The sequence below is a fragment of the Methylobacterium brachiatum genome (genome assembly GCF_020523825.1).
GTDB lineage: Bacteria > Pseudomonadota > Alphaproteobacteria > Rhizobiales > Beijerinckiaceae > Methylobacterium > Methylobacterium brachiatum.
The window spans coordinates 1-110,815 of the sequence record NZ_JAJALK010000006.1 but is presented as its reverse complement, the minus strand read 5'-3'; the positions used below and the strand labels follow the sequence as shown (position 1 = coordinate 110,815).

Annotated in this window: 118 protein-coding genes and 4 tRNA genes (1 of these 122 cut by a window edge); 62 read left to right on the top strand and 60 right to left on the bottom strand. The window is 68.4% G+C overall.

What is annotated here, in order from left to right; translation table 11 throughout:
* On the bottom strand, window positions 1-463 hold the start of the coding sequence (locus LGR69_RS15815; RefSeq protein WP_230366604.1) for a site-specific integrase. Its footprint begins 548 nt before the window's first position; the window shows 463 of its 1,011 coding nt (coding positions 1-463); its start codon is at window positions 461-463; its stop codon lies off the left edge, out of view.
* Window positions 464-475: 12 nt separating this feature from the next.
* On the opposite strand from LGR69_RS15815, the gene LGR69_RS15810 reads away from it, so the two are divergent.
* The 21 genes from LGR69_RS15810 to LGR69_RS15710 all read left to right on the top strand — a co-directional run bounded on the left by LGR69_RS15810 (window position 476) and on the right by LGR69_RS15710 (window position 14,908).
* Window positions 476-844 (top strand): hypothetical protein, encoded by a 369-nt coding sequence (locus LGR69_RS15810; RefSeq protein ID WP_230366603.1) that lies wholly within the window; start codon window positions 476-478, stop codon window positions 842-844.
* Between the two features lie 9 nt (window positions 845-853).
* The gene (locus LGR69_RS15805; RefSeq protein ID WP_230366602.1) at window positions 854-1,954 is read left to right on the top strand and encodes a phage baseplate assembly protein; all 1,101 of its coding nucleotides are present in this window, start codon (window positions 854-856) and stop codon (window positions 1,952-1,954) included.
* Window positions 1,951-3,150 carry a phage baseplate assembly protein domain-containing protein gene (locus LGR69_RS15800; protein WP_230366601.1) on the top strand — a complete coding sequence of 400 codons (1,200 nt, stop codon included), beginning with the start codon at window positions 1,951-1,953 and terminating at the stop codon, window positions 3,148-3,150. The genes LGR69_RS15805 and LGR69_RS15800 overlap by 4 nt, the downstream gene beginning before the upstream one ends.
* An 8-nt stretch (window positions 3,151-3,158) precedes the next feature.
* Window positions 3,159-3,647, top strand: a complete 489-nt coding sequence (locus tag LGR69_RS15795) for a phage GP46 family protein (RefSeq protein ID WP_230366600.1) — start codon at window positions 3,159-3,161, stop codon at window positions 3,645-3,647.
* A 3-nt stretch (window positions 3,648-3,650) separates the two neighbouring features.
* Entirely contained in the window at window positions 3,651-4,745 is a 1,095-nt protein-coding gene (locus LGR69_RS15790; RefSeq protein WP_230366599.1) for a baseplate J/gp47 family protein, read from the top strand.
* Window positions 4,745-5,527, top strand: coding sequence for a YmfQ family protein (locus LGR69_RS15785; RefSeq protein WP_230366598.1), 783 nt, complete (start codon window positions 4,745-4,747; stop codon window positions 5,525-5,527). Before LGR69_RS15790 ends, LGR69_RS15785 begins: the two co-directional genes overlap by 1 nt.
* Window positions 5,520-6,659: a hypothetical protein gene (locus tag LGR69_RS15780; protein WP_230366597.1), complete on the top strand. Its 1,140-nt coding sequence runs from the start codon at window positions 5,520-5,522 to the stop codon at window positions 6,657-6,659. The genes LGR69_RS15785 and LGR69_RS15780 overlap by 8 nt, the downstream gene beginning before the upstream one ends.
* Before the next feature lie 8 nt (window positions 6,660-6,667).
* A complete protein-coding gene (locus LGR69_RS15775) occupies window positions 6,668-7,135 on the top strand; it encodes a hypothetical protein (RefSeq protein ID WP_230366596.1) in 468 nt (155 codons plus the stop codon).
* Window positions 7,136-7,154: 19 nt separating this feature from the next.
* Window positions 7,155-7,550 carry a hypothetical protein gene (locus tag LGR69_RS15770; RefSeq protein ID WP_230366595.1) on the top strand — a complete coding sequence of 132 codons (396 nt, stop codon included), beginning with the start codon at window positions 7,155-7,157 and terminating at the stop codon, window positions 7,548-7,550.
* The gene (locus LGR69_RS15765; protein ID WP_230366594.1) at window positions 7,547-9,118 is read left to right on the top strand and encodes a hypothetical protein; all 1,572 of its coding nucleotides are present in this window, start codon (window positions 7,547-7,549) and stop codon (window positions 9,116-9,118) included. The genes LGR69_RS15770 and LGR69_RS15765 overlap by 4 nt, the downstream gene beginning before the upstream one ends.
* 73 nt (window positions 9,119-9,191) lie before the next feature.
* Window positions 9,192-9,575: a hypothetical protein gene (locus tag LGR69_RS15760; RefSeq protein WP_230366593.1), complete on the top strand. Its 384-nt coding sequence runs from the start codon at window positions 9,192-9,194 to the stop codon at window positions 9,573-9,575.
* Entirely contained in the window at window positions 9,572-9,976 is a 405-nt protein-coding gene (locus LGR69_RS15755) for a hypothetical protein (RefSeq protein ID WP_230366592.1), read from the top strand. The genes LGR69_RS15760 and LGR69_RS15755 overlap by 4 nt, the downstream gene beginning before the upstream one ends.
* Before the next feature lie 79 nt (window positions 9,977-10,055).
* Window positions 10,056-10,487 (top strand): hypothetical protein, encoded by a 432-nt coding sequence (locus LGR69_RS15750; protein ID WP_230366591.1) that lies wholly within the window; start codon window positions 10,056-10,058, stop codon window positions 10,485-10,487.
* 84 nt (window positions 10,488-10,571) lie between these two features.
* The gene (locus LGR69_RS15745) at window positions 10,572-10,814 is read left to right on the top strand and encodes a hypothetical protein (RefSeq protein WP_230366590.1); all 243 of its coding nucleotides are present in this window, start codon (window positions 10,572-10,574) and stop codon (window positions 10,812-10,814) included.
* Between the two features lie 4 nt (window positions 10,815-10,818).
* Entirely contained in the window at window positions 10,819-11,829 is a 1,011-nt protein-coding gene (locus LGR69_RS15740; protein ID WP_230366589.1) for a hypothetical protein, read from the top strand.
* 12 nt (window positions 11,830-11,841) lie between these two features.
* Entirely contained in the window at window positions 11,842-12,357 is a 516-nt protein-coding gene (locus tag LGR69_RS15735) for a hypothetical protein (protein WP_230366588.1), read from the top strand.
* 23 nt (window positions 12,358-12,380) lie between these two features.
* The gene (locus LGR69_RS15730) at window positions 12,381-12,536 is read left to right on the top strand and encodes a hypothetical protein (protein ID WP_230366587.1); all 156 of its coding nucleotides are present in this window, start codon (window positions 12,381-12,383) and stop codon (window positions 12,534-12,536) included.
* A gap of 31 nt (window positions 12,537-12,567) precedes the next feature.
* Entirely contained in the window at window positions 12,568-13,425 is an 858-nt protein-coding gene (locus LGR69_RS15725; protein WP_230366586.1) for an N-acetylmuramidase family protein, read from the top strand.
* Between the two features lie 3 nt (window positions 13,426-13,428).
* Entirely contained in the window at window positions 13,429-13,971 is a 543-nt protein-coding gene (locus LGR69_RS15720) for a 3TM-type holin (RefSeq protein WP_230366585.1), read from the top strand.
* Between the two features lie 17 nt (window positions 13,972-13,988).
* Window positions 13,989-14,336 carry a hemolysin XhlA family protein gene (locus tag LGR69_RS15715; protein WP_230366584.1) on the top strand — a complete coding sequence of 116 codons (348 nt, stop codon included), beginning with the start codon at window positions 13,989-13,991 and terminating at the stop codon, window positions 14,334-14,336.
* Window positions 14,336-14,908 carry a hypothetical protein gene (locus LGR69_RS15710; protein WP_230366583.1) on the top strand — a complete coding sequence of 191 codons (573 nt, stop codon included), beginning with the start codon at window positions 14,336-14,338 and terminating at the stop codon, window positions 14,906-14,908. The genes LGR69_RS15715 and LGR69_RS15710 overlap by 1 nt, the downstream gene beginning before the upstream one ends.
* A 191-nt stretch (window positions 14,909-15,099) precedes the next feature.
* Here the strand turns inward: LGR69_RS15710 and LGR69_RS15705 are convergent, their stop codons facing one another.
* Together LGR69_RS15705 and LGR69_RS15700 are read right to left on the bottom strand one after the other, a co-directional pair.
* Window positions 15,100-15,300 (bottom strand): hypothetical protein, encoded by a 201-nt coding sequence (locus tag LGR69_RS15705; RefSeq protein ID WP_230366582.1) that lies wholly within the window; start codon window positions 15,298-15,300, stop codon window positions 15,100-15,102.
* Window positions 15,301-15,487: 187 nt separating this feature from the next.
* Window positions 15,488-16,312, bottom strand: coding sequence for a KilA-N domain-containing protein (locus LGR69_RS15700; protein WP_230366581.1), 825 nt, complete (start codon window positions 16,310-16,312; stop codon window positions 15,488-15,490).
* 382 nt (window positions 16,313-16,694) lie between these two features.
* On the opposite strand from LGR69_RS15700, the gene LGR69_RS15695 reads away from it, so the two are divergent.
* The gene (locus LGR69_RS15695; protein ID WP_307354592.1) at window positions 16,695-17,015 is read left to right on the top strand and encodes a hypothetical protein; all 321 of its coding nucleotides are present in this window, start codon (window positions 16,695-16,697) and stop codon (window positions 17,013-17,015) included.
* A 187-nt stretch (window positions 17,016-17,202) separates the two neighbouring features.
* On the opposite strand, the gene LGR69_RS15690 is transcribed toward LGR69_RS15695, so the two are convergent.
* The 8 genes from LGR69_RS15690 to LGR69_RS31865 all read right to left on the bottom strand — a co-directional run bounded on the left by LGR69_RS15690 (window position 17,203) and on the right by LGR69_RS31865 (window position 21,802).
* Complete coding sequence (locus LGR69_RS15690; RefSeq protein ID WP_230366580.1) at window positions 17,203-18,636, bottom strand: hypothetical protein; 1,434 nt, start codon at window positions 18,634-18,636, stop codon at window positions 17,203-17,205.
* 211 nt (window positions 18,637-18,847) lie between these two features.
* Window positions 18,848-19,522, bottom strand: coding sequence for an adenylyl-sulfate kinase (gene cysC, locus LGR69_RS15685; RefSeq protein ID WP_307354591.1), 675 nt, complete (start codon window positions 19,520-19,522; stop codon window positions 18,848-18,850).
* A gap of 443 nt (window positions 19,523-19,965) precedes the next feature.
* Window positions 19,966-20,166, bottom strand: a complete 201-nt coding sequence (locus LGR69_RS15680) for a hypothetical protein (RefSeq protein WP_230366579.1) — start codon at window positions 20,164-20,166, stop codon at window positions 19,966-19,968.
* Between the two features lie 6 nt (window positions 20,167-20,172).
* Window positions 20,173-20,355 carry a hypothetical protein gene (locus LGR69_RS15675; protein WP_007565065.1) on the bottom strand — a complete coding sequence of 61 codons (183 nt, stop codon included), beginning with the start codon at window positions 20,353-20,355 and terminating at the stop codon, window positions 20,173-20,175.
* A gap of 4 nt (window positions 20,356-20,359) precedes the next feature.
* On the bottom strand, window positions 20,360-20,551 hold the full coding sequence (locus LGR69_RS15670; RefSeq protein ID WP_230366578.1) for a hypothetical protein: 192 nt from the start codon (window positions 20,549-20,551) through the stop codon (window positions 20,360-20,362).
* Complete coding sequence (locus LGR69_RS15665) at window positions 20,548-20,805, bottom strand: hypothetical protein (protein ID WP_230366577.1); 258 nt, start codon at window positions 20,803-20,805, stop codon at window positions 20,548-20,550. The genes LGR69_RS15670 and LGR69_RS15665 overlap by 4 nt, the downstream gene beginning before the upstream one ends.
* Window positions 20,806-21,203: 398 nt before the next feature.
* A complete protein-coding gene (locus tag LGR69_RS15660) occupies window positions 21,204-21,485 on the bottom strand; it encodes a PilZ domain-containing protein (protein WP_230366576.1) in 282 nt (93 codons plus the stop codon).
* 194 nt (window positions 21,486-21,679) lie between these two features.
* Window positions 21,680-21,802 (bottom strand): hypothetical protein, encoded by a 123-nt coding sequence (locus LGR69_RS31865; protein ID WP_007565073.1) that lies wholly within the window; start codon window positions 21,800-21,802, stop codon window positions 21,680-21,682.
* Between the two features lie 188 nt (window positions 21,803-21,990).
* Between LGR69_RS31865 and LGR69_RS15655 the strand changes: the two genes are divergently transcribed.
* Complete coding sequence (locus LGR69_RS15655) at window positions 21,991-23,016, top strand: hypothetical protein (RefSeq protein ID WP_230366575.1); 1,026 nt, start codon at window positions 21,991-21,993, stop codon at window positions 23,014-23,016.
* Window positions 23,017-23,025: 9 nt separating this feature from the next.
* Here the strand turns inward: LGR69_RS15655 and LGR69_RS15650 are convergent, their stop codons facing one another.
* From LGR69_RS15650 to LGR69_RS15640, 3 genes are all read right to left on the bottom strand, one after another.
* Complete coding sequence (locus LGR69_RS15650; protein WP_007565076.1) at window positions 23,026-23,211, bottom strand: hypothetical protein; 186 nt, start codon at window positions 23,209-23,211, stop codon at window positions 23,026-23,028.
* Window positions 23,212-23,288: 77 nt separating this feature from the next.
* Window positions 23,289-23,630: a DUF1236 domain-containing protein gene (locus tag LGR69_RS15645; RefSeq protein WP_230366574.1), complete on the bottom strand. Its 342-nt coding sequence runs from the start codon at window positions 23,628-23,630 to the stop codon at window positions 23,289-23,291.
* 88 nt (window positions 23,631-23,718) lie between these two features.
* On the bottom strand, window positions 23,719-24,582 hold the full coding sequence (locus tag LGR69_RS15640) for a formyltransferase family protein (protein ID WP_007565081.1): 864 nt from the start codon (window positions 24,580-24,582) through the stop codon (window positions 23,719-23,721).
* 111 nt (window positions 24,583-24,693) lie between these two features.
* On the opposite strand from LGR69_RS15640, the gene LGR69_RS15635 reads away from it, so the two are divergent.
* Complete coding sequence (locus LGR69_RS15635; RefSeq protein ID WP_230366573.1) at window positions 24,694-25,428, top strand: SDR family NAD(P)-dependent oxidoreductase; 735 nt, start codon at window positions 24,694-24,696, stop codon at window positions 25,426-25,428.
* 3 nt (window positions 25,429-25,431) lie between these two features.
* Window positions 25,432-27,027 carry a cryptochrome/photolyase family protein gene (locus LGR69_RS15630; protein ID WP_122161227.1) on the top strand — a complete coding sequence of 532 codons (1,596 nt, stop codon included), beginning with the start codon at window positions 25,432-25,434 and terminating at the stop codon, window positions 27,025-27,027.
* On the opposite strand, the gene bcsS is transcribed toward LGR69_RS15630, so the two are convergent.
* Entirely contained in the window at window positions 26,994-27,722 is a 729-nt protein-coding gene (bcsS, locus tag LGR69_RS15625; RefSeq protein ID WP_230366571.1) for a cellulose biosynthesis protein BcsS, read from the bottom strand. The two genes, LGR69_RS15630 and bcsS, sit on opposite strands and share 34 nt — an antisense overlap.
* Window positions 27,723-28,022: 300 nt before the next feature.
* On the opposite strand from bcsS, the gene LGR69_RS15620 reads away from it, so the two are divergent.
* Window positions 28,023-28,625: an exopolysaccharide biosynthesis protein gene (locus tag LGR69_RS15620; RefSeq protein WP_268868599.1), complete on the top strand. Its 603-nt coding sequence runs from the start codon at window positions 28,023-28,025 to the stop codon at window positions 28,623-28,625.
* Window positions 28,626-28,635: 10 nt separating this feature from the next.
* Here the strand turns inward: LGR69_RS15620 and ldtR are convergent, their stop codons facing one another.
* Window positions 28,636-29,148 carry a transcriptional regulator LdtR gene (ldtR, locus tag LGR69_RS15615; RefSeq protein ID WP_007565091.1) on the bottom strand — a complete coding sequence of 171 codons (513 nt, stop codon included), beginning with the start codon at window positions 29,146-29,148 and terminating at the stop codon, window positions 28,636-28,638.
* Between the two features lie 162 nt (window positions 29,149-29,310).
* On the bottom strand, window positions 29,311-29,769 hold the full coding sequence (locus tag LGR69_RS15610) for a DUF6163 family protein (RefSeq protein ID WP_007565094.1): 459 nt from the start codon (window positions 29,767-29,769) through the stop codon (window positions 29,311-29,313).
* A 206-nt stretch (window positions 29,770-29,975) separates the two neighbouring features.
* Here LGR69_RS15610 and hemB point away from each other — a divergent pair, with 206 nt between their 5' ends.
* From hemB to LGR69_RS15565, 9 genes are all read left to right on the top strand, one after another.
* A complete protein-coding gene (gene hemB, locus LGR69_RS15605; protein WP_007565096.1) occupies window positions 29,976-31,034 on the top strand; it encodes a porphobilinogen synthase in 1,059 nt (352 codons plus the stop codon).
* Window positions 31,031-31,399, top strand: coding sequence for a hypothetical protein (locus LGR69_RS15600; RefSeq protein ID WP_230366570.1), 369 nt, complete (start codon window positions 31,031-31,033; stop codon window positions 31,397-31,399). Before hemB ends, LGR69_RS15600 begins: the two co-directional genes overlap by 4 nt.
* 81 nt (window positions 31,400-31,480) lie before the next feature.
* Window positions 31,481-31,969: an RDD family protein gene (locus tag LGR69_RS15595; protein WP_007565099.1), complete on the top strand. Its 489-nt coding sequence runs from the start codon at window positions 31,481-31,483 to the stop codon at window positions 31,967-31,969.
* A 124-nt stretch (window positions 31,970-32,093) separates the two neighbouring features.
* The gene (locus LGR69_RS15590; RefSeq protein ID WP_039903251.1) at window positions 32,094-32,840 is read left to right on the top strand and encodes an arginyltransferase; all 747 of its coding nucleotides are present in this window, start codon (window positions 32,094-32,096) and stop codon (window positions 32,838-32,840) included.
* A gap of 109 nt (window positions 32,841-32,949) precedes the next feature.
* Window positions 32,950-34,257, top strand: a complete 1,308-nt coding sequence (gene purB, locus LGR69_RS15585; RefSeq protein ID WP_230366569.1) for an adenylosuccinate lyase — start codon at window positions 32,950-32,952, stop codon at window positions 34,255-34,257.
* A gap of 52 nt (window positions 34,258-34,309) precedes the next feature.
* Window positions 34,310-35,167: a D-amino-acid transaminase gene (locus LGR69_RS15580; protein ID WP_230366568.1), complete on the top strand. Its 858-nt coding sequence runs from the start codon at window positions 34,310-34,312 to the stop codon at window positions 35,165-35,167.
* 81 nt (window positions 35,168-35,248) lie between these two features.
* A complete protein-coding gene (locus LGR69_RS15575) occupies window positions 35,249-35,581 on the top strand; it encodes a hypothetical protein (protein ID WP_122161223.1) in 333 nt (110 codons plus the stop codon).
* 142 nt (window positions 35,582-35,723) lie between these two features.
* Window positions 35,724-37,016 carry an adenylosuccinate synthase gene (locus LGR69_RS15570; protein ID WP_091863141.1) on the top strand — a complete coding sequence of 431 codons (1,293 nt, stop codon included), beginning with the start codon at window positions 35,724-35,726 and terminating at the stop codon, window positions 37,014-37,016.
* 284 nt (window positions 37,017-37,300) lie between these two features.
* Complete coding sequence (locus LGR69_RS15565) at window positions 37,301-38,686, top strand: histidine kinase (protein WP_230366711.1); 1,386 nt, start codon at window positions 37,301-37,303, stop codon at window positions 38,684-38,686.
* Window positions 38,687-38,738: 52 nt separating this feature from the next.
* Here LGR69_RS15565 and rpoH read toward each other — a convergent pair whose 3' ends face one another.
* Both rpoH and LGR69_RS15555 read right to left on the bottom strand, forming a co-directional pair.
* Window positions 38,739-39,632, bottom strand: a complete 894-nt coding sequence (gene rpoH / locus LGR69_RS15560) for an RNA polymerase sigma factor RpoH (protein ID WP_007565114.1) — start codon at window positions 39,630-39,632, stop codon at window positions 38,739-38,741.
* A gap of 259 nt (window positions 39,633-39,891) precedes the next feature.
* Window positions 39,892-40,875: an RluA family pseudouridine synthase gene (locus LGR69_RS15555; RefSeq protein ID WP_230366567.1), complete on the bottom strand. Its 984-nt coding sequence runs from the start codon at window positions 40,873-40,875 to the stop codon at window positions 39,892-39,894.
* Window positions 40,876-40,979: 104 nt separating this feature from the next.
* On the opposite strand from LGR69_RS15555, the gene LGR69_RS15550 reads away from it, so the two are divergent.
* A tRNA-Glu gene (locus tag LGR69_RS15550) sits at window positions 40,980-41,055 on the top strand.
* Between the two features lie 162 nt (window positions 41,056-41,217).
* On the opposite strand, the gene LGR69_RS15545 is transcribed toward LGR69_RS15550, so the two are convergent.
* On the bottom strand, window positions 41,218-41,487 hold the full coding sequence (locus LGR69_RS15545; RefSeq protein ID WP_230366566.1) for a hypothetical protein: 270 nt from the start codon (window positions 41,485-41,487) through the stop codon (window positions 41,218-41,220).
* 196 nt (window positions 41,488-41,683) lie between these two features.
* On the opposite strand from LGR69_RS15545, the gene LGR69_RS15540 reads away from it, so the two are divergent.
* On the top strand, window positions 41,684-42,244 hold the full coding sequence (locus LGR69_RS15540) for an STM3941 family protein (RefSeq protein ID WP_230366565.1): 561 nt from the start codon (window positions 41,684-41,686) through the stop codon (window positions 42,242-42,244).
* On the opposite strand, the gene LGR69_RS15535 is transcribed toward LGR69_RS15540, so the two are convergent.
* Window positions 42,174-43,151, bottom strand: coding sequence for a hypothetical protein (locus LGR69_RS15535; RefSeq protein WP_230366564.1), 978 nt, complete (start codon window positions 43,149-43,151; stop codon window positions 42,174-42,176). The genes LGR69_RS15540 and LGR69_RS15535 overlap by 71 nt on opposite strands.
* 425 nt (window positions 43,152-43,576) lie before the next feature.
* On the opposite strand from LGR69_RS15535, the gene LGR69_RS15530 reads away from it, so the two are divergent.
* Window positions 43,577-44,263 (top strand): response regulator transcription factor, encoded by a 687-nt coding sequence (locus tag LGR69_RS15530; protein ID WP_230366563.1) that lies wholly within the window; start codon window positions 43,577-43,579, stop codon window positions 44,261-44,263.
* A gap of 241 nt (window positions 44,264-44,504) precedes the next feature.
* Here LGR69_RS15530 and LGR69_RS15525 read toward each other — a convergent pair whose 3' ends face one another.
* The 12 genes from LGR69_RS15525 to LGR69_RS15470 form a co-directional block, all read right to left on the bottom strand.
* Window positions 44,505-45,491: an ABC transporter substrate-binding protein gene (locus LGR69_RS15525; RefSeq protein ID WP_230366562.1), complete on the bottom strand. Its 987-nt coding sequence runs from the start codon at window positions 45,489-45,491 to the stop codon at window positions 44,505-44,507.
* Window positions 45,492-45,635: 144 nt separating this feature from the next.
* The gene (locus LGR69_RS15520; RefSeq protein WP_230366561.1) at window positions 45,636-46,901 is read right to left on the bottom strand and encodes an adenylate/guanylate cyclase domain-containing protein; all 1,266 of its coding nucleotides are present in this window, start codon (window positions 46,899-46,901) and stop codon (window positions 45,636-45,638) included.
* Entirely contained in the window at window positions 46,898-47,296 is a 399-nt protein-coding gene (locus LGR69_RS15515) for a response regulator (RefSeq protein ID WP_230366560.1), read from the bottom strand. The genes LGR69_RS15520 and LGR69_RS15515 overlap by 4 nt, the downstream gene beginning before the upstream one ends.
* Window positions 47,293-49,326: a sensor histidine kinase gene (locus LGR69_RS15510; protein ID WP_230366559.1), complete on the bottom strand. Its 2,034-nt coding sequence runs from the start codon at window positions 49,324-49,326 to the stop codon at window positions 47,293-47,295. The genes LGR69_RS15515 and LGR69_RS15510 overlap by 4 nt, the downstream gene beginning before the upstream one ends.
* Window positions 49,323-50,300 (bottom strand): ABC transporter substrate-binding protein, encoded by a 978-nt coding sequence (locus LGR69_RS15505; RefSeq protein ID WP_007568657.1) that lies wholly within the window; start codon window positions 50,298-50,300, stop codon window positions 49,323-49,325. The genes LGR69_RS15510 and LGR69_RS15505 overlap by 4 nt, the downstream gene beginning before the upstream one ends.
* A 117-nt stretch (window positions 50,301-50,417) precedes the next feature.
* The gene (locus LGR69_RS15500; RefSeq protein WP_230366558.1) at window positions 50,418-52,730 is read right to left on the bottom strand and encodes a TonB-dependent receptor family protein; all 2,313 of its coding nucleotides are present in this window, start codon (window positions 52,728-52,730) and stop codon (window positions 50,418-50,420) included.
* 66 nt (window positions 52,731-52,796) lie between these two features.
* Complete coding sequence (locus LGR69_RS15495) at window positions 52,797-53,165, bottom strand: DUF2946 family protein (protein WP_230366557.1); 369 nt, start codon at window positions 53,163-53,165, stop codon at window positions 52,797-52,799.
* Window positions 53,166-53,211: 46 nt separating this feature from the next.
* Complete coding sequence (locus tag LGR69_RS15490; RefSeq protein WP_230366556.1) at window positions 53,212-54,594, bottom strand: PepSY-associated TM helix domain-containing protein; 1,383 nt, start codon at window positions 54,592-54,594, stop codon at window positions 53,212-53,214.
* Window positions 54,595-54,633: 39 nt separating this feature from the next.
* Window positions 54,634-54,999: a hypothetical protein gene (locus LGR69_RS15485; RefSeq protein WP_007568661.1), complete on the bottom strand. Its 366-nt coding sequence runs from the start codon at window positions 54,997-54,999 to the stop codon at window positions 54,634-54,636.
* Window positions 55,000-55,099: 100 nt separating this feature from the next.
* Window positions 55,100-56,281 carry a S1C family serine protease gene (locus LGR69_RS15480; RefSeq protein WP_230366555.1) on the bottom strand — a complete coding sequence of 394 codons (1,182 nt, stop codon included), beginning with the start codon at window positions 56,279-56,281 and terminating at the stop codon, window positions 55,100-55,102.
* A 34-nt stretch (window positions 56,282-56,315) separates the two neighbouring features.
* Window positions 56,316-56,645 (bottom strand): hypothetical protein, encoded by a 330-nt coding sequence (locus LGR69_RS15475; protein ID WP_139221048.1) that lies wholly within the window; start codon window positions 56,643-56,645, stop codon window positions 56,316-56,318.
* 453 nt (window positions 56,646-57,098) lie between these two features.
* A tRNA-Gln gene (locus LGR69_RS15470) sits at window positions 57,099-57,172 on the bottom strand.
* Window positions 57,173-57,340: 168 nt separating this feature from the next.
* Between LGR69_RS15470 and LGR69_RS15465 the strand changes: the two genes are divergently transcribed.
* From LGR69_RS15465 to LGR69_RS15455, 3 genes are all read left to right on the top strand, one after another.
* Window positions 57,341-57,430: transfer RNA gene (locus LGR69_RS15465), tRNA-Ser, on the top strand.
* 255 nt (window positions 57,431-57,685) lie between these two features.
* Complete coding sequence (locus LGR69_RS15460; RefSeq protein ID WP_230366554.1) at window positions 57,686-59,827, top strand: tetratricopeptide repeat protein; 2,142 nt, start codon at window positions 57,686-57,688, stop codon at window positions 59,825-59,827.
* A 706-nt stretch (window positions 59,828-60,533) separates the two neighbouring features.
* The gene (locus LGR69_RS15455; protein ID WP_230366553.1) at window positions 60,534-61,724 is read left to right on the top strand and encodes a flagellin N-terminal helical domain-containing protein; all 1,191 of its coding nucleotides are present in this window, start codon (window positions 60,534-60,536) and stop codon (window positions 61,722-61,724) included.
* A gap of 67 nt (window positions 61,725-61,791) precedes the next feature.
* Here LGR69_RS15455 and LGR69_RS15450 read toward each other — a convergent pair whose 3' ends face one another.
* Window positions 61,792-64,110 carry a Tex family protein gene (locus LGR69_RS15450; RefSeq protein ID WP_230366552.1) on the bottom strand — a complete coding sequence of 773 codons (2,319 nt, stop codon included), beginning with the start codon at window positions 64,108-64,110 and terminating at the stop codon, window positions 61,792-61,794.
* Between the two features lie 75 nt (window positions 64,111-64,185).
* The gene (locus LGR69_RS15445; protein WP_007568671.1) at window positions 64,186-64,422 is read right to left on the bottom strand and encodes a hypothetical protein; all 237 of its coding nucleotides are present in this window, start codon (window positions 64,420-64,422) and stop codon (window positions 64,186-64,188) included.
* A 384-nt stretch (window positions 64,423-64,806) separates the two neighbouring features.
* Between LGR69_RS15445 and LGR69_RS15440 the strand changes: the two genes are divergently transcribed.
* A complete protein-coding gene (locus LGR69_RS15440) occupies window positions 64,807-65,007 on the top strand; it encodes a hypothetical protein (protein ID WP_091864264.1) in 201 nt (66 codons plus the stop codon).
* A gap of 73 nt (window positions 65,008-65,080) precedes the next feature.
* Here the strand turns inward: LGR69_RS15440 and LGR69_RS15435 are convergent, their stop codons facing one another.
* The 3 genes from LGR69_RS15435 to LGR69_RS15425 form a co-directional block, all read right to left on the bottom strand.
* The gene (locus tag LGR69_RS15435; protein ID WP_167369087.1) at window positions 65,081-65,239 is read right to left on the bottom strand and encodes a hypothetical protein; all 159 of its coding nucleotides are present in this window, start codon (window positions 65,237-65,239) and stop codon (window positions 65,081-65,083) included.
* Between the two features lie 130 nt (window positions 65,240-65,369).
* Window positions 65,370-67,535: a glucans biosynthesis glucosyltransferase MdoH gene (gene mdoH, locus LGR69_RS15430; protein WP_370881345.1), complete on the bottom strand. Its 2,166-nt coding sequence runs from the start codon at window positions 67,533-67,535 to the stop codon at window positions 65,370-65,372.
* A gap of 38 nt (window positions 67,536-67,573) precedes the next feature.
* Window positions 67,574-69,154, bottom strand: a complete 1,581-nt coding sequence (locus tag LGR69_RS15425; RefSeq protein WP_268868596.1) for a glucan biosynthesis protein D — start codon at window positions 69,152-69,154, stop codon at window positions 67,574-67,576.
* A gap of 158 nt (window positions 69,155-69,312) precedes the next feature.
* On the opposite strand from LGR69_RS15425, the gene LGR69_RS15415 reads away from it, so the two are divergent.
* The 3 genes from LGR69_RS15415 to LGR69_RS15405 all read left to right on the top strand — a co-directional run bounded on the left by LGR69_RS15415 (window position 69,313) and on the right by LGR69_RS15405 (window position 70,840).
* Window positions 69,313-69,909: a ribosome hibernation promotion factor gene (locus tag LGR69_RS15415; RefSeq protein ID WP_007568681.1), complete on the top strand. Its 597-nt coding sequence runs from the start codon at window positions 69,313-69,315 to the stop codon at window positions 69,907-69,909.
* Between the two features lie 134 nt (window positions 69,910-70,043).
* Window positions 70,044-70,511 (top strand): PTS IIA-like nitrogen regulatory protein PtsN, encoded by a 468-nt coding sequence (gene ptsN, locus LGR69_RS15410; protein WP_007568683.1) that lies wholly within the window; start codon window positions 70,044-70,046, stop codon window positions 70,509-70,511.
* Entirely contained in the window at window positions 70,511-70,840 is a 330-nt protein-coding gene (locus LGR69_RS15405) for a hypothetical protein (protein ID WP_230366551.1), read from the top strand. Before ptsN ends, LGR69_RS15405 begins: the two co-directional genes overlap by 1 nt.
* An 82-nt stretch (window positions 70,841-70,922) precedes the next feature.
* On the opposite strand, the gene LGR69_RS15400 is transcribed toward LGR69_RS15405, so the two are convergent.
* The 3 genes from LGR69_RS15400 to ftsE all read right to left on the bottom strand — a co-directional run bounded on the left by LGR69_RS15400 (window position 70,923) and on the right by ftsE (window position 73,673).
* Window positions 70,923-71,699: a YdcF family protein gene (locus LGR69_RS15400; protein WP_230366550.1), complete on the bottom strand. Its 777-nt coding sequence runs from the start codon at window positions 71,697-71,699 to the stop codon at window positions 70,923-70,925.
* A 316-nt stretch (window positions 71,700-72,015) separates the two neighbouring features.
* Window positions 72,016-72,984 carry a cell division protein FtsX gene (locus LGR69_RS15395; RefSeq protein WP_230366549.1) on the bottom strand — a complete coding sequence of 323 codons (969 nt, stop codon included), beginning with the start codon at window positions 72,982-72,984 and terminating at the stop codon, window positions 72,016-72,018.
* Entirely contained in the window at window positions 72,981-73,673 is a 693-nt protein-coding gene (gene ftsE / locus LGR69_RS15390) for a cell division ATP-binding protein FtsE (protein ID WP_007568691.1), read from the bottom strand. Before ftsE ends, LGR69_RS15395 begins: the two co-directional genes overlap by 4 nt.
* Before the next feature lie 198 nt (window positions 73,674-73,871).
* Between ftsE and LGR69_RS15385 the strand changes: the two genes are divergently transcribed.
* The 3 genes from LGR69_RS15385 (at window position 73,872) to LGR69_RS15375 (ending at window position 77,388) form a co-directional block, all read left to right on the top strand.
* Entirely contained in the window at window positions 73,872-74,648 is a 777-nt protein-coding gene (locus tag LGR69_RS15385; RefSeq protein ID WP_230366548.1) for a zinc-ribbon domain-containing protein, read from the top strand.
* 536 nt (window positions 74,649-75,184) lie between these two features.
* On the top strand, window positions 75,185-76,138 hold the full coding sequence (locus LGR69_RS32050; protein ID WP_007568695.1) for a helix-turn-helix domain-containing protein: 954 nt from the start codon (window positions 75,185-75,187) through the stop codon (window positions 76,136-76,138).
* A gap of 320 nt (window positions 76,139-76,458) precedes the next feature.
* Complete coding sequence (locus LGR69_RS15375) at window positions 76,459-77,388, top strand: helix-turn-helix domain-containing protein (protein WP_230366547.1); 930 nt, start codon at window positions 76,459-76,461, stop codon at window positions 77,386-77,388.
* A 77-nt stretch (window positions 77,389-77,465) separates the two neighbouring features.
* On the opposite strand, the gene LGR69_RS15370 is transcribed toward LGR69_RS15375, so the two are convergent.
* The 3 genes from LGR69_RS15370 to LGR69_RS15360 all read right to left on the bottom strand — a co-directional run bounded on the left by LGR69_RS15370 (window position 77,466) and on the right by LGR69_RS15360 (window position 79,740).
* Window positions 77,466-78,641 (bottom strand): glycosyltransferase family 2 protein, encoded by a 1,176-nt coding sequence (locus tag LGR69_RS15370; RefSeq protein ID WP_230366546.1) that lies wholly within the window; start codon window positions 78,639-78,641, stop codon window positions 77,466-77,468.
* A gap of 287 nt (window positions 78,642-78,928) precedes the next feature.
* Complete coding sequence (locus LGR69_RS15365; RefSeq protein WP_122162830.1) at window positions 78,929-79,321, bottom strand: thioredoxin family protein; 393 nt, start codon at window positions 79,319-79,321, stop codon at window positions 78,929-78,931.
* Between the two features lie 122 nt (window positions 79,322-79,443).
* Window positions 79,444-79,740: a hypothetical protein gene (locus tag LGR69_RS15360; protein WP_007568703.1), complete on the bottom strand. Its 297-nt coding sequence runs from the start codon at window positions 79,738-79,740 to the stop codon at window positions 79,444-79,446.
* A 271-nt stretch (window positions 79,741-80,011) separates the two neighbouring features.
* Between LGR69_RS15360 and LGR69_RS15355 the strand changes: the two genes are divergently transcribed.
* Both LGR69_RS15355 and LGR69_RS15350 read left to right on the top strand, forming a co-directional pair.
* Window positions 80,012-80,662: a TetR/AcrR family transcriptional regulator gene (locus LGR69_RS15355; protein ID WP_230366545.1), complete on the top strand. Its 651-nt coding sequence runs from the start codon at window positions 80,012-80,014 to the stop codon at window positions 80,660-80,662.
* Between the two features lie 166 nt (window positions 80,663-80,828).
* Window positions 80,829-81,290, top strand: coding sequence for a DUF2852 domain-containing protein (locus LGR69_RS15350; RefSeq protein ID WP_050735374.1), 462 nt, complete (start codon window positions 80,829-80,831; stop codon window positions 81,288-81,290).
* A 53-nt stretch (window positions 81,291-81,343) separates the two neighbouring features.
* On the opposite strand, the gene LGR69_RS15345 is transcribed toward LGR69_RS15350, so the two are convergent.
* Window positions 81,344-83,035 (bottom strand): methyl-accepting chemotaxis protein, encoded by a 1,692-nt coding sequence (locus tag LGR69_RS15345; protein WP_230366544.1) that lies wholly within the window; start codon window positions 83,033-83,035, stop codon window positions 81,344-81,346.
* A gap of 453 nt (window positions 83,036-83,488) precedes the next feature.
* Here LGR69_RS15345 and upp point away from each other — a divergent pair, with 453 nt between their 5' ends.
* The 4 genes from upp to LGR69_RS15325 all read left to right on the top strand — a co-directional run bounded on the left by upp (window position 83,489) and on the right by LGR69_RS15325 (window position 87,055).
* Complete coding sequence (gene upp / locus LGR69_RS15340) at window positions 83,489-84,124, top strand: uracil phosphoribosyltransferase (protein ID WP_230366543.1); 636 nt, start codon at window positions 83,489-83,491, stop codon at window positions 84,122-84,124.
* A 163-nt stretch (window positions 84,125-84,287) separates the two neighbouring features.
* Window positions 84,288-85,529 carry an ABC transporter substrate-binding protein gene (locus LGR69_RS15335; protein ID WP_230366542.1) on the top strand — a complete coding sequence of 414 codons (1,242 nt, stop codon included), beginning with the start codon at window positions 84,288-84,290 and terminating at the stop codon, window positions 85,527-85,529.
* Window positions 85,530-85,637: 108 nt separating this feature from the next.
* Window positions 85,638-86,651, top strand: a complete 1,014-nt coding sequence (locus LGR69_RS15330; RefSeq protein ID WP_230366541.1) for an NAD(P)H-quinone oxidoreductase — start codon at window positions 85,638-85,640, stop codon at window positions 86,649-86,651.
* A 98-nt stretch (window positions 86,652-86,749) separates the two neighbouring features.
* Entirely contained in the window at window positions 86,750-87,055 is a 306-nt protein-coding gene (locus tag LGR69_RS15325; RefSeq protein WP_007568717.1) for a flagellar basal body-associated FliL family protein, read from the top strand.
* A gap of 57 nt (window positions 87,056-87,112) precedes the next feature.
* On the opposite strand, the gene LGR69_RS15320 is transcribed toward LGR69_RS15325, so the two are convergent.
* The 11 genes from LGR69_RS15320 to LGR69_RS15270 all read right to left on the bottom strand — a co-directional run bounded on the left by LGR69_RS15320 (window position 87,113) and on the right by LGR69_RS15270 (window position 98,423).
* Complete coding sequence (locus tag LGR69_RS15320; protein ID WP_230366540.1) at window positions 87,113-87,994, bottom strand: 3-hydroxybutyryl-CoA dehydrogenase; 882 nt, start codon at window positions 87,992-87,994, stop codon at window positions 87,113-87,115.
* A gap of 192 nt (window positions 87,995-88,186) precedes the next feature.
* Window positions 88,187-89,140 (bottom strand): electron transfer flavoprotein subunit alpha/FixB family protein, encoded by a 954-nt coding sequence (locus tag LGR69_RS15315; protein ID WP_230366539.1) that lies wholly within the window; start codon window positions 89,138-89,140, stop codon window positions 88,187-88,189.
* Window positions 89,141-89,214: 74 nt separating this feature from the next.
* Window positions 89,215-89,964, bottom strand: a complete 750-nt coding sequence (locus tag LGR69_RS15310; RefSeq protein ID WP_230366538.1) for an electron transfer flavoprotein subunit beta/FixA family protein — start codon at window positions 89,962-89,964, stop codon at window positions 89,215-89,217.
* 205 nt (window positions 89,965-90,169) lie between these two features.
* Entirely contained in the window at window positions 90,170-90,742 is a 573-nt protein-coding gene (locus LGR69_RS15305; RefSeq protein WP_007568726.1) for a cob(I)yrinic acid a,c-diamide adenosyltransferase, read from the bottom strand.
* A 92-nt stretch (window positions 90,743-90,834) separates the two neighbouring features.
* Window positions 90,835-91,461: an acyloxyacyl hydrolase gene (locus tag LGR69_RS15300; RefSeq protein ID WP_230366537.1), complete on the bottom strand. Its 627-nt coding sequence runs from the start codon at window positions 91,459-91,461 to the stop codon at window positions 90,835-90,837.
* A gap of 177 nt (window positions 91,462-91,638) precedes the next feature.
* Window positions 91,639-91,824 (bottom strand): twin transmembrane helix small protein, encoded by a 186-nt coding sequence (locus LGR69_RS15295; protein ID WP_007568730.1) that lies wholly within the window; start codon window positions 91,822-91,824, stop codon window positions 91,639-91,641.
* Window positions 91,825-91,961: 137 nt separating this feature from the next.
* On the bottom strand, window positions 91,962-94,631 hold the full coding sequence (locus tag LGR69_RS15290; protein ID WP_230366536.1) for a TIGR02302 family protein: 2,670 nt from the start codon (window positions 94,629-94,631) through the stop codon (window positions 91,962-91,964).
* A 136-nt stretch (window positions 94,632-94,767) separates the two neighbouring features.
* Complete coding sequence (locus LGR69_RS15285; protein WP_230366535.1) at window positions 94,768-95,976, bottom strand: polyhydroxyalkanoate depolymerase; 1,209 nt, start codon at window positions 95,974-95,976, stop codon at window positions 94,768-94,770.
* 249 nt (window positions 95,977-96,225) lie between these two features.
* A complete protein-coding gene (locus tag LGR69_RS15280; RefSeq protein ID WP_122161053.1) occupies window positions 96,226-97,728 on the bottom strand; it encodes a phosphomannomutase/phosphoglucomutase in 1,503 nt (500 codons plus the stop codon).
* 77 nt (window positions 97,729-97,805) lie between these two features.
* Window positions 97,806-98,051: a hypothetical protein gene (locus tag LGR69_RS15275; protein WP_230366534.1), complete on the bottom strand. Its 246-nt coding sequence runs from the start codon at window positions 98,049-98,051 to the stop codon at window positions 97,806-97,808.
* 162 nt (window positions 98,052-98,213) lie between these two features.
* Complete coding sequence (locus tag LGR69_RS15270; protein WP_007568740.1) at window positions 98,214-98,423, bottom strand: hypothetical protein; 210 nt, start codon at window positions 98,421-98,423, stop codon at window positions 98,214-98,216.
* A gap of 391 nt (window positions 98,424-98,814) precedes the next feature.
* On the opposite strand from LGR69_RS15270, the gene LGR69_RS15265 reads away from it, so the two are divergent.
* From LGR69_RS15265 to LGR69_RS15240, 6 genes are all read left to right on the top strand, one after another.
* Window positions 98,815-99,468, top strand: a complete 654-nt coding sequence (locus tag LGR69_RS15265; protein ID WP_007568742.1) for a Maf-like protein — start codon at window positions 98,815-98,817, stop codon at window positions 99,466-99,468.
* Window positions 99,469-99,479: 11 nt separating this feature from the next.
* Entirely contained in the window at window positions 99,480-99,662 is a 183-nt protein-coding gene (locus LGR69_RS15260; protein WP_007568744.1) for a DNA gyrase inhibitor YacG, read from the top strand.
* A 106-nt stretch (window positions 99,663-99,768) separates the two neighbouring features.
* A tRNA-Phe gene (locus tag LGR69_RS15255) sits at window positions 99,769-99,844 on the top strand.
* 505 nt (window positions 99,845-100,349) lie between these two features.
* The gene (locus LGR69_RS15250) at window positions 100,350-101,399 is read left to right on the top strand and encodes a ketopantoate reductase family protein (protein WP_230366533.1); all 1,050 of its coding nucleotides are present in this window, start codon (window positions 100,350-100,352) and stop codon (window positions 101,397-101,399) included.
* A 134-nt stretch (window positions 101,400-101,533) separates the two neighbouring features.
* The gene (locus LGR69_RS15245; protein ID WP_091864281.1) at window positions 101,534-101,743 is read left to right on the top strand and encodes a hypothetical protein; all 210 of its coding nucleotides are present in this window, start codon (window positions 101,534-101,536) and stop codon (window positions 101,741-101,743) included.
* Between the two features lie 329 nt (window positions 101,744-102,072).
* Window positions 102,073-102,564 carry a PAS domain-containing protein gene (locus tag LGR69_RS15240; protein WP_230366532.1) on the top strand — a complete coding sequence of 164 codons (492 nt, stop codon included), beginning with the start codon at window positions 102,073-102,075 and terminating at the stop codon, window positions 102,562-102,564.
* Window positions 102,565-102,585: 21 nt separating this feature from the next.
* On the opposite strand, the gene LGR69_RS15235 is transcribed toward LGR69_RS15240, so the two are convergent.
* Window positions 102,586-103,338 (bottom strand): Crp/Fnr family transcriptional regulator, encoded by a 753-nt coding sequence (locus LGR69_RS15235; protein ID WP_230366531.1) that lies wholly within the window; start codon window positions 103,336-103,338, stop codon window positions 102,586-102,588.
* Between the two features lie 962 nt (window positions 103,339-104,300).
* Between LGR69_RS15235 and LGR69_RS15230 the strand changes: the two genes are divergently transcribed.
* Window positions 104,301-106,307, top strand: a complete 2,007-nt coding sequence (locus LGR69_RS15230) for a methyl-accepting chemotaxis protein (protein ID WP_230366530.1) — start codon at window positions 104,301-104,303, stop codon at window positions 106,305-106,307.
* A 124-nt stretch (window positions 106,308-106,431) separates the two neighbouring features.
* On the top strand, window positions 106,432-107,421 hold the full coding sequence (locus LGR69_RS15225) for a phosphoribosylaminoimidazolesuccinocarboxamide synthase (RefSeq protein ID WP_230366529.1): 990 nt from the start codon (window positions 106,432-106,434) through the stop codon (window positions 107,419-107,421).
* A 40-nt stretch (window positions 107,422-107,461) separates the two neighbouring features.
* Here the strand turns inward: LGR69_RS15225 and LGR69_RS15220 are convergent, their stop codons facing one another.
* The 3 genes from LGR69_RS15220 to LGR69_RS15210 all read right to left on the bottom strand — a co-directional run bounded on the left by LGR69_RS15220 (window position 107,462) and on the right by LGR69_RS15210 (window position 110,424).
* The gene (locus tag LGR69_RS15220; RefSeq protein ID WP_050734557.1) at window positions 107,462-107,743 is read right to left on the bottom strand and encodes a DUF2312 domain-containing protein; all 282 of its coding nucleotides are present in this window, start codon (window positions 107,741-107,743) and stop codon (window positions 107,462-107,464) included.
* A gap of 55 nt (window positions 107,744-107,798) precedes the next feature.
* A complete protein-coding gene (locus LGR69_RS15215; RefSeq protein ID WP_230366528.1) occupies window positions 107,799-108,968 on the bottom strand; it encodes an alpha/beta hydrolase in 1,170 nt (389 codons plus the stop codon).
* A 91-nt stretch (window positions 108,969-109,059) separates the two neighbouring features.
* Complete coding sequence (locus LGR69_RS15210) at window positions 109,060-110,424, bottom strand: MFS family transporter (RefSeq protein ID WP_007568764.1); 1,365 nt, start codon at window positions 110,422-110,424, stop codon at window positions 109,060-109,062.
* Between the last annotated feature and the right edge of the window lie 391 nt (window positions 110,425-110,815).

Sequence of the window (110,815 nt, the reverse complement as noted above, 5' to 3'; positions counted from 1 at the left end):
GCAGGTGTAGCCCCGGGCGGGCGTGCTCAAAGAACGCCTCGAATGCCTTGTCGGACCACGGCTTGTGCGGCTCGACCTCGTGCTCGACCTTCTCGGTGATGCGGGCGACGTTGCTGGTGCAGTAGCCGCGAGCGCCGCCGAACGAGAGCAGCTTTGACAGGACGGCCCGGAAATATCGGGCGCCGGAAGGCGTGCCGGACCGCAGGTCGATCGCCTCCTGGGCGGCCACAGATGTGAGCGCGGCCACGGGCTCGGAGCCCCAGGCGTCCGCAATCGCCTTCAGGTGGCGGTCGTAGTCGCGTTTGGTGAGGTCGGCGAGGCCGCCATAGGCCGGGTGTGCCTTGTAGGCGGTGATCAGCGCGTCGAAGGTCTTGCGGTCGGCATGTCGGTCGATACGATGGAGCGGCTGCGCGCGACGATCGCGGGGCTGGCCGCGGCGGACGCCCGGTCCGCTCTGATCCAATCCCGCAGCCAGATGTTCTGCTGCATCCAGGAAGCCCGCATCACTGCGGCGACCACCTACACCAGCCGCAACGAGGTGGACCGGGTGCTCGGCCTCGTGGCGGCCGCCTTCGATATCTCCCAGGGCGCGGCGGCAGATGCCGGCGATGCTGCGGGCTACCGGGCGCTGGTTGGGCTCCGCGCCGCTATGGTTCGGGACCTCACCGACCGGTCTCGCCCGCTGCCGAAGCTCGTGACCTACACCTTCGGACGTGTACGCTCGTCGCTCACCCTGGCACAGCGCCTGTATGGCGACGCCACCCGGGCCGACGAGATCATCGCCGAGAACGAGATCGTCCACCCCCTCTTCGCCCCGCGCGCCGGGCGCGCGCTGTCGGCCTGAGGAGTCGCGATGCCGAAGCCGACGGAGGTCGCCGAGATCGCGGTCAACGGTCAGCGGTACTCGAACTTCGAGACCGTGAGCGTGTCCCGGTCCGGCGTCGATCCCTTCCCGAAGTTCGCCTTCACGGCGGCCTCGCCGATTGAGAGCGCGCCGAACTGGGCGGGCATGAAGCTCGGCATCGGCGACGAGTGCGAGGTGATCCTCGGCGGGCGGCAGGCCATCTCGAGGGGCCGTATCACGGGTCGGCAGCCGGCCTACGACGCGCAGCAGCACGGTCTGCAGATCGTCGGCACGACCAACTCGGCTACCGTGGTCCGGGCCACGGTCGATCACAACAAGGGGGAGTTCAAGGGCTACAAGCTCTCGCAAATCGCGAACGCGGCGCTGAAACCCTACGGGACCAAATTCTCGACCAAGGGCGACACGGCCGGCATGGACCAGCCCTTCGAGAAGGTCGCGGTCCAGTTCGGCGAGACGGTGTTCGCGTTCATCGAGCGCCTCTGCCGGATGCGGAACGCCTACATCCTCTGCGACAAGAGCGGGGACCTCGTCGGCTACCGGCTCGACAATGCGGTGAAGACGATCGCGGACCTCCAGGAGGGTCGCAATATCCTCGCCGCCTCGGCCAACTTCAATTACGAGGGCGCGCTCAGCGAAATCCAGACGCAGGGCCAGCGCCCGGGCAATGACCAGCGCTTCGGTGACGCGGCGCGCGACCAGTCCGCGACCGTCAAGAACTCGTCGGTGAAGCAGCACGTGCCTCTGGTGTTCGCGGCCGAGATGCCGGGCGACCAGGCTGAAATGCGCATGCGGGCGCAGCACGAGAACGGCTACAACCTCGCGGACCAGCTGACGGTGCAGATCACCGTGCAGGGCTGGTTCCGGGACGAGAGCAGCCTCTGGCTCGAGCACGTCGGTGATCCGGTTTCGGTCTATTCGCCCATGCTGTTCACGAACGATCGGCTCAACCTCGCCATCCAGGCGGTGAACTCGACCCAGGGGCCGGCCGGCACGCTCTCGCAGCTGACCCTGGTCTTGCCGGGCGCCTACAACGGCGGCGATCAGGTGCAGACCGGCGGCACCCCGCCCGGCCTCTATGGTGCCGCATGAACCGCACGACGACGCGCACATCGGGCGACCGCGTGGTGGCGAGCCTCTCCCGGGCCATCATCACGAAGATCAACGACACGCCCTTCATGCAGGAGCTCGGCGTCCGGGTCCGAGACCAACAGAACCTGACCGATGTCGAGCATTGGCACTCGGCCGGCGTCACGCACTACCCGATGCCGCCGGACGCGAAGGGCGCGGCCGAGATCATCCTCGCCACGCTGACCGGCAACAATTCGCATCCGATCGCGCTGCCTGCCGCGGACCGCCGATATCGTCCGAACGGGATGAAGCCCGGCGACACGTCGGTGACCGACGCCAACAAGCAGACGATCCACCTGGGTCAGGTCAGCGTGGTGCTGGACAGCCCAAAGCGCTTCGACCTGCGGGTGACTGCGGACCAGGGGGCAGGGAAGGCGAAGAACCAGGGCGCCAACCTCACGGCCGAGAAGAAGCCGTCGACCACGATCACCGGCAAGGCGGCGGGCACGCTCGCCACGACCTCGACTGCGGCCACCACCGTCACCGGCAAGAACGTCACGGTCACCGCCGGCACGAAGCCAGATGCCGCGGGAGCCGCCGAGCTGAACAACCAGCTGAAGGGCCTTGCCGCCCGGGTCGCGCAGGCCGAGAAGAACCTGCACGGCCTGTTTGACGTGACCTCGAAGCTTCGGGAAATCGCGCAGACCATGATCCCGGGCCTGGCGGCCCTAGCGCCAATCCTGAATCAGGCCCCGGATGGGCTCCAGGCAATGGCGGGTGCGATCGAGGGTAAGGCGCAGGCCTACCTGCAGCAGCAGATCCAGCAGGCCCTGCAGATGTTCATGAGCCCGAACCTCGCCGGGCTCGCGAGCGTCCTGAGCGGCAACGTCGAGGGCCTGATAGCGCAGGCGCAGGGGCAGATCGCGAGCCTCATCGCCGCCAATCCGGTCGCAGGGCAGGTAGACGGCTTGCTGTCGCGGATCGAGGCTCTTAGCGATGCTCCGCTGCCCCCGGACGTGGCTGGCGCGGCGATGGCAGCGCTCCAGGCGCAGGTGGACTACCTGGCCCGGCAGAACCCCGTCGTCGGTCAGATCGCGCAGCTGCGCGATCTGCTCTCGACCCTGACCAATCAGGCCGGCCCGGGGCTGGGCTTTCTCGCCCCGCAGCAGCGGCTGGTCCAAGGCCTGATCCGCTCGATGCACTTCAGCCAAAGCTGAGGACACGCTTGCCCGAGAACATCCTCGTCCATTCCCGCCGCGCGGTGACGCGCGAGTGGCTTCTGACCTCCGTGGATCAGCGCGATCCGTCGCTCGACCTCGTCGATTGCGTGGTGGTCGCGCTGGGGACCGACCGGCTGGCCCGCGGCGACGACGAACTGCCGGTATCTGGCGATAAGGATCGCCGGGGCTGGTGGGGCGATCTGGACGCTTCCGGCATCCGCGATGGCTGGCCGATCGGCTCGCGCTTGTGGCTGCTCCAGCGGGTGACAATCACCGGCGCCGAGGCGCGCCAGGGCAGCACGGTGGCCCGCGCCGAGGACTACACCCGGGAGTGCCTCCAACCCTTCGTCCAGAAGGGCGTGGCGTCCCGGCTCAGCGTGGTCGGCGAGCGGCTCAAGGTCGAGGGCATCGACGTGAAGGCGACCCTCTATCGCGGCGACCTGCCGGCGATCGAGCTTCGCTACGCGACGCTGTGGAACGGGATCAGGGCCTGACGCATGCCGCTTGAGATCCCTACGCTCGCGGAGACCCGAGCGCTCAGCCGCGATGCCGTCATAGAAGCGCTCCGCGTCGGCGCGCTGCCCGGCAATTGCCCCGCCGGCATCCTCGCCGACGACAACGGCGCGCTCGCGTTCCTGGTGCTGCAGTACATTTTCCGCCAAGCGGACGAGTATCTACCGGACCGCGCCGGCGAGCAGATGTTGCAGCGCTGGGCCGATATCTTCCTGCCGGGCGGCCGGAAGGCGGCGACCTACAGCGTCCTCAGGGCAACCCTGTCCGGGCCCGCCGGCACGGTCGTTCCGCAAGGCACGCAGTTCAGCCAGGGAGGCCTGCTGTTCCAGTCCACGGCTGCGGTGACGCTGGGCGGCACGGACGTCGCTACCACGCTCACCGTGCGCGCACTCACCTCGGGCATCGTCGGCAACCTATCGAACGACAGCGCCCTCTCGCTCATCGCCGCAATTTCCGGTGTCACCGCGTCTGCGACCGTGATTGGGATTGTGAGCTACGGCGTCGACATCGAGAGCGTCGACAGCCTGCGCGACCGCGTGCTGTTCCGTATCCGCAAGCCGCCGATGGGCGGCGATGCCGACGACTACGTGGCCTGGGCACGCGAGGTTCCGGGTGTCACCCGTGCCTGGGCCGCGCCGCACGAGGTCGCGCTCGGCACGGTGACGATCCGGTTCATGATGGACGACTTGCGGGCGTCGCTCGGCGGCTACCCAATCCAGTCCGATTGCGACGCGGTGGCGGCTCACATCGCTACCGTGCGGCCGATCACCGTCTCGGACATATATGTGGTGCCGCCCGTGCCGCAGCCGGTTAATCTCGCGATCGGCAATCTGTCTCCCAACACCCCGTCCACCCGGGCGGCGGTCCTGGCGAGCCTGTCGGCCATGATCAAGCAGCGCGCCGCGCCGGCCCGGGCTGTGAACGGCGCGCTCCAGCCGAGTCAGACGATCTACGCGGCTTGGCAGTCCGAGGCGATCTCGGCTGCTGAGGGTGTGGACTATTTCGACTTGTCGACGAGCGATGCGGTTATGGCGAACGGCGGCCGCATGGCGACGCTCGGGTCGGTGGCCTTCATCTGATGGCGGACCCGTTCGTTCGCCGCTCGGCCGACGACTACGCCGAGGCTTTCCAAGATCTGCATCCGGTCGGCCCGGCTTGGCCTCGGGCTGAAGCGCCGGCGTCGGACGACACGGCGCCCCGGGGCGATGACGAGGCGCTCTCCGATCTGACGCGTGGGCTCGCCAAGGTATGGGGCAACAAGGTCGACGCCCGCGCGGCTGACCTGCTCTTCATCGAGACGGATCCGCGGCAAACTTACGAGCTGCTTACAGACTGGGAGCGTGCATTCGGCCTTCCGGATCCATGCAGCACCGAGGCGCCAAACTTGGCTCTCCGGCGTGAAGCGCTGATTCGCAAGCTGACGATGGTTGGGCGTCAGGACCGGCAGTTTTTCATCGATCTCGCGGCGGGGCTTGGGTACCAGATCCGCATCTACGAGTATCGGCCGGTCGTCTGCGGCGAAACCCGCTGCGGCGACACGCGGCCGGCAGGGCGTCTCGTCTACACCTACGCGCGATGCGGCAGCGCGCGATGCGGCGTCGATCCCATCCTGAAGATCGACCTCAGCGGCGGCGACGACTGGGTGTGGCGCCTCGGCGCCCCGAATATTCGGTTCATCTGGCGCGTCTCAATCCTCAACACCGCCCTGCGCTGGCAGCGTGGCGGTGTGGCCGAGTGCGGCGTCGATCATCACTGCGAGTTCGGCCTCGCTACCGATCTTGAGTGCGTGATCCGGCGACTGGCGCCCGCGCACACCCAGGTCCTCTTCGATTATTCACAGGTGGCGATCGGCAATGGATAGACTCCCTCCGTTCGACAAGATTGGCGCGCTGCCGGTCCCGGATCACCAGAATGCTGATCCGGCAAGCTCCAATCCGGGCTCCATCGTCAACGCTCTGATTTTCAACCAACTGCAGCGCGAGGGCGTCAACCTCGAGCTGCTGGCGGGGCTGACCCCGGACAGCGCCAACCTGTTCCAGTGGACGCAGGCCGTATCCCGCGGTGGCATCTGGGTCGATGAGTTGACCGGGACCGGCGATCTCGCTGTGGCCACCTTGGATGCTGTGCTTCCTGCATTCCTGCGGGGCATGCGCCTCGGCGGCGTGGCGGCTGCACCCAACACGATCACGACCCCGAAGCTGCGGGTGATGAACCTCAGCTCGACCGGCGCTTACGTCGATTTTCCGATCCTCAAGGAGGACGGCTCGGCCCTCGGCGTGGGAGACATCAAGGCCGGCCGCCGCTACCGCTTCGAGGCGGACGGCGCTGGCAATGTCGTCATCACAGGCGCCGGTCTCAGCGCGCCGTCTGTCGTCGCGCAATCTCCGGTCGGCCGAGGGCTTTTCTCGAAGCAGGCTGCAGGCAGCTATACCTGGAAGGTGCCGTCGGTTGCGGCGGGCGATCCCTACGATGTCTTCTGGGTGCTCGGCACCTGCGTCGGCGCGGGCGCGGGCGGGTCGGGCACGTCAACATCGGGCACGCAAGCCGGTGCGGGCGGTGGCGGCGGCGGCGCGGCCTTCGGCTGGATTCCGGTCACGCCAGGTCAGAACATCCCCTACGTGGTCGGCGGCGCCTCACTCGGCGTCGGCTATGCGGGCAATTCCGGCAACGGCGGCACTTCGTCGATCAGCTCGATCATGCAGGCGACCGGCGGCCGCGGCGTCAGCAACAACGGCAACGCTGGCGGCGCCGGCGGCGTCGGCACGGGCGGCCAGGTCAACATCGCGGGCGGCTGCGGCAACGATGCCCCCGTCGGGACGGCCAACTATCCGGGCGGCTTCGGCGGCAGCTCCCTGCTCGGCGGCGGCGGCCGCACCGGCGTGATCGGCGTGGCGGGTGTCGCCCCCGGCACCGGCGGCGGCGGCGGCTACACGACCACCTACACCCAGGCCGGCGGCAACGGCGCCGATGGCTACGTCTCCTTCCAATACTGAGGCGCGCGATGACAACGAAGTTATGGGCTTGGCACCCTGATGGTGTCGTCGACGAAGTGGTCGAGCTCCCCAGTGATTGGGTGCCTGGGCGCGACATCTACACGCCCGAATACGCGGCTGACCTGACCGATGTCACCGGTGTTTCCCCGCAGCCCTCCGCGGGCTGGACGACGGCTGACGGCGGCAAGACTTTCATGGAGCCCGCCCCTGCTCCGACGCCCGTACCCGCAGCCGTGTCGAGCGCGCAGGCCAAGATCCAGCTTCTGCGCACGCCCGGCTCCGCCGACGACAAGACGCTGCTCGACGACGTGATGGCCGATGTCCAGAAGGCGGGCGGCGAGGTGGCGATCTGGTTTTCCGACGCCCGGACGTGGGAGCGCGCCAATCCATACGTCGCCCAGCTCGGCAAGAGCCGGAAGCTGAAGGACGCCGACATCGACGCGCTGTTCGTCGCCGCTGCGCAGATCGCGGCTTAGCGCGCGTCGAGGGCCGCCCGTGACCCAGATCCTCAACCTCCCGCTTCTCACGTTCCCGGTCTCGATCGCGAACAACGAGGACTGGACCGACGCTTGGGCTTACCTCGACGTTTCGTCGAACCCGATTTCGCTGGCGGGTCTGACGCTGACGATGATGATGCGCGCGCGGGCGACCGATCCGACCGCCCAGATCGTCGCCGCGAGCGTCTCCGGTATCGTGAACGGCCTGCCTCAAAACGGCTCGATCTCATCCGGAGGCGCCGGCCTGAACGTCGTCGCGCTCGCGATCCCGAAGGCGACCGTCGCCCGGCTCTCCCCTGGGGACTACGTCTTCGAGGTCCAGGCTACCGGTGACGGCCTGACCCGAACCATCGCGGCCGGTCCCGTCACGGTCGAAGCTGGGGTTGTGCGATGATCTCTGGCGCGATTGTTGTTCTGCGGCCAGCCGCACAGAACGTCGCCCCCGGGGTCGCGCTTCCGGCCGGCCCGGCGGGGCCACCGGGCAAGGGCGAGAAGGGTGACAAGGGCGCGGACGGGCTCGTGCGGTCCTTCGCCGGCGTGTCCAAGCCCGACATCGCGCTGTCCGATGTTGTTGCCACCGCCGATGACGCCGCGGCCGGCAGCGCTACAACGGGGCTCATGACCCCCGACCTGACCCGCCGCCACGTCGCCGCCTCGATCGCCGCCACCGCAGCCGGCACCATCGGCGGCGCGATCGCGGGCAAGCTCAGCTCGACGGACCTGCCGACCACGAAATTCGCAACTGCGACCGGCCAGGCTCAGCGCAGCGCACTTGATCGGTTCACGGACGCGGTCTCGGTGCTGGATTACGTTCAGTCCGGCGACACCGACTACGCGCCGGCATTCACGCGCGCGATCGCAACGGGCAAACTGGTGCGGGCGCCGAAGCTCGGGGCCGGGTACGACATCAACAGCCAGGTCACGGTTCCGTCAGGCGCTCACATCCATTTCGAGGGCACGAGCAGCGTCCGCTCGACCTCGGCCTCATCCGTTTTTCGGCTGACCGGCTACGACATCGCCTCTTCGATCAGTGGCGGCGCGATCTTCGACATGAGGAACGCACCGGCCGGATCTTCGGCGCTCCGCTTCGGGACAGGGTCAGGCGTCGTCTACCGCGTCGCTCTGCGGGACCTGCGCTTCCAGAACTGCTTCAGCGCCGTCGACTGCGAGCCCCACGCTACGAACTACGTCGTCGATATCGAGACGCGCAATCTTGTCGCCGAGCTGACCCGCGGGCGTCAGTTCTACATCATTCGCTCGCGCGGGTTCTTCACGGTCGACATGCGGGTCGATCACACCCGCAATACCAGTCAGGTGACGTGGGAGGGGATCCGGCTCGAAGATGTCGCGGGTCTGGATATTGACCGCATGGATGTGGTCGGTCCCTCGACCGACACGGTGCCGACCGTGACCTATCAAGACAGTGCGATCGCGATTGTGATCGCCAACCCGAGCAACGGCCCCGTCGCCAGCGTCTACAACAACGGTCGGATCCTCGTGGATTCAGTTCGCGGTCCTGGTGTTTTGCTTTCCTACATCGCGAACTTCATCGGCGGGCATATCCAGGTTTATGCCGCGCTTGGGCAAGCCGTGCGTGGCCAGAACTGCTCGGACTTCAACACGTCGATCAGCGTCGTCGGGATGAAGGGGAATGCGGCCGCCATCGGGTCTCCGGCGGTGCAGTTCGACAACTCCCAGCGAATCCGCGGCTTCGCTGGCGTCCAGAACAGCCCGGCCGCCGGTTTGTACATGAACGCCTGCACCGACTGCGCGCTCGACGTGTTGAGCACCGGTAACACGGGCTATGGCGCAGTCGAAAGCGGCGCGCGCAACCGGCTGACCGGGACGATGCGCGGGACAGGCGGCTCGTTCAGCATCTCGGGCACGGGGTCCGTGGCGACAAACTACTACGCGAACGACAACGCGTTCCATCTCGGCCCGACGTCCGGGGCCGTAGCCTAGGCCACGAAGCGCCTCGCCGCTTCGCCTTCCTCCTCCTCCACCGCTCTAACCGAACCTGCTCGCCGGGAGCGCCATGACGCGTGACGTACCGATCGAGATCCGGCGGGGGAACGACGACCCCGCTGTGATCTGGGAGTTCGCCAACGCGGACGGGACCCCGGCCAACCTTGCGGGGTCGGTGTTCGAGCTCGTCGTGGCGTGGCCGGCTGTGCCGTACTCGGCTGCGGCCGGTCCGCAGCCCGGGGGCGAGATCGCGCACAGCTCGGACGCAGTGCTGGGCGACGGCATGCTGACGATCGACGTCGCGGCCGGCCGGGTGACTTGGCCCTACACCATCGCGGAATCGGACCTGATCCCGCGCGGCCAGGGCCCGCGCTACGCCCTGCGCCGCGTGATCGGTGGCAAGACCCGCGACTGGGCCGGCGGTCCGGTCACCGTCCGGAGCTTCCTGCCATGAGCGCCTGCTGCGACGGGCCGTTCCGGGTGCGCGTTCTCAGGCCGGCCGAGCCCGGCATCGTGCGCGTGGTCGTACCCGGGCCGATGGGCGGCGACGGGCCTCCAGGCGCGTCGGCCCAGGGCAATCGATCCGAGACCGCCATCCAGGCCGCCGTAGCGCTCGGCGGCCACAAGGTCGTGCGGGGAACGCCTGAAGGGGCGGTCTACGCCTCGGCCGCCATCCTCTCCGACCTCGGCACGGTCATCGGCGTCACGACCGGTGCGGCCGCGGCCGATGCCGACGTGGCGGTCGTCTCGTCTGGAGCGATCGACGAACCGTCCTGGGCCTGGCTGCCCGGCCCGGTGTGGCTCGGCCTCGACGGCGATCTCACGCAGACCCCGCCGGCCGGGGCCTTCGTCTAGCAGATCGGTGTCGCGGTGGGTCCGACGCGCCTGATCGTGTCCCTCGGCCCTCCGATCCGAACCCTCTGAGGAGCGCACGATGCCCGGCGACAAGTACCTCTACAACAACGCAGGCACGGTGACGGAGAAGACCTCCGTGCAGGCCAGCGCTGGCGCGGCCGACGCCGGCAAGATCCCGGCGCTCGACGCGACCGGCCGGTTCGACACCAGGATGATGCCGAGCGGCATCGGCGCCGACACCAAGACGATCGCGGCCTCGGAGGCGCTCGCGGCCGGCGACCTCGTGAACATCTGGAGTTCGTCGGGCGCGAAGGTTCGGAAGGCCGACGCCTCTGTGGCCGGCAAGGAGGCCCACGGCTTCGTGCTCGCTTCGGTCGCGAACGGCGCGAACGCGACCGTCTATTTCGAGGGCGCGGACACGCAGGTCTCCGGGCTCATCCCGGGCCCGGTTTTCCTGTCCGCCGCCACGCCGGGAACCGCCACCTCCACGGCGCCGTCCGGATCCGGCTAGGTCGTCCAGCGTGTCGGCTTCGCGGTCGCGGCCACGGAGCTGAACTTTCAGTCCCAGCCGCCGATCGTCCTGGCGTAACCGGCGATGGTCGCGCGCAACCCGCTCGTCGTCGTCGATGGCACCGTCAAGGAACTGTCCGGCGGCGACACGACCCCCGGCATGCTTCCGGGCGGCGGCACTGCGGGGCAGGTGCTGACCAAGACCGGCGGCGCCGCCTATGCCGCCGCCTGGGCTGATCCTGCCGGCGGCGGCCCCGGCGGCGGCCTCACCGAGGCGCAGGCCAGCGCGATCGCGCGCCGCGCCGCCATCCTCTACGCTGTGAGGTAGGCCGTTGCCCCAGTCCCAAGCCCGGCTCGCGCCGGCGCAGTATGCGTTCGCGACGGCCCAGAAGCAGATCGCCTTCGCGGGCGTGCCCGGGTTCACGATCGATGGCTTGGTCCTGGTGGTGAACGCCGCCTCGGGCAAGGTCATCTTCGACCCGCAGGACAGCAGCGGCGCGCTCGGCGGCACGGCCTCGGGCAGCACCGTGACCCTGGCCTACGACACCACGCCGATGTCGGCCGCCGATCGCCTGGTGGTCATCTACAACAGCCTCGAGCGCGACGATCAGCTCTTCACGTTCTCGCCGACCACGACCGGGCCGCTGGCCGCAATGGCGGTCAAGGGCTTCATGTCGGCGATGGTCGATATCCGGTCCTCGACCGGCTGCTCGAGCAACCTGGAGGGTACGGTCGACAACACGCAGTGGAAGGCGATCAAGGGCCAGCTGCCGAACCTCGACAGCAACACCGGCGACACGAATTTCAACGAGGGCAAGCCGTTCAACATGCGGCAGTGTGATGTCACGCCCTACCGCCTGATCCGCTTCAACGTGACCTCGATCGCCGCCGGCAGCCCGGCGATCAACATCCTCCTCAAGACCGTCCCGGCCCCGCCCCGGCTGTTCATCGCCAACGGCGGCAGCCTGGTCGCCAACTTCGATAGCGGCGGATCGGTCGGCTACGTCCGGCAGACCAGCCTCTACACCGAGACGTTTCGTGGGGCGCTCACCGCGGACCAGGTCGTCACCGGTGCCGCCCGGCAAGCGAATGGCCAGCCGAATCCCTACTACTCCCGCTTCGGCGCCACGGTGGTCTCGGACCAGTCCGGCTCGCTGCAGATCCAGGCCTCCACCGATGGCACGAACTGGATCACGGTGGCGACCCAGGCAGTCGTCGGCGGCACGCCGTTCGATCTCGAGGTGAAGGTCCGGGCCGCGTTATACCGGGCGGTCTTCACCAACGGCGGCACCGCCACCGGCGCCAACGCCTTCTCGCTGCTTTCTGCGTTCTGCGGCGCCTGATCGGAGGCCAGCATGACCGTCCGCCTCAACGGCATGGAGATACTGACCGAGGGCGGCCTCCGGCAGGCCAACCAGCAGATGCTCCCGGGCCTGACGATCACCGGCACCGGCGAGATGGCGCTCCCGTCGAAGCTGGCGATCCCGGGCAACACGCTCACGCCCTGCACGCGGCTGCGGCTCGTGCAATACGGGATCTCCAGTTCGGTCGGCCTGCTGCCGACGATTACGCCCCGGATCCGGCTCGGCGGCGTGCTGCTGCTGCCGGCACGCGCGATCAGCGGCCTGCTCGGGGCGAGCGACGTGCCCTGGTATTCGGTGGCCGACTTTCTGGTGCTCCAGGGCGCGATCACCGGCGCCGGGATCCTGTTCGTCGACGACAATCAGGTGCGGCTCTTCGGCGGCAAGCCCGTGGTGCCGCCCGATCTGTCCGTGGCCCAGGATCTGACCTCGTCGGCGCAGTGGAGCACGACGGGCAACTCGATCATTTGCCAGGCCTGGATCGCCAACATCACGCCGCCAGCCGCCTGACCTCTGCAACATCGGGGTCGCCCATGACCCGCATCCCCGCGGCGCTGGCGCTCGCCTGCGCGCTCCTGATCTCGACCGCAGCCGATGCCCGGCCCCGCCGCCGCGGCCCCTGCGTGCCTGTCTTCATCGACGGCGCCGGCACGATCTGGATCTGCGGCGCCCGGTCCTGCGCGCGCTGAGAGCGCGACCCTTCACCCCAGGAGCACCACCATGCCGACACCCGCAGCCACGGCGGCAGCGTTCGCGCGCGCGCGCGCCTCCGACTTCAAGGGCCGGGCCGTCCGGCTCGCTGATCTCGACCTGCCGGCGGCGGGGCATCTGATCGGCGTCGGCGAGGACGAGCTCCACGCGGTGCTGGAGGTCGAGACGGCCGGCGGCGGCTTCGACAAGCAGGGCCGGCCGAAGATGCTGTTCGAGCCCCACGTCTTCTACCGGAACCTCGTCGGATCCGACCGCGCCCACGCCGTGCAGATCGGGATCGCCTATGAGAGGTGGAAGGCAGGCGGCTACCCGGCCGACAGCTACCCGCGCCTGGCCTCCGCGCTCAACATCAACGAGACGGCCGCGCTGAAGGCCGCGTCCTGGGGGCTCGGGCAGATCCTCGGCGAGAACTTCGTGGCTGCGGGCTACGACAGCCCGCAGCAGATGGTGGTCGCCTTCATCGACGGCGGCGAATCCGAGCAGCTGCAGGCGATGGTCCGGTTCATCAAGGCCAACCACCTCGACGACGAGCTGCGTGCGCACAACTGGGCGGCCTTCGCCCGGGGCTACAACGGCGCCAGCTACGCGCAGCACGGCTACCACACCAAGCTCGCGGCGGCCTTCGCGAAGTGGTCGAAGATCAAGGACACGCCCTGGTCGCCGCCGCAGGATGCGGTCGGCAAGCCGGTGCCGATCCCGCCGGTCTCGGTCGCCCCGCTGCCGCCGCCGGTCTTCGCGCCGGCGCCGCGGAACAGCGGCTCGCCCGCGCTGGCGGCCCCTGCCCCCGCGCCCACGCCGGCCAAACCCGGTTTCTGGGCCGCAGCGCTCTCGCGGCTGCGCACCGCCTACCCGAAGAAGGAGGGCTGACCCATGGCCAGCGGCATCATCGGCACCATTCTCGGCGGCGTCCTGACAGGCGGCGCCGGTCCGGCGCTCGGCGCGGGAATCGGCGCGGCCATCCCGAGCATCGCCGAGATCGCCCGGGTGATCGTGGATCGGACCATCCCGGACCCGCAGAAGAAGGCGGAGGCTCAGGCCGAGATCGAGCAGGCGCTCGCTACCCGCGAGGCCGCGGTCGCCGCCGCGATCCAAGCCCAGAACGAGCAGCAGAACGCGATCAACCTGGCCGAGGCGCAGGGCAATGACCGGTTCTCTTCGCGGTGGCGGCCGACGCTCGGCTGGGCGTGCGTGGCGGCCTTCGTCTACCAGTTCCTGGCCGCGCCCCTGGTGACGTGGCTCGGAGCGATCCTCGGCGTCGCGCTCGGCATCGCCTTCCCCGCGCCGCCCACCATCGTCGTGTCGGACTTCATGCCGGTGCTGATCGGCATGCTCGGGCTGGGCGCCATGCGCACCTACGAGCGGACGACAGGCGTGCCGGGGGCCGTGCCCGCCCCGCAGACGGCGCGGCGCTGAGCCGGGATGCGCGCGCCATGGCCGCCGCCCTCGAAGCTGTCACGCAGCCCCCCGCCTTCCTACGGTTCCAGGATCACGAGGCCATGATGCCGGAAGGCCAGAAGAGCCAGGACGAGGCCGCCTGGACCAAGATGCAGGTCGACGTCGCGGTCTCGGCGACGAAGCTCGACGCGGTCCAGTCCGACGTGCGCGGAATCCGGGAGGACCTCCGCAACGTCTACGCCACCAAGACCGAACTCAAGGACGTGGTCGACGACGTGTCCAAGCTGAAGGACCACGTCGGCTGGCTCGTGAAATCCGTGCTCGGCGCCATCGTGCTGGCGATCGTCGGGCTCGTCCTGTCGAAGGGCGGGGTGCCGCACTGATGCCCCCCAAACCGGAACCCATGCAGGTCACGATGCTCCCCGAGGTGGACCGTACCGACGAAATCTATGCCCGCGCCATCGAACTCGCCTACGGCCCATCCAAACGGCAAGCCCGCCTGCAGCTCGTGCTCAATGGGCTCTACTACAGCACGCTCCTGTTCGTGGTCGGCTGGATCTTCGCCATGGCGATCGACCGCGATCCCCCGGTTCGTCAGGTCTCCCGGGAGATCGTCAACCCGAGCAAGCAGGTCCACGCCGGCGAGCGGCTGCTGATCCGCGGCGTCCGCGAGCGATCGCGCTCGTGCGAGATCACCCGCCGTTGGTGGCTGGTGGACGGTGCAGGTCGGCGCTTGGATTACGAGGCCGAGCGCTTCGACGCCTACGGCCCGCTGGGGCGCGAGGAAGAGGTGATCGGCCCGTTCATCCCGCTCGATGCCATGCCCGGCCGCGGACGGCTCCTCGGCGTGGTGGCCTACGATTGCAACCCGCTGCAGCGGGCACTCGGATGGTCGATCACGACGATCCTGGTGCCCCTGGAGTTCGAGATCCTGCCGCGGGCGCCGGCGCCGTGAACTGCGCGCCCCCGGGCCAGGACCTGAGCCACGCCTGGGCCCTGGTCGCGCTGCTGGTCGGTATCATCGTCGGCCGGAAGCTCCCGCGGGATCCGCCGTAGCTGGCCCGCGGCTTGCGATCCCCAGCCGTTCCTCCCGAACCACCTTCAGCCCTGCCGGCAGCCGCCGCGCGGGGCTTTTTCATCTTGGGCTCAGTCGGCCGGATCCGCAGGAACGAACTTGCTCGTGTGCCAGCCTTCTAAAGTTTTCCCACCAGGGAACTCCACATCGACGCGATGCTGATTCGCCGGAGGGTCGAATGCGTGCAGGACAACGCCGATTGCGTTTTCGTCGATACCTTGCTCCAGGGCATCGCCCCTGTCGCGCAGCCTCACTCTTTCGCCTGTCATCATCGTGCTCCTCCGTATATCCACCAGAACGCCCGGGACAGACTCCGCAGGCGGCGTCAACCCCGACCCGTAAGCAGATCGGGGCGGGGCTGAGCGGGCCGCTTGACCACGAAGATGGCCCACTTGATGAAGTCCGAGGCGATCGGGAAGTAGCCCGGGACCTTCTCAGGAGGCCCAGGCAACCGAGGCGCTACGCCTGGCGCATCTTCTTCGGGATGGGCCGCGGCGGGAGGCGCTTGCCCGGCGCGTGCAGACCGGCCGCGGTGGCCTTGGCCAGGAGGCGCGGCAGGTACTCTAGCGCCCGGCTATCCCGGCCAGCGAAGTAGGCCTCGGACTCCAAAGGCAGCCAAGCGGTCCAGAAGTGACGCCGGAATTCCGCCAGCATGTCATCCGGATAAGCCTTCGGGTAGACGACTCGGCCATCCTCGAAGTCGTGCCGGTACTTCGGCAGCGAATCGGTGTCGATGCCCCACTCGTCGCGAAGCCACTTGCAGAACATCAAGCCCTGCGAGATGTCCGGCAACAGGCGCTCGGGCAGCGTGTAGCCCATGCTCTCCATCGGAGCGATGAGCAAGATCGTCATCTCGACCAAGATCGAGAAGTGCCCGGCCGGCACGTTCGGGTGGTTCGCGAGATGGCGGCGGAGGTGATACGGGAGAGCAGGCCGAACGGCGGCCCGCCCGGTCATCCATTCCCGAACCCACCGGCTGACCTGAACGGCGAACTCGGGCGAGCACCACTGCCCGAGGTTGATCGCAACGTCAGGGTGCACCCAGGTTCCCTGCTCCTCCGGGTTTCCGCCCCTAACTACTTGAACCAGTTCCGTTACGGGAATTCCCGTATCGGTCGACAGCGCGTTGAGAAACGCTGTGGTTGTGGCGAGCCGCCCATAATCGCCGGCCTGTTTCCCGGTGGCCTTACACATCGCCGTAGCGTTGATGTAGCCGTCGCTCGGGCGCTGGCAGACGAGGCCGCCCGCCGTCTGGTGGGGGATGAGGTCGAAGTGCTGTTGCACGTTAAGTACAAGTCCTGACTGCGTGTTGATGACGCCGGTCAGGGTCTGGACACATCCTCCGGATCGGGATTTAGATCCGGTTGCGCGAGGTGGTCCGGCCCTAGCCGACCTCTCCACGAAAGACCGTTCCCGATTCGCCTCGGGGCGGTCTTTTTCGTTTCGAGACACGCAGCCTGCATGGCCGGCTACCTCAAGTCGACCTATGGGCCGCTTGAGAGCGACGATATCCACCGGTCGTGCTCCGGGGGCACCAAATCAGCTGTGCCCTGTGAACAACCAGCTATTTGCCGCTGCAAAGCCTGTGAATTCCGATCTTCGCCCACTGGAAGCGCGGGAACCGGCGGCTGTTGGCGTTGCCGACGTTGGGTCGTACTGAGCCGGCATGTCAGCCAGCCCCACACCCGTCGACCTCCCGCCCGCCGTCGCCTCCTGGCGCGACCAGCTCGAACGCCTGTCGCCGCACGCCTCGCCCTGCCGCTACATGCCGCCGGTGCGCTGGGCCGCCGTTCGGGAAGCCGCGATCGATTTCTGCGACCGGCTCGGCGCTGACGCCCTCGCTCTCGGCTGGACGGATCGGCAGCTGTTCGGCGTCCACCCGGCGCACGGCACGCTCCGAGTCGACTATTGCGGGGCGGTGATGGTCGCTGGGAAGCGCGCCACGGGTGTCCATGCGGACCGGGTAGCCTTCGAGCGGACCGGGTAGCCTTCGAGCGGACGGCCGCTTACCGGAACACGCCGGGCAAGGTGTGGGGGCCGCCGATCTGGGAGTTGGCCGCATACGGCCGCTGAACTAACTATTTTCTTCCAGGTAGCTGAAGCGCCATGAATTTCGCCATTCGGCAGACCTACAAAGACCGCCGAATGGCGGGCTACGATTCGACGTTGCCCGCTCAGAGGGGACTGAACCCTAGAACCGCCCCTCCAAGATTTCTCACCCCGATCCTGCCTGGCAGGACTGATGACCCGCGGCACGTGGTGGCCAAAATAACTTGTCCGTCCGAGATAACCATCAGTTGATCATCTTCAGCAACAAACTCTATTTCGGCTGTTAATCTATAGAACGGCGCCCCGGCAAGCTCAGTCCATGTGCTTCCATCGTGCTGCCATATGCCAATTCGGCCCTGTAATGCGCTTTCACGACGTAGCATTGCGACTATCATATTGGTGTCATCAGGTCCTGCATACCGCAAAATAAGCGAGGTATGGGCAGCCTCTGGATCCGATACGTCCAGCGTTGCACGAAGGCGTGTGTGGCGCTCGGCCTTACCAGGAACCAATGCTATACATAAATCCGTGCCCGACGATTGGATCGCTGTATCGCTTGCGATCGCAATGTCACCGACTTTCACGTCCCAGAACTTGATCGCGGCAGCTCGAGCTTCTAGCGCATCCAGTTTATTTCTGCTCAAGTATGAGCGTAAAGGGACACCGTTAAGACCGTCCCATACCGGCATTACTCCATTATCATGACAAAGATCTCGCTCGCCGATAACTCTGATTTCGTGCACGGCACCCAGGTCGCCTATGTTATGATAATCAAGGGTCTGAAAGTCGTCGGTGGAAACAACCCACAACGCAGTTTCGCCACTCACTCTACTATTTCTATCGGTTCGAGTTGAAGCTCCGACAAATATTTCTGAGGTCGTCGCGGCTAGACCGCGCGTGATTATGCTGCGATCCAGACATTCCCAAAGCGCTGCGCCGGTCTCGAAATTAACGAGCCGAGCATTCATCGAGTCACAAGATATTATAGTATCGTCATCGCGAACCCAAATGTTATGCATGTGGCTGGAATTGCTCTGCAGCGTCTCCACGTGATCAAATGTGTTTGGATCAATTTTAACGACGAAGGAATTGGCATCATGATTGCTGGCCAAGATGTAAATCAATTTACCATCATAAAAGAGCGAATTAAAATGGTGACCAATGGATACGCCGGCACCATAGCGATCCCATTTGATCGAGCTATAATGGAATTGACGAATAAACCAATCCTCTTTGTTTACGACGCTAAGGCAGTTTCGGCCTGTGTTTGTCACGAGTACTTTATTGCCATGACATAGTACTTGATGGGGCAAAGATAAGAACCGCCAAGACTCTTCCATGCCTCTGGAGAGGTGCCCCGTCTCGGATGCGGCGTAGTCCGGAAAGCTTTGTACAAACTGGTTTTTATTGGCCGAGTGACCTAGATAGAGCTCTTTCTCCTCGGCAAACCAGGAAATGCCATAATACTCGCGTCTGCTATCTTCGACTACAAACGTTTCTCGAGTTTTGGTATCATAACGGAGCAGATAGTTCGGAGTCGTGATAAGAAGGCTCGTCATGACGTATGGTTCTTTGCTGGTTTGCGTGTTTCATAGGGCATGTCGGCAGGAAACCCGAGGCCTCATTCCAGGGCAAGTGTAGCCACTGCTGACACTTAAATTTCCGACCCGGAACGTAGGGCAGGGGAATTATTGAACGCAAAGTCTATACCGCCCTCGGTTTAGAACCTTGAGTGCGATAGCTTGCATCGCCGTTGCGTCGAGTGTCTGCTCATGCTTCTTGAGCACAGTTTTTTCGCTCAGGCTTACGTCGGACCACGCTCTCCATATGGACCGGCGATAGCGCTGTCACTCGCATCAATTGCGAAATGAGGGCCGCCGCAGACTGCTCTATGGAGTACCCTTGGGTGTTAATCAGCAAATCGGGTGCTTCCGGAACATCATACGGATGGGAAACACCAGTAAAATTTTGTATTTTGCCCGCGCGGGCTTGATTATAAAGCCCCTTCGGATCGCGCTCCTCACACACGTCTATCGGTGTGTTTATGTAAACCTCAAGAAAAGTGATATCGCCGGCTATAAGTTTGGCCGCTTCCCGGTCATTACGGAACGGCGAGATCAATGCGACAATTACAATTAGGCCAGCTTCAGCCATAAGCCGGGCGGTCTCTGCGGCGCGACGAATGTTTTCGACGCGGTCCAACGCGGAGAAACCGAGGTCGCGGTTAAGTCCGTGCCGCAGGTTATCACCGTCGATAACCATAGAGTGACGACCACTTCTGATCAAAGCCTGATCAACAGCGTCGGCGATACTGGACTTGCCGGCGCCGGATAGGCCGGTGAGCCAGGCGATTGCCGGCCTCTGACCGAGAGTGGCCCAGCGCTGCTCGCGAGGCTGCAGCGTCTGCCATGTCAGATGGTGTTCTCGTCCCTGCATAGGCGGCATCTGCAAGAAGCTCCTCAAGCGATTTGAGGAGTGTACACAAAGGCGTGAACGTGTCTGTGGCCGCAACGTCACGTTGCGAAGTTGAGGCGGCCATCCTGTGCAATTTGTCGTGGTCCGATGGAAAACCCGTGAAATGATTTATTCGACGTCGGTCGCTCGTTTTGGGCCAAACCGAGGAATTCGCAACGAGAGACGGCTAGTCCTTCACCTCACTCGGCCGGAGCTCGGCGATCACCGCCCGGCCTGCTGCTGTCAAGAACCACGCCGGCTGCGATCGACCTGGGCCGCGGACATGGCGCTCCTTTACTAAGCCCGTCTCGGCGAGCATCGGCATGTAGGTTGGATAGGCTTCATGCCGGAGGCCCTGCGGATGAGCAGCGCAGGCTCGGAGCGCCAGGAGCGCGCGTCCGCGGATCGGTGCGTGCGGTTCGGTGGGCATCCGGTCAGCGGCCCTCAACGAGCCAGAGAAGCAGCGCCGACGCCACCATCAGCGTGAATAGCATCATGAGCGCACCCAGGTCGCGACGCTTGATGCCTCCATCGCCGAGCACGTCATCAAGCATACCAGCGGCCATCGAACCGGCGCCCATTCCCGATAAGAGAACGGCAGCGAACAAGATCCAGCCGGTGAGGGTCTGAGGCATCGCGGGCTACTGCAGCCGCCCGACGCCGCCGTTCAGGCCGAGCACGATGGCCCACGCCAGCAGGTCCCCGGCCGTGATTGGCTCACCGCCGTCCACGCGCCAGTTCTCGAAGTCGTCGTCGGGCTCGACGGTATGACCGCGGGACGTGAGCACTGTCACGGCCTCGGCGATGGGATCCTCCTCGAGCATGCGGCTACGCGGACGCGAGAAGCATTCGCTTCCGCGCCTCCATCATGCGCTCCTCGTCCGGCTGATCCACCATGTCCGCGGCGACCTTCTCGACGATCTGCCGCGTGGCCGCCTCGTCCAAGCCGAGCCCGCGAGCGAATCCGTCGAGGCGCCGCATCATCTGCTGGACCACGGCCCTGTCGACTGGCTCGCTCATCCCTTCACCGGATGCGCCAGCAGGATCGCGGTCCGAACCATGTTGCGCTTGTAGGGCTCTCGGTCGGTGAGCAGCGCGTCTTGGGAGGCTTTGTGATTCGCGATGGCCGCGACCAGGTCGAGCGTCCAGCCCTTGGCCAGCGGATAGGCCTCGCTCGCGAGGTCAGCCAGGACCGCGTCGACCGCGGCGGTGATCTCGTCGTCCGTGACGTCGGACGTTTTCCGGAGTTCGGAGACGGTCGAGTTCGAGGCCATGGCGATCCTCTACCGCGAGAGGGGAGGGGCGTCGACTCGGCCGGATCAAATGAGCCTAAGCTGTGTCCAAACCCTATCGGCCACCCCACAATTTTGCCCGATACTGTGGTCCATATTGGACACAGCATTGACGGAATTTATTGAGCTTTTTGGCGGCGGTAAATAACTTTTAATCTGTAGGTCCTGGGTTCGAGTCCCAGCGCGCTCACCATACTGCCTGCATCGATCATGGCCTGACGACCTTCGAACTCGAACCGAGCTTGGTCGGGCACGAACGGCTCGCGTCGTCACGCGAAGCAGCGCTCGGCCGTCAAAGCGGCGGCGGGATACGCTGTCCGATGCGCGCTCGGGGTTCACCGGCCGATAGTTTCACCCTGCACAGGCCGCCCAACCAACCGTCACGCACAGAACAGCACCCCGGCCGTCCGGTCCTTCCGCCAGACCAGCGTCACGGCGTAGCGCGTATCCGAATTGGCCAGCACGAGGTCGAACGCCGTCTCCAGTACGGCCGCGTTCGGCCCGAAAAATTCCAGCATCGCGCCGCCGTCGGACAGGTTCTGGATCCGGCACGGGAAGCGCGACCCATCCTGGTGCTGCGCGAAAGCCAGCAACGCCGTCGCCTTGCGCTCGCTGGCGCGTCGCTCGACGAAGATGGTCGGGGGCCGGGCGGTGCGGGGCATGGCCGAATGACCCTGACGGTATCGGCCGATCTGGCGCGATGTCAGTAAAAATGCGCCCAACATACTAACGATCGATTGATCAAAGCTCCCGTGATAGGAGAATAAAGGTATCGGCGAGGACATCTGAGCCAAGAGCGGAACGCGCACCGGCCGGACGCTGGGCGACCGCGACCCGGCCTGCCGTCCGCGCCTTGCTACCGCCGCTCGTCGTCGCGCAGCGGCGGTCCCTTGCCGGCCTTGATGAACCGTCCGACGAACAAGCCGACCGGGATCGACAGCAGGAACCAGTTCCGCAGGAATCGCAGCGGCTTCGACATGGCTCGCCCTCCGTTTCATCGATCGGCGGCGCATCGGACCGCGGCGCGTCGCGGGAGCCCAACGCGCGGCCGGCCCAGGGCGTTCGATCCAATCGGTGGGGTCATGGCTTTTCCGGCTTCGACCCGTCAGGTTCCGCGCGCAGCCTCGACTCGTCGAGAGAGCCCCACGGGACATCCGGAGACGATCCATGTGCATCCGCCTCGGCCTCGCGGCCGTGTTCGGCTTTTTCCCGGCCCTCCTATCGGTCGCGGTCCATGCGGAGGCGCTCGGCTGGGTGCCGCCGCCCGCGCCGCCGCTGGCTTGGCCGCCCGAGTTCTCGCGAAATGTGCAGGGCACCGGTGTTCCGGGCCTCGACGGCGGCCACGCCTTCCTGTGGAACCGGCCTCCGGTCTTCGACCCGGCCTCGACCCTGCGGGTCGATCGTCACATCCCCGAAGGGTCCGGGGAGCCCGGCCACACCTACAAGGCGCTCTGGGCGCTCGGATCCTCGGGGCCGCACAATGCCGGCTACGAATGGACGATCACGGGCGAGCTGCACAATCGCAGCCTCGCCAGCACCGGGGCGCAGAACGTCGCCGTCAACGGCACGATCTTCAAGGAGCCCAACGGGATCGGCCCGGTGGGGCCGTCCTGGGCCGGGAACTTCAACTGCGTGGACATGACCCAGGAGGCCGATCCCGTCGCCTCCTGCATCGGCGCCGAGATCGACGTGTCCGCGCAATCGCCGACGACAGACCGAAACCGCCAACGGGTCGGCCTGCAGATCTCCACCGGCGGGGTGCCGGGTGCCCATACCGGCTACGGCATCCTGCTGGGCAACCTCGCGGGTTCGGTGACCGACCGGGGCTTCTCGTTCCAGGGGGAGGGGACCTACGGGATCGGCATCGATACGGCGGCCGCCCGATTCACCGGCGCACCCATCCTGCTGGGGTCGGGCCAGTCCATTGCGCTGGATGGAAACCGGGACGGGCGCTTCGCGCGCAGGCTCGGCTTCGACGGCCGCGACCTCGTCTACGGGACAGGCAACGGGCCGGTCCTGCGGGTGAGCGACGGGGGACAGATCCAGGCCGCCTCGGTCCGGGAAGCGTCCCCCCAGCCGCCGAAGAGCAGCCGGGAGGCTTGCACGCCCGGCGATCATGCCTGGGACGCGGCGTTCGAGTATCGCTGTGTCGCCCCCAATCGCTGGAAGCGCGCGGCGCTCAGCGATTGGTAAGCGCCGCCCTCAGGCGCGGCGGAACGGCATGATCGCCACAAAGGCCGCGACCGCAGCGCCGATCACGCGCAGGAGGGCGTAGCCCGGATTGTCGGGCGAGATCACCATCCACTCGAACAGCATCGCCGCCGAGAGCAGCACCAGAACCGAGACGAGAAGCGTCTCGCTCGAGACGGCAGGCGATTTGGCCTTCATGGTCGTTCCCCCGGGCGCGTTTTGTCTCGCGCATACCGGGGTGTTAGCGGATCGGCGCCTCGAAGGCGAACCGGGCCCTAGCGATCGAAGATGCGCACGACCGCGCGGGTCGCGGGATCCACCACCACAACCTTGTCGCCGGGGGCCACGAAGTAGCCGTACCGGCGCAGGCGCGGGTTCTGGGTCTCGGTAAAGGGGGCGAGTTCAACGTCCGACGGCACGATCGTGCCGGGCCGGAGCGGGATCGAGCCGACGATCGGGCCCGGGCCGACAGGGCGGCGCACGATGTAGTCGCGCACCACGACCTCGTCGTCCGGACCGAAATCGTCCTGCTCCACGATCACGCCCTGTGCGAAGGCGCTTCCGGTGAACGCCGCGGCAAGCCCGAGGGCGGCGGCGAGGCTTGCGCGTGTCGACATGTGAGACTCCGTGGCGTCCAGGGCCGGCGGAAACACCGCCCGTCACGATTGTGTTCCCAGTGCTTCAGCGCAACCTCAGCGCCCGACCTCAGCGCCCGACCTGGGCGGCCTCGGCCAACGGCACCGGCGACCAGCGGGTGATCTGCACGTAGCCGTCGAGCGCAGCGATCACGACGTGCCGGCGATGGCGGTGCACCACGGTGCCGGGTGTGTGGGGGTGGCGCTCGCGCCAGCCCTGCGCTTCCGCAACGTAGACCCGCGCGTCGCCGATCCGGGCGATGGTCTCGACAGCGCCGAAGGCCCGGACGCGGCGCAGGATCGGCTCGACCTCCTGGCGGAAATCGAGGGTCCGGTCGGCGTCGGTCGCCCGGGGCCAGTAGGACCCGTCGCCCTGCGGTTCGGCCCGGCGCCAGCGGGCGGGAAGCTCTTTTCCGAGCGGACCGACGGCGAGACGCCGGGCCGCCATCTGGCACTTGGCCAGGACAGTCTCGTGGGATTCTACCGGTTCGAGGCCGAAGATGTCCTGCGCCAGAATATCGCCGGTGTCGAAGCCGTCGGCGAGGACGTGAGCGGTCACCCCCCAGGTCTCGTAGCGGTCGAGCACCGCCCGGAACAGCGGGTAGGGGCCTCGCCCGGTCGGCAGCGGCGAGGGGTGGATGTTCAGCCCGTAGGCCGCCCGGCCGCGCCAGCCCTTCACCAGCCAGGGATAGCCCGCCACCACGAGCGCCCAGTCCTTGCCGTGCTCCGCCTGCAGGGCCTCGATGTCGCGCTCGCGAATGCGCGACAGCTGGATCGGCAGGCGTAGTGAGCGGGCGCGGGCGACCAGAACGTCGTTGTGGTCGTAGACCCCGTCGCAGGGCCGGGTGAACAGCTTCACGGGCTTCCAGCCGGCCTCGACCAGGCCCTCGAACACGCCGCCCAGGAAGTCGATGCCGGCGAACGCGAACTTCATGCTTGGCGCCTGCGACCTTGTGCACGTGGAGAGGGCGGGGTCTGCCGCCTGCCCGGGGGCGCCACCGGCCTTACTTTGTCCGAGGCCGGTTGGGTAGCAAGAGGTCCGCACGTGCGACAGGTTCTGATCTACGGCGGCACGGGCGGCATCGGCTTGGCGACCGCGCGGGCTCTGCGGTCCCGCGGCTACGCGCTCCATCTCGCGGCACGGGACGCCGACCGCTTGGCCCGCGCGGCCGAGGAACTCGGCGAGACCACGTTCACGGCGGGCGATGTCGGCGATTTGGACTTCTTCGCGGCGGCGAGCGCGGCGGCCGGCTCCGCGTTGGCCGGCCTGGTCTACGCGGTCGGCACGATCAACCTGCGGCCGCTCGGGCGTCTGACCCGGGCCGATGCGGAGAATGATTTCCGCATCAACGCGCTCGGCGCCTTCTCGGCCGTCCAGGCCGCGGCCGCCGCCCTGAAAGCCGGAGCCGGGGAGGCGGGGGCCGGGATCGTGCTGTTCTCGACGGTGGCGGCCGCGCAGGGATTCCCCGCACACGCCTCCGTGGCGATGGCCAAGGGTGCCGTCGAAGGACTCGGCTTATCGCTGGCGGCCGAACTCGCTCCGCAGATCCGCGTCAACGTGGTCGCGCCGTCCCTGACCCGCACGCCGCTCGCCGCCGCCATCACCGGCAACGAGACCCTGGCCCAGGGAATCGCCGCGATGCACGCGCTGCAGCGGCTCGGACGTCCCGAGGATGTCGGATCCCTCGCGGCGTTCCTGGTCTCCGACGAGGCGGCCTGGATCACCGGCCAGGTGATCGGTGTCGATGGCGGTCGCGCGACCCTGCGCACCAAGGGCTGAGGCGTGCCGGGACAATCCAGACCGCAGGGCGGCACCCTCCGATTCGTGCTCGGCGACCAACTGAATCGGCGGGTTTCGAGCCTCACCGACCTCGACCCCGAGCGCGATGTCGTCCTGCTGGTCGAGGTGCGGGACGAGGCGACCTATGTGCGCCACCACAAGCAGAAGATCGCGTTCCTGTTCGCCGCGATGCGCCATTTCGCGGCCGAACTGGAAGCCGAGGGCATCGCGGTCGACTACGTCCGCCTGACCGAGCCCGGCAACACCGGCAGCTTCACCGGCGAGCTGGAGCGGGCGGTGGCCCGTCACGCGCCCGCGCGCGTCGTCGTCACCGAGCCCGGCGAGTGGCGGGTCTGGGAGATGATGCAGGATTGGCGCGAGACCCTGCCGGTGCCGGTGGAGATCCGCGCCGACAACCGCTTCCTGTGCCCACGCGAGGATTTCGCGCGCTGGGCCGAGGGGCGTCATCATCTGCGGATGGAGACGTTCTATCGCGGCATGCGCCGTCGAACCGGTCTGCTGATGGAGGGGGGTGAGCCGGTCGGCGGCCGATGGAACTTCGATCCCGATAACCGCAAGCGCCTGCCCAAGGGGCACCGGCTGCCGGACCGGATCGGCTTCCAGCCGGATGCGATCACGCGGGAGGCCATTGCCCTGGTCGAGCGCGAGTTTGCCGGCCATTTCGGCGATCTCGCGACCTTCTCCTGGCCGGTGACCCGGGCGGACGCGCTGGCCGCGCTGAAGCACTTCATCGACCGGTGCCTGCCGACCTTCGGCGATTACCAGGACGCCATGAAGGCGGGTGCGCCGTACCTCTATCACGCGCTGCTCTCGCCACCCCTCAATGCCGGGTTGCTGACCGCCGAGGAGGTCTGCTGGGCGGCCGAGCGGGCCTATCGGGATGGGGCTGCGCCGCTGAACTGCGTCGAGGGTTTCATCCGGCAGATCCTCGGCTGGCGGGAATACGTTCGCGGCGTCTACTGGGCGCGGATGCCCGAGTACCGCGACAGCAACGCCCTGAGGGCGAGCCGTGACCTGCCGTGGTTCTACTGGTCGGGCGAGACCGAGCTCAACTGCATCGCGAATGTCGTGGCGGATACGCGGGCTCACGCCTACGCCCATCACATCCAGCGATTGATGGTGACCGGCAATTTCGCGCTGATCGCCGGGCTCGATCCGGCGCAGGTCGAGGCATGGTACCTGATCGTGTTCGCCGACGCCTACGAATGGGTCGAGTTGCCCAACGTGCACGGCATGGTCCTGTGGGCCGATGGGGGCGTGATGGGCTCGAAGCCCTACGCGGCATCGGGCGCCTATATCGACCGGATGTCGGATTACTGCGCGAACTGCGCGTACGACGTGAAGGTCAAGGCGGGGCCGAAGGCCTGCCCGTTCAACTATCTGTACTGGAATTTTTTGATCGAGAACGAGGACAGGTTGATCGGCAACCAGCGGATGGCGATGCCGTATCGGACCCTACGGGGCATGGGGGACCAGCGCCGCGCCGAGATCCGGCGAGACGCTGCCGGGTTCCTCGGATCCCTCAGGGCCGAGCCCGAGCGCGCTCACCAGGGGGACCAGACCGCCAACGCCACATAGGGAACGGCGCTTCGCCGGCCCGTCTCGGTCTGGAGGCCCGCCGAGACGCGGAAGCTGTAGCGGGCGATGGCGAAATCGGTCGCGTGCAGGCCGAGATTCCACTTCCGGTAGCCCGTCTCGTCTCCGTAGACGCTGAGCTCCGGGCCGAGATAGGCGCCCCAGGCACGATAACCCCAGGCCAACCGCGACCACAGGCTCCCGCGCGTCGAGCCCGCGATAGCCGTCGCCTGCAGGAGCGTGTCCTCGGTCGAACGTGCCCAGATCTCGGCGTGAAGGCGCGCACCGTAGGTTGCCGGGAAGACGGCCAGGGCGCGACGGTCGGCCAGCATCTCGATCGCGCCCTCGGGCCCCGCGAAGATGGCCGCCGTTCCCCAGTCGAAGAACCATTGGTAGCCGAGCACGGCGGCCGCGCTGAACGTGTAGCGTGTGCGCGGGAGACCGAAGTCGCCGCGTTCCCGTTGCCGGCCACTCCCCGTGCTCGCCAGCATGACGAAGCCATCCTGATCGAGCGAGCCGAGCCCGAGCTTCGCGCCGACGGTCAGGAACGTCGCGGCCCCCGCATCGAGGCTCCCGAACAGGAGCGCGTCGATCTCGCCGCCGTATGCCGCATGGGCCTGCGCGAGGAACAGCGAGGCGGCCAGGACGGATCCGGACGTCCGGCTGCGAATGTTCGGTAAGTCCCCACGCCTGAACACGGAGCGAGCCTCGATGGTGAGGCCGTAAACCTAATGTCAACCAGCGTAGAGTGCAGCGAGGTTGACCGGAGGTCCACAAAAAAGTTCTTTAGGTTTGCAGGCGCGAGTCGCCAAAAAGCTTGGTCTACCGAGGAACTATGTTTTATGTAACGTAAGATTTGCTGAGTTTGATGTGGCGCTGACCTCAGGTGTGAATCCTTAGGTCCGGCCCCGCTTCGGGTTCGCGCGAGCGCCGCGCGCTTGGCCTGCCGGGTGATCTCGGCTAGAGCCCGCCGCAGGACAGCGAAGGTTGGCGGATCCTTGACTGCCGGTGCACGAACGTCGGACGTCCTCACTGTGCTGGCGAGCCAGGAGGGGGAGCGCCTCACCGTGGGCGACATCGTCGCGGTCCTACGGGACCGCGCCTTCGCGCTGCTCGTGGTGCTGCTCGGCTTGCCGAACTGCCTGCCGATGCCGCCGCCGATCCCGCTGATCTGCGGCCTGCTGCTGCTGCTCGTGGCCGTTCAGATCGCGGCGGGCATGTCGGCGCCGTGGCTGCCCCGCATGCTGCTCGGCCGATCGATCGCGCTCACCGATGTGCGGCGCGCCGTCACCCGGGCTGTCCCGATCCTGCGGCGCCTGGAGCGCTGGTCGCGCCCGCGGGTCAGCGTGTTCGAGACCGCGCTGGGCATGCGTGGCATGGGGATCGCCCTGTTGGCGCTTGCGCTTGCGCTGATCGTCGCCGCGCCGATCGTCGGGCAGATCCCTCTCGGGCTCGCCGTCTGCCTCGTGGGCCTGGGCCTCGTCGAGCGCGACGGCATCGTCGTCATGGGCGGGTTGGTGATCGGCCTGTTCGGCGTCGCCATCAATGCCGGCTTCGCCTACGCGGTCATCGCCGGGATCGTGGGTCTCCTGAACCTCTGATGGGGGCGGATCAGAGCCGGTAACGGATCTGATCGGTCCAGAAGCGCTCGAGACGGCCGAGGGCCTGGTTCAGCCGGCCGAAATCGTCGTCCGAGATGCCCCCGATCGGCGCGATCGTGCGGGCGTGCTTGTCGTAGAGCCCCTGGATGATCTCGTGGACCTGCCGGCCCTTGTCGGTGAGGCTGATCCGGACCGAGCGGCGATCGGTCTTCGAGCGGGCGTGGTGGAGGTAGCCGGCCTCGACGAGCTTCTTGACGTTGTAGGAGACGTTGGAGCCGAGATAGTAGCCCTTGGTCCGGAGCTCGCTCGCGGTCAGCTCCTTGTCGCCGATGTTGTACAGCAGCAGGGCCTGGACGCTGTTGACGTCTTCCCGGCCGCGCCGCTCGAACTCGTCCTTGATCACGTCGAGCAGCCGGCGGTGCAGACGCTCGACCAGGTGGAGGGCCTCCAGGTAGGAGCCCTTGGCGGACGGGGCGTCTTCCGGGGTCTCGCTCGTCGCGACTCGGGCGCTCTGGGTCTTCATCGTCGGCCTCACCGTGTGATGCTGCGGCTTCCGTTCGATGCGGTGCCGCTGATGATGGCTAAGCTACGTACCGGGAATGAAAGGCGATTTAAGCGACAGGATGAATTCCCGATTTACTCTTTGCGGTAAAGACAAACTGAAGCGAAGATCAGAACGGTTCGTTCACCGTGCTTCCTGCGCGGCCAGCCAGGACAGCAGGAAGTACATCAGCACGACTGTGAGGCCGAATACGAGCAGCGGCACCGGCAGCGGCACGAGTTGCGGGGTCAACACCGCCAAGGTCATCGCGGATGTCACCGCCAGCAACCAGATCACGCCGCCCCAGGCGCTGGTCAGCCACAGGCCGATGGCCGCCGACGCGTCCACTACGGCGAAGTAGACGATCGCCGCCTGGCGCCCGAACGGCTCGATCTCGAAGGGGCGCGATCCGGGAAGCACGTCGAGGATCGTCGCCCAGGACGCGATGCTCTTGACCAGCCAGAACAGCGCCGTGACCCGCATGAACCAGACGAGCACCGTATCCCAGGTCCCGGGCGCGGGGCCCTGGGCGCGTTCGATCCGGTCGGTCGGCGGGTCACCGGGCCGGGCACCCTTGCGCCGGATCGGGAAGGAGCCGGGCACTAGGATGCGCTCGCGGGTGAAATAGGCCGGTTCATCGTCGGGAGGCCGGGATTCATGTGCGGGGGATGCGCCGGGTTGAAGCCGTTCCGGCGCCCTGCGTCAACGGCCTGATTTCGCCGGGCCGGGCCGGTGTGCTAGTCCGGCGCCCCCAGCGCCGATGCGCCGCGCGATCGTCAGCTCTTCCGCGCGCACGATACCGAAGCCGCATGTCAGACACCTTGCCCGAGCCGCGCCCTATCGCCCTGCAGGCCGCCCGCGAGAGCGGTCGCCCGGAAGGGTTGAAGATCACCCAGCGTCCGCGCCGCAACCGCAAGGCGGACTGGTCGCGGCGCCTGGTCCGCGAGAACACGCTGACCGTCGACGACCTGATCTGGCCGATGTTCGTGATCGACGGCGAGCGCCGGCGCGAGCCGATCGCCTCCATGCCCGGGGTCGAGCGGCTCTCCGTCGACGAGATCGTGCGCGATGCCGAGCGCGCGGCGCGGCTGGGCATCCCGGCGGTGTCGTTCTTCCCCTATACCGAGGTCGAGCTGCGCGATCCGACCGGCTCGGAGGCGCTCAACGCCAAGAACCTGGTTTGCCGGGCGGTGCGGGCCGTGAAGCAGGCCGTGCCGGAAGTCGGCATCATGACCGACGTGGCGCTCGATCCCTACACCAGCCACGGTCACGACGGCCTGATGAAGGACGGCGCGATCCTCAACGACGAGACCGTGGCGATCCTGGTGGAGCAGAGCCTGATCCAGGCCGAGGCCGGCACCGACATCATCGCACCCTCGGACATGATGGATGGGCGCGTCGGCGCGATCCGGGCCGGGCTTGACAAGGCCGGGTTCCTCGACGTCCAGATCATGGCCTACGCGGCCAAGTATGCCAGTGCGTTCTACGGGCCGTTCCGCGACGCGATCGGCACCAAGGCAGCGCTGGTGGGCGACAAGCGCACCTACCAGATGGACCCGGGTAATTCGGCCGAGGCCCTGCGCGAGGTCCGCCTCGACCTGGAGGAAGGCGCGGATTCCGTGATGGTCAAGCCGGGTCTGCCCTATCTCGACATCATCCGGCGGGTGCGGGACGAATTCCAGGTTCCGACCTTCGCCTATCAGGTGTCGGGCGAGTACGCGATGATCGAGGCCGCCGCCCGCAACGGCTGGCTCGACGGGGATCGCGCGATGGTGGAGGCGCTGCTCGCCTTCAAGCGCGCCGGTGCCGACGGGGTGCTGACCTATCACGCCCCCCGGGTCGCCGAGCGCCTGCGCCAAGCCCCGTGAGGCGGGGACGCCGCTGGCTCCTCGGGGCGGCGGTGGCCGCGGGTTTCCTCGGGGGGCTCGCCGCCTGCCAGGATACGCTGCGTCGGGAGCGGGTCGCGACCTGCCGCCGGGCCCTGCCGGCGGTGGCGCCCCAACCCGGGATCCGGCTGTTGCGGGCGGCACCGGGACCATCGACGGACACGGTCCGGGTGGATTACGCCGAAGGGAACCGCCAGCATTGGCTGACCTGCCGATTCGACGCCGGCGCGACCATCGTCGCGCTGACCACCGAAGGCAGTAACCTGTCGGGCTCGTCACTCTACTTGCTGAAACGCTTCTACCTCGACACGCCCGATGCCGAGGCCGACGATCCCGCGTCGCATTGAGCGCGATTCGGTCGGCTCTTGCGTCCGCCGCACGGGGCACCCACCTTTTTCTCCGCCGCCTCGCTTGCAGGACGCGACACCATGCAGAATCCCCAACCCGGCTACGCCGAACGCTTCGAGGCCCCGCATTACGCGGCCTCGCTGCCGATCCCGTTCGTCCGCGCGAGCCTGGGCGCGCGCACGGTCGCGTATCTCCTCGACATCCTGTTCATCTTCGGGTTCACCGCGTTACTGACGCTGCTGATCACGGTGATCGGCGTCGTGACGTTCGGCCTGGGCTGGACCTTGTTCGCGATTCTGCCGGCGAGCGGGGTCATCTACAGCGCCATCACGGTGGGCGGCTCCAAGCAGAGCACGATCGGGCAGCGCCTGATGGGGCTGCGGGTCGTGGCCCCGGAGCGCGGCGGGTCGGTCGACTTCATCACGGCCGCCGTCCACGCCCTGTTGTTCTACGTGGCGGTCTCGACCTTCCTGCTGTGGTGCCTCGATCTCGCCTTCGGGCTGATGCGCTCGGATCGCCGCCTGGGTCACGACCTGTTGCTCGGCCTCGCGGTCGTTCACGCGCGCTGACACGTCCGACCTGCGGCGAAATTCTCGCGCGCCGAGCGGCCGGGGGCATTGAGCCCGGCCGCGCCGCCTGTACACTGATTTGCCGGCGCCGCGAGGACCACCCGGTGCAGGGTCAAGACCGAGCGTGACGAGCCATCCGCGCGATACTCCGCAATTCTATCTCACCGCGCCCTCACCGTGCCCGTACCTTCCGGGCCAGGAGGAACGGAAGGTGTTCACGCACCTCGTCGGGCGCCGCGCCCGGGATCTCAACGAGATCCTGACGCAGGGCGGATTCCGGCGCTCGCAGACCATCGCGTATCGCCCCGCTTGCGAGACCTGCCGGGCCTGCATCTCGGTGCGGGTCGTGGTGGACGATTTCGAGCCGAGCGCCAGCCAGAAGCGGATCCTGGCGCGCAATGACGACTGGATCGGCACCCCGGAGCCGAACCGGCCGGCCTCCGAGCAATACGCCCTGTTCCGCCGCTACCTCGACGCCCGCCACGGCGATGGCGGCATGGTCGACATGACCGTGCTCGACTACGCCATGATGATCGAGGACAGCCACGTCGACACGCATCTCGTGGCGTACCGGCGGCGCGGTCCGGATACGGCGATCACCGGGCGCGGCTTCGGCCCGCCGCTCGCCTTCTGCCTGACCGACGTGCTCGCGGACGGGCTGTCGATGGTCTACTCGTTCTACGATCCCGAGGAGGCCGGGCGCTCGCCAGGCACCTTCATGATCCTCGACCATATCCGCCGGGCCCGCCGGCTCGGATTGCCGTATCTTTACCTCGGCTACTGGGTCGAGGGCTCGCGCAAGATGGACTACAAATCCCGCTTCCGTCCGCAGGAGCGGCTGATGGGGCAGGGCTGGGTGCGGGTCGGCTGACGGGGAGCGTCCCCATCCGTGTCGCCTTGGCCTGCGCGAACCGCATTGAGCGGCCGGGGCGGCGCATGCTACCGGCCACGCACGAGTTCCGGACCGTGCCGAGGCCCCCATGATCCCCCGTTACAGCCGCCCGACGATGACGGCGATCTGGTCGCCCGAGAGCCGCTTCAAGATCTGGTTCGAGATCGAGGCGCATGCCACCACGGCGCTGGCCGAGATCGGCGTCGTCCCCAAGGCGGCGGCCGAGACGATCTGGGCTAAGGGCAAGGACGCGGTGTTCGATGTCGCCCGCATCGACGAGATCGAGGCGGTGACGAAGCACGACGTCATCGCCTTCCTCACCCATCTCGCCGAGATCGTCGGCCCCGAGGCGCGCTTCGTCCACCAGGGCATGACCTCGTCGGACGTGCTCGACACCTGCCTCAACGTGCAGCTCGTGCGCGCCGCCGACATCCTGATCGCCGATGTCGACGCCCTGCTGGCGGCTCTGAAGAGCCGGGCCCTCGAGCATAAGCTCACGCCGACCATCGGCCGCTCGCACGGCATCCACGCCGAGCCGGTGACCTTCGGGCTCAAGCTCGCGCAGGCCTATGCCGAGTTCGAGCGCAACCGCCGCCGCCTGGTCGCGGCGCGCGAGGAGGTCGCCACCTGCGCGATCTCGGGGGCGGTCGGCACCTTCGCCAACATCGATCCGCGGGTAGAGCAGTACGTCGCCGAGAAGATGGGCCTGACCGCGGAGCCGGTCTCGACCCAGGTCATCCCGCGCGATCGCCACGCCATGTTTTTCGCCACCCTTGGCGTCGTCGCCTCGTCGCTCGAGCGCCTGGCCATCGAGATCCGCCACCTCCAGCGCACCGAGGTGCTCGAGGCGGAGGAGTTCTTCTCCGAGGGCCAGAAGGGTTCCTCGGCGATGCCGCACAAGCGCAACCCGGTGCTTACCGAGAACATCACCGGGCTCGCCCGGATGGTCCGCGGCTACGTCGTGCCGGCGATGGAGAACGTGGCGCTCTGGCACGAGCGCGACATCTCCCACTCCTCCGTGGAGCGGATGATCGGCCCCGATGCGACCGTCACCCTCGACTTCGCGCTGGCCCGCATGACCGGCGTGATCGAGAAGCTGCTGATCTACCCCGCCAACATGCAGAAGAACCTCGACCGTCTCGGCGGCCTGGTCCATTCGCAGCGGGTGCTGCTGGCGCTCACCCAGGCCGGCGTGTCCCGCGAGGATTCGTACCGTCTGGTCCAGCGCAACGCGATGCCGGTCTGGCGCGGGGAGGGCGATTTCCTCGCCCTGCTGAAGGCCGATCCGGAGGTGACCGCGGCGCTCACCCCGGAGCAGATCGAGGAATGCTTCGACCTCGGCTATCACTTCAAGCACGTCGACACGATCTTCGCGCGCGTGTTCGGCACGGCCTGAGCGCGCAGCACGAATCCTGCTTGGACCCGCGACGAACACAGGAAGGCAATCCGTGACCGCTCCCCGCATCGTCTACCTCAACGGCGCATTCCTCCCCTTTGAGGAGGCGCGCGTGCCGATCATGGATCGCGGCTTCCTGTTCGCCGACGGGATCTACGAGGTCTCGGCGATCATCGACGGCAAGCTCGTCGACAACGCCGCGCATCTGGCGCGCCTGGATCGCTCGCTCGGCGAGATCGGCATCCGCAACCCGCACGATGCGGCCGGGTGGGAGAAGCTGCAGACCGAGCTCGTCGCCCGCAACGGCGTCCGCGAAGGGCTCGTCTACATGCAGGTCACCCGCGGCGTGGCCGAGCGGGACTTCGCCTTCCCGAAGGCCGGGACCGAGCCCACCGTGATGATGTTCACGCAGGCCAAGACCGTGCTGGCCAACCCGCTCGCGGAATCCGGTGCCCGGGTGATCACCGTCGAGGATCTCCGCTGGAAGCGCCGAGACATCAAGTCGGTGGCGCTGCTGGCGCAGGTGCTGGCCAAGCAGCAGGCCGCCGAGGCCGGGGTCGCCGAGGCCTGGATGGTCGAGGACGGGGCGGTGACCGAAGGCTCCTCGTCCACCGCCTTCATCGTCAGCCGTGAGCGCGTGCTCGTGACCCGGCCGCTCTCCACCGCCCTGTTGCCCGGCATCACCCGGGCCTCCGTGCTGAAGCTCGCCGCCGAGGCCGACCTGCGGGTGGAGGAGCGGCTGATCCCGGTGGCCGAGGCCTACGAGGCCCAGGAGGCGTTCTACACCAGCGCCTCCGCCTTCGTGATGCCGGTGGTGGAGATCGACGGCCGGTCGATCGGCGAAGGGTGCCCCGGTCCGCTGACCCGGCGCCTGCGCGAACTCTACATCGAGGCCGCCCGTCAGGGCTGAGCCCCGCCAGCGGCGAACAGGAACGGATCCGGCACCTGGCTGTTGCTCTCGGAACACGTGTTCCAAGAGGGGAGACCAGTCTTGTCGAGGAAGATCCTGCTCGCTGCTTTCGCGGCGGCCCTGTTTGCTGTCCCCGCCTATGCCCAGAACCCGGACGCGCCGCTGAAGGGGCGCGATACCGACCCGGCTCTGCCGCCGTCGACCCAGACGCCGCCGGATCGCGTCCGTCCGAGCGCCGACGCGCCGCCGAAGGACCAGTCGCTCAGCGACAAGCTCCAGAAGAACGACGGCGTGATCAAGCCGCCGGAGACCGGGACCACGGGCACCGTCATGAAGCCGGACGAGACCGGCTCCACGCCCGTGATCAAGCCGCAGGAACTGCCCGGCCGCGAGCCCGGCACCGAGGCGAAATAACCGGACGCCGCGATCGAGCGGGCCGCCATGCGGCAGCCTTGCTTGATTTCGTGGCCCGGATCGCGGAAACGGCACACGACGTACGCAGCCCGCGCCCGCGGGCGGCTCCGTCCCGGTTCCCGTCGCGGGTGAGTAGGCAGGCATGGCCAACGTCGTCGTTGTAGGCGCCCAATGGGGCGACGAGGGCAAGGGCAAGATCGTCGACTGGCTCTCCGAGCAAGCCGACATCGTCGTCCGGTTTCAGGGCGGCCACAATGCCGGCCACACGCTGGTCATCGACGGGGTGACCTACAAGCTGGCGCTGTTGCCCTCCGGCGTGGTGCGCGGCGGCAAGCTCTCGGTGATCGGCAACGGGGTCGTGGTCGATCCCTGGCACCTCGTGGACGAGATCGAGCGGATCAAGGCGCAGGGCGTCGAGGTCTCGCCGGCCTCCCTGCGGATCGCTGACAACGCGACGCTGATCCTGCCGCTGCACCGCGAGCTCGATCATTTCCGCGAGACCGCCAATGCCGGCCTCAAGATCGGCACCACGAAGCGCGGGATCGGGCCGGCCTACGAGGACAAGGTCGGCCGCCGCGCCATCCGCGTGGTCGATCTCGCCGATATCGACGCGCTCCCGGCCAAGATCGAACGGGTGCTGACGCATCACAACGCGCTCCGGCGCGGCCTCGGCATCGAGGAAGTGAATGCCGAGGCGCTTCTCGCCGAGCTGACCGCGATCGCGCCCAAGATCCTGCCCTTCGCCGACACGGTCTGGTCGCTGCTCGACGACCAGCGTCGAGCCGGCAAGCGCATCCTGTTCGAGGGCGCGCAGGGCGCGCTGCTCGACGTCGACCACGGCACCTATCCGTTCGTGACGTCCTCGAACATCGTGGCCGCCCAGGCGGCGACGGGCTCCGGCCTCGGCCCGGGCGCGATCGGCTACGTGCTGGGCATCGCCAAGGCCTACACGACCCGGGTCGGCGAGGGGCCGTTCCCCACCGAGTTGCACGACGAGATCGGCGAGACCATCGGCGCCCGCGGGCGTGAATTCGGCGTCAACACGGGCCGCAAGCGGCGCTGCGGCTGGTTCGACGCCGTGCTGGTGCGCCAGACCGTGCGGACCTCCGGCATCCACGGCATCGCACTGACCAAGCTCGACATCCTGGACGGGTTCGAGGAAATCCGCGTCTGCACCGGCTACAAGCTCGACGGTCAGACGATCGACCATCTGCCGGCGAGCCAGGCGGCCCAGGCCCGGGTCGAGCCGATCTACGAGACCATCCCGGGCTGGTCCGAGACGACGGCGGGCGCCCGGTCCTGGGCGGACCTGCCGGCGCAGGCGATCAAGTATGTCCGCCGGATCGAGGAACTGATCGGAGCGCCGGTAGCGCTGCTCTCGACCTCGCCGGAGCGCGACGACACCATTCTGATGCACAATCCCTTCGAGGATTGAGGGCGGGCATCCTATCCCGTTGATGACGCATCTTTTCTGCTGTTCGGCCTGTATCCAGCCCGCGTCCGCTTGATCTAGAACCAGCCTATGGCGGGACGGCGATCCCTGAGATCGACCGCCCCGCGCGATTTTGGAGGAACCGGCTCGCGGGTGCCGATCCGCGCGGCGGGCACACGACACATCGGCCGACGGCCGTGACCGACCTCGGGGGCGGGCAGGGCCGTCGGCCCTCGGCCTTTGACCGGTCCTGCCGGGCGGCGGCCGAAGGGGCGGACCAGGGCAACATGGCCGATTATTACCCGCTTCTGGCACGCGCCCTCGATGCGCTGCCCGACCGATCGCCCGCTTTGCGCAAGGCGGTCTACGACCGCGCGCGGAACGCCCTGATCAGCCAGCTGCGCTCGCTGGATCCCCCGCTCTCGGAAGCCGATATCGACCTCGAGCGCCGGGCCCTCGACACGGCGATCGAACGGCTGGAGGTGGATCACGGCGGCCTTCCGGCCCCGGCCAACGACGCGGCCGAGGTCCCCGAGCCGCCGCACCCGCCTGCAGCGCCGGAGATCCCGGAGCCGTCGCCGCCGAAACCCGTGGCCGCGGAACCGCCGCTCCGTCCCGCCCCGGAGCCGGTCCTTCCCCCCGCCCAGCCGCCCTTCGCGCGAGCGGAGCCCGAGCCGCGCGAAGCGCCGATCGCCATCTCGTCGCCGCGACCCGGAGCGACCCAGGCTTCCGCGCCCGAGGAGGCGCCGGCCAGTCCCGATCCGGCCCCCGACCACGAGGATCCCGACCTGGGCGCGTCCGCGGGCGAGGCCGGCAATGGTCGCCAGCGACCGCGCATCGAGGTGGTGCCGCCGCGTTCGGGCCGCTCGCACATCCTGCGCAACGTCTTCGTGGGCTCCGTGCTCGCGGTGGTGATCGGATTGATCGCCGTGGCCGCCTTCATGCTCCGCGACCGGCCCCAGACCCTGCCGGCGAACGGCACCGAGACGGCGGATTCTCAGCCGACGGAAAGCGAGAGCAAGTTCGGCGATCGGGTCGGTGGCGAGGCGGCACCGGCGCCGCGCTCTGCGGCCCGCCAGGACGGCACGGCTCCCGCGAAGGTCGCCCCGACGCCGGCCCAGCCGAACCTGTCCGTCGCGCAGCGGGCCGAGTTGATCGAGGAGGGGACGGGCGCCGACAACGCGCAGCCGACCAAGACCACCGGTCGGGTGACGTGGCGGCTGGATACCGTGAATGGCGAGCAGGGCCAGCCCCTCCAGAACGCCGTCGTCGCGACCGTGACGATCCCGGATGCCGGGCTGACGCTGGTGATGACCATCCAGCGCAACCTCGACGCGACGCTCCCGGCCTCGCACACGGTCAGTCTCGCCTTCAGCCAGGCGGGCGATGCCGCCCGGACGGTGCAGGATGTCGGCCTGCTTCAGGCCAAGGACGACGAGAACGGCCGCGGGTCCCCGGTCTCCGGCCTGCCGGTCCGGGTCCGGGACAACCTGTTCCTGATCGGCTTGTCGTCGCTTCAGAACGACGTCGACCGCAACACCGACCTGCTGCTCCACCGCAACTGGTTCGACCTAGCGGTGCGCTACACTTCCGGCAAGCGGGCCGTGCTGACCTTCGAGAAGGGCAGCGCCGGCGCGCAGGTCATGCAGAACGCCTTCGACGCCTGGCAGTAAGCGCCGCAGGTGACCGGATCCGGCGCGTACCCGGACGCGTCGGATCGGTCGATCAGTGAGCCTCGATGCCCGTGCGCGGCAGCTCGCGGTTGGCGATGTTGCGCTTGACCGCTTCCTGCACCTTCTCGAAGGCACGGACCTCGATCTGCCGGACGCGCTCGCGGGAGACGCCGAACTCGCCGGACAGGTCCTCCAGCGTGATCGGATCCTCGGCGAGACGCCGCGCCTCGAAGATGCGCCGCTCGCGCGGGTTGAGCACACCCAGCGCGTCGCGCAGGGCCGAGAGGCGGTTCTGCCCCTCCTGCTCGCGGGCGAGCACGGTCTCCTGGCTCGGGGCATTGTCGACGAGCCAGTCCTGCCACTCGCCCTCGCCCTCCTCGCGCAGGGGCGCGTTGAGCGACGTGTCGCCGGACAGGCGCCGGTTCATGTCGATCACGTCCTGCTCGGGCACACCGAGACGGGTGGCGATCTGCTTGACCTGATCGGGGCGCAGGTCGCCCTCGTCGAGCGCCGAGATCTTCCCCTTCGCCTTGCGCAGGTTGAAGAACAGCTTCTTCTGGTTCGCCGTGGTGCCCATCTTCACGAGCGACCACGAGCGCAGGATGTATTCCTGGATCGCCGCCTTGATCCACCACATGGCGTAGGTCGCCAGGCGGAAGCCCTTGTCGGGATCGAAGCGCTTGACCGCCTGCATCAGGCCGACATTGCCCTCGGACACGACCTCGCCGATCGGCAGGCCGTAGCCGCGATAGCCCATGGCGATCTTGGCCACGAGGCGCAGGTGCGAGGTCACGAGCCGATGCGCGGCCTCACGGTCGCCGGCATCCCGCCAGCTCTTGGCCAGCGTGAACTCCTCCGTCGGCTCCAGCATCGGGAACTTGCGGATCTCGTCGAGGTAGCGCGAGAGGCCACCTTCATTGGCGAGCACGGGTAGCGTACCGGCCATGGCATTCTCCTGGACTCTGGTCCCCCTGACGGGCGGACGCGACGGGCAACAGTGCCGTCCACTGGGGCCGCTCTTGAGCCGACCCTCCCGGCCACCCATGTCATACGGGTAAGTCGGACGGACCGGTAGCGGTTGGGGACACCCACGTCGCCATCAACGCGCGACCGGCCGAATGGTCGTACCATGTCACGATGTGACGCGGCCCGGCGTGATCTTTCGCACGCGGCGCGGATCCGGTTTCCTGTCCGACCATCATGGCTCAAGCTTTCGCGAGCGTGTCCATGAGCGCGGCGATGTCGGGCGGGATCGGGCTCTCAAACCGCAGGGTCTCCCCGGTGCGCGGATGGCTGAAGCCCAGCAGTTCCGCGTGCAGGGCTTGCCGCCCCAGGGCCGTGAGCGCGTCGCGCGCCGGCGCCGACAGCCGCACCGCCTTGGTGCGGAACGCGCCGCCATAGACCGGATCCCCGAGGAGCGGGTGGCCGCGATGGGCGAGATGCACCCGGATCTGATGGGTCCGCCCGGTCTCCAGGCGGCAGCGCACCAGGGAGACCTCCGGAAAGGTCTCGGCGACCGTGTAATGGGTCACCGCGTGCCGCCCGGCCTCGTCCGAGACCACGGCGATCTTCTCCCGATTGTGGCGCGAGCGGGCGAGGCTGGCCTGAATCGTCCCCGTGCGCGGGTGCGGGATACCCCAGACCAGGGCCGCGTAGGCCCGCTCCAGCGGCCCCGTCCGCCCGTGATCGGCGAATTGCGCGGTCAGGCCCTGGTGCGCCGCGTCGTTCTTGGCGACGACGATCAGGCCGCTCGTATCCTTGTCGAGCCGGTGGACGATGCCGGGCCGGCGCACGCCGCCGATCCCCGAGAGGCTCGCGCCGCAATGGGCGATCAGCGCGTTGACCAGCGTTCCGCTCTCGTGGCCCGGCGCCGGATGGACCACCAGGCCCGCCGGCTTGTCGATCACCACGAGGTCGTCGTCCTCATAGGCGATCGCCAGGTCGACGGCCTCGGCAGCGGGTTCCGCATCCGCCGGCGGCGGCACCGCCAGCACGATCTGCGCGCCGGCCGCGACCTTCGCGGAGGGATCGCGCACCGGGGCCCCGTCCCGGGTCACGCGCCCGTCGCGCACCAGATGCTGCAGCCGAGCCCGGGACAGGTCCGGGAACAAGGCCACCAGCGCCCGGTCGAGCCGGATCCCTCCGTCCGCGACGATCCCGACCCGCGCCTCGTCCAATGCGTCCACCACGACCTCTATCCGTGCCTCATCCGCACCGATCCATACGGAATCTCGAAAGAAGCCCCTTGCTCCCCCGACGGGGCGTGGCTATAGCACCCGGGCGCCGCCGGAAAGCTCCCATCGTCTAGCGGTCTAGGACGTCGCCCTCTCACGGCGAAAACAGGGGTTCGATTCCCCTTGGGAGCGCCACCGGCGCATTTTCATCAAATCGGTCAACGACTTAGCGGAAGTGGGACCCGAACCCGCATCCGCGGTGGGACCGCGCCGCAACTGCGCGTTGCGCTCGACGGTGCGCCAGCGTGCTCCCCGCATGTCACGCACTTTGTATCCAGGTGGGGTGCGCGGCGGCGCTCACGTGCCTTCCGCCGCTTCCCTGTCTCGGATCACGCGGATCGGACGGAGGGATCGCGCGGCGACTTCGGTTTCCACCCAGAGGCGCGCCGCATCGACATGCGCGTGGTCGGTGAAAGCCGCCGGCCTCGGCGGCCATTCCGAGCCCGCCTGAACGACGTAGCCGCGGGCGCCGGTGGAACACGGTCCGACATAGCCGAACACCTTGCCGAACGCGTCCACGAGGTCGGTGCAGTGGACCGGGCCCGCGACCCAGCGGAGATCAGGCATCGCCGCCCCCTCGGTCGGATTGCATCGGCGCGATCGTAGGCATGCTGCAGGTTCCGTCGATCTGTATGACCACCGCCATGGCACCAGATCGGCGGAATATGGCTTTTCGGGCGGGGCCCTGGAAGCGTGCAATCACCCTCTGACCGGTCACACGCGGGATCTGGTATGGGGCTCGAGGTCGATCGGAGTGAGGTCCGTGAACAGCATCGACATCCGGCGCTCGCCCCTGCGCATCGTTGGGATGCTCGCGGTCAGCTGCGGCTTCGTCGCCGTCGGCATCGGGATGCTCTATGCCCATCCCGGCACCGGGCGGCGCGCCGTGGCACCCGGTAGCTTCGCCGAACTCGTCGCATACGGAAGCATCGCCCTCTTCGGTCTTTGCGCGGTCCTGCTCCTCCCGAAATTGTTTCAGCGTGGCCCGGTTGTGTCCGTCGGGCCGCGCGGGATCTTCGATCGCAGACTGTCGACGGATTGGATCCCGTGGGAGGCGATCCGCGCAATCACGCCCGTGCAGATCCAGCGGCAGTCCATGCTGGTCCTTGAGGTGGATCCGAACGCCGACGCGGCGTTGCCGTGGACCACTTGGGCACGCCGTATGGCGCGCGTGAACCGGGCGTTCGGGCCGTACGGCTACTGGATGGCCGCCGCCGATCTGCGCGGCAGCTTCCCGGCATTGGCCGAGGCCGTCACGCGGGGCCGAACCTGCGCTGAATCTCCTGGAGCGTCGGCACCATCGCCGGTCCGTAAAGATCCTTGAACGGCTCGTAGCTGGTCATGAACTGCGCGGCCTCCGCGGGGCTCAGCGCGTCGTCCACGAGCTTGCCCTGCAGGATCGCCGCGAGCGACGCCCCCTCGGCCGGGGCTTCGATCAGGAACCGCTCGGCGATCTCGCCGACGATGAAGTCCGGCCGATAACGCTCGATCATCTCGTAGTCGAAGGCTACGGAATGCACGAACGTCACGTCCCGGACGTAGAGGGCGATGCCGTAACAGAGATACAGGTTCGCGAACGAGTCGCCGAAGATCAGCAGGCGATGGGCGGCGCCCTGTGGATTGACGATCCGCGTCACGCATCCCCGGTTCTGGAGGCCGTTGGTCGTGACTTCCAGGCTCGGGCCGTTCGCGATGACGCGTTCGCTCAAGGTCGGATGGTCCTCGCCCGGTTCGAACAGGTCGAAGCTCGCAACGGGTCTCGTCGACCAGATCGGCTCGAAGGCGTCCGCATCCAGACCCAAGGTCCGAACGATCTCGCGCGACGCTTCATAGCCGCCATACGCCGTCGTGTGGCTATCGCCCTGGTGATAGAGGTCACCGGCATTCTGCTGCTTGACGTGGTCGTAAAAGATGTAATGCGCCCATCCGACATTGGCGAGAAACGTCGCAAATCTCTCGGGCGTTACATGGAGATTGTCGGGCAGATATCTCTGATAGAGGCAGGTCTTCTCCGGCATGATGAACGTCTTGGTCTGCGCACCGTAGCGAGCCGTTCTCGAACGCAGGACGTTCGACCATTGGTGGGTGACGCTGCCCGAAGCGCGGATCAGGCCGACCATCTGCGACAGGGAGAAATTGTTACCGTCGCCCAGAAAGCGCCACCCCGCGTTGCCGATCAGGACGCGTGGAAAGTTGGGAGGCGGTGGATCGAGCGAAGGCATCGCGCTCACTTACTCAGGCTCTCCCAAGCTTACCACCGTCATCGGCGGCCCGCCTAAGCTTCGGCCTGTCCCTGTGCCCAGACGGCATTCCCCCAATGCCAATATGTTTCGCCGATCAGGTCGTGGTCCATCTCATTCAAAGTCCGAATATCGATCCAGCAAATGTTTTCGAAAGTTAAAAAATCCAAACCGACAGAAAATCGCTCGATATTACACTCGAAATCCATGCATTAGGACGCAATTTGGCCGGAACATGAAACATAAAGACCCTTAACTGGACGGAAAAATGCCATAAACGCAGCATAAATCAATTTCACATCAAGTTTTAGTCTTTGGCCTTAGCGGTTTGATCAGAAGCGGAGCGTAAAGGAGCGACCACGTCAGCGTGGTCAGGCCATTCGGTCCGCATCGGGTAGTAGAGGAGTGCCGAGGTAGTGTACGTCGTCATGGATGAGCGGTCGATGGTGACCGACGGTTACGTTGCGAGCTTCAGCAGAGAAGGCGTATCCGCGGTCGGACTACTGGCATCCGATTTCAAGGGCTGGCTGCAGACGGCTCGGGAACCGGATCTGGACGCCGTCCAGGGCTTCCTCCTCGGTGATTGCGCGCAGCGATCCAGCCTCCCCGACCTCATCCACAAACGGTCCCGGGCGCCGATCATCGCCATGATCGAGACGCGCAGCCTGACCGAGACCCTGGACCTGTTCACGGCCGGCATCGACGACGTCGTCCGCAAGCCGGTCCACGTGCGCGAGATCATGGCCCGGACTGAATCGGTCTGGCGGCGCTCACAGCGCTCACAGCATGCGACGGCCAAGGAAGTGGCAGATCGGACCGAGCGGCTGAGAGTGTATTTCGACGGCCGCGACCCCGATATCGACGGGGAGAAGATCGCCCTGCCGCGACGCGAGCGGCAGATCCTCGAACTGCTGATCCGCAATCGCGGCCGCAGGCTGACGAAGGAACAGGTCTTCAACGCCGTCTACGGTGCCTTCACCAGCGACGTCGACGAGAGCGTCGTGGAGAGCCACATCAGCAAGCTTCGCAAGAAGCTCCGTGAGAAGCTGAGCTTCGATCCGATCGAGGTCCGCCGCTACCTCGGATACGCGTTCGTGAGCTGATCGAACGCGACCGGATCCCCGAGGGACGGCAGATCCCTCGCTCGGCCGTCCCCCCGCTGTCGAAGGAGAGCGGGAGCCGAAGCCACGGGATGTCTGAGGCACACCGCGCACGGACACCGGTCCGCGTTTTGCGGTACCTGCACCATGTGGGTCGGTGGCGTCGTCCGATGGCGCGATCCGTGCGGGAGCGCCGATCTTCCCTGCGCGCCGCGGCGAAACCGCGCTCGCGCTCCAGCGCGCCCTACTCGATCAACGCATCGGCCTTCGCCAGGAGCGAGGGCGTGATCGTCAAGCCCAGGGCCGCCGCGGTCTTGAGGTTGATAACGGTCAGAAAGCGTTCGCTCGCCTGCACGGGCAGGTCGCCGACCGCGGCCCCTCTCAGGATCCGATCGATATAGCCGGCCGCCTGCTGGACGTCCCGGGCCACGCTGGTGGTGTAGGCGGCGAGGCCGCCGAGCTGAACCTGTGCCGCATAGGCATAGACTGCGGGCAGCCGGAGCTTGGCGGTCAGATCGATGATCTGGCGGCTGTAGACGCCCGTGATCGCATCCGGCAGCACGATCAGGCCGGCTTGGGGCTCCGCGGCCAAGGTGGTGATCGCCTGTTCGATCTCGGCGGCGTCGTGCACGCCGCTGGCCTCGGCCCGGATACCAAGACCCGGGCCGGTCCGTGCGAGTTCGGCGGCGTAACCGGCAAAGCGCGTCGGATAGTCCGGGTTGATGATGGCGCGCGCCCGCGTCACGCTCGGGCTGAGTTCCTTCAGGAGCTGCAGCCACTTGCCGACGAACGTGTAGTCGAAGTTGCTGAACCCGGTGAGGTTGCCGCCCGGCCGCGCCAGGCTGGTCACGAAGCCGCCGCCGACCGGATCCTGCACCTGAATGAACACCACCGGGGTCGTCGTGGTGGCCTGCTTGACGGCGGTCGTGCCGACGACGCCCTGCGAGAAGATCAGGTCCGGTTTCGCCGCCAGCAGCTCGCTGGCTTGGCGGCGCATCTTCTCGGCATCGCCGTCGCCCAGCCGCAGGTCGACCGTCAGGTTCTGGCCCCAAGTCCAGCCGAGCCGCCCCAGGCTGTCCTTCAGCGTGTCGACGATGATCGGCACGTCGGGATGGCTCTCTCCGTAGACCAGGAGGATGCCGAGCCGGCGCCGCGCCGGGGTCTGCGCATATCCGGTTGCCGGCCAAGCGGCCGCGCCGCCGAGGCTCGCGAGGACGTCGCGGCGTCTCATCCGGTTGCCCTCGCTGCGCGGGGGCATGGGCGGTCGGGCTGTCGGCTGGTCGAAGGACGGGGCATCCTGCAGGGCGCTCGGCGGATGGGGCAGGGGCCTCGAGTGTCCGCCATCGCGGCCGGCGGGTCGAGGGTGCGATCGTGCTCAGCGCACCTCGATGCGCGTTCCGGAGGCTCCGTTGAGCAGCCGCTTGAGATGGAAGGCCGACAACGCATCGTCGGGCCGCAATCCGACCAGCGCCGCGAAGGCCGGCATGGCCCCGGCCTCGCCGGCCTCCAGCTTGGCGAAGGCGTCGAGGTAGCGGCCCAGCGTCTCGCCGTCGTATTCCTCCTCGGTCAGCGGCTCGAAGGCGCGCAGCGCGCCCTGCTTCCCGCGCAGGAGGAGGTCGCCGACGGGTCGGCCGCGAAACTGCTCCGCTCGGATCACCACGCTCTGGCTCACGCAGATCCGGGTGCCGAAGGCCTTGTTGGCGTTCTCCAGGCGGGCGGAGGTGTTGATCGTGTCGCCGTAGGCCGTGTAATCGAAATAGCGGCCGCCGCCGAAATTCCCGACGATGGCCGGCCCGGCATGGACGCCGATCCGCGTCGCGCCGATCTCGATCCCCCGATCCCGCCAGCGGGCCCGGAACGCCTCCGAGGCCGTATCGAGGGATAGCGCGCAGGCGACCGCCCGGGCCGCGTGGTCCGGCTGGTCGCCCGGTGCCCCGAACAGGACGTGGAGCGCGTCGCCGACGATCTTGGCGACGGTGCCCTCATGGGCGAAGACGAGGTCGGTCATCTCGGCGAAGTAGCCGTTCAGGATCTCGGCGAGCTGGGCCGGGTCCAGGCTCTCCACGAGCCCGGTGAAGCCGGCGATGTCGGTGAACAGCGAGGCCACCTCGCGCCGAACGCCGCCGAGCTCCAGACCCGACGCGTCCCCCGCCAGGCGCTCGGCGAGATTGGGCGAGAAGTACCGCGCCAGCGAAGCGTGCGCGCGCTCGGCCATCATCTGCCGTCGGCGCCCCTCGCGCAGGCTCCCGACGTGGCGGAGCGTCCGCTCGATCGTCGTCTCGAGATCGGTGAAGTCGATCGGCTTGGTGAGGAAGTCGAAAGCCCCGCGGTTCATGGCGGTGCGGATATTGGCCATGTCGCCGTAGGCCGAGACGATGATGGTCGAGAGCTTGTCGTCGGATTCCTGCAGCTTGGCGAGCAGCGTCAGCCCGTCCATGCCAGGCATGTTGATGTCCGACACGACCAGGTCGACGTCGCGGTTTGCGCCGAGCACCTCCAGGGCCTCGTGCCCGTCATGGGCGAACAGGAAGGTGACCTGGCCGCCGCGGATCTGGCGCCGGAATTTCTGGGTGATCAGCGCCTCGAGGTCCGGCTCGTCGTCGACGACCAGGATCTTGGCGGGCGGCAGGTCGGAGGTCATGCCGGCCCCGCGACGGAGGCGAGGCGGCTCTCGATCTCGGTCCGCAACAGGTCGAAATCGATCGGCTTGGTGATCAGGTCCACGGCGCCGCCGGCCAGGACCTTCTGGCGGGTCTCGGCATCGCCGTAGGCCGTGATCATGATTACCGGGACATCGGGGCGCGCTTCGCGCACGAGCGGCAGGAGTTCGAGCCCGGTCATGCCCAGCATGTTGATGTCCGAGAACATGAGGATGAGGCTCGCACCGTCCGAAGCTTTGACGCAGGCCAGCGCCTCGGGGGCCGAATGCGCGAATTCCATCGCGAACCGACCGGCGCGGAGCTCGCGGCGGAATTGCTGCCGGAACAGGTCGGTGACGTCGGGCTCATCGTCCACGACGAGGATGAGGACGTTCATGGCTCGCTCTTGGCTGGGGCGATGATGGGGTGCGCCTGGGTCGCGCCATCGCGGGGCAGCGTGATCGTGAATTCGGTGAAGTGCCCGGGCTCGGTGGCGACATCGATCGACCCGCCATGCTGCTTCACCAGGATGTCGTGGCTGAGCGACAGGCCGAGGCCCGTGCCCTCGCCGGCCGGCTTGGTGGTGAAGAACGGGTCGAACATCTTGGCCTTCACGCTGTCCGGGATCCCGGTGCCGTTGTCCCGGACCCGGATCTCGACCCTGTCGCCGAGATCGCGGGTGGTCACCGACAGGGTCGGCTCGTAACCCGGCTCGGCTCCGGCCGCCTTGCGCTTCTCGGTGGCGTAGAACCCGTTCGACATCAGGTTCAGGAGGACGCGGGTCAACTCCTGCGGGTAGACATCGGCAGAGCCGGCCGCCGGATCGTAAGCGCGCACGAGGGTGATGTTGAAGCTCGGCTGCGCCGCCCGGGCACCGTGATAGGCGAGGTTCAGGCTCTCCTCGACCAGGGCGTTGATCTCGACGGGGCGGTGCTCGCCGGATCCGGAGCGGGAATGCAGCAGCATGTTCTTGATGATCGAGTCGGCGCGCTTGCCGTGCTGCACGACCTTGCCGAGGTTGCCCTTGAGCAGATCGGCGATCTCGTCGACCTCCGCGCGGGTCTTCGCGTCCAGGTTTGCAGGTTGCAACACCTCCTGAAGCTCGTCGACCAGTTCGGACGATAGCGACGCGAAGTTGTTCACGAAGTTCAGCGGGTTCTTGATCTCGTGCGCGATGCCCGCCGTGAGCTGCCCCAGGGAGGCGAGCTTCTCGGACTGGATCAGCCGGTTCTGCGCCTTGTGGAGATCCTCGAGCGAGGTGTTGAGGTCGCGGGTCCGCTCCTCGACCTTGGCCTCCAGGGTCTCGTAGGATTCCTGGACCCGGCTTGCCATGAGGTTGAAGCGGTCGGCCAGGGTCTCGATCTCGTCGCCGGTGCGGATCACGATGCGCTCCGAGAGGTCCCCGGACCCGAACCGTTCCGCGCCGTCCTCGAGCTGCCGTATCGGCACAACCATGCGGTGGGCCAGGAAGGTCCCGGCCACCGTCGCGAGCATCACCCCGAGCCCCATCAGCGACAGGGTCTGAACGACCGAGGCATAGAGCGGCGCCATGGCCTCGCCCAGCGGCAGCTGGACGAAGACGATCCAGTCGACGCGCGGGATGGTGGCATGGGCCGCCAGCACCGAACCGCCGTCCAACGCGGTGGCGATCTCGTAATCCGCCGCGTCCGCGTTCCCCGCGGAGCCGCGTGCGGACAAAGCGGCCGCCACTTCCGGCAGGCTCGACAGGTCGGTGTCGCGCAGGACGAGGCTGAGATCCGGGTGGGCGATCAACCGGCCCGTGGCGGTGACCACGAAGGCGTAGCCGCCCGAGCCGTTGTGGATGCTGCTGACGACGTCCCAGATCAGCTTCAGGTTGACCTCGGCCATCGTCACGCCGGGGTCGCGTCCGGCATGGGCCACCGACACGGTCATGTACGGCTCGGAGCCCCGCCGGAAGTAGACCGGGCCGAACCAGACCTTTCCGGCGATCGCCTGGGTGAAGGCCGCCGCCGCGGAGAAATCCTTGCCGCTGCCGACCGCATCCGGCTCCAGCCGCGAGACCCGCAACTGCTCCTTGCCGCTCGGATCGAGATAGGCGACCTCCGTGATGGCGGGGGCCTGCCGCAGCAGCCGGATGAAGTCGTAGCGCTGCTGCTCGGGGGAGATCCGGCGCCACTCGGCCCGGGTGGTCCAGCCGATCTGGCTCTCGATCTCGGAGATGAAGGCCTCGACCCGTTCCGCCGCGGCGTGCGCCTTCTCCCGCTGGACCTCGATCGCGTTCCGCTTGGCGTCGCCGTAATTCAGGAACAGGTCGACGGCACCGTTGATCAGCAGGACGAGGGTCACCAGCCCGACGAAGGCGACCGCGAACTTCGCCGCGAGCGGCAGGCGGAAGCGCTCGGCGGCTGTGCTGCCCTGCGACGGAGCCGCATCGCGCGCCATCATTCGACGATCTCGTCCGCCTGGGCGAGCAGCGCCGACGAGATCGTCAGCCCCAGAGTGCGCGCGGTCTTGAGGTTCACGATGAAATCGAATTTCGTCGGCGCCTGGACCGGGAGCGTCGCGGGTTTCTCGCCGTGGAGGATGCGATCCACGTAGGACGCCGCGCGGCGCACCGCGTCGGCCGGGTCGGGGCCGTACGACATCAGGCCGCCCCGGTGGGCGAAGCGCCGGATCGCGAAGACCGTCGGGACGCGATGCTGGGCCGTGAGGGCGACGATGCGGTCGCCGTTGGCTTCGCTGAAGGTGCCGGGCGCCACGATCAGCCCGGCATCACCCCGTCGGCCGAGGCCTGCGACGACCGGGTCGATCGCGTCGGCCGTGGTGACCAACACCACCTCGGTCTCGATGCCGATGGCCGCCCCGGTGGTCGTGAGCGCCTCCGAGTAGAAGGCGCCGCGCCGGACCTCCGTGTTTGGGTTGGACAGCAGCGTGACGTGGCGGATCGTCGGCGCCGCCTCCCGGAGTGCGGCCAGCCATTTCCCCGCCAGCGACGCCTCGTACAGGGTGAAGCCGGTGATGTTTCCGCCGGGCCGCTGCAGGCTGGCGACGTAGCCGGACGTGACCGGATCGGAGGCGCCGACGAAGACGATCGGGATCGTCTTCGTCAGGGCGGACAAGGCGGAGAGCTGCGCGTTGAGGAAGGCGAAGATCACCTGCGGGCTCGACTGCACGATCTCGGCCGCCAGCGCGCGGGTGCGCTCGACATCCGCACCGCCCCAGCGATCATCGATCTGCAGCGTCGTCCGTCCGTGATCGCGCAGGGCCGACCGGAAGGTGTGCGCGAGCGAGCGGCCCTCGGCGCCTCCGTCCACGAACGGCCAGAGCGCGGCCACGCGCGGCTGCTCCTGCGCCCACGGAGCCAGCGGCCAGCCGGCCGCGGCCCAGGACAAGCCGGCGATGATGGTCCGCCGCCTCATCCGATCACCGCGCCGGCTCTTCCGTCATCGCGACTCAAACCCGATACCCCGCCGCTCGGACGGGCAGCTTAGTGCAGGCCCGGCCACCGCACCACGGCGAACCCGTGGACGCGGTTATCAGAATGCCAGACGCATCCCCCCAACGATGTTGCGTGGCGCACCCGCGAACACCGAGCCGGTGGAGGTGGCCAGCACCCCGGCGCCGTTCTGGAGGCCGGTGGCGCCACTGATCGAGTTGGCAAGGTTCTGGGCCGAGGCCGCGTAGGTCGTGTCGAGCAGGTTGCGGACTTCGAGATAGAGGTTCAGCCGCTTCGCGTAGCCGCCGGCCAGCTCGGTGGCGTAGTGCACGTTGGCATTGACGATCGCGTAGCCCGGCGCCTTCAGCAGGTTGGCGTTGTCGATGTAGAAATCGCCCTGCACCACGGTCTCGACGAAGGCTCCGAGGCCGGCAAGCGGCCCGGTGGGCACGTCGTAGCCCACACGCGCCAGGAGCTGATGGGCCGGGACGCCCGGGATCTGGTTGCCCGCCCGGTCGAACCGGCGGGTCAGGCTGCCGGCGCTCAGCTGCTCCGTGTAGCGCGTGTAGATCTGATCATCGAACGTGTAGGCCAGCGTTCCGCGCCAGCCCGGCGCGAAGGCCCAGTCCGCCCCGACCTCGAGGCCCCGGTGCTCGGAGGCCGGCGCGTTGAAGAAGTAGGTCTGGAGCCCTGCGCCCGGCGATTGCGAGACCAGCTCGTTGCGGAAGAACTCGTAGAAGCCGGTCACGCTGAGGCGCAGGGTCTCGGTCGGGCTCCAGTCGGCCCCGAGATCGAAGCCGAGATTCTCCTGGGTCTGGAGCTGGGTGTTGTTGCCCGGCAGCCCCGCCGGGGTGACGAACAGGTTGCTCGCCGCCGGGGTGGTGTAGCCGGTGGCGACCCGGCCGCGGATCGCCCAGGCCTCGTCCGGCCGGTAGACCAGGGCGAGTTCGGGGGCGACGTTGAGGAAGGTCCGGTCGGCATCCGCCACCGTCCGGTTCGCGCCGCCGGCGCTGTAGCTGTAGGCGAGGTTGCGTCCGGTGATGGATGTCCCCTCGGCGCTGATGCCCAGCACGCCGGTCCACTGATCGGACAGGGCGAGTTCGAGGCGGGCCCGGCCACCGAGATTCGACTGGACCGCGTCCTGGACACCGATCAGCGCCCCGAGCCGAGGGCCGCCATAGGGGGCGCGGTTGTAGGTCGCGATGTGGGTGTCGATCGTGCTGTAGGCGAGCGCGACGTAGCCCACGGCCGGGAGGCCGAACAGGTCGCCGCGGCGTGTCACGTCCGTCAGGACGTTCCAGGACGGGTAAGAGCCCTGGCTCGCGGTCGTGTAGAACGGCTGGTCGAAGTTTCGCTCGTCGAAGCCGAGCTGCGTCCGCCAGGTCGTGAACGCGTCGATATCGTGCTCCCAGCGCGCCGCCACGATGGTCCGCCGGTCCTTGCGCCCGAAGCCGCCCTCGTCGGCGGTCACCGGCACGGTCGCACCGAACGCGCCGTTGCCGAACAGGGCGAAGGTGGTGCAGCCGGGCGCCGCGCTCGCGGCCGCGGCGCAGCCCCGCTGGTAGGGGTTGATCCGATACTGCGCCAACGAGGAGCGGGCCGCGATATTGGCGTCGAGATTGTTGTTGATCACCTTCAAGGTGAAGCGGTTGTCCGGCGTCGGCGTGTAGCTCGCCAGCAGGTTGATGGTCTGCGTGTCGTAGCTCGAATGGTCCTGGTAGCCGTTGGCCCGGACGTCGCTGGCGAACAGGCTGATCTCGAACGGCCCGCTGGCCTTGCCCACGGTGAAGTAATTGCTGAGGTAGCCGAAGCTCCCGGCGTCGGTCCCGATCTCGTAGCCGTCGATCTCGCGGCCGGTGCGGGTGCGGAACGCGATGGCGCCGCCCGTGGCGTAGTTGCCGAACAGGGGCGATTGCGGGCCGCGGAACACATCGATCCGGCTGTAGGCCCGCGGGTCGGTGAGGTCGAAGCGCGACGCCCCGTCGGCCTGGGTGAGGATGAACCCGTCCTCCAGCACGACGGTGTTCTTGATCACGCCGCTGGAGCGGGCGTTGTTGCCGCGGATCGAGATGATCACGTCGCGGCCGCCATTGCCCTGGCGGACGGTGACGCCGGGGCTGTTCGCGAGCACCGAGCCGATGCTGGTCGCCGGCCGGTTGGCGATGGTGTTCTCGCGCCCGATCCCGGTGACGACCTGGCCGACCGGGTGCTCGATGACCGAGGGCGCAGAGCCCTGGGGGGCGGCCACGCCGAACGGCACGGCAACGGCGGTCCGGCCCGCGCCGGGCGCGGCTTCGCCCTCTACGGACAGCTCGTCCAGCGTGACGGCCTGCTGCGCCGAGGTGGGCAGCGTGCCGCCGGCCACCAACAGCGCCAATGTTCCGAACCGCGCGGCGGCCTGGTGAATCGACATCCCAATTTCTCGTCTGATCAATCAAGGGGCCGGACGGCACGGCGGCCGCACGGGGAGAGGCCGTGATCAGGCGGTGATGGGCGGTGCGCGCGGCTGGGCGACGACGCGCGGCGCCGGCCTCGGATCCGACGGTGGGGGGATCGGCCAGGCCGGCGCGGTCCAGCGCAGCAGGCGCGCCGCGCTCAAGAGCGCCGGAAGGGGCGGCGGGACCATGCCGGCGCGGCACAGCCGGCAGACGTCGCAGTCGTGGGGCGCCACCGGCCGGTTCGCGGAGGCGGCAATCGCGTCATCCCCGGGCGCGTGACCGCACAGGATCGTTCCGGGCATGTCGGGTGCCGCCAGCGCCATCCGGAGAGCTGCCATCGGCGCGAGCAGCTGCACCCAGAGGGCGAGCAGGATCAGTCCGGTCCCGAGGGGACCCGACCGCCTGCGCATGGGATCGACGTCGGTCGACACGGGCTTCGAGCCCGTCGGCCGGGGATCAGGCCGCCCCGCGACCGCGTGCGGCCTGCACGGCGAGGTCGAGGCCGATCATGCCGAGGATCGCCAAGCCGGTCAGGGGAAACAGCGCACCGAGGCCCGCGATCACCAGGGTGACGGTGACGACCACGCGCCGATCCCGCGGCCAGGGCGGGACGCCGAGTCCGCCGGCCGGCCGGCGCTTCCACCACATCGTGGCGGCGGTGACGGCGAGCAGGATCGTGGCGAGGCAGAAGGCCAGCATGGCGAATTGGTTGGCCCGGCCCCAATGCTCGCCCTTGTGGATGCCGATCCCGTACTGGATCGCCCGACCGACCGGCCCGAGATCGGCGAAATGCACGTCGACGAGGGGCGCCCCGGTATATTGATCGAGGGAGATCATCCGCTGCTGGGCGACGTCGTGGGGATAGGACGCCGCGGCGTAGACGCCGTCCGCGCCGACCGGCAGCGCCAGCTCGTAGCCCCGCGGCATGCCGAGCCGAGCCAGGATCGCGGCCGCCTGATCGATCCCGATGGGCTCCGCCGCCCGCCCGGAGGGCTGCGAGCGCGGCACCGGCGCATCCTGCAGGGTCCAGCCGGCATCCGGCAGACGCGCGCGCATCGGCACCGTGGAGACCGGCCGGCCAGCCCACAGGATCGCGGGCTGGCCGAGGCCCGCGGCATTCGACCAGCTGCGCAGCTGCTGCCCCCACCAGAGCGACCAGGGCAGTCCGGTGATCGCCAGGAAGAGCAATCCGCCGCCGGCGACGAACCCGGTCACGGCGTGCAGGTCGCGCCACCAGACCCGGCGACGCGGGCTGCCGCGTAGGCTCACGACGCCGCCCACCTGGCCCCGCGGCCACCACAGATACACGCCCGTGATCACCAGGATGATGGCGAAGCCCGCCACCACCTCGATCACCGCGTTCGCGAAGGTGCCGACATAGCTGAGGCTGTGCAGGCCGCGCACGACCATCATGAACTCACCGTCGCGGTCGACGCGGTCGAGCACCGATCCGGTATAGGGGTCCAGGTAGACGAGACGCTTGCGGCCGCCTTCCGAGAGGGTGACCAGGGCCGAGGCGTCGGGTGCGGCCGGGTCCGTGTAGGAGAGCGGCACCCCGTCCGGCTCGGCCTGCAGGGCGTTGAAGATCAGCCGGTCCGGCCCGAGCGGCGGCGTGGCCTGATTCGCCACGCGGGTCCGGTAGGCGAACAGGCTGCCGTTGATCTCATCCTTGAACAGGTAGAGCGCGCCGGTCGCCGACAGGGTGATCAGGAAGGGCAGGCACAGCAGCCCGGCATAGAAATGCCAGCGCCACACGGCGCGATAGACCGCCTCGCGGGAGGCACGCAGAGCGGCGACGGCCCCGAAGGCGGGGGCGCTGCCGTGCAGGAGAATCGACATGGGATTGGTCCGGGCCTGAACGATCGGAAGACGGGATCGTCAGGCGGCCGGCGGACCTCGGGCGCTGGTGGCGGTGAGCGGCGGCCCGGTCTTCGGATGCGCCGCCTCCGCGCGCCAGACGAGGCGCAGGGACGGTGCGAACGGCCAGGCCACGGCAACCGGCTCCGATGCCGGCAGCGCAACGCCGGTCACTTGCACCAGGGTACAGCACGGATGGGCGTGGAGCGGGGCCGGACCATCCTCCGGCGCGCCGGACGCGTGCTCGGCGCAGAGGACCGCGCCGGGTGATCCAAAGGCGTGGGCCGGTGTGGCGAAGCCGAGGAAGGCCTGGAGCAGCAGCGCGTAGAGCGCGACCATCCCGATGATCGCGCGGCCTTGAACCGTCTGGGGCAGGCACCGGCGCATGGGTCTTTTGTTAGGCGTCGCCGCCGTCCACCGTCAACGGGGCGCAGGCGCATTCACGTGTCGATCGCGTCGCCGCAGACTGGTGCAACCGGCCCCGCGATCAGTGGCAGATGATCTGGACCGTGAAATCCCGGGCCTTCTCGGCAATGCCCGCACCGTCCATCGGGTCGGTGGTGCGGACATTGATCGGCGCCTCGACGCCGTTCGCCTCGAGGAAGTTCAGGGCGATCGTCGACTTGATGGCGAAGTTGACGTTCTGCGGAACGTCCCCGGACGCGAAGGCAACCTGCTTCGATTGGACCACGCCGACGATGTTCCCGTACTGGTCCAGGGCCGGGCCGCCGCTGTTGCCCTGGTGGACCGGCGCCGAGATCTGAATCTTGCGGGTGTCGTCGCCCGAGCCCGCGGTGGCGGTGACATTGCCGATGGTGAAGTTGCCGGTCGAGGCCAGGACATCGCTCTGCGGGTAGCCGTAGACATAGACGTTCTCGCCGAGCCGCGCCCGGACCGACAGGGGCGGGACGACCTTCTGCGAGGTATCGGTGGCCAGCACCGCGAGATCGTTGGTCGCGTCCTTGGCCACGAGCCGCGCCGGGATCGAGGGGCGGCCGGGCTGCCGGACGGAGAATTCCGAGCAGGATTCGACCACGTGATTGTTGGTGAGCAGGTGCCCGCGCTCCGACACGTAGAAGCCGGTTCCGGTGCTGACCATGCCGGCCTCGAGCTTGCGCGACTTGGGGAGGCCGGGCGCCTCCTTCGCGGCGGCGGAGATCACGTCCTTCTGGCAGCCCATGACGGCGTCGAACGCCTCGGTGGATCCCACGAGCGACAGGACCGCGATCTGCCGCCCCTGGAAGATCACGCTGATCGTGCCCGAAGCGGACAGATCGGCGACGAACCGTTCCTTGAGGCCCGACTGGAACAGGCCGCGGGCCTCCCCGCGCTCGAAGCCCGTGAAGGTGCCGCGCCATTTCTCGCGGCCGGCGAGCATCTGCAACTCGTATTGCCCGCCGACCTCCAGCGACCGCCATTTGGGGTTCGTGAGCGCCAGATAGGACGAGCCGCGGGCACCGCCGAAGCCGAACCACAGGGTCGTGCCGTCCCCATAGCTCGCCGCGGCGAGGCAGCCGCCGAGGCTCTCGCTGTAGCCGATCGACCAGCCGGCGACTTTCCCAAACGTCTTGTCGACCGTCAGGTTCGGCGGGGCCGGCGAGGCCGAGGCTGGTGTCGCCGCGAGGCTCGCCGTCAACAGGGCAGACCAGGCAAGCTTCGATCGGGACATGGGGGCGATCCGGTCTGCGTCAGGGGGAAGCGGCTCAGCGCTTCTGGCTCACCGCCGTGGTGGCGCTGCCCTGCGACGGCGCGAACGGATCGGCCGAGGCATTCACCACCTGCGCCCCCGACGGTCCCGCCGCCGGCTGCATCGGACGCTGACGCGCCCGCGCGACCCGCCGATGCGGCGCACGCCGCACCTCGTGGATGACCCGGACGGTGCGCGTCGGCGCACGGTAGATGACCACCGGGCGCTCCCGCGCGGCTTGCGCGGCGATCGAGCCCGCGATGACGCCCCCCAGCACGCCGCCGGCCAGGCCCCCGAACACGGCACCGGCGCTCTGCGCCTGGGCCGGCACGGGCGCGAGACCCATCCATGCAACCGCGCCGGCCGCACAGGCGGCAACCAGGAAACGCCCCGTCATAAGCTTGCCCTCATCAGATCAGAATCGAATCAGGATCAGATGAAAGCTTATCTCGACGCCCGGTCTTGTGAAGTGCCTTCGTTGAGGGCTACGTATTTAAGGTTGCCGGCAGACTAATTGATTCGCGCGCCGGTGCGTAATCAATGCCGAGGGATATCGCGACGGGATGCTGAGCACGCGGCCATCTGGCCAACCTCAGGGGTCCGCAATGCCGCGACAGCACGCCGAACGCGGCCCAAGATTCATTGCCTGGACGGGCGCCGCCGCAACGCGATCCGAACGATTCGGTCATGCCGCGCCGGCAGGAGGCGGCAGCGCAATGCCAAGCGCGGCGCTCACGCATCCTGCGCCCGACGCTCAGCTGCGTCCGGCGGTCTCGCTAGCGATGTAAGTGACGTGAGGTGGCTGGGGGACCTGGATTCGAACCAGGACTAGAGGAGTCAGAGTCCACCGTTCTACCGTTAAACTATCCCCCAACAGGCCGGTCGATCCATAACCTACGCGACCGGACAGCGCCCGTGCCGGCTTGGCGGCTCCGGGCCTGCGCGGTGAGATATGCGGAATGCCGCGGCAGGTCAACCGTGCGTTCTGCGGTTGACGCGGCGCCCGGGGCGTCCATAACCGGGACGCCGCTTCTGCGGCCGGGAAGGGTGGCCGAGTGGTTTAAGGCAGCGGTCTTGAAAACCGCCGTGGGGGCAACTCCACCGTGGGTTCGAATCCCACCCCTTCCGCCAGATCAGAACACATTGCGGGCGAGCGGCCGCCACCTCTGTGGAAGACAAGGCAGCCGCCATGGGCCGGTCGTAGCCGTTGACCGCGCGTCCAGCATTCGCGCTTCGGAACACGTCTCCGGCGCTCCAATGTTACGACGCAGTGTCGATCGGCCGGGTGTCCGAGCGCCGACGATACCGCTGATAACCCAAATCCCCCGCGAATTTACCCGTCCTTAACGCTGCGATCGCAATCTCCGCGCGACGGGAGGGCGCGGAATGCTCGATCAATATGGCGGGCGGGCAAGCGGCGCCGCGTCCGGCGGGGCTGCGATGCGCAGCTTGGCCAAGGCACGGGACCATCGGGCCCGCGGACGATTCGACCGGGCCGAATCGACCCTGCGGCGGGTGCTCGGCGCCGAGCCCAACCATCCCGAGGCGCATTACGAGCTCGGCCAGATCGCGGCGCGCCACGCCCCCGAGAAGGCCGTGACCCATTTCGTCACGGCGCTGCGGGGCGCGCCCGAACGGCCGAACTACTGGCTGGCCCTGGCCACCGCGCTGCTCGCCGTGGACCGTCAGCCGGACGCGCGCGCGATCCTGCAGCGCTACAAGGCGCAGAGCTTCGGCCCCGAGGCGCAGCCGCTCAACGCGGCCTTCCTGGAGAGCACCTTCGCGTCGGCGCAGCTGCGCTACGACAGGGCCGAGTACCGCTCGGCGGAGGCGCTGCTCGACCTCGTCCTCCTCCTCGACGAGACCCACGCGCACGCCACCTATCTCGCCGGCGTCATCGCGGCCCGGACCAACCGGCCCGAACTGGCCTATGACCTGATCAGCATCGCGCTCTACCGCGAGCCGAAGAACCCCCTGTTCTTCAGCGGCCTCAGCACGGTCCTGACCAATCGCGGCGATTACGACGGCGCCATCTCCGCCCTGGAGAAGGCCCTCGAATTCGATCCCGACCTCGCGATGGCGCATGCCAACATCGCCGGAGTCTATCAGCGTCGGTTCCGGTACGGCGAGGCCCTGCGCCACGCCGAGCGGGCGATCGTGCTGGAGCCTGGCAATGCCGGCGCCCACAGCAACCGCGGCAGCGCCCTGCTGGCCCTCGGGCGTCTGGGCGAGGCCGTGGAGGCGTTCGACCGGGCCCTCGGCCTCGATCCGTCCAAGCTGTTCGTCGCCTCCAACCGCCTGTTCGCCAAGCTCTACGCCGCCGACATTCCGCACGCGGAATACGCCGCCGACGCCCTGGATTACGGCCGCCGCTATGCGGACCCGCTCCTGCGCCGCCGTCCCTTCGACAACGATCGCGACCCGGAGCGCAAGCTGCGCGTCGGCTTCGTCTCGGGCGATCTGTGCAACCACGCCCTGGTTCGCTTCTTCGAGCCGTATCTGCGCGCCATCGACCGGGACAGCATGTCGGTGCTGGCCTACATGACGCATGCGAGCGAGGACGCGTTCTCGCGGCGGTTGAAGCCGCTGTTCGACGGCTGGCACAATCTCGCGAACCTCGACGACGACGAAGCGGCCGACCGGATCGAGGCCGACGCGATCGACATCCTCGTCGACCTGTCGGGCCACAGTGCCGGCAACCGGCTGCTGGTGTTCGCGCGCAAGCCCGCCCCCGTCCAGGTCACCTGGATCGGGCATCCCGGCACGACCGGACTGGCCGCGATCGATTACCGTCTGACCGACGCGAGCACCGATCCGCTCGGCCTCGCCGAGCCCCTGCATGCCGAGCGTCTGTGGCGCCTGCCGCGGGTGAGCGCCACCTATGCCGGCGTCGACAACCTGCCGCCGGTGCGGGAGCGGGCGCCCTTCGAGGATGTGGGCTACATCACCTTCGGCTGCTTCAACCGCCTGACCAAGGTCTGCGACGCCGTCCTCACGACCTGGGCGAGCATCCTAGACGCGGTGCCGGAATCCCGGCTGTTCATGGTGGTGGGCGACATCGGGACCCCCGAGGTCCGCGAAGCGGTAGAAACCCGTCTTACCGCGGCTGGGCTGCCGCTCGACCGGGTGATCTTCCAGCCGCGCGTCAGCTCCGGCTACCACGAGCTCTATCACCGAGTGGATATCGCCCTGGATCCGTACCCGTATAACGGCGGCACAACGAGCTTCGATACCCTGTCGATGGGGGTACCCTTTGTCGCCCTCAGCGGAGATCACGCGGCGGCCCGGGTCGGGTCATCGATACTGAGGGTGATCGGCTTGCCAGAGCTGGTCGCCGACAGCCAGGACGCCTACGTGGCGATCGCCCGCGATCTGGCTCTCGACCGCGATCGGCTGCGGACAATCCGGGCGGGCTTGCGCGAGCGTCTCCATGCCAGCCCGCTCATGGACCACGCCGGCCTCGCCGCCGATGTCGATGCGGCGTTCCGGGCGATGTGGCGCCAGTGGCTCTCCGAGGGGCAGGTCTGAATTGCGATTCGGTGATCGTGCGGAAACCGCCGCCCGCCGACCCGGATACCGGTTCGGCGGCCGCAAGGCCGCCGATTCGAGGACCGGGCTGCGGGTCCGTGCGGGCTCAGGCACAGCATACGGTTCCTCCTGTCCGTGCCCTCGTCGTCGGGGTCAGCGAGAGGCTTGAAGGAGCCATTACGGGTCGCGTGGCCGGCAGAAGCACGCTTTCGGGGCTCGGCGATGCGGGCACCTCCGGAGGGAGGGCGCTCGCGTTGGTGGGGGGCCCTTCGGTTCCGGAGCGAGCCCTGTCGTGTCGTGCGGTAACGCCACCGGGCGCGGCTCTCGCCGAACGCGCGCTCATGACCGGGCGCGGATCCGTGGCCGAACCGTGCGATCCGCGCCTCCAGCCCGCTGAGAGCGGCGATTTCAACCGATCACATTGATCTGCGCACTATCGAGTGCGCGAATAGAAGTCGCGGCCGTGACCGTGGATCCTATCGAGCGACGCGTTGTTTCTGCTGCTCTTGAAATATAGGGCCTGCTTTTCTGGTGCAGCTGGAAGATCATCAATTCTCGGATTGTTGTGCGATCCCAGAAAACACTCGTTAACCACGTTTGTCGAACGCCTTTTTTCGGCTATCAAATCAATATCTCGGCAAGCCCTTGGGTGATACATCGCCGGAGCCGCCAATAAGACGGCTTCTCGATCAAAAGGATCGTTCCGATGTCTTCCAGCGTCACCCTCACCGCCGCCACCCGCCAGAACCTGCTCTCGCTGCAGGATACGGCTTCGCTGACCGCGACCACCCAGAACCGGCTCTCCACCGGCCTGAAGGTCTCTTCGGCGCTCGACAACCCGGTGAGCTTCTTCACCTCGCAAGCTCTCAGCCAGCGGTCCGGCGACCTCGGCAACCTGCTCGACGGTATCTCGAACGGGATCCAGTCGATCCAGGCCGCCAACCAGGGCATCACCTCGATCCAGAAGCTGGTCGATCAGGCCAAGTCGGTTGCCAACCAGGCGCTGTCCACGCAGATCACCACCACTGGCACCGCCTCGACCGCCTACAGTGCTGCATCCGCGAGCACGGTTAACCTGTTCGTCAACGGTGCGGCCACCAGCGTCGCACTGGCAACGACGGACACGCTCGACGGAGCTCTGACCAAGCTCAACGCCGTCGTCGGCGCCGGCAGCTTCACAAAGAGCACGGACGGCACCAAGATCGTGATGAACGCGTCCTCGGACGTGGAATTTGCATCCGCGGGCGACCAGACGATCTTGGGCTTCTCGGCCGGTACGGCCGCGTCGGGCCCGACCTACGGCACCACCACCGCAGTCGGTCAGAGCTCGGACCTGAGCGTGTCGGGCGTCTCGGCCCGCGCGACGCTCGCCTCGCAGTACAACAGCCTGCTGACCCAGATCGATCAGCTCGCCGGCGATTCGAGCTTCAACGGCACGAACCTGATCAACGGCAAGGGCGACAACAACAACCTGACGATCAACTTCAATCCGAAGGGCAACTCGAACCTCACGGTCACCGCGACTGACGAGACCTCGAGCGGTCTCGGCCTGACGTCGATCACCAGCACCTCGACGAAGACGTCGACGGTCGGGCAGGGCAACTTCCTGCTTAACGCCGACATCAACACGACCCTGAACAAGCTCACGACCGCATCGAGCCAGCTGCGGACCGACGCTTCGACCTTCGGTTCGAACCTGTCGGTGGTGCAGAACCGTCAGGACTTCAGCAAGAACCTGATCAACGTGCTCGACACCGGCTCGTCGAACCTGACGGCGGCCGATCTCAACCAGGAGGCTGCGAACTCGCAGGCCCTGTCCACCCGTCAGTCGCTCGGCATCTCGGCCCTGTCGCTGGCGAACCAGGCCCAGCAGGGCATCCTGCAGCTGCTGCGCTAAGCGTCAGCCGCATCAACGTCGGAACGGCCGGGGCCTCGCCCCGGCCGTTTCTTTTTGGCCCCGGGGCTCAGCTGCGCCGGGACGAGGGCGCCCCCGCGCGCCGGAGGGCCTCGGCGAGGGCACCCCCGCCGGTTTCCGGACCCGGCCTCGATCGCGCGTGGCGCGGGTCGGGCGCCGGTTCGCTGGAGCGCCGCGGCTGCGCGCCCGGCTCGATCGGGTCGTCGAGCCGCATCGACAGGCCGATGCGCTTGCGCGGGACATCGACGCTGAGCACCAGCACCCGGATGACCTCGCCGGTCCGGACCACCTCGGCGGGCGAGGCGATGCGCCGGCGGGCCATGGCGGAGATGTGGACGAGGCCGTCCTGGTGGACGCCGATATCCACGAAGGCGCCGAACGCCGCGACGTTGGTGACCACGCCTTCGAGCTGCATGCCGGGGCGGAGGTCGCCGATGGTCTCGACGCCCTCCTGGAAACGCGCCGTCTGGAAGGCCGGGCGCGGATCGCGGCCGGGTTTCTCCAGCTCACCGATGATGTCGCGCACGGTCGGCAGGCCGAAGCGCGTATCCGTGAAGGCTTCGGGGGAAAGCTGGCTCAGGGTCGCGCTATTGCCCAGCAGCACCCGGATATCGCTCTTGGTCGCCTGAAGGATCCGCCGCACCACCGGGTAGGCTTCCGGATGGACGCCGGAGGCGTCGAGCGGATCGTCGCCGCCCTGGATGCGCAGGAAGCCCGCGGCCAGCTCGAAGGTCTTGGGACCGAGACCCTGCACCGTCTTGAGCGCCGCCCGTGTCCGGAACGGGCCGTTCGCGTCCCGGTGGGCGACGATCCGGTCGGCCATCGACGCGCCGAGGCCCGAGACCTGCGCGAGCAGGGCAGGGGAGGCGGTGTTCACGTCGACGCCCACGGCGTTCACCGCGTCCTCGACCACCGCCGAGAGCTGGCGCGACAGCTTCGTCTCGCTGACGTCGTGCTGGTACTGCCCGACGCCGATCGATTTCGGGTCGATCTTCACCAGCTCGGCGAGCGGATCCTGGAGCCGGCGGGCGATCGAGGCGGCGCCGCGATGCGACACGTCGAGATCGGGCAGCTCCCGCGACGCGATCTCCGAGGCCGAGTAGACCGAGGCGCCGGCTTCCGAGACGGTGACCTTCGCGAGCGTCAGGTCGGGATTGGCGGCCACGACCTCGGCGGCCAGCCGCTCGGTCTCCCGGGAGGCGGTGCCGTTGCCGATGGCGATCAGCTCGACTTGGTGCTGGCGGCAGAGCCGGCCGAGGCTCGCCACCGCCTCCTTCCAGCGCCGCTGCGGCTCGTGCGGATAGGTGGTCTCGACCGCCACGATCCGCCCGGTCCGGTCGGCCACCGCGACCTTCACGCCGTTGCGGTAGCCGGGATCGAGCCCAAGCGTCGCCCGGCCGCCCGCGGGGGCGGCGAGGAGCAGGTCCTTCAGGTTGCCGGCGAAGACCTTCACGGCCTCGTCCTCGGCCCGCTCGAACAGCCGGGTGCGCAGATCCTGCTTGATCCCGGTCCGGATCTTGGTGCGCCAGGCGGTGCGCACGGTCTCCATCAGCCAGGCATCGCCCGGCCGGCCCCGCGCGGCGATGCGATGCCGGCTGCAGATCGCGGCCTCGAACGGTCCGGGCCGGCCCGGCTCCGAATCCTCGCCTTCGGCGGTGAAGGCGACATCGAGGATCCCTTCGCGTTCCCCGCGCAGGATCGCGAGGATCCGATGCGACGGCATGCGCTCCATTCGCTCGGACCAGTCGAAGTAATCCGAGAATTTCGCGCCCTCGGCCGCCTTGCCCTTACGGATCTTCGAAGCGAGCTGGCCGATCCGCCAGAAATCCGCGCGCAGGCGCCCGACCAGATCGGCATCCTCCGCGAGATGCTCGATCAGGATCGCCCTGGCGCCTTCCAGGGCAGCCTCGATGTCGGCGATCCCCTTCGCTTCGGACACGAACGGCGCCGCGGCGCTCTCGGGCGCGACCTCGGGCTTGGCGAGCAGCGCCTGGGCCAGGGGCTCCAGCCCGGCCTCCCGGGCGGTCTGCGCCTTCGACCGGCGCTTGGGCTTGTAGGGCAGGTAGAGGTCCTCGAGGCGCGCCTTGGTGTCGGCGGCGGCGAGGGCGGCGGCGAGGTCCGGCGTCAGCTTCCCCTGGGCGCGAACGCTCTCGACGATGGCGGTGCGCCGGTCGTTGAGGTCGCGCAGATAGGCCAGACGCTCATCCAGCTTGCGCAACTGGGCGTCGTCGAGGCCACCGGTATTCTCCTTGCGGTAGCGGGCGACGAACGGGACGGTGGCGCCGCCGTCGAGCAGCGCCACGGCGGCGGCGACCTGCGCCTCTCCGACCCCGAGTTCCTCGGCGATCAGCGCGTTCACGGATGTCATGCGGGCTCCGGCAGCGAGGGGCGGGGCCCTGCCATAGCCACCGGACGCCCGGATGCAAGGTGCCGGCGGTGCCGGTCAGTCGTCGCGCTCCGGCTCGTCGGCGGATTTGACGGAGCGGGCGAAGTCCAGGACGCGCCGTCTCTCCGAAGAGTTTTCGAGGGCGAGCCACAGACGCAGCAATTCCTCGGCGTCTGCCAGGCGGTCGGGCGTCGTCTCGCCGAAGAAATCCTCGGTCGAGCAGCCGAGCGTCCGAGCGAGGTTCTGGAGCGTCAGGCGCGACCGTTCGGCCGAGGATTCGCTGCCATTCGCCATGGATTGGGTCCGATTCGTCGCCTCAGCAAGCGATGCCGCACAGGTATCCGCTGAACAGTCGCAGCTCGTGATGGACGAGAGATCCGGTCGGACCGATCGCCTCCGGGTTGCTTGACCTGGAGCGACGCGCGGGCCGAGAGGCGCCGGGGCTGCAAAGCGTTGCAACGCGCCCGCGCTCCATCGCGCCGGGATCGAACCGATTCGGGCCGCTACGGTCAAGGTGCGCGGGGAAACCTTCCGGTGTCGGTACGCAATCAGACCATCGAACGGTGAGGGTGTGGACCGGCATCGGCGGCGCCCGAACGCCGCGCCGCAAGGGCGTCATCGCACTGTCACCGGTGCGTGCTCGATTCTCCGCAACACGTCCTGGATGGCGAGAAGCCCGTGCGCTTCGAGATCCGCGCCAGCAACCGGTCGCACTGGTCCTGGGTCCTCGTGAACGAGACCGAGGAGACGGTGGTCGAGTCCCGGCGCGGCTTTCCCTCTCAGGCGCAGGCGACGGCGGCCGCGATGGCCTTCGCGCAGCTGGTCGCCCGGGCCGGGCGCAATCTCGCGGGTGTCCCGCGCGCCGGCGGCTTTCTCTAGGACGAAACGGCCTCAAGGCCTCTCGCAGAAGGCCGCCGGCGTCATCCCGTGCAGGAAGAGGCGCCTGGGGCGCTCAGGCCCGGTGCCGCAGCAAACCCATCACGCTCCAGCAGGCGATGAAGCAGCCGACGCCCATGGCGCCGAGGCAGCTGATGGTGCGCACCGGCTCGCCGCGGGCCAGCACGATGGCGAGGGCGAGGGGCAGAAGCAGGAACGCGAGCAGCAGGGTCATGGAGAGCTCCCTTCGGGCCAACCGAATCTAGGGCCCGATGGTTAATCACTCCTGTCGGCGGCGGCCCGGGTTCGATTGCTTGAGCCGACACGACACGCCGCCGAACCGGCATCCCCCTCGACAGCGGGCGCTAGTTCAGCCGCACCAGCCGGTCGAGGAGCGCGCGGTCGTGCAGCAGCGCCATGCGTTCCTTGGGCGAGAGCCACGCCCGGGCTTCGGCCACGGTCTCGGCCTCGCAGATCTTGGCGGTCGCCAGGGTCTGGTCCGGATCGATGGCGCCCCGGGGGCGCGACAGGCCGACCGGCAGCATGCGGGCATGGGCCTCGGCCAGGGCCGGGTCGGCGTGGAGCGCCTCGAGGGCGTCGGCATCGTCGAGACCCTGGGCGGCGTTGCGGGCCGCGAGGGCACCGGCCCGGAGGGCGATTTCCGGCGGGGTCGCCTCCTCAGGGGTGGCGAGCAGCAGGCGGCGCTTGAGGGCGAGGCCGAGGCCGAGCTGGCCGCTCGCCCAGGAGATCGGGATCGCCAGCACGAGGCCCAGGATCGTCGGGCTCATCCAGAGGAACAGCGAGGTCGCGAGCGCGAAGGCCGCGATCCCGGCCACCAGGCCGAGCGCGGTGTGCCAGCGATGGCGGGCGACGATGTCGCGCATCGGGATCGAGCCGTCGTCGCGCCGCTGCGGGTTCCAGCCGGTGTCGCGCCCGAGCAGGATGCCCATCACCGAGCCGGACTGGATCACCATCGCCACCGGGGCGACCAGGGCCGAGAGCAGGATTTCGACCAAGCTCGACAGGACCAGCCGGCCGGCGCCGCCGCAGGCCCGGCGCACCGGGCCGTCCAGCAGGGCCAGGATCAGGCCGAGGACCTTCGGGGCCAGCAGCACCGCCATGGTCAGGCCGAACAGCTGGAGCGCGCGGACCGGGTCGAACCGCGGGAACACCGGCGAGAACCCGGCACCGCCGAAATAATCCGGCCGCTCGGTGGCGGTCTGCAGGACCAGAAGGATACCGACCACAAGCTGGCACAGCCAGAGCGGGGAGGCGAGGTAGCCGGCGATGCCGGTGGCGAAGTGCTGGCGGGTCGCCGGGTGCAGGCCGGCGGCGCCGATCACCCGTGCGTGCTGGAGGTTGCCCTGGGCCCAGCGCCGGTCGCGCACCGCGACGTCGATCAGAGAGGGCGGGCTCTCCTCGTAGGAGCCCGGCAGGCGGTGCAGCATGTAGACCGCCCAGCCCGCCCGGCGGATCAGGGCCGCCTCGACGAAATCGTGGGACAGGATGTGGCCGCCGAAGGGCGGCTTCCCGGGCAGGTCCGGCAGGCCGCAGGATTGCGCGAAGGCGCGGGTGCGGATGATGGCGTTGTGGCCCCAGTAATTGCCGTCGCGCCCCGACCAGGCCGACAGCCCGGCGGCGATCACCGGCCCGTAGATCCGGGCGGCGAATTGCTGGAGGCGGGCGAACAGGGTGTTGCGGTTGATGATCAGCGGCAGGGTCTGGATGATGCCGGCATCCGGGTCGGCCTCCATGGCGGCCGCGAGCGCCACGATCGCCGGGCCGCTCATCAGGCTGTCGGCGTCGAGCACCAGCATGTGGTCGTAATGGCCGCCCCAGCGGGTGACGAAGTCGCCGATATTGCCGGCCTTGCGGTGATGATTCTTGGGCCGGTGCCGGTAGTAGAGTCGGGCGCCGTGGCCGAGGCGGCGGCGCAGGTCGAGGAAGGCCCGCTCCTCGGCGATCCAGGCATCGGGCTGCGTCGAATCGGAGAGGACGAACCAGTCGAAATGGTCGCCGAGCCCGGTGGCCTCCACGGCCTCGCGCATGGCCTCGACGCCCGCGAAGGTCCGGGCCGTGGCCTCGTTGTAGACCGGCATCAGCACGGCGGTGCGGCTGTGGAGCGCGGTCGGGACCGGGGCCGGCCGCTTTCGGCGCAGCAGCAGCGCGAAGCCGAGCAGGCCGCTGGTGAAGGCCAGCGCGATCCACGAGAAGGTCAGGCAGAACAGCACCACCAGGACGAGCTGGAGGGCGGTCGGGCTGCCGGAGACCGACACGGTCTCGACCATCTGCCAGCCGCCGTAGCCGGTGAGCGCCAGGGCGCCGCCGAACACGAACAACCGGGCCGCCCAGGGGCTTCTCGTCTTGCGCGCCGGCCGGTGGGCGGCCGCGCGATCCCAGGTCGAGAGATCCTGCACCGGCATCGCCAGGGGCGCCTCGGGCGGCATCGCGGCTTTCGTGTCGGGACGCGCGGCGCCGGCATCCGGGCGGGATGCGGGCGGCGGCAGGGTGGTGGTCTCGTCCAGGCGCACGGTCGGGTGTGATCCTCGGGGTGATGGGCGGATAGGAATTACGGCGTCCAGCGGAACAGCCAAGTCTCGCTGGCGCGGTCCTGGCCGCGCCGGAGCCCGAGGCGCAGCTCGCTCGCCCGCTCGCTGCCGGGATCGAGCTCGAACAGCACCCGCAGGGTCCGGCGCTCGGGGTAGTGGAACCGGTCCTGCCGGGTGATCGTCCCGGCCGAGGCGCTGAGCGCGACCTCGATCTCCTCGGGCCGGGCCAGCCCGTCGCCCTGGAAATCGACCGCGAACAGGCGGCGGGTGCCGGTGCTGCCACGGCCGCAGCGGCTGTCCTTCACCCGGGCGAGCTCGGGGGGCAGCGGATCGGGCCAGCCCTTGGACCAGTGCTGGCGGCACAGGAAGCGCATCTCGCCGCCCTTGGCGAGCTTCGCCTTCGGGCGCCAATAGGCGAACACGTTCTCGTTCAGCCCGGAATCGCTCGGGATCTCGAGAAGCGTCACCGCGCCCTCGCTCCAATCGTCCTGCGGCTCGATCCAGAGGGACGGGCGCTGCTCCCAGTGCCGGCGGTCATCCTCGAAATCGTCGTAGGCGCGGGCGCGCTGCATCAGGCCGAAGCCCTTCGGACCCCGGTCCAGGAAGGCCGAGACCTGCAGCGCTTCCGGGTTGTGCACCGGGCGCCAGATCGGCTCGCCAAAGCCGTTGCGGATCGCCAGCCCCTCCACCGAGAAGGCGGCGGCGCGCAGGTCGTCGACCTTCTGGCGGTCGAGCGGCCCGAACAGGTAGCTGCCCTGCATGCCGCCGAGCCCGATATGGTCGAGCTCGGCCCGGGCGAACACGGTGCCGTCGATGCCGGCGACGGAAGCCTCCCGGCCCGGCGTCAGCGTGAGCTTGAACGCGGCCGTCGCCGATTCGGATTCGACCAGTGCGTGGACGACGATCGGCTGCCCGGGGGCGGGCGCCTCGATGAACAGGGCCCGGAACAAAGGGAATTCCTCGCCGCGGGAATCGGCCGGCCGCAGGGCGAGCGCCCGGGCGTTGATGCCGAAATCCTGGCCCTCGGCGACCAGGCGGAAGAACGAGGCGCCCTGGAACAGCGCGAAGTTCGACACCTCCCCGCCGTCGCCGAAGCGCGCCCGTAGGCGGAAGCCCGAGAAGGCGGTGTCGGCGGTCAGCTCCGGCAGCGCGATGTTGGCCGCGATCAGGCTGTCCTTGTCGTAGGCCAGAGGCTGGACCCGCCCGTTCTCGACGGTGAACAGCGAGACCGGCGTGTCGAAGATCGAGCCGCGCAGGAGCGGCTCGATCTCGTAGCCGAAATCGCGCCCGGCCCAGACGGCGCGGCCGGGCACCGGGTGGATCGCCTCGTAGGCGTCCCGGGACAGGCCCTTCAGCACCGCCGGCACGTCGTCGGTCCGGGGTGCCGCGTAGGGCGCGCCGGCGCGGGCCCGGGCGATGTCGGCCAGGGTGTTGGCCTCGAACGGCGCGCCGGCGCCCGGCAGCGTGGTCGCCGGGTTGGTGCCCCGATCCGGCTCGGCCGCGCGCGGGATCGCCGGCAGGAAACCCGCGGCGGTGCCCACGGCTCCGGCCAGGACGGCGCGGCGGGTGGGAACGGCGGCGGATCCGGCGGCGGTGGTCATGCGGGCCTGCGTCTCAGAGGGCGGAACGGTGCCTGTATACCGGGAGACCGGCTGAACCCAGGGTTAAGCGACGCTCCGGACGGAACGGGCGTGCCTCCGTTGACTTAGCGCAAGCCGGCTCTCTAATTCCGGGGACTGAATCGCACGGGGGAGGCAGCATGGGATCGTTGCGGGTCACGGGCCACGGCGTGGATCTCGGAGAGAGTCTGCGCGGCCGTATCGACGAGCGGATATCGGGAACGCTCGACAAATACCTCGACTCGCACATGAACGATTCCTGCACCGGCCACGTCACGCTCAGGCGCGACGGAACCGCGTACCGGACGGGTTGCGTGCTGCATCTCGCGTCGGGCCTGACCATCGAGGCGGTGGGCGTGTCCCACGACGCGCGGTCGAGCTTCGAGCAGACCGCCGACAAATTGGAGACGCGCCTGCGTCGCTACAAGCATCGGTTGAAGCAGCACGCAAGCGGTCCGAGCGAGGCCGCGGCCATCGAGGCCGCCTACGCGGTGTTCGCCCCGCCGGACGAGGTGGACGAGGACGAGCCCGAGGACGGCGACGCCCACCCGCCGATCGTCGCCGAGAGCACCAAGACCCTGCAGCGCCGGACCATCGGCGAGGCGGTGACCGCCCTCGATATGACGGGATCCCCAGTGGTTGTGTTCGTCCACGCTGGCACCGGGCGCGTCAACGTCGTATACCGGCGCAGCGACGGTGCGATCGGCTGGGTGGACCCGCCGGGCGCCGTCGACTGACGCGTGTGGACCGGGAGGAACGGAGCCGGAACCGGCCCGTTCTCCGGCCCATTGATAGTCAGGGGCGCCGGACAGGACGCCCCTGCGACGAGGCCCGCTCCGACGCGGACGGGCGACGGGGCAACGGTCGATCGATGCCAATTTTGGAATTCCTCGACCCCGAATCGGTCGTGCAGTCCCTGCGCGCGCGCGCCAAGAAGCAGGTGCTTCAGGAACTCGCCGCGCAGGCGGTGCGCCGGCTGCCGGCGCTCGACGAGCGGCCGGTCTTCGACACGCTGCTCCAGCGCGAGCGGCTGGGCTCGACCGGGATCGGGGAGGGCGTCGCCATCCCGCACGGCAAGCTGCCGGGTCTCGACCGCCTGTTCGGCCTGTTCGCGCGGTTCGACCGGCCGATCGATTTTGAGGCCCTGGACGGTCAGCCGGTGGACATCGCCTTCCTGCTGCTGGCGCCCGAGGGCGCGGGGGCCGACCACCTGAAGGCGCTGGCTCAGGTCGCGCGCGTCCTGCGCGAGCCCGGCATGCTCACCCATATCCGGGCCGCCCGCGATGCCGGCGCCCTCTACGCGCTTCTGACCCGCTCCACGGCGCCCCAGGCCGCCTGATGCCGACGGTGTTTCGTCTCGCCGCGAGCCTCACGATCCTCGTGAGTCTGTCCGGAATCGCGCGGGCGCAGAACGAGGCGACCTGCGGGCGCGATGTCCTGGTGGCCCAATCGATGCAGCGCCAGGCCCTGGAACAGCTGGAGCAGGCGGACGGCGACGACGCCAAGAATTGCCGCGTCTGGCGCCGCCACGTCGACACGATGCGCCGGGTCGCGAGCGTCTACGGCCGATGCCTCTCGGGCTCGGAGCGCGCGCAGCGGCTCGCCCAGGTGCAGGGATCCGACCGGGAGTTTTCCGCGGCCATCAAGGCGCGCTGCGGCGGGCATTGAGGCGGGACCGACCGCCGAACCGCGCGTAGCGGCTCTTCTATCTACGCGCTGACCCTCAGGGTGGAAGGCCGCGGCCTAACCCTCAATCGATGCCGCGCAGCATCAGCGGCTCGGCGACCATCTTCACCGGCTTGCCTCGGCCGATCAGGATCGCCGCCCGGGAGCGCTCCGGGTCGTCCTCGAAGCGGGTGCGCACCCAGCTCGCCAGGAACTTCACGTATTCGGATGCCAGGAGCTTGGCCGCGGGCGGGCTCTGCCACCAGCGGTCGGCGTCGAGACCCTCGGTGACGACCGGATGCGGCAGGATGCGGTCGCTGTCCTGGAGGGCGTGGTCGAGCTCGATCAGGGTGCGCGGCATGTGGTAGTTCGAGGTCACCACCGCGACGGTATTGAAGCGGTGCGCCCGCATCCAGCGGCGGGTCTCGATGGCGTTGCCGATCGTGTTGCGCGCCCGGTAGTCGAGATCGACGCAGCAATCGATCAGGGCGCGCTGGGTCGGGTTGAGCCGGGCGATCTCGTCGCGGCTGGTGCGCTCGTTGACGCCGGTGATGAGCAGGCGCCGGCCGTAGCCCCCGGCCAGGAGGTCGATCGCGTCGCCGATCCGCTGCGCCCCGCCGGTGAGCGCCACGATCCCGTCGGCCCGGTCGGCCGGGCTGCGCTCATGGCGCGCCAGCGTGGAGACGAAGATCAGGAAGCCCGCAAACAGCGCCAGGGCAGCGAGGCCGGCGCCGAGGCCGCAGGCCCACAGAGCGAAATGGCCGCGGGGCCGGTCCGCCGCGGGGGCGCGGTGCGGATGCGCCCACTCGTGCCAAGCCCAGCCGAGGGCGTCGGTCGGGTCGGGTGCCGGTGCGCGTTGCATCCGCGTGGTCATCCTCCGGAGGATCGGCGTCGATTGCGGCGGCCCGGAGGCAGCACGATCGGCCCCCTCCACACCGCCGCGATAACCTTTCTCAACCGTTAACGTTTCGCCGCGACCCCCTGTTTCCCCTGCGCGCCCATGTCGTTAGCCGGGCTCCCATGCGCGTGCGGGAGACGGCGCGTGTCACGGCCTGCCGGGCCAATGTGTGATCGACGAAGCCCGCCGGGGCGGGAGGGCCTGCGCGCAATGCAGGCGGTGAGGCAGGGTTCCGTTCGGCCGCACGGGCCGGGGCGTCGCGGCCGTAGCACCCCCTCGATCAGGACAGGAACCGCCGGACGGTGATCCGCGAGACGACGCCCGTGACCAGCGAAGCGATCACCCCGATCAGGATCACGCTGGCATAGCCGCGCAACCCGACCTGGAAGGCGCCGAACAGGGCCTCGACCTCCTGGCCGGCCGGGCCCGAGCGGGCCGCGCGCGCCAGCAGCCCGGCGACCGCGAAGGCCAGGATCGCCAGCCCGGCGCCGATCGCGCCCCCGCGCAGGCCGAGCCCGAAGAACCGGCGCTGAAAGGCGCGGGCGATGTAGTCGTCGTCGGCACCGACGAAGTGGAGCACCTCCACCACCTCGCGGTTGCCCGCCATGGCGCCGCGGGTGGCGAAGGTCACGGCGAGGCCGGTGGCGACCAGCACCAGGATCACCATCCCGACGCCGATCCCCACGAAGGCGTTGGCCGCGGTGGAGAGCCGCTGGAGCCAGAGCGCGTGGTCGTCGAGGCTCGCCACGCCGGGCAGGGCCTCGGTGAGGCGGGTTCGCAGGCGCTTGAGATCCGCGCTCCGGTTGTCGGCGAGCTTGAGGGCGATCAGGCGCGGCACCGGCAGGTCCGACAAATCGAGGCCGCTGCCGAGCCAGGGCTCTAGAAGCCGCTCGGCTTCCGCCTTGGAGAAGACCCGCGCCTCGGCGATCCCGGGCTCGGATTTGGCGATGGTCTCGGCCCGGGCGACGTCGGCATCGACGTCCCGACCGGGGCCGGGCCGCACCTGGATCGTCACCTCCTGGGCGACGTCGCCCTGCCATTGCCCGGCATTGGTGGCGACGATCTCGGCGGCGCCCGCGCACAGGCCGGCCAGAAAGGTCAAGATCGCGATGACCGCCGCGAGCGAGCGGCCGGCCGCGGTATCGGTCGGGACCAGGGCGGCGTTGCGGCGCAGATTGGTCGGCAGGCTCGGATCCGCAGGGCCGGACGGGGACTCGGCCTGGTTCCGGGTGGTGGCCGGTGCGCTCATTCCTCGATCCGCAGCCGGCCTTCGCCCAGCACCATGCGGCGGGCGTCGACGGCGTCCATGATGCCGAAATCGTGGGTCGCGATGATCACCGAGGTCCCGAGCTTGTTGAGTTCCAGGAACAGCCGCAGCAGCCGGCGGCCCAGCCCGGGATCGACGTTGCCGGTCGGCTCGTCGGCGAGCAGCAGGTCCGGCCGCGCGATCAGCGCTCTCGCGATGGCGGCACGCTGCTTCTCACCGCCCGACAGGAGCGGCGGCAGCGCGTGCATGCGCTCGCCGAGGCCGACCCAGCGCAGCAGCTCGACCACCTCGGCCCGGTAGCTGGTCTCGGACCGGCCCTGGACGCGCAGCGGCAGCGCCACGTTCTCGTAGGTGGTGAGGTGGTCGAGCAGGCGGAAATCCTGGAACACCACGCCCATGCGCCGCCGCAGGCCGGTGAGCGCCTTGGCCGAGATGCCGCTGACCTCCTCGCCGAAGATCGACACGAGGCCCCGGGTCGGGCGCACCGACAGCAGGATCAGGCGCAGCAGCGTCGTCTTGCCGGCGCCGGAGGGACCGGTGAGGAACTGGAACGAGCGCGGCGCGATCCGGAAGCTCACGTCCGACAGCACCTCCGGCCCGAGGCCGTAGCGCATGCCGACATTCTCGAACTGCACAACCGGCCGTTCCGCGCCGGGCAGCAGGCTCTTCATGCTCGCCTGTACGTTCAAAGCCGTGCCGGGTCTCGCCGATCCATCGCTCGCCAATCGCCGGATGGGCGGGCGTTTTCAAGGCCAGCGCAGTTTCACCGACGCTTAACCCTGTTCGGGCACGGTTTCTCAACTGATTTTGCCGTCGGGCTCCGGTCTGTCCGATCGGAAACGGCCCTTGATGGAACGAATGGCGCGCGTATGCTGATCGTCTGCCCGAGCTGCGCGAGCGAGTACCGGATCGAGTCCGGCAAGGTCGGGATGGAGGGCCGCTCGGTCCGCTGCGCCGCCTGCCGCGAGACCTGGTTCATCAGCCCGGCCGACGTTCTGGCGGGCCACGAGGCCGAGCTGGCCGAGCGGGAAGGGGCGGAGCCAGACCCGGTCGCCGATGCCGCCTGGCAGGAGGCCGCGGCCACGGTCCGGGCCGCCTCCGAGACGTCCGACCCGTCGCCCGCCCGGCGCCGGGTACCGCCGCCTCCGCCGCGCGCGACGGGCTGGCGCGGCATTCCCGGCCTGTCGCCGTCGCTCGCCGTCGGGCTGACGCTGCTCGCCGCGCTGCCCCTGATCTGCCTGGCGCGCACCAGCGTGGTCCGGATGGTGCCCCAGAGCGCCGCCCTGTTCGCCCGGGTCGGGTTGCCGGTGAATGTGCGGGGTATCGAGATCCGCGACGTCGTGGCGTTCAGCAACCCCGCGGAGGATGGCCGACCGGCGGAACTGGTGATCGAGGGCGACCTCGTCGGCGTTGCCCGGACCGACGTTCCGGTCTCGACCCTGAGTGTCGAGATCCGCGACGCCGCCGGCCGGGCCTTGCGGACCTTCCCGGTCGCCGCGCCCCGGGCGGTGCTCGGCGCGGCCGAGACGGCCCGGTTCCGCGGCAGCCTGGTGAGCCCGCCCGCCGCCGGACGCGCCGTGGTGCTGCGCTTCGCCGACGCCCAACCGGCGCGCGACGTGCCGCGGGCAGGCACGGGCAGCGACTGAGCGGAGGCGCGAGGGGCCGCGCCCGTCCTGCTCCCGCGCGGATCGTGGTCGCGCGGCCACAGGCTTCCCGGATGTCGGCTGACCCGGTCGCCCGTTCTCTCCGCGCTGGGGCGGCCGACGGCCTGGCCCACCCGGCCGGAGGTCCGATCACCTTGTCAGGATATTAGGTGGTCAGGTTTCAGAGCGCGTTGCCCTCAAATCAATTCCGTCAATACAAATATAAAGCAAAATTTATTTAGTTAAACCCGCAATGTTTCGTTGGTCGGGATCAAATTTCCCGCATGTTCGGCTGAGAAAGCTGACAGGCACTTGCTCAGAGCCTAAATGTCGAGCAACGTTGCCATCCTTTTGCCCTGATAAGTCGGCTAAAACCCATGCACAGGCTCTGAAAAGGCGTTGTTCACGACGCTTCGGGTCTTTTGAGAGACCTGCGCATCGCTATTGCTTATCGATGTCGGATCTGAAACTCTAGGTGTGCTGCGGCCTCGGCAGGCAGCCCCGCGTGCTCGAATTCAAGGTTGTAGGGCCAATCTGCCGTGAGCGCCAAGACAACGGTCCCGGTCTTTTTCGGAACGACAGAATCCGTCGAGCCGAAGCGGGCGTTCGATTACTGGCGCAGTACGGTCATCACCGGCACGGACCTGGCGCAGCCTGATTCGGAGAAGCCGTTCGCGGCGTCCCGCCTGGTCGCCTCCTCCAGCCATGGGGCGATCTTCCACACGAACAGCAGCCCCTACATCCTGGAGCGCAGGCCGAGCCACATGCGCCAGGATGGGCGCGACGAGGTCGGCATCATGCTGATCGTCCGCGGCAACGGCTATCTCGAGCAGGTCAATAACGGGTCGCTGCTGGGTCCTGGCGATATCAGCTTCCAGACCTGGGGCCGGCCCGGCTCCGCGGCGGGCCTGACCGATTTCGAGGAGATCCGGCTCACGGTGCCGCGGGCCACCTTCCTGGCGCATGTCGGCAATGTCGACGATTTCGCCGCCCGCAAATTCGCCGCCGGCCCGCTCAACGAACTCTTCGCCGCCTATCTCAAGGCCTTCGCCGGGTCGGTCACCAAGATGTCGGACGCGGAGACCGGCATCGCCGTGGAGGGCGCGCTGCACCTGCTGCGCGGCGTCATCACCAGCCAGAACGCGCGGGCCGACGGTGAGCTCTCGGCCAACGCGCTTCGCTCCCTGGCGCTGGCGCGGATCGAGCATCGGCTGCACGATCCCGAATTCGGTCCGGACGCCCTGGCGGCGGATTTGCGGATCTCGCGCAGCCGCCTCTACGCGGCCTTCGCCGGCGGAGAGGGGATCGCCGCCACGATCCGCGACGCGCGGCTCGATCGTGCCCATGACCGGATCGTGATGATGCGCAAGGCGGGCGCCCGCATCGCATCGATCATGGCCAGCTGCGGCTTCACCGATCCGGCCGCCTTCAGCCGCGCATTCCGCCAGCGCTTCGGTTGCTCGCCCCGCGACCTCCTCGCCCAGGGTGAGTGACCGGGCGGGCGCGGCATCGACCGAGCGCGGCCGATCCCGCGTGCGGCCCGGCACCGCGCCGGCCGGAGGGCTGCCGCATGACGGTGCGGAGGCCGGCGCCAGCGCGGCAGACCTGGCGGATCGGACCTTTAACCGATTGCGCGAAGCTGCCGAATCTGAAACGCCGATGCGACTCAAGCGTATGCCGGCAAGAGTTTCGGCCGGCTCGCGCGTTGCGAAGCGAGGGCACGGTGCGTGTCAAAGGTAAAGTCCCGGTCCTGTTCCAGAGTACGGACGACGTAGATCCAAGCAAAGCGTTCGAGTACTGGTGTGATACTGTCTTGCCGGCCGCGGACATCGCGCCCTTCGACACGGTCATGCCCTTCTCGGCCAGCCGTATGATGGCGGTCTCCGCCCACGGAACGATCATGCGCACCGTCAGCGGCCCGATCGATGTCGAGCGCACGGCGCGCCACATCCGCCGCGACGGGAGCGAGGAGATCTCGATCATGCTGATCGCCGCGGGGCGGGGCTATGTCGAGCAGGGCAATAACGGCGCTCTCCTGCGGCCCGGCGATCTCACGTTCCGCGCCATGGGCCAGCCCGGCGCCGCCGGCAGTCGGGACGGCTACGATGAGATCCGCCTGATGGTGCCGCGTGCCGCCTTCCTGGAGCAGGTCGGCAACCCGCAGGACGTGGTCGGGCGCAAGCTCGGCGATACGCCGCTGAAGGGGCTGCTGAAGGCCTATCTCGGCGCGCTGGCGTCGTCCGTGTCTACCATGTCGGAGGCGGAGACCGGGATCGCCGTCGAAGGCGTGCTGCACCTGCTCCGCGGCGTCATCCACGGGCAGGCCGGGTCCGCGGAGGGCGAGCTCTCGACGGAGGCGGTGCGCTCGCTGGCGCTCGCCCATATCCAGCGCCGTCTGCACGAGCCCGATTTCGGCCCGAATGCCCTGGCCGCCGCCCTGCAGATCTCGCGCAGCCGCCTCTACGCCGCGTTTTCCGGCGGACAGGGGATCGCCGCCACGATCCGTGACGCGCGGCTCGACCGCGCGCATGACCGGATCGTGATGATGGGAAGCGCCGGCGCCCGGATCGGGTCGATCATGGCCAGCTGCGGCTTCACCGACCCGGCCGCGTTCAGCCGCGCCTTCCGCCAGCGCTTCGGCTTCTCGCCGCGCGACCTCACCGCCCAGGGGCGCGGCTGGGGTGCCGTCCAGAACGGCGGCTACCGGTCCGAGGATACACGGCGCCTGCCTCTGCGCGCGTAGCAGAGCAGCTTGGCGCAGCCCGCAAGTGCCGGGTCTCCGGATCGGCCCAGGTCCGGGCAGCCTGTCGCGCGCTCCGATCAGATCCGACCGCCGCGCGGATCGGTGACCGGATTCCCGGATACCGTTGCCGCACCCGCCGCATCCCTGGCCGAGCCGGCGACGCGCTGGACGAGCCGGATCGCCGCGACCCCGACCCGGGCGACCCGGATCTGACCCGGCAGCTGCCGCGGGCCGATCGGACGGTACGCCAGGCGCGGGCTGGCTCGCTCGGCCTCCGCGATGGCCTGCCCGAGTGGCAGCGCCGCGATCCGGTCCGCCTCGATGGGCGGGATCCCGAGGGCACGCGCCCAGGCCCGGTCTGTGCGCAACCGTCCCGCACCGTGCAGGCGCCGGAACTGCCGACGCCAGAGATGGCGGCGCACGACCCGGGGGAACGTCTCCATCCGGGCGTCGCAGAGGGCGTCCGGCTCCTCGCAGCGGGACCGGATCGTGTCGGCGACGCCGCCCGGGGCGCGGCCGGTAAGCCGGGCCGAGATCGTCACGCAGACATCGGTCGCGTGCCGGACCCGTAAACCCTGCTCGATCAGCCGGGCGATGAAGGCGCCGTCCTCGCCGAGCGGGATTTCCGGCATGCCGCCGACCGCGCGATAGGCGGCGCGGGTCACCGCCAGCGTCGCGCCGATCGCGGTCCGATGGCAGGGCCAGGGATCGTGCGGGTCCGGATCGATCCGGGCTTCGGCCTCGGTGATCAGGGCGTCGTAGATATCCTCGAGGCGCCCGCGGGCCGGCAGCGACGGCGGCAGCAAGGCGGCTTCCGCGGCGTCGAGCTCCACCCGGCCGGCGACAGCGTCGGCCCCGGCCTCGATGGCGGCGCGGTTGCGGGCCACCCAGTTCGGCGGCACGCGGCTGTCAGCATCGGTGGACAGGATGATCCCCGCATTCCCCGCATCCCCGAGCCAGGCCGCCGCGGAATCCATGGCCCGGCGCCGCGCCCAGCCGGCATGCGCGCCGGAAAAATCCTCGCTCTCCACCCGGACCGGGATCGACAGGGTCGGCACCAGCCGCGCCACCAGGGCGTCGGTCCCGTCCGTGCAATTGTTCAGGAACAGCACCAGCCCGAGGCTGCCCGGGGCGAGCCCGACCTGCGCGTCGACGGCCCGAAGGCAGGCCTCGATCCGCTCGATCTCGTTGCGCACCGGGATCGCGATGATCGCGCTGGGCACGGACTCGGCTGGCTGGGTGGTGGGCGTCACCGTCTATGGTCTCCGTCTGACCCCTCGCGGACGGGTCCGCGCGGGGGCGCTTCGCCTATGCCGCATGCCGCCTGAACGAAACCGGAAGGTTTTGGCGCTTGCAGGCAGACGTCTCCGGTCTGGGTCCATCCCTAGGGCGTCGGCAAAGCTCGGGCGACATCGCGGTTTCCTCGCATCGCCGATTGCCGGACCGCGAAGGAAACTCCGGCGGATCGCGGAACCAGGGGGCTGTCTCGCTCCGTCACACCAGGATGGGCGCAGGCGAGATGTCCGGGCTCGGCGGACGTTCAGAGCGCCTTTTCCAGCAAGCCCTCGATCCATTCCGGCTGGGTCTCGCCCACCGACCGGCCGGTCTCCGTCGCGCCCTTGAAGACGATGAGCGTGCTCTGCATCCGGGCGTTGAACCGGCGCAGCAGATCCTTCTGGCTGTCGAAGTCGATGTCGAAGATCTGCAACTCCTTGAAGCGCGGCTCGGCGGCGAGCTTGGCCAGGATCGGCTTCTGCGTCTTGCAGATCGGGCACCAGGGCGCGCTCACCGCGACCAGGATCGGCTTGCCGCCCTTCTGCGCCGCCTCGAAGGCCGCGGCCGAGAACGGCGTCGCCTCAGCGGCCTCGGCCGGCGTGAGGCAGGCGGTGAGGGCCAGGCAGGCCAGGGCAAGGACGCCGCGACGGCACGTCATTATGGGATTCCTCCGGCGGCACCGACTGTTATCGTCCTTCGGCGTCCACCCGACCGTCGTTACACGAAAGCGGCGGGAACGCTTCCGCGGTCGCGCGCCTCCCGCGAGCCCGGCGCCTCACATCATCGAGAGGCCTCGCCCGATCGGTCCTGCTCGACCAGGTCCGCGATGTCCTGCGCATCCACCGCATCCATCGGCCGCCGGATCCGCAGGGCGCGCGTCGGCGCTCCGGCCCGCATCACCAGCACGATGGTCTCCATGTCGGGGCAGCCGGGATCGGCGCAGGCGATCTCGTTAACTGCCAGCGCATCCGCCTCGGTCAGGCCCAGAGCGCCGATCAGGTCCCGTTTCAGCCGCGCCGCGATCTCCGCGCGCTCGGCCGAGCGCGCGCGCCACGCTTTCAGACTTACGAAAGCCATGCCGAATGGTCATCCCTCTGGCGAAGGCCGCTCTGCTATGCCCGTCCCACGGGGACGCGATGCGATTCGACCGAGCGCGATCCGATCGTGTTGCGCCTTTCAGGGGACCTTGCAAATCGCCCGTTGCGGAGCGTGTCGTCCTGCGCTGAACAGGGCGGTGGGAGTTTTGTGAGAGGCTCTCCTTCGGGTCAAGCAGTCGGCCCCCGATCGTGACCGAAACAAACGACGTGCTCGACCGTAATGCCTGCGCGCGGGCAGAGGACATGAGAAGTTGCGACCCTGGCGAGACGGACCGGGCGACCGGCGGAGCTATCACCACGGGAACCTCAAAGAGGCCCTGATCGAGGCCGCACGCCGGTTCATCGCCGAACGCGGGATCGGCGGTTTCGCGCTCGTGGACGCCGCCCGCCTTGTCGGGGTGACGCCGGCTGCCCTGTACCGGCACTTCCGTGGCCGCGAAGCGCTGCTGGAGGAGCTGGCCGGGCGGGGCTTCGCGGAACTGGCGGCGCGGCTCGCCCGGGCATTGACCTCCCGGGGCACGCCCCTCGAACGCTTCACCCGCATGGGCGAGGCCTACCTGGCTTTCGCCGAAGAGGAGCCGGCCTATTACGCCGCGATCTTCGAGACCCGGGGCATGCCCGCCGAGCCGTCCGACACCGATGCGCCGCAGGGTCGGCCATCGCCGTTCGACCTGCTGGTCGAGGCGCTGCAGGCGACCTTCGCGGACGGGTTCGGGGGCGTCGCGCCCCGGTTCATCGCGCTCGAAGTCTGGGCGCTGGCGCACGGCATCGCGACCCTGTCGGCTGCCGGGCATCTGCCGCGGGGGCCGGGCTTTCCGGACAAGTACGAGCTTCTGCGCGCCGGGGTTCTGGCCCTGGTCCACGGCGTCGCGCAGCCCGGCGGACCCAGGAACGCGGTCTGACGACCGGACCCGGGACCGAACCCCCGCCCGTATCGGGCCCCGTCACGTTTCGCAGAGGTGCCGCCGACGCGTCGCGATGGCGATCGCGAACACGGCTGCCCGGCCTTGAAAGGCCGCCAGAGCACCCGCATGTTAACTCCGTTCACATGAGCAGCGGAGCCAAGCCGTGACCACGCAATCCTCCTCTCCCTGGGCGACCGGCAAGCTCTGCCGCTCCGGCCCATTTCCCCGTCGTTCCCTCGAGATCGGCGCGATCGTCGTCGGCTTCATCTACTGGTGGCCGGTCGGCCTCGCACTCGTCGCCTGGAAATTCGCGGGTTACCCGGCCTTCGCCGAGATGCGGGACGCCGCGCGCCGGGGTGTCGCCGGCTTCGAGGGCGGTGGCCGTTCGGCCTCCCGCTTCGCCCGTGCCTTCGAGGCTGCCAATCGCGGTGGCACCGGCAATGCCGCCTTCGACGCTTATCGCCGCGCCGAGCTCGACCGGCTCGAGGCCCAGCGCAAGGCGCTGGAAGACGAGAGCCGTGCCTTCACGGATTTCGTCGAGGAGCTGCGGCGGGCCAAGGACCGCGAGCAGTTCGACGCCTTCATGGCCAAGCGCCGGAGCGAGGGCGGTTCCTTCACCGCCTGATCGCCCCTTTCGGGCGGGACCCGGCCAACACGCCGGGTCCCGCCCGAAATGCCTTACGCCGCCCGCACCGTATTGAGGAAGCGGGAGACTTCCGCCGTGAGATGCTCGGACTGGCGCGACAGTTCCGAGGCGGCATCGAGCACCTGCGCCGCCGATCGTCCCGTCCCCTCGGCGGCATCGGCGACGCCCGCGATGTTGCTGGTGACCTCACCGGTGCCCGCTGCCGCCTGGGCGACGTTGCGGACGATCTCCTGGGTCGCCGCGCCCTGCTCCTCCACCGCCGCCGCGATCGAGGTCGCCACGGTGCTGATTTCCTGAATGCGGGTCGTGATCGTGCCGATCGCCGTCACGGCCTGACCGGTGGATGCCTGGACCCGGGCGATCTGCCCGGCGATCTCTTCCGTCGCCTTGGCGGTCTGCTCGGCGAGCGCCTTCACCTCGGAAGCCACCACAGCGAAGCCCCGGCCCGCATCGCCGGCCCGGGCCGCCTCGATCGTCGCATTCAGGGCCAGCAGGTTGGTCTGCCCGGCGATCGAGGAGATCAACCCGACGACATCGCCGATCCGGGCCACGGCGCTGCTCAGCTCATGCACCAGCGCGCTGGTCTGCCCGGCCTCGTCGGCGGCGCCCTGAGCGAGCTTGGCCGAGCTGTCCATCTGCCGCCCGATCTCCTGGACCGACGAGCCCAGCTCCTCGGCGGCGGCCGCCACGGTGTTGACGTTGCTCGCCGCCTCTTCGGCCGCCGAGGCCACGGCGTCGGACTGGGCCGACGTCCGCCCCGCCATGGTCGACATCGCACTGGCGGTCGCCTGGAGTTCGGTGGCCGATGACGAGACCCGCCCGATGATCCCGCCCACCGCCTTCTCGAAGTTCTCGGCCATCTGACGCAGGGCCGCCTTGCGCTGCTGCTCCGCGGCGACCCGCGACTGGGCCGCCTCCGCTTCGAGCGCGCGGGTGCGGATCAGGTTGTCCTTGAACACCTCCACGGCGGCAGCCATCGCGCCGATCTCGTCGCGCCGCTCGCGCGCGGGCACCGCCACGCCGGTATCGCCGCCGGCAAGCCGGGACATGACGTCCGTCATCCCTTGGATCGGACGTGAGATGCGCAGCAGGGAGAAGGTCGCAGCCCCGAGCGCCGCGACGACCGAGAGGATCACGTTGACCCAGGCGGCCGCGGAGGCCGTCTTGGCCCGCGCGACGGCCTCGCCGACTTCCCGGTTCGCGTTCCGCTCGTTCAGGGCGACCAGGCGGGAGAGCGTGGCCCGGGCATCGTCGTAGATCTTGACGGTGTCGGCGCCGCTGAGCAGGGCCAGCGCCTCCGCCTGCTTCCCGGAGGCGATCATGCGGCGCATCTCGCCATCGACCCGCTCGTAGCGGCTCCAGAGATCCGCGAATGCGTCGTACAGGCTCCGCTCGTCGGCGCCCGAGATCAGAGCCTCGTAAGCCTTCCGACGCTCGCTGAGCTGCGCGAGCGTTGCCGCAAGCTGAGCCTCGCCGGCGCGCAGGTGCTCGGGATTGTTGGAGAGCGTCATCAGACGGAACTGCTTGATACGCACCTCCGAGGTGGCGACCTCGACCTCGTTGATCCGGGTCACGGACGGCAGCCAGTTGCCCGCGACGTCCGTCATCGACTGCCGGATATCGGCCAGCTCGATGATCGATAAGCTTCCCTGTCCCACCGCCATCAGTGCAAACAGCCCAAAGATCGCGGCAAGTGTCGTTTTGAGGGAAACGGTGAGGCGCATGGCTGTGACCGAGTTCACGGGGACGGCGCCAGCTAGCAGCCCGTGGTTCTCTTTGGAAAGACCTTGGCGGAGGTGAGTCCTGTTTAATCCGCGGCCTGACGAGAAATTTATCCGCTCTGCTAATATTAGATGTGAATGGTTATTTTATTGCATTCTATGGCATTGAGGGTCGTATTCGAAAATTGTGTTTCTCGGGTTCGAAATATCCTTACGCTTCGCTCAATCAAATTCGATTGGACCTTCCGAGACGAAGGAGAAAATATTTTTGACATGCCGTGGCGGGCGCTCGCCGCAAAGTAGTACGAACTCGCCACCGCACGACTTGCGCACAATACCTGAACCGGGCGGACCCGCCGCATCGTCGCGGCCCGAATATGCATATTCGCGCCGCTCGACGTTGCACCTCGGTGCACGCTCCGGCATTCCTGCCCCGGCGGAATGGAGGGATGTGCGATGCCGACGGGTCGGGTCACGGTGGTCGATCACCCTCTGGTGCAGCACAAGCTCACCTATCTCCGGGACAAGGACCGGTCGACGAAGGGTTTTCGCCAGCTGCTGAATGAAATCGGCATGTTGCTGGCCTACGAGGTCACGCGGGACCTGCCGCTGGAGCCCGTCACCATCGAGACGCCGATCCAGCCGATGGAGGGGCGGCAGATCCAGGGCAAGAAACTGGTCTTCGCTCCGATTCTGCGGGCCGGGATCGGTTTTCTCGACGGGATGCTGTCGCTCGTCCCCTCGGCGCGGGTCGCCCATATCGGGCTGTACCGCGACCCGGACACGCTCGAGGCGGTCGAGTACTACTTCAAGGCGCCGTCCGATCTCGCCGACCGGACCGTGCTGGTGCTCGATCCGATGCTTGCCACCGCGAATTCCGCCATCGCGGCTCTTAACCTGCTGAAGGCCCGGGGCGCCTCGGACCTGCGCTTCGTCTGTCTGCTGGCGGCCCCGGAAGGGCTCGCCAAGTTCCAGGCCGCGCATCCGGATGTCCCGGTCTGGACGGCCGCCATCGACAGCCACCTGAACGACCACGGCTACATCGTGCCCGGACTCGGGGATGCTGGCGACCGGATGTACGGCACCCGGTAGGTCCGCGCTCCCGGCGCGGTCGCCCGCAGAGGACGATCGCCGTTCCGGCCGGTGTTACTCGTTCCGGCCGGATGCACATTGTATTCACCTCGACGAATGCTACAAAAATCGTCCGACCCCCGATGCGACGCCACAAGCCGCACGGCCCGGAGGAGGAAACAGCATGGCGATGGATCGCAGCGTGACGAGCCGGGCTCTGGCCCTGCTGGCGGCCGCCGGACTCTTGGCCGCGGGTGAGGCGCGGGCGGCCGACCCGATCCGGATCGGGGTGATCGCCGAGGCGCAGTCGGTGGTCGGTGCCTCGATCCCGCAGGCGGTCCAGCTCGCCGCCGACGAGATCAACGCCAAGGGCGGCATCGACGGCCGCCAGATCCAGGTGGTCTCCTACGACGACAAGAGCTCGGCCTCCGACGCCGTCCGGGCGTTCCAGCGCGCGGTCTCGGAGGACAAGGTCCACGTCGTCATCGCCAGCTACATCTCCGAGGTCGTGCTGGCCCTGATGCCGTGGTCGGCCCGGCTCAAGACCCCGATGATCACACCGGGCGCGGCCTCCAACGAGATCAGCCTCGCGGTCCATAAGGATTACGCTCGCAACAAGTACACCTTCCACGGATACCTCACCTCCGCAGCGTTGGCGCAGTCGATCTGCGACTCGACCAAGGACATGCTGCTCGACCTGATGAAGGTGAAGACGGCGGCGATCATGAGCGAGGACGCCGCCTGGACCCGCCCGCTGGATGCCGGTTACGAGAAATGCCTGCCCGAGATCGGCGTGAAGGTCGTCGACCACATCCGGTTCTCGCCGGATACGGGCGACTTCACCCCGATCTACAAGAAGATCGAGGCGGCCAAGCCCGACCTGATCGTCACCGGCATCTCGCATGTCGGCGTGCAGCCCACCGTGCAATGGCGCAACCAGCAGGTGCCACTGGCCATGACCGGCATGAACTCGCAGGCGACCTCCTCGACCTTCTGGGCCAACACCAATGGGGCGACCCAGGGCGTCATCTTCCAGAGCATCGCGGTGCCGGGCGCCGCGATCACCGACAAGTCGCTCGCCTTCAGCGAGGCGTTCAAGAAGCGCTTCGGCAGCGATCCGTCCTATGCCGGCTACATGGCCTACGATCAGGTCTACTACACCGCCGACGCGGTGAAGCGCGCCGGTAGCACCGAGGCCGACAAGCTGGTCGACGCCTTGGAGAAGACCGACTGGGTCGGCACGGTCGGCCGCACCCAATTCTACGGCAAGGACGAACCGTTCACCCACTCGATCAAATACGGGCCGGGCTTCGTCACCGGCCTGATGGCGCAGTGGCAGGACGGCAAGCAGGTCGCGATCTGGCCGACGAGCCTCGCCCAGGGCAAGATCGTGCTGCCCCCGTCCGTCAAGGCGGCGGCGCGCTAGGCTCACGCTCCGGGGGCGCGTGCTTGCCAAGCGCCCCCATTGCCGCAAGTACAGCCGGACCGCGCCTCCGGGCCCGGCCTGGAATTCGCACGCGTTGAGGATGCTTCGATGGCCAGCACTGCCCTGCCCGAGACCATGCGCCGGATCCATTTCACGGGACCGGGCGGGCCGGAGGTAATCGCCGTCGAGACGGCGCCGCTGCCGAGCCCCGGGCCGGGAGAGGTGCTGATCGAGGTGGTCGCCGCCGGCGTGAACCGCCCGGATGTGATGCAGCGCGCCGGCCTGTACCCGCCGCCGCCCGGCGCCACCGAGATCCCGGGCCTCGAAGTCGCCGGCCGCGTCGCCGCGCTCGGCGAGGGCGTCGACGCTCTTACGGTCGGCGAGGAGGTCTGCGCCCTGGTGATCAGCGGCGGCTACGCCGAATTCGCGGTGGCCGAGGCGTCCCATTGCCTGCCGCGCCCGAAGGCCTTGTCGCTGGTCGACGCGGCCGGTCTGCCGGAGACCTTCTTCACGGTCTATTCCAACGTCGTGCAGCGCGGTCGGCTCGCCAGGGGCGAGAGCTTCCTGGTGCATGGCGGGTCGAGCGGCATCGGCGCCACCGCGATCCAGATCGCCAAGCATGTCGGCGCCCGGGTCCTCGCCACGGCGGGCTCGGCCGAGAAGTGCCGGTTCTGCGAAGAGCTCGGGGCCGAGGCGGCGATCGACTACAAGCAGGCGGACTTCGCCGAGGAGATCAAGCGCCTCACCGACGGACGCGGCGTCGACGTGATCCTCGACATGATCGGCGCGAGCTACCTCGCCCGCAATCTCAAGTCCCTGGCCCCCGACGGCCGGCTGGTGATGATCGCCCTGATGGGCGGGTACAAGGTCGACGGCCTGAACATCACCCCGATCATGCGCAACCGCCTGACCTTCACGGGCTCGACCCTGCGGCCCCGCCCGAAGGCCGACAAAGCCGCGATCGCCGACGGGCTGCGCAGGGATGTCTGGCCGGAGCTCGAGGCCGGACGGATCCGGTCCGTCACCCACGCCACATTCCCTCTCGAGCAGGCCCAGAAGGCTCATGCATTGATGGAGTCGAGCGCCCATCTCGGCAAGATCCTGCTCACCACCGGTCGTTGACCGGCGCGATCGGCAGGAACCCGCTTCGACGGCGCCGCGTTGGCGGCCGGTAACGAAATCGTGTCGCGCGCGCCGCGGTCGAGCGGGAGGAACTGGATATGGCCGAGAAACTCAATCAGCAGGAGAGCCGGCAGGGTGAGCGCGGCAAGCCCGTGCTGTGGGTCCTGGTCGCCAGTCTCGTCCTCCTGGCGATCGCGACCGTGGGCTTGCTGACCTGGAACGGCGCCAACTCGCCGAAGGATTACGCCAGCCAGAGCCAGGACGCGTCGCGGCGCGAAGTGACCGGCTCGGTCAACGGCCAGTCCGGCGGCGCGACGCCGTCGAACAGCAGCGCGGTCCCGGGCGGCAACCCGTCCTATCCGCAGCCGGCCCAGCCGAACGCGAATGGCGGCACCGCGAAGTGAGGGGGTGATGAGGGGCGGCGCCCGGCGCCGTCCCGCCTGACGATCGATGCCGGCGCCTCAGCGCGTCGGGATCGGCGTCGGCCCGCGATAATCGTAGAAGCCGCGCTTGGCCTTCCGGCCGAGCCAGCCGGCCTCGACATACTTCACGAGAAGCGGGCAGGGCCGGTACTTCGAATCGGCGAGCCCCTCGTAGAGCACCTGCATCACCGACAGGCAGGTATCCAGGCCGATGAAGTCGGCGAGCTGAAGCGGGCCCATCGGGTGGTTCGCGCCGAGCTTCATGGCGGTGTCGATCGACTCGACCGATCCGACGCCCTCGTAGAGCGTGTAAATCGCCTCGTTGATCATCGGCAGCAGGATGCGGTTGACGATGAAGGCCGGGAAATCCTCCGACATCGTCGAGATCTTGCCGAGCTTGGCGATGAACGCCTTGGCCGATTCGTAGGTCGAATCCTCGGTGGCGATGCCGCGGATCAGCTCGACGAGCTGCATCACCGGCACCGGATTCATGAAGTGGATGCCGATGAACCGCTCCGGCCGGTCGGTCGCCGCAGCGAGCCGGGTGATCGAGATCGACGACGTGTTGGTCGCCACGATCGCGTCGGGCCGCAGCGAGGCGCAGAGGCTGGAGAAGATCTCGCGCTTGGTCGCCTCATTCTCGGTTGCGGCCTCGATCACGAGGTCGGCCGGGCCGAGATCGGCGAAGCTGTGGGCCGGCTTGATCCGGGCCCGGATCGCCTGGCTCTCGGTCTCGTCGATGGTGCCCTTCGAAACCAGCCGCGACAGGCCGCCATCGACCGCGGCCAGGCCGTTCTCGAGCCGGTTCGGGTCCCGGTCGTTCAGCAGCACATCGAGACCCGCGGTGGCGCAGACCTGCGCGATGCCGCTCCCCATCTGGCCCGCGCCGATGATGCCGACCCGCTTGATCTCCATGTCCATCTGTCGACCTGTGCCCCCATACGGACGTTGCTGCGCGACTGCCCAGAAGGGGGTCGACTGCGCCAACGCCGCGGCCCGTGCGGAGACGGGCCGTCCCAGACTTCTAGACCATTCTTGTTCGCAGAAGGAACCCGCGGAAACGCCTGCGGCGACAATGCTGGCCCGGTGAACCCGGCCAGGCCAGCCTTGTCGTTACTGGCCCTTCGCCTTCCCGATCTCAGACTGCAGATCTGGCACAACCTGAAATAGGTCTCCGACCAGGCCGTAATCCGCGACCTGGAAGATCGGTGCATCCTCGTCCTTGTTGATGGCGACGATGACTTTCGAATCCTTCATCCCGGCGAGGTGCTGGATCGCCCCGGAGATGCCGACCGCCACGTAGAGATCGGGCGCCACGACCTTGCCGGTCTGGCCGACCTGCCAGTCGTTCGGCGCGTAGCCGGCATCGACCGCGGCCCGCGAGGCGCCGACCGCCGCGCCCAGGACGTCCGCCAGCGGCTCGATCAGGGCGTGGAACTTCTCCGAGGAACCGAGCGAACGGCCGCCCGAGACGATGATCCGGGCCGAGGCCAGCTCCGGCCGGTCGGACTTGGCGATCTCCTCACCCTTGAAGGTCGAGCCGCCGGCTTCCGGCGCCGCCGCGGAGACGGCTTCGACGGGAGCGGCCGCGCCGCCCTCTTCGGCCGCCTTGAACGCCGCGGTGCGCACGGTGATCACGGTCTTGCCGGCGGGGATCTGGACGGTCTGGATGGCATTGCCCGCGTAGATCGGCCGCTCGAACGTGTCCGGCGCCACGACCTTGATGATGTCCGAGACCTGCGCGACGTCGAGCAGGGCGGCCACACGCGGCAGGACGTTCTTGCCCGTGGTCGAGGCCGAGGCGACGATGATGTCGTAGGGCCCGGCGATCGAGGCGATCAGCGCCGCCACGGGCTCGGCGAGGTCGTGGTCGTAGGCCGCGTCCTCGGCGTTCAGGACCTTCTCGACGCCGTCGAGCTTGGCCGCCGCCTCGGCCACCGGCTTCGAGCCGCTGCCCAGCACGAGGGCGTGGACCGGCGCGCCGATAGCCTTGGCGGCGGTCAGCGCCTTCAGCGTGCCGTCCTTGATCTGGCCGTTGCCGTGCTCGACGAAGAGGAGAGTCGTCATGTGCGCGTGAACCTCGGTTGCGGCTGGCCGCGCTCGACCGTCTCGACGGGAACGCGGCCCAGCTCAGGAAAGAATCAGATGACGCCGGCTTCGACCTTGAGCTTCTGCACGAGTTCGGCCGCCGACCCGACCTTGACGCCCGCGGAACGTCCCGGCGGCTCGGAGGTCTTGAGCACCTTGAGCCGCGGGGTCACGTCGACGCCGAGACCCTCGGGGCTCAGCTCCTCGAGCGGCTTCTTCTTCGCCTTCATGATGTTCGGCAGGGAGGCGTAGCGCGGCTCGTTCAGGCGCAGATCGGTTGTGACGATCGCCGGCAGTTTCAGGCTCAGGGTCTGGAGCCCGCCATCGACCTCGCGGGTCACGTCGATGCTGCCGTCGCCCGGCTCGATCTTGTACGCGAAGGTGCCCTGCGGCCAGCCGAGCAATGCGCCCAGCATCTGGCCGGTCTGGTTGGAATCGTCGTCGATCGCCTGCTTGCCCAGGATCACGAGCTGGGGCGTTTCCTTCTCGACCACGGCCTTTAGGAGCTTGGCCACGGCCAGGGGCTCGCAATTCACGTCGGTCTTGACGAGGATCGCCCGGTCGGCGCCCATGGCGAGCGCGGTGCGCAGGGTTTCCTGCGCCTGCTGCGGGCCGATCGAGACGGCCACGATCTCGGTGACGGTGCCCTTCTCCTTCAAGCGGATCGCCTCCTCGACGGCGATCTCGTCGAAGGGGTTCATCGACATCTTGACGTTGGCGAGCTCGACCCCGGAGCCATCGGCTTTCACGCGGATCTTGACGTTGTAGTCCACCACCCGCTTGACGGGCACCAGCACCTTCATGGCGGTCTCGATCCTTCCCCGGGGATTCTTGTCGTCGGACCCGCCGGTCCCTCGCGCGTTCGGCGCTCAGGCTGGGCAGGCACGCAAAGCGGGCGGACCGTAACGGCCACATTTCCGCCTTGTCAACGCGGCGTCGTCGAGCGTCCTGGGAAAGGCTTCGTCGGGCTCACGCAGTCTTCATCGCCGCACCGGGCGGCGATTCGGGTCAGCGATTGGCGCCCGGCACCCAGAGCACGTCGTCGGCCCCGTCGGCATTCGCGGTCCGGCTCGCCACGAACAGGAAGTCGGAGAGGCGGTTCAGGTACTGGATCGCCTCCGGCGAGACGATCTCGTCCTCCCGGTCGGCGAGGCTGACCGCCAGGCGCTCGGCGCGCCGGCAGACGGTCCGGGCGAGGTGGAGCGCCGCGGAGGCCGGGGACCCGCCGGGCAGGACGAAGGATTTCAGCGGCGGGATCGTCGCGTTCAGGGCGTCGATGTCGCGCTCCAGCCGCTCGACCTGGCTGGCGACGATGCGCAGCGGCTCGTAGGGCAGGGGCTCCGGGCTCGGCGGGGTGGCGAGGTCGGCGCCGAGATCGAACAGGTCGTTCTGGATCGCCCCGAGCATCCGGTCGAGGGCGCCCTCCGTATGTAGGCGGACCATGCCGATGCAGGCATTGGTCTCGTCGACCGTGCCGTAGGTGTCGACCCGCAGGTCGGCCTTCGACCGGCGCTGCCCATCCGCCAACGCGGTGGTGCCCTTGTCGCCGGTGCGTGTGTAGATCCGGTTGAGCTTGACCACGGGAGCTGCGCCTCGAAACGGCCGCCACGCCGGCGGGTCCGTGAACGGTAGGGCGTAGAGCCCTTCCGCTGGCGGCGCAATCGGTCGCTATCTTAGAAGGTGTAACCGATCTTGCCGCCGAAATTGGTCAGGCCGCGGTTGTTCGCGCAGAGCCCGGCATTCGACATGTGCTCGACGGTCGCCATGACGCTCCAATGCTCGGTCAGGCGGTAGCCGAGTGCCGCCGCCTCGCGGAACATCGGCGAGCAGCCCAGGGTGTTGAAGCCGTAGGGCGTCTGCGCCTTGGGCCCGGTATAGCCGTTATGGGCGACGCCGCCGAAGAAGCCGTCGAGGAACACGCGCCGGCCGAAGGTCTCGGGGAAGAGGTCGACGGTCCAGGTGGCGCCGAGATAGGCGTAGCTGGTCCGGCCGCCGGTGTTGTAGCTGCCGCCCACCGTCGGGCGCGGCACGAAGGCCTGCCAGAACGGATCGGCGCTGACCTGCGGCTTGGCGAACAGGATCTCGCCGTTGACGTTGGCCTTGCTGAAGCCCGGGAGCTTGCCCTCGGCGCTGCCGGGATCCTGCACGGAGCCGCCGATGCGCACCTCCGAGACGATGCTGAGCGGCTGGGCCGGTGCCGCGTAGGCCACCGGAAGCGGAGGCGCATCGGCCGCGAAGGCCGGCAGGATCGCCGCACCGATGATGAGGCTGGCGGTGCAGAGACGGAAGGCGGCAATCATGGGGCTCGGCCGGTTAGGCAAGTCGGTCTGGCTCAACCGACCGTAGCACGGGCCTCGCTCCAGCCACCGGCCAATTCATCCCGCTCCCCCGCAAAAGGCGGGCGGTGCGGCGGCACGGTCACACCGGCGCATTCTCGCGCGCGATGGTTGCCGACTTATCGCCGCGGGGCACCACCCTCAGGCCGAGCGCCACCAGACGACGCCCATGATGATCAGGATCGCCACGAATTGCAGCAGCACCCGCAGCCGCATGAGCTTCTGCGAAAGGTTGGCGTTGCCGCCCCGCATCATGTTGGCGAGGCCGAACACCAGGACCACGGCGACCGCCGCGCAGGCGACGAGAACGAGCAGATTGGACGACATGGGAGGCGGGATCCGAACCCGGCGGGCGCCCGGAACCGGCGCGCCGCCGCTTGGCGAGACGAGTGGTGTTCAACGCGGGCTGCCGAGGGAAATCCGGGTCGGCGCCCACGGGCGTTCGAGGGAAATAGGGCGCGACCTCAATTGCGCCGGAGCAGGCGCTCGAAATAGTCGAGTTCCTCCCGCGGCCGGGTGGGGTCGCCGAGCTTGCGCCGCAGCTCCTCCATGATGCGCCGGGCGCGCTGGACGGCGGATTCGTCCGCGGTCGGGACCCGGACGCGACCGTCGCTCATGTCGCGGCCCTTGGTCGGACGGCCGAGCGGGTCGTCGTCGCGGGTGCCGGCCTGACCCTGCTGCCCCGGTTGCTGGCCACCATCCTGCTGGCCTTCGCCCTGGCCCTCGGCCATCTCCTGCATCTGCTGCGCCATGCCCTCGGCGCCCTTCTTGAGCCCTTCCAGCGCGCGGCCCTGGGCATCGACCGCCTCATCGGCATCGCCCTGTTTGAGCGCGTTCTCGGCCTCGCGCATGGCGTCCTCGGCGTCGGAGAGGCCCTGCTCGCCGCGCATGCCGTTCTCCTTCATGCGCTGCTCGAGATCCTCCAGGCGCTGGCGGAGCGCCTGCTGGCGGTCGCCGACATCGCCCTGCTCGCCTTGGCCCTGTTGGCCCTGGCCCCGCTGCCCCTGTCCTTGCCGGCCTTGGCCCTGTTGCCCTTGGTCCTGTTGTCCCTGACCTTGCTTGCCCTGGCCCTGCTGCGGACGGCCCTGCTGCCCGCGGTTGCCCTGCTGGCCCTGTTGCTGCTGGCCGCGATTGGACGGACGCTGGCTGCCGCGCGGCTCCTGCCCGTCCTTGTAGGTCTCGTCGCGCAGGCCCTGCTGCTCGCGCGTCATCGCGTCGAGGTCGCGCATCTGCTTCTGCATCTCGCGGCTGGCCTGATCGGATTTGCCGCCCTTCTCCGCGGTCTGCAGGTTCTCCAGGATATTGCGCAGCTGCTCCATCAGGCGCTGCGCCTCGGCGGTGTCGCCGCGCTTCATCGCCTCGGCCATGTCCTGGATCATCTTGTCGAGATCCTCGGGCGTGACCGTCTTCGATGACTGGTTGGTCTGGCCCTTCTCGCCCGGATCGCGCGGCTGGCTTTTCTGCTTCTCGGCCATCTGCGACAGGAACTTGTCCAGCGCCTGCTTGAGGTCCTGGGTCAACCGCTTGATCTCGTCGTCGGGCGCATTGCGCTCGATCGCATCCTTCAACCGGTCCTGCGCCTGCCGCAGCTGCTTCTCGGCATCCGACAGGTCCCCGTCCTCGATCTTGAGCGCCATCTCCCAGAGGAGGTCGGCGACATCGATCAGGTCGGCATCGGTCTTGGCCTTGCGCAGGCGCTCCGTGGCGGTCCTGAGACCGAGGAACACCGGCGGCTGCGGCGTGAACATGTCGGGCGCGACGAGGAGCGCATCGAGGGCGCCCTGGACCCAGAGCCGGTCGGAATCGGGCGCCGTGACGAGGCGGCGGCGATCCTCCGCCAGCGCGCGTGCCAGGGGATCCCGGAACGGACGGGCCGGCAGCGTGATCTCGGTGTCCTTCGTGCGCCCCTCCTGGCCGGCCTCGTCCTTGACGACGATCTGGTAGCGCACCCGCGCGCCCGACCACGGGCTGTCGGTCAGGTCGACCAGGGTCTTGGTGTCGGTCTCGCCGGAGGCGTCGGCCGGCAGCGCCAGGTTGATCCGCGGGATCGGCGCCAGCGAGCGCCCGGCCTTCAGCGGCTCGATCACCCCTTCGGCGGAGCTGATGCCGTAATCGTCCTTGGCCCGATACGTGAGGTTGAAGGTGCCGCGGCCGTTCACCTCGGGACCGCCGACGGCCGTCACTTCGGGCGGCCGATCCGGGATCGCCTCGACGGTCAGCTTCTGGCGCCCGGCCGGCGTGACGATCACCAGCTCGGCGCCGCCGACGATCCGGTAGCGCTCCTCGCGCAGGTCCGGCCGCTCCTCCTGCCCGGGGATCGGCGTGAGCCCGGCACTCGGCGTCAGGGTCGTGTTCGCTGCCGCTCTGCCCTGGCCGGCGATGCGCACGATCAGCTGCGCGTTGACCGGCGCCCGCAGGTGCTGGTCGCTGCCATCCATGGCGATCAGAAGCGGCGGCAGCCGCGTGTAGAGCGGCGGATCGATCCAGCCGTCCACCCGGAAGTTCGGCCCCGGCGCGACCGCTTCGTGCCAGTCGAACGCGGCTCCGATCCGCTCGCGCCATTCGGGGCCGGCCACGAACAGGCTCGCGACCGCGGCGACGACGATCCCGGCGCGCAGGGCGTAGGGGTCGCGCCGGGTCATGCCGGGACGCGGCAGCCCGACCTTGAGGGCCGCGACCGCCTGGGCGGCCCGGCGCTGGTGCAGCGCCCAGAGGGTCCGGCTGCCCGGATCCGCGGCGCCGACCGCCAGCGAATCCTGTGCCGCCGATGCAGGCCCGTGACGGAGCGCCGGATCGCGCGCGGCCGCCTCCCGGTCGAGCCGGGCCAGGGCGACCCGGCGGTCCGGCCGGGCGAGATGGATGAGGGGCAGGAGCGCGACGACCAGCAGGATCGCCAGGACGGCCAACCCGATCTGGCGCCAGAGCGGGGCGAGATCGAGCCACAGCCCGGTCCAGGACAACGCGAGGAACAGCAGCAGGACGCCGAGACCGCGCCAGAGCACCGGCCAGGCCTGTTCCCACAGGGACGCCGCCCTTGCCTGGGCCACGAGCCGGTCCAGCCGCGCGGCGGCCGCCTGTCCCGTGTCGGTGCCGGTCGCGCCGGTGTCGTTGCCGAAGCCGTCCCTGTCGATCACGCCGACCGTTCCGCCTCATGCCAATGGATAGGCCGCCGGCAACCGGGGGAATCCGGGCTCCGACGATCAGAGGCTAGCATGGTGGGCCGCGCCGGTCGGCGGGTCAAATCGGCGCGACCGGAGCCGGGTCAGCCAATCAGTTATGCGCCTGGATGAAGTTGCGCACTTGCGGGTAGATCTGCGTCTCCCAGCGCTTGCCGGCGAAGACGCCGTAATGGCCGACGCCGGCCTGGAGGTGGTGCGACCGCATATACGGCGCGAGCCCGGTGCAGAGGTCGTGGGCCGCCATGGTCTGGCCGGGGGCGCAGATGTCGTCGCGCTCGCCCTCGACGGTCATCAGCGCCGTGCGCCGGATCGCTCCGAGGTCGATCGGCGCGCCGCGGTAGCGGAGCTCGTTCTTGGCGAGGGTGTAGTCCTGGAACACCGTCTTGACGGTCTCCAGGTAGAACTCGGCCGCGAGGTCGAGGACGGCGAAATACTCGTCGTAGAAGGTCTCGATCGCCTCGGCCTTGGAATCCTCACCGTTGGCCATGTGCCAGAACAGGTCGGTGTGGCCCTGGACGTGGCGCTTCGTGTTCATCGACATGAACGCCGAGACCTGCACGAAGCCCGGATAGACCCGGCGGCCGGCACCCTTGTGGCGCGCCGGGACCGTGGCGATCAGGTTCTTCTCGAACCATTCGATCGGCTTCGAGGTCGCGAGCTCGTTCACGCCGGTCGGGTTGATCCGGCAATCCACCGGCCCGGCCATCAGGGTCATGCTGCGCGGCGCCGCCGCATCCTTCGCCTGTGCCATGACGGCGGCGGCGACCAGCGCCTGCACGGCCGGCTGGCAGACGGCGACCACGTGCGAGCCCTCGCCCATGGTCTGGAGGAACTGGACCAGGTGGGCGACGTACTCGTCGAAGCCGAACCGGCCCGCCGAGACCGGGATGTCCCGGGCGTTGTGCCAGTCGGTGATGTAGACGTCGTGGTCGGGCAGCATCGTGCGCACGGTGGCGCGCAGCAGCGTGGCGAAATGGCCCGACAGCGGCGCGACCATCAGCACCTTGGGCTGCTCGGTGTGGATGTCCTTCTTGAAGTGGAGCAGGGTGCCGAACGGCGTGACCTCGACGGCCTCCTCGCGGACCGGCACGCTTCGGTTGCCGACGTCGACCGCTTCGATCCCGTAGGCGGGCCGCGCGAAGGTCAGTCCGGCGCGCATCATCATGCGGGCATTGGCCGACATCCACCGGGCGGGCTCGCTCCAGCGGATCCAGGGCGACCAGGCGTCGTTCAGCATCCGACCCCAGGCCCGGGTCTGGGCGGCGAGGTCGGTCTGGAGGTCGAACGCATCGTACAGCATCGGGCGGGCACTCGCGGGCGCCCGGCCCGACACGCGGGCGATCGGGACGGCAAACTCGGGCGGATGCCGGGATGGGGACTGCATCAGCATGGCCGGAGAGCATCTGCCCGCCGCCCGGAGGCCGCAACTGTCCAAAGGTTGCAGGCCGATCGGAAAGCGAAGGCCGTGGCTTTGATGCACCAATTCTAAATTGGCGCCCCGCGCGCGGCGAGGCCGGCGCGCGGGGGCTGGTTTCGGAAGCGACCCGGCTCAGATCGTCTGGTTGTAAGCGCCGACCTCGGTATTCTCGCGCAGGACCGCGTCGACCGCCTTGAACATCGCGTGCAGGCGCGCCTCCGAGGCCGGGCTCTCGATCACCACGACCAGCTCGGGCTTGTTGGACGAGGCGCGCACCAGGCCCCAGGTCCCGTCCTCGGTGGTGATGCGCACGCCATTCACGGTGACAAGATCGACGATCTTCGAGCCGGCGATCGGCTCGCCCGCGGCCTTCATGGCCTTGAACCGCTCGGTCACGGTCTCGACCACGCCGTACTTCACGTCGTCGGCGCAATGGGGCGACATGGTCGGCGAGCCCCAGGTTTTCGGCAGGGCCCGGTAGAGGTCGGCCATGGACCGGCCGGGGTTGCGGTCCAGCATCTCCAGCACCGCGATGGCGGTGAGCAGGCCGTCATCGTAGCCGCGCCCGATCGGCTCGTTGAAGAAGAAGTGCCCGGACTTCTCGAAGCCCGCCAGCGCGCCGAGCTCGTTCACCCGCCGCTTGATGTAGCTGTGGCCGGTCTTCCAGTAATCGGTCTTGATCGCCTGGGCCTGCAACTCCGGGTCGGTGTGGTAGAGCCCGGTGGACTTCACATCGACCACGAAGGTGGAGCCGGGATGGAGCTTGCCGAGGTCGCGCGCCAGCATCACGCCGATCTTGTCGGCGAAGATCTCCTCGCCCTCGTTGTCCACCACGCCGCAGCGGTCGCCATCGCCGTCGAAGCCCAGGCCGACATCGGCGCCGTGCTCCTTCACCGCGTGCGCGATGGCGTGAAGCATCTCCATGTCTTCCGGGTTCGGATTGTAGCGCGGGAAGGTGTAATCGGGGTCGACATCCAGCGGCACGACCTCGACGCCGAGGGCCTCCAGCAGGCGCGGCGCGAAAGCGCCGGCCGTGCCGTTGCCGCAGGCGGCCACGACCTTCAGCTTGCGGGTCAGTGGCTTTGCCCGGGACTTCAGGTCCTTCAGGTAGGTCTCGGCGAAGCCTTCGACGAACTCGTAGGCGCCGCCGTCGCGGTACTGGTAGGTCCCGCCGAGCACGATCTCCTTGAGCCGGGTCATCTCCTCGGGCCCGAAGGTCATCGGGCGGTTGGCGCCCATCTTCACGCCGGTCCAGCCGTTGTCGTTGTGCGAGGCCGTGACCATGGCCACGCACGGGCAGTCCAGGGCGAACTGGCCGAAATACGCCATCGGCGACAGCGCCAGGCCGATATCCTTCACCCGCAGCCCCGCCGCCTGCATGCCGGCGATCAGCGCCAGCTTGATCGAGGAGGAGTAGCTGCGGAAATCGTGGCCCGTGACGATGTCGGGGCGCACGCCCATCTCGTGCACGAGCGTGCCGATGCCGAGGCCGAGCGCCTGGACGCCCATCAGGTTGATGTCCTGCGGGAACAGCCAGCGCGCATCGTATTCGCGGAAGCCCGTCGGCTTGACCAGCGGCAGCTGCTCGAACGCGAAGGTGTTCGGCACCAGGTCCGCTTCAGGCTTGGGAAACATCGCGTCTTGCTCCGCTACGACCTCAGATCTACCCTGGCCCTAGCGAAACATCCGTCCCGGGGGAAGCTCTGCCCGCCTCACGAGGCGCGGCGCAGCGACGGGACCGGCGTGGCCTCGGTCCGGCGAGGCTCGCAGGCGATCTTGAGGTAGCGGTCGCCGCCGCCGGGCAGGCCCGCCTGGGCCGCCAGAATCTGGGCGTGCATCAGGCACTCCATCGGCGAGTGCGCGGGCGAGACGATGATGTCGAGGGCGGTGTCGCGGGAGCAATCCTGTGCCTGCAGGGTGCCGGCACAGACCAGGGCAACGGACAGCAAGTCGGACATGACGGACCTCGGCTTCGATGGATCGAAAGGTCCGCGGGGTGCTCTGGCGTCCGAGCCGCCGCGTTGTCGTTGCCTGGGTGTTTCCTCGCCTGTTCCGAAGTCCGGTTGCATGCCGCATGCCAGCCGCGGCGGATAGCACAGAAGAAAGTGATTTCGCCGGGCTCAGTCCCGGGTCGGAAGCCATTGCGTCTCCGGCTCGATCGCCGGGAGGAGAGCCGCGACATCGTCTAGGTCGACGACGTAGTGATCCGTCAGCGCGCGCCACATCTCCGCCGACGACCGGACCTGCGGCCTCAGGCCGTCGAGCGCCTGCGCGAGCAGCGCCGCGCTCACGAGCTTCGGGCGTGCCACGAGCGGATCAGCGTTGAGCATCGGTTTCGACCCCGTTTCGGTGCCGGTACACTCCCGCCGGTTTGGTTAATGTCCGGTTACGAACCGCGGCGAAACCTTGCCATATTCTTGAGCCGGCCAAACAAAGCCTTCGGCGGATAGATGTGTCGCTGCACCGGAAGTTTTCGACAGCGGTGGTTGCCATGAACCCTTATCTTGGTGCTATTCGGCACGATAAAGTCCGGTCATCGCGAGTCATGCCGGGCGCCGATCCGTCCGGTTCACAAGCCCGACCCCATCCCTTATCAGGCGGGGGAGATCGAGACGGTCCCGGCGGAAGAGGGATGCGCCGCCCCTTCGCGCGATCATCCGCGCTGCGGCGCGGGCCCGGCCGACCGGTATCGCTCTCCGCCTAACGTGCGAGCGGAACATCATGGACGCGACACCTGAAGCGATCGGGGCGACGCAGGGGCCGACCACTCGGTTCGTGCTGGCCTCCGGCTCGCCCCGCCGCCTGGCGCTGCTGCAGCAGATCGGCATCGAGCCGGATTCGCTTCTGCCGGCCGATATCGACGAAACGCCGCGCAAGGCCGAGCCGCCGCGGGAGCTGGCCCGTCGCCTCGCGCGCACCAAGCTCGCCGCCGCCGAGGCCGCACTGCACCATCAGGACCAGAAGATCCCGACCTGGCTGCTGGCGGCCGACACGGTGGTGGCGGTCGGGCGGCGGGTCCTGCCCAAGGCCGAGGGGCCGGACGAGGCGGCCGATTGCCTGCGCCTGCTATCGGGGCGTCCGCACCGGGTGTTCACCGCGATCTGCCTGCTGTCGCCGAACGGCCGCCGGGAGCGGATCGTCGAGACCCGCGTGCGCTTCAAGCGCCTCTCTGGCCGCGACATCCAGGGGTACCTCGCCTCGGGCGAATGGCGCGGCAAGGCCGGCGGCTACGCGATCCAGGGCCTGGCCGGCGCCTTCGTGGTGAAGCTCGTCGGCTCCTACAGCGCCGTGGTCGGCCTGCCGCTCTACGAGACCATGAGCCTCCTCGACGGCGAGGGCTACCCCGTCCGTGCGGGCTGGGGCAGCCTGGCGTGAGCGACGCGCCCGTGAGCCGCGAGCGCCGCCCCGCCTGTCCGATCTGCCGGAAGCCGTCGACCGAGGAGTTCCGGCCCTTCTGCTCGCAGCGCTGCGCCGATGTCGACCTCGGCCGCTGGCTGAACGAGCGCTACGCGATCCCGGAGGAACTCGATCCCGATGCGCCGCCCCCGGAGCCGGATCCGGAGCGCTAAAATTTTTCCGCTGCCGGCGTCATTCCGATGTCACGGCAAGGCTGGACAGGCCGCAAACTCCCTACTATACCCCGCGGCGTCCGAGGCCCACGGCGGCGCGGACGTCGCCCAGGTAGCTCAGTTGGTAGAGCATGCGACTGAAAATCGCAGTGTCGGTGGTTCGATTCCGCCCCTGGGCACCATCATCCCGCTAGGCGGTCGATGGTGCTGAACTTAAAATCTGCGGCCTTGGTAAAACGATCAGAACGGCGTAGCCGATGGGCTGCGTTTGGGCTGTTCCAACACGTCTTTCGATAAGCAATCGATCGAGAGGCGCATTACGCGCTCAACCCAGGATTCGATGGCATCGGCGCGGACCTTTCATGCGTCCCAGCGGCACTGATGCGTCCTCTTGCCAGCCGCGGATTGAACGGTAGGCGACGGGTGTCGGCGATGGGGCGCCCATTGCGGCGAAACGGTCCGGCTTGATCGATTGCCCGCGCTACGATCCGGCGCCAGCGGTCGCCCGACGCAAATCAGACTCACGGATGCCGACAAATTTTTTGGTATACCAACCGAGTGGCATCCCAGGACAAGCTTCGTTACCGTGCCAAGGACATGGCCGGAGCCGGCATGCGGACAGCCTGAACCCGTACGCCATACGGGCGCGCAGCCGATAAAACGAAGACGTCTTGTGGGAGTCGAAGCATGCCGCGCAACATCCTGATCCTGGGAGCCTCGTACGGCTCCCTGCTGGCGACGAAGCTCCTGATGGCCGGTCACAACGTGACCCTGGTCTGCCGCCGCAAGACCGCCGATCTGATCAACCAGGAGGGGACAGAGGTCCGCATCAAGCTGCGGGACGAGCCGAACCACCGCGCGATCCTGTCCCGCGACCTGCCCGGCACCCTGGACGCCGCGCCGCCCGAGGATATCGACCCGTCGCGCTACGACCTGGTCGGCCTCGCCATGCAGGAGCCGCAGTACAACAACCACACGATCCGGGTGCTGATGATCAAGATCGCGGCGGCGAAGCTGCCGTGCCTGTCGATCATGAACATGCCGCCGCTGCCCTATCTCAAGCGGATCCCGGCGCTGGCGGCGATGGATCTCGAGGACGCCTACACCAATGCCGGCGTCTGGGACCGGTTCGAGCCCGGCCTGGTCTCGCTCTGCTCGCCCGATCCGCAGGCCTTCCGGCCGCCGGAGGAGGGCGCGAACGTGCTCCATGTCGGCCTCCCGACGAACTTCAAGGCCGCGACCTTCGCGGACGAGGCGCATAACCGCCTGCTGCGCGAGCTGGAGGCCGATATCGACGCCGTCCGCCTCGACGGCCAGGACGTGCCGGTGAAGCTCAAGGTGTTCGATTCGCTGTTCGTCCCGCTCGCGAAATGGTCGATGCTGCTCACCGGCAATTACCGCTGCATCACCCCGCAGGAGCCGCAATCGATCCGCGACGCGGTGCACGGCGATCTCGCCAAGTCGCGGGCCATCTACGAGCATGTGGACGGCATTGCCCGGCGTCTGGGCGCGGACCCGCAGGACCAGGTGCCGTTCGAGAAATACGCCAAGGCCGCAGAAAGCCTGCTCAAGCCTTCCTCGGCCGCGCGCGCCGTAGCGAACGGCACCCCGTTCATCGAGCGCGTCGACCTCCTGGTGAAGCTGATCTCGCATCAGCTCGGCACCCCGGATGCCGAGATCGACCGCACGGTGCAGATCGTCGATCGCAAGCTCGACGAGCGGGTGATCGAGGGCTGATCGCGCCTGGCGCGGATCGGCGGCCCGGCACGGCCCCGATCCCGCTGGGCCCCGATCGTTTGCCGGATACGGTTGTGGCCGGGCTCCGGCCCAGGTAGATGCGCCCGCTCGGATGCGGGAGGCGAGGCGCATGGATGGGCGATGACGTGGCCGCTCTTCTGCTGGCTCTGGCCACTGAGAATGCCGAGTTGCGCGCCCAGTTGGCCGCTGCCCAGGACATGCTGATGGAGACGGCGATCGATGCCGGTCATCTGCATGCCCGGATCGAGTCGGTTCAGGCCGAGCGCGACGCGTGGCGCGCGGAGGCCGAGCGGTTGGGCCGGCCGAATACCGGGACGGGCTGATCTCTGTGGGCGGCTCCGTGCTCGGGCGCGGCCCGTCCGCGAAGCTCCGATGGGTAAGGCAACGGGCGGGCCGGTATCGCACTGATCCGTCCAGACAAAATCGGTTACAAACACGCAAAAGTTGCGTACATAGGCAACACGAATCCTTGAAGTTGTGATATGAAGAACTAAACCAGGATCGAGTCCGGTCCGGAACCAGACCTGCAATGCCTAAACCGAAGTCACCTGAATATCGGACCTTATCAGGGGCATTCCAGGGTGCTCTCGACGCCCTGGATGTCATCGGCAACTGGTCGTGGGATGCAGCCTCCGATTGCATCCAGGCCGACATGTTCGTCGCGCTTCTGTTCAACGTGGACCCGGAGGAGGCCGAGGCCGGCCTTCCGCTCGGAACCTTCGTGAACGCCATCCACCCGGACGACCGCGACCGCGTCCTCGCGCTGGTTCGCCGGGGCGGTCGGGATGGCGGTCTCTACGCGATCGAATATCGGGTCCGCTCCGCCGACGGCGTGACCCGCTGGGTGCTGGGTCGGGGCCGCTTCCTGTTCGATCACCGGGGGCGGCCGGTCAGCGGCAGCGGCATCATCGTGGATATCACCGACGTGCGGATGGGCGAGATGCAGGCCGGTCCCGCGGAGGTTGCGGACCTGCGCGGCGAGCCGCCGCTCGAGCGCGCGGCCGACTTCGCCATGGCGGCGCATCGGGCGATCTGCGAGCTTCAGGATCCCGCGCTCAAGGCGCGCGCCGAAGCGCTGCTGCTCGATCTCGGGCGCAGGCTCGCCGAGCAGGAACGGCGCACCCGTCGCGCGCACATGAACTGATGGCAGCGGGCGTCGGGCGGCTTAGATCTCGTCCGGGTCGGTGAGGTGCAGGTAGGCCGGGTCGAACTCGGCCGCCGCCTTCAGGCCCTCCCAATCGTGGACGATCAGGCGCCGGCTGCGCAGCGTGATCAACCCGGCTTCCTTCAATTCGCGGATCGTGCGGTTGACGTGAACCGGCGTGATCCCGAGAGCGTCCGCCAGTTCCGGCTGGATCATCGGCATCTCGCAACTCCGATCCGGGGCGAGCCCGACGACGCCGAACCGCGTGACCAATTCGCAGAAGAGATGGGCCATGCGGGCATAGGCATCCCGGCGACCGGTGTTGAGCATCCACTCCCGCACCATGGCGGCATCGATCAGCGTCGTGCGCCACAGGGCATCGCCCAATCGTGGAAATGCCCGCAGGAGCGCCCGCACGGCGTCGTGCTGGACGAAGCCGACCTTGCAGGGATTGATGGTGGCGATGCTGATGTCGAGCACCTTGAGGTGCAGGCTCTGGATGTCGGGTATGTCTCCGGCGACGTGATACGCCATCACCTGACGCTTGCCGCTCTGTGTCGTCTTGTAGGTGCAGGCAATGCCCTCCAGCAGGGCGAAGCAGCGCGCCGGGCGATCCCCCTCGCGCACGATGTCCTGGTAGGGCTCGAACTGAGACACCTGCATCGGCAGGGCATGCAGCGCGGCCCGCTCGTCTTCCGTCAGCGTGAAAAGGGCGATGCTCTCGATCTTGCGAACGAACGGGTGCTTGCCGGTGTGTTGAGAAGGTCCCGTCATCGCTCCCCCGCCTGCCGGCGAGTGCACGCGATCCCGCCGCCATCAGCTCTCAGGGTCGAGAGCTGTTGCAGGCCCGGCATAGCAGCAACCCTGCGCCCGAGCCACAGCGCAACACTGCTACTCACGGCTTAAAATTGTATGGAAGTGCACACTCATGAGGGGGCTCGGCGATGCGGACCTCTGGAAATCTTGGTCCATGAAACGAAGTCTGGGCTCGCTGTATGCGCTGATCGTCGATTGGCCCGTCTTCGGCAGCGCCGCGCTTTGATTCTGACCGGACTGCGGCAGGTCCAGGGATCCTCGTCTATCCGGGGAGGCCGCAGCAGCGATGCGATGCCTGGCATCGCTGCTGCGGCCGCCGATGGCGCTGTCTCCGGTCTTCATCGGTCGCTGGCCGATCCGGCAATCGCAGACGGGATCCTGGCTTTGGCATGGTGTCGCCTCCCGGTGGTCAATGCGCAGGATGCACATCTGGCCCTCTCAGAATTAGACTGGCACTGGGAGGTTGGTCTCAACAGAACAGAGGTCGGCGCTGGTCGGACGGGCGATATACGGATGCCCGGCCTCAACTTGAGAGGCGCAATCACGTCCGAGTGAACTGGTTGTGCAACGAATTAACATGTTTCCCTGCTTCACTCGTCAGGTCATCCGTCTGTTACGTTCAGTGAATAGAGTTTTTTGCGTAAATCTGAAACAATAATTTATAGCACTGCATTAATTAAGTCAGATCGGTATCCGATATTATTTTTACCAAATATTTTAATTACAAAATAATGACGCGTTTTATCTGATCGAGTGATTGATTTTTAGGGGCGATCATTCAACGGCGGTCGTGATATTTTTTGAAGCGATCAAACTTAAAAAATTTCTGATCAGGAGGGTTCTTTGAAAATTTCGATTTGATTATTCTTGTCACGACGTCAATCAGTGCTGTCTGTCTCGCGGTCACCAGCCAAGTCATCTTGCGAGAGCGCGCTGATTATCTGAACAGCGTGCAGGCCCGGGTCGGCGTCTCGACCGCCCGGACGGTGCTCGCGGCGTCGACGCGGATCTCGCAGGAGCGAGGCCCGTCCAACGCCGCGCTGGGGAGCGAGCTGCCCATGCCCACCCCGACCGAACAGGCGCTGGCTGACATCCGCGGCCAGACCGACGCGGCGTTGCGCGCCGCCACCTCGGCCACATCGGCCCTGCCGGGACAATGGCAAGTCCAGGCGTCGGGCGCCGTAGGAGAGGCGACACGCGCGCTCGGCGCGGCGCGCCAGCGGATCCAGGCCTTGACCGCGTTGCCCCTGGCGCAGCGGCGTCCGGATGAGGTCACCGGGGTCGTGAACGCGCTGATCGCCGTTCCGCCCCGCCTGGACGCGGCTCTGAACGCCGCGGACGACATGGCGGTCACGGCCGATTCGCGACTGGGCTCATGGCTGACGTTGACGCGGACCGCCACCGAGTTGCGCGATTTCGCCGGTCAGATCGGCTCGGTGTTCACTGCGGCCCTTGTTGGCAAGCGCCCGATGACGGCGAGTGAGATCGGCCAATACAACCGACTGAGCGGACAGGTCGACGCCCAGATCCGCCAGATGCTGCTGGCACGTGGCAAGATCGGCGACGATGCCCATGTCGACGCGCTCATCCGAACCCTGCAGGACAAGTACGTGGAGGGGGGCCAGCGGCTGGCCGCCGGGATCGTCGACCAGACCGTTGCCGGACATCCTTCCGACCTGACGGTCAAGAAGTTCGCCGACCAGTATGTGCCGGCTATGCAATCGATTATCGAGCTGCGCGAGCGCCTGTTCGATCTCGTGTCCGAGCAGATCGAGCAGCGCATTGCGGCGGCGCGGACGCGCCTGTTCGTGTACCTTCTGATCGGCCTCTCCGTGCTGGCGGTCTGCGCCGGCGTGATCGTCCTGTGCATCCGCAAGGTCTCGATGCCGATCCGCAGGATGGCGCAGGTGATGAGTCGTATCGCGAACGGGGATACCGAAATCCGCGTCCCCGATACCGAGACGAAGAACGAGATCGGCGCTATGGCGGCGGCCGTTCAGGTGTTCAAGGACAACCTGATCCTTACCGGGGCTCTTGAGGCGGAAGCCGCGCAAGCGCGTGCCACCGCCGAGGAACAGCGCAAGGCCGGCATGCGCCAGATGGCCCAGGCGTTCGAACAGGCGGTCGGCGGCATCATCGGCATGGTGTCGTCCTCGGCCACCGAGCTGCAGGCGACCGCGGGCGCGATGTCGACCATGGCCGGCCGGACCTCGGTCCAGTCCGACGCCGCGGCGGCGGCGGCCGGACGGGCCGCGTCCAACGTCAACACCGTGGCGGCCGCCTCCGAAGAGCTCGGCTCGTCGGTGCAGGAGATCGGCCGGCAGGTGGATGGGTCCGCGCGGCTCGCCCAGGGCGCCGTCGACGAGGCCGGGCAGACCGTGATCTTCGTGGAGGAGCTGAGCGTCACCGTTTCCCGCATCGGCGACGTGGTTGGGCTGATCACGTCGATCGCCGCGCAGACCAACCTGCTCGCCCTCAACGCCACGATCGAGGCGGCCCGGGCCGGCGCGGCCGGCCGGGGCTTCGCGGTAGTCGCCTCCGAGGTGAAGGCCTTGGCCGAGCAGACCGCGAAGGCGACGGAGGAGATCGCCGGACAGATCGCACAGGTCCAAGCCTCCACCAAGCAGGCGGTGTCGGCAATCGGTTCGATCACGGCCCGCATCCAGGAGATCAACGGCGTGGCGTCGAGCATCGCTGCGGCGGTGGAGGAGCAGGGCGCAGCGACGCAGGAGATCATCCGCAACGTCGCCCAGGCGGCGGAAGGGACCGGCACGGTGACCAGCAACATCGCGGGCGTGGCCGGTGCCGCCGAGGAGACCGGCGCCGCCGCGGATCAGGTCCTGGATGCAGCCTCGGAGCTGTCGCGCCAGTCCGAGCACCTCGCTGCCGAGGTCGAGCGCTTCCTCCACACGGTTCGCGCCGCCTGAGCGACGCGCCCCGGGGCTTCGCGGCGCCGGGGTAAAGGCCGCGGCGGGGGCTGGAAATCTCCGCCGCGTCCGCGCACACACGCGGAGCGGCGCGGTCGCCGTGCAGCCCTGACGGAACGGTCCGATGAACACGGCAGATCTCACCCCGCACGCCCATCAGGTCCTGCGCGAGGCGACCCTGCCCGAGCTGCCGAACCATTACCGCGGCAAGGTCCGGGACAATTACGACCTGCCGGACGGGCGGCGCATCCTGATCACCTCGGACCGGATCAGCGCCTTCGACCGGGCGCTCGCCGCGATCCCGTTCAAGGGCCAGGTGCTCACGCAGACCGCCCGCTACTGGTTCGAGCGCACGTCCGACCTCTGCCCGAACCACGTCCTCGCCTATCCGGACCCGAACGTCGTGGTCGGCCGCCGCCTGGAGATCCTGCCCGTGGAGGTGGTCGTGCGCGGCTACCTCGCGGGTACGACCTCGACCTCGGTGCTCACGCGCTACCGGGCCGGCGAGCGGGAGATGTACGGGCATCGCTTCCCGGACGGGATGCGCCCGAACGAGCGCCTGGAGCAGGCCGTGATCACGCCGACCACCAAGGCGTTCGACGGCGGCCACGACGAGCCGCTGACCGAGGCCGAGATCCTGGAGCGCAAGCTGCTCAGCCCGGAGCAGTGGCGGACCGTGTCCGAGGCGGCCCTGGCGCTGTTCGCCCGCGGCCAGGAACTGGCGGCGGAGCGGGGGCTGATCCTGGCGGATACGAAATACGAGTTCGGCACCGATCCGGAGGGTCGGATCGTCCTGGCCGACGAGATCCACACGCCGGACAGCAGCCGCTACTGGTTCGCGCAGAGCTACCCTGAGCGCTTCGAAGCCGGCGCCGCGCCGGAGAGCTTCGACAAGGATTTCGTGCGCAACTGGGTCGTGGCCCGGTGCGATCCCTACAAGGACCCGATCCCCGAGATCCCGGCGGACGTCGTTCTGGAAACCGCCGCGGTCTATATACGCGCCTACGAGACGATCACCGGCGCGCGCTTCACGCTGCCCGATCCGGGCGAGGCGCCGCTCGATCGCGTCCGGCGCAACATCGCCGCCTATCTGGCGGCCGAGCCGATCCGCTGAGGGCGGGACGGCGCATAGCGCGCCGTCCCCTAAGGTCGCGTCAGGCGGCCGCCTTGATCGGCGCCGGGGCGGGCGCATCCATGGCCCGCAGGTAGACGTCGAGCAGCGTCTCGTGCTCGTCGCGCTCGTCCTTGTCCTGCTTGCGGATCTTCAGGATCTCCTTGAGGATCTTGACGTCCAGGCCTTCGCCCTTGGCCTCGGCGAAGATCTCCTTCTTCGCCTCCATCAGGTCCTTGATCTCCTCCTCCAGCCGTTCCACGCGCTCGATGATCGAGCGGATGCGGTCGCCCGCGACGCCCACGGTGTCGGTCATGTCGGTCATGCAAAGCCTCGTCGTATGACGGGGGCCACCCTCGCGGCAGAGGGTAAGCAGGGGGTTAAGGCCGGGGTTGGCCGGCGCCGATCCGCGTCTCGATCCACCCGACGATCGCGTCCGCAACCTGATCGCTGTTCGATTCCAGCATCATCATGTGGCCGTTGCCGTGGATGCCGTGCTCGGCCAGCGCCAGCCGGTCCGGCTTGGCGCCCGCCTGGGTGAGGAACGCCGCCGTGCAATCGTCCATGGTCGCCCGGAACGAGGCCTCCGCGGTCACGATCACGGCCGGCACCTTGGCCAGGTTCGGCAGGGCGCGGGCGGGCTCCACCTGCAGCCAGCAGCGGATCCGGTCCGGCCCGGAAGCGTGCTCGGCCTGAACCACGGTCAAGTCCGCAGGGCCGCTCACCGGCGGCTCGAATTGCAGCGGCACCCGGGTGATGCCGTAGGGGCGGGCCCGGGCGTCGCCGACCCGCTCATACCATTCGGCGCCGCCCTTGAACTTGATGTCGAAGAAGGTCGGCCCGTTCGGCTCGACGGCGACATGCGCCTTCACGAGGTCCGGCCGCTGGTCCGAGACCGCCCAGCCGAACACGCCGGCTTGCGAATGGGTCAGGACGATCGCCGGCCCGATCTTTTCCAGGAGCGCGATCAGCGCCGGATCGACCAGCTCCTCGCTCTTCAGGGCGCTCGCGATATAGGGCACCTGCGAGCGGTAGAACTGGTCGAAGGCGGCGTTGCCGCGCAGGCCCGGACCGCCCGGCCATTGGGTGTGCAGCTTCGCCTGCGGGTAGAGCGCCGACCGCTCTTGCCCGGTGAAGACCGTCTCGAGATCCTCCATGGGCAGGCGCGCATAGGGGCCGTAGATCTCGGCGTCGCCGCCCGAGCGGCCTCGCCCGACCTGATCGACCACGTAGACCGCAAAGCCCTTGGCGGCGAAGCGGTCGGCCCAGCCGGGCCGTCCGTCGGGCGTGCCGAGGAAGTTGGTCCCGGTCTGCGCCGTGCCGTGGACCATCACAACCGGATAGGGCTGCGTGATCCGCGCGGGCGCGCGGTATTCCACGAACATCTGCCCGCGGGCTGTGGTCTTGCTGTTCGCGGTCTCGTAGCGGCCGCCGACGAAGAAGTAGCCGGCGGGCTGCGTGGGCCTGAACGGTCCGGCGTCTTCGGCCCGGCTGAAGCCCACCCCGAGGCAGAACAGCGTCAAAGCGCCGGCAGCGGCGGTCTTGAGCATGGTATCCTCCCGCGGACGTCTGGCGCGTCCGACGGGGGTATATCAGCGACAGAATACCAGCCGGTCCAGCCGAACCCCCGGCCGGCCGGTTTCAGGCATGGGCGAAGCGGCGCTTTTTCCCGAGCGCCTCTTCCACGGTGCCGGCGCCGTCGAGATAGCCGTGCACCTTCGGATTCGGCATGATCAGCGAGCCCACGAAGGCCACCGCCATCAGCACGGTAACGTACCAGAAGAACGTGCTCTCCATGCCGGCATCCTTGAACCACAGGGCGACGAACTCGGCGGTGCCGCCGAACATGGCATTGGCCAGGGCGTAGGACAGGCCGACGCCCAGCGCCCGCACGTTGGTGGGGAACAGCTCGGCTTTCACGATGCCGCTGATGCCGGTGTAGAACGACACCACGGACAGGCCGAGGGTGATCAGCGCGAAGGCCAGGTAGGGATCCTTGTTGGTCCCGAGCGCCGTCATCAGCGGCACCACCATGAGCGTGCCGAGCCCGCTGTAGAGCAGCATGTTCGCCTTGCGGCCGATCTTGTCGGACAGCGCCCCGAACAGCGGCTGGATGATCATGTAGACGAACAGAACCACGGTCATCACCTGCGAGGCCGAGGTCTTCGGCATCCCGGCGGTGTTGACCAGGTATTTCTGCATGTAGGTCGTGAAGGTGTAGAAGCTCAACGATCCGCCGGCCGTGTAGGCCAGGACCACGCAGAACGCCCGCCAATGCTTGAACAGCTCGGCGAAGGTGCCGGCATTCTCCTTGTCGCCGGCTTCCTTGGTCTCGGCGAGCGAGCGCCGGAGGTAGAGCGCCACCACCGCCAGACCGGCGCCGATGAAGAACGGGATGCGCCAACCCCAGGCCGACAGGTCCGCCGCGGTCATCACGGTCTGGAGCAGCACCAGCACCAGCGAGGCGAGCAGCTGGCCGCCGATCAGGGTGACGTACTGGAACGACGCGAAGAACCCGCGCTTCCCCTTGATCGCCACCTCGCTCATGTAGGTCGCCGAGGTGCCGTACTCGCCGCCCACCGACAGGCCCTGCAGCATGCGCGCCAGCAACAGCAGCACGGGCGCCAGCGTGCCGACATGCTCATAGGTCGGCAGGATGCCGATCAGAAGCGAGCCGAAGCACATCATCAGCACCGAGACGACCATCGAGGTCCGGCGCCCGACCCGGTCGGCGATGCGCCCGAACAGCCAGCCGCCCACCGGGCGCATGAAGAAGCCCACCGCGAAGATACCGGCCGTCTGGAGGAGCTGGCTGGTGGAATCGCCCTTCGGGAAGAAGGCGGGCGCGAAGTAGAGCGCGAAGAACGCGTAGCAGTAGAAGTCGTACCACTCGACGAGATTGCCCGAGGACGAGCCTACGATCGCCCAGATCCGACGCTTGCGGTCGGCCGCATCGTCGGCGGCGCTCGGCGCGATACCGATCGTATCGTCCCTCAGGGCGGACATGGCGTCTCCGTCGCGTGACTCATCGGCCGGTAACAGCCGGCCTATTCTTCGATGGGCGCGACGTTACAGGCGGTGCCCGTGATCGCAAGGCCGTGATCGGACTTTGACCGGGACAGCGCGCGTCCGTGTCATTTCCCCTCGGGGTCCATCGGGCGCCGGCACGGAACGGATTCCCCCGGGACCCCGTTGCGGCCCGGCACGCGTGCTGCAGGCACGCCAACGGCAACGGGACGACACGCCATGACACGGATCTTCAGGGACACGGTGGCAGCCGCCATCCTCATCGCCGGCGCGGCAACGGCCTTCGCGCAGGGCGGCCCGGGCGGAGGCGGCGGTCCGGCGGCCGGCGGCGGCGGTGCAGGCGGCGGTGCCGGCCCGGCGGCGGGCGCCT

Coding starts and splice junctions, on each gene's coding strand:
- LGR69_RS15810 (WP_230366603.1), top strand. CDS start 476: ATGTTCTGCTGCATCCAGGAAGCCCGCATCACTGCGGCGACCACCTAC.
- LGR69_RS15805 (WP_230366602.1), top strand. CDS start 854: ATGCCGAAGCCGACGGAGGTCGCCGAGATCGCGGTCAACGGTCAGCGG.
- LGR69_RS15800 (WP_230366601.1), top strand. CDS start 1,951: ATGAACCGCACGACGACGCGCACATCGGGCGACCGCGTGGTGGCGAGC.
- LGR69_RS15790 (WP_230366599.1), top strand. CDS start 3,651: ATGCCGCTTGAGATCCCTACGCTCGCGGAGACCCGAGCGCTCAGCCGC.
- LGR69_RS15785 (WP_230366598.1), top strand. CDS start 4,745: ATGGCGGACCCGTTCGTTCGCCGCTCGGCCGACGACTACGCCGAGGCT.
- LGR69_RS15780 (WP_230366597.1), top strand. CDS start 5,520: ATGGATAGACTCCCTCCGTTCGACAAGATTGGCGCGCTGCCGGTCCCG.
- LGR69_RS15775 (WP_230366596.1), top strand. CDS start 6,668: ATGACAACGAAGTTATGGGCTTGGCACCCTGATGGTGTCGTCGACGAA.
- LGR69_RS15765 (WP_230366594.1), top strand. CDS start 7,547: ATGATCTCTGGCGCGATTGTTGTTCTGCGGCCAGCCGCACAGAACGTC.
- LGR69_RS15760 (WP_230366593.1), top strand. CDS start 9,192: ATGACGCGTGACGTACCGATCGAGATCCGGCGGGGGAACGACGACCCC.
- LGR69_RS15755 (WP_230366592.1), top strand. CDS start 9,572: ATGAGCGCCTGCTGCGACGGGCCGTTCCGGGTGCGCGTTCTCAGGCCG.
- LGR69_RS15750 (WP_230366591.1), top strand. CDS start 10,056: ATGCCCGGCGACAAGTACCTCTACAACAACGCAGGCACGGTGACGGAG.
- LGR69_RS15745 (WP_230366590.1), top strand. CDS start 10,572: ATGGTCGCGCGCAACCCGCTCGTCGTCGTCGATGGCACCGTCAAGGAA.
- LGR69_RS15735 (WP_230366588.1), top strand. CDS start 11,842: ATGACCGTCCGCCTCAACGGCATGGAGATACTGACCGAGGGCGGCCTC.
- LGR69_RS15730 (WP_230366587.1), top strand. CDS start 12,381: ATGACCCGCATCCCCGCGGCGCTGGCGCTCGCCTGCGCGCTCCTGATC.
- LGR69_RS15725 (WP_230366586.1), top strand. CDS start 12,568: ATGCCGACACCCGCAGCCACGGCGGCAGCGTTCGCGCGCGCGCGCGCC.
- LGR69_RS15720 (WP_230366585.1), top strand. CDS start 13,429: ATGGCCAGCGGCATCATCGGCACCATTCTCGGCGGCGTCCTGACAGGC.
- LGR69_RS15715 (WP_230366584.1), top strand. CDS start 13,989: ATGGCCGCCGCCCTCGAAGCTGTCACGCAGCCCCCCGCCTTCCTACGG.
- LGR69_RS15710 (WP_230366583.1), top strand. CDS start 14,336: ATGCCCCCCAAACCGGAACCCATGCAGGTCACGATGCTCCCCGAGGTG.
- LGR69_RS15705 (WP_230366582.1), bottom strand. CDS start 15,300: ATGATGACAGGCGAAAGAGTGAGGCTGCGCGACAGGGGCGATGCCCTG.
- LGR69_RS15695 (WP_307354592.1), top strand. CDS start 16,695: ATGTCAGCCAGCCCCACACCCGTCGACCTCCCGCCCGCCGTCGCCTCC.
- LGR69_RS15690 (WP_230366580.1), bottom strand. CDS start 18,636: ATGACGAGCCTTCTTATCACGACTCCGAACTATCTGCTCCGTTATGAT.
- cysC (WP_307354591.1), bottom strand. CDS start 19,522: ATGCCGCCTATGCAGGGACGAGAACACCATCTGACATGGCAGACGCTG.
- LGR69_RS15680 (WP_230366579.1), bottom strand. CDS start 20,166: ATGCCTCAGACCCTCACCGGCTGGATCTTGTTCGCTGCCGTTCTCTTA.
- LGR69_RS15675 (WP_007565065.1), bottom strand. CDS start 20,355: ATGCTCGAGGAGGATCCCATCGCCGAGGCCGTGACAGTGCTCACGTCC.
- LGR69_RS15670 (WP_230366578.1), bottom strand. CDS start 20,551: ATGAGCGAGCCAGTCGACAGGGCCGTGGTCCAGCAGATGATGCGGCGC.
- LGR69_RS15665 (WP_230366577.1), bottom strand. CDS start 20,805: ATGGCCTCGAACTCGACCGTCTCCGAACTCCGGAAAACGTCCGACGTC.
- LGR69_RS15660 (WP_230366576.1), bottom strand. CDS start 21,485: ATGCCCCGCACCGCCCGGCCCCCGACCATCTTCGTCGAGCGACGCGCC.
- LGR69_RS31865 (WP_007565073.1), bottom strand. CDS start 21,802: ATGTCGAAGCCGCTGCGATTCCTGCGGAACTGGTTCCTGCTGTCGATC.
- LGR69_RS15655 (WP_230366575.1), top strand. CDS start 21,991: ATGTGCATCCGCCTCGGCCTCGCGGCCGTGTTCGGCTTTTTCCCGGCC.
- LGR69_RS15650 (WP_007565076.1), bottom strand. CDS start 23,211: ATGAAGGCCAAATCGCCTGCCGTCTCGAGCGAGACGCTTCTCGTCTCG.
- LGR69_RS15645 (WP_230366574.1), bottom strand. CDS start 23,630: ATGTCGACACGCGCAAGCCTCGCCGCCGCCCTCGGGCTTGCCGCGGCG.
- LGR69_RS15640 (WP_007565081.1), bottom strand. CDS start 24,582: ATGAAGTTCGCGTTCGCCGGCATCGACTTCCTGGGCGGCGTGTTCGAG.
- ldtR (WP_007565091.1), bottom strand. CDS start 29,148: ATGAAGACCCAGAGCGCCCGAGTCGCGACGAGCGAGACCCCGGAAGAC.
- hemB (WP_007565096.1), top strand. CDS start 29,976: ATGTCAGACACCTTGCCCGAGCCGCGCCCTATCGCCCTGCAGGCCGCC.
- LGR69_RS15595 (WP_007565099.1), top strand. CDS start 31,481: ATGCAGAATCCCCAACCCGGCTACGCCGAACGCTTCGAGGCCCCGCAT.
- purB (WP_230366569.1), top strand. CDS start 32,950: ATGATCCCCCGTTACAGCCGCCCGACGATGACGGCGATCTGGTCGCCC.
- LGR69_RS15570 (WP_091863141.1), top strand. CDS start 35,724: ATGGCCAACGTCGTCGTTGTAGGCGCCCAATGGGGCGACGAGGGCAAG.
- LGR69_RS15565 (WP_230366711.1), top strand. CDS start 37,301: ATGGCCGATTATTACCCGCTTCTGGCACGCGCCCTCGATGCGCTGCCC.
- rpoH (WP_007565114.1), bottom strand. CDS start 39,632: ATGGCCGGTACGCTACCCGTGCTCGCCAATGAAGGTGGCCTCTCGCGC.
- LGR69_RS15545 (WP_230366566.1), bottom strand. CDS start 41,487: ATGCCTGATCTCCGCTGGGTCGCGGGCCCGGTCCACTGCACCGACCTC.
- LGR69_RS15525 (WP_230366562.1), bottom strand. CDS start 45,491: ATGAGACGCCGCGACGTCCTCGCGAGCCTCGGCGGCGCGGCCGCTTGG.
- LGR69_RS15520 (WP_230366561.1), bottom strand. CDS start 46,901: ATGACCTCCGACCTGCCGCCCGCCAAGATCCTGGTCGTCGACGACGAG.
- LGR69_RS15515 (WP_230366560.1), bottom strand. CDS start 47,296: ATGAACGTCCTCATCCTCGTCGTGGACGATGAGCCCGACGTCACCGAC.
- LGR69_RS15510 (WP_230366559.1), bottom strand. CDS start 49,326: ATGATGGCGCGCGATGCGGCTCCGTCGCAGGGCAGCACAGCCGCCGAG.
- LGR69_RS15505 (WP_007568657.1), bottom strand. CDS start 50,300: ATGAGGCGGCGGACCATCATCGCCGGCTTGTCCTGGGCCGCGGCCGGC.
- LGR69_RS15500 (WP_230366558.1), bottom strand. CDS start 52,730: ATGTCGATTCACCAGGCCGCCGCGCGGTTCGGAACATTGGCGCTGTTG.
- LGR69_RS15495 (WP_230366557.1), bottom strand. CDS start 53,165: ATGCGCAGGCGGTCGGGTCCCCTCGGGACCGGACTGATCCTGCTCGCC.
- LGR69_RS15490 (WP_230366556.1), bottom strand. CDS start 54,594: ATGTCGATTCTCCTGCACGGCAGCGCCCCCGCCTTCGGGGCCGTCGCC.
- LGR69_RS15485 (WP_007568661.1), bottom strand. CDS start 54,999: ATGCGCCGGTGCCTGCCCCAGACGGTTCAAGGCCGCGCGATCATCGGG.
- LGR69_RS15480 (WP_230366555.1), bottom strand. CDS start 56,281: ATGTCCCGATCGAAGCTTGCCTGGTCTGCCCTGTTGACGGCGAGCCTC.
- LGR69_RS15475 (WP_139221048.1), bottom strand. CDS start 56,645: ATGGGTCTCGCGCCCGTGCCGGCCCAGGCGCAGAGCGCCGGTGCCGTG.
- LGR69_RS15460 (WP_230366554.1), top strand. CDS start 57,686: ATGCTCGATCAATATGGCGGGCGGGCAAGCGGCGCCGCGTCCGGCGGG.
- LGR69_RS15455 (WP_230366553.1), top strand. CDS start 60,534: ATGTCTTCCAGCGTCACCCTCACCGCCGCCACCCGCCAGAACCTGCTC.
- LGR69_RS15450 (WP_230366552.1), bottom strand. CDS start 64,110: ATGACATCCGTGAACGCGCTGATCGCCGAGGAACTCGGGGTCGGAGAG.
- LGR69_RS15445 (WP_007568671.1), bottom strand. CDS start 64,422: ATGGCGAATGGCAGCGAATCCTCGGCCGAACGGTCGCGCCTGACGCTC.
- LGR69_RS15435 (WP_167369087.1), bottom strand. CDS start 65,239: ATGACCCTGCTGCTCGCGTTCCTGCTTCTGCCCCTCGCCCTCGCCATC.
- LGR69_RS15425 (WP_268868596.1), bottom strand. CDS start 69,154: ATGACCACCGCCGCCGGATCCGCCGCCGTTCCCACCCGCCGCGCCGTC.
- LGR69_RS15415 (WP_007568681.1), top strand. CDS start 69,313: ATGGGATCGTTGCGGGTCACGGGCCACGGCGTGGATCTCGGAGAGAGT.
- ptsN (WP_007568683.1), top strand. CDS start 70,044: ATGCCAATTTTGGAATTCCTCGACCCCGAATCGGTCGTGCAGTCCCTG.
- LGR69_RS15405 (WP_230366551.1), top strand. CDS start 70,511: ATGCCGACGGTGTTTCGTCTCGCCGCGAGCCTCACGATCCTCGTGAGT.
- LGR69_RS15400 (WP_230366550.1), bottom strand. CDS start 71,699: ATGCAACGCGCACCGGCACCCGACCCGACCGACGCCCTCGGCTGGGCT.
- LGR69_RS15395 (WP_230366549.1), bottom strand. CDS start 72,984: ATGAGCGCACCGGCCACCACCCGGAACCAGGCCGAGTCCCCGTCCGGC.
- ftsE (WP_007568691.1), bottom strand. CDS start 73,673: ATGAAGAGCCTGCTGCCCGGCGCGGAACGGCCGGTTGTGCAGTTCGAG.
- LGR69_RS15385 (WP_230366548.1), top strand. CDS start 73,872: ATGCTGATCGTCTGCCCGAGCTGCGCGAGCGAGTACCGGATCGAGTCC.
- LGR69_RS15365 (WP_122162830.1), bottom strand. CDS start 79,321: ATGACGTGCCGTCGCGGCGTCCTTGCCCTGGCCTGCCTGGCCCTCACC.
- LGR69_RS15360 (WP_007568703.1), bottom strand. CDS start 79,740: ATGGCTTTCGTAAGTCTGAAAGCGTGGCGCGCGCGCTCGGCCGAGCGC.
- LGR69_RS15345 (WP_230366544.1), bottom strand. CDS start 83,035: ATGCGCCTCACCGTTTCCCTCAAAACGACACTTGCCGCGATCTTTGGG.
- upp (WP_230366543.1), top strand. CDS start 83,489: ATGCCGACGGGTCGGGTCACGGTGGTCGATCACCCTCTGGTGCAGCAC.
- LGR69_RS15335 (WP_230366542.1), top strand. CDS start 84,288: ATGGCGATGGATCGCAGCGTGACGAGCCGGGCTCTGGCCCTGCTGGCG.
- LGR69_RS15330 (WP_230366541.1), top strand. CDS start 85,638: ATGGCCAGCACTGCCCTGCCCGAGACCATGCGCCGGATCCATTTCACG.
- LGR69_RS15325 (WP_007568717.1), top strand. CDS start 86,750: ATGGCCGAGAAACTCAATCAGCAGGAGAGCCGGCAGGGTGAGCGCGGC.
- LGR69_RS15320 (WP_230366540.1), bottom strand. CDS start 87,994: ATGGACATGGAGATCAAGCGGGTCGGCATCATCGGCGCGGGCCAGATG.
- LGR69_RS15315 (WP_230366539.1), bottom strand. CDS start 89,140: ATGACGACTCTCCTCTTCGTCGAGCACGGCAACGGCCAGATCAAGGAC.
- LGR69_RS15310 (WP_230366538.1), bottom strand. CDS start 89,964: ATGAAGGTGCTGGTGCCCGTCAAGCGGGTGGTGGACTACAACGTCAAG.
- LGR69_RS15300 (WP_230366537.1), bottom strand. CDS start 91,461: ATGATTGCCGCCTTCCGTCTCTGCACCGCCAGCCTCATCATCGGTGCG.
- LGR69_RS15295 (WP_007568730.1), bottom strand. CDS start 91,824: ATGTCGTCCAATCTGCTCGTTCTCGTCGCCTGCGCGGCGGTCGCCGTG.
- LGR69_RS15285 (WP_230366535.1), bottom strand. CDS start 95,976: ATGCTGTACGATGCGTTCGACCTCCAGACCGACCTCGCCGCCCAGACC.
- LGR69_RS15280 (WP_122161053.1), bottom strand. CDS start 97,728: ATGTTTCCCAAGCCTGAAGCGGACCTGGTGCCGAACACCTTCGCGTTC.
- LGR69_RS15275 (WP_230366534.1), bottom strand. CDS start 98,051: ATGTCCGACTTGCTGTCCGTTGCCCTGGTCTGTGCCGGCACCCTGCAG.
- LGR69_RS15270 (WP_007568740.1), bottom strand. CDS start 98,423: ATGCTCAACGCTGATCCGCTCGTGGCACGCCCGAAGCTCGTGAGCGCG.
- LGR69_RS15265 (WP_007568742.1), top strand. CDS start 98,815: ATGGACGCGACACCTGAAGCGATCGGGGCGACGCAGGGGCCGACCACT.
- LGR69_RS15250 (WP_230366533.1), top strand. CDS start 100,350: ATGCCGCGCAACATCCTGATCCTGGGAGCCTCGTACGGCTCCCTGCTG.
- LGR69_RS15245 (WP_091864281.1), top strand. CDS start 101,534: ATGGGCGATGACGTGGCCGCTCTTCTGCTGGCTCTGGCCACTGAGAAT.
- LGR69_RS15240 (WP_230366532.1), top strand. CDS start 102,073: ATGTTCGTCGCGCTTCTGTTCAACGTGGACCCGGAGGAGGCCGAGGCC.
- LGR69_RS15235 (WP_230366531.1), bottom strand. CDS start 103,338: ATGACGGGACCTTCTCAACACACCGGCAAGCACCCGTTCGTTCGCAAG.
- LGR69_RS15225 (WP_230366529.1), top strand. CDS start 106,432: ATGAACACGGCAGATCTCACCCCGCACGCCCATCAGGTCCTGCGCGAG.
- LGR69_RS15220 (WP_050734557.1), bottom strand. CDS start 107,743: ATGACCGACATGACCGACACCGTGGGCGTCGCGGGCGACCGCATCCGC.
- LGR69_RS15215 (WP_230366528.1), bottom strand. CDS start 108,968: ATGCTCAAGACCGCCGCTGCCGGCGCTTTGACGCTGTTCTGCCTCGGG.
- LGR69_RS15210 (WP_007568764.1), bottom strand. CDS start 110,424: ATGTCCGCCCTGAGGGACGATACGATCGGTATCGCGCCGAGCGCCGCC.